Source organism: Pseudomonas sp. HB05 (assembly GCF_016756915.1).
In the GTDB taxonomy this organism is placed as follows: Bacteria; Pseudomonadota; Gammaproteobacteria; order Pseudomonadales; family Pseudomonadaceae; genus Aquipseudomonas; species Aquipseudomonas alvandae.
The window spans coordinates 1-110,247 of record NZ_JAESPG010000023.1 but is presented as its reverse complement, the minus strand read 5'-3'; the positions used below and the strand labels follow the sequence as shown (position 1 = coordinate 110,247).

Here is a 110,247-nt window from a genome sequence, read left to right as displayed (position 1 = left end):
GGTGGTGCTCACACATGTTGTGTTCGCATCATCCCCCTGTGGGAGCGAGCTTGCTCGCGATGGGGCCCTTGAATTCAATGACTCCCGCCAACCGTTCACCTTGTCCTACAGTTTTGCCGTGCGCTGCCGTTAACCCAGCTAACCACGCCATAACATCTACAAGAGTGAACAGCATGCGCCTGAGCCTGAAGGCTAAAGTCCTGTCCCTGGCAATACTGCCGGTTTTGCTGTCTGCGGTGATCATCAGCTTGACCACGGCATTCATCTTGAAGGAGCAAGCCAGCAACGAAGTCCAGCAAACTCGCGAGCGTCTGCTCAGCGAAGCCAAGGCCACGTTGCAGAACTACGTGGCGGTGGGCCTTACCGCGATCAAGCCGCTCTACGATGCCGCCGCGCCTGGCGACAACGAGGCACGCGCCCAGGCGATCAAGCTGCTGTCCAACGTCAGTTATGGCAAGGATGGTTACTTCTTCGGCTACGACTCCGAGACCATTCGCCTGTTCAAGGCCAACAGCCCCGATGGCGTGGGCAAGAGTTTCAAGGACAACCGCGACCCGAACGGTGTCTACGTCAACCGCGACCTGGTGAAAGTCGCCAAGGACGGTACGCATTACCTGGAATACAGCTCGCCGCTGCCCGGCAGCAAGGACCTGGTGCCCAAGCTCGGCTATACCGAATACCTGTCCAAATGGGACATGGCGGTCGGCAGCTCGGTCAACCTGGACGGCATCGAAGCCCAGGTCGCACTGGTGGAAGCCAAGGTCCACGACCGCGTGCAAGGCGTGATCCTGAGCATCGTCGGGATTGCCGCCGTGGTGTTGCTGGTGATCGCGGTGGTGGGCCTGCTGCTCGCCAACACCATCCTGCGGCCGCTGCACCTGATGAAAGACAACCTCGACGACATCGCGGCGGGCGAGGGCGACCTGACCCGGCGCCTGGCGATCACCAGTCAGGATGAGCTGGGCCAACTGGCCGGTTCGTTCAACCGTTTTGTCGACAAGATCCATGGCCTGGTGCGGCAGATCACCGACATGACCTCGCAACTGACCGGCCTGGTAACACAGGTGTCCGAGCAGGCACAGCGCTCCGAACAGGCGATGGAGCGCCAGCGCCACGAGACCGATCAGGTCGCCACGGCGATCAACGAGATGTCGTCCGCAGCCCAGGAAGTCGCTCGCAGTGCCCAGGGTGCTGCCGTCGCGGCCCAGCAGACCGATGAAGAAGGCCAGTCCGCCAAGCGGGTGGTGGCCGGCAGCATCCAGCAGATTCATGCACTAGTGAACGATATCCGCAGCAGCGGGGTGTCCCTGGACAGCCTGCAACAGGACGTGGCTTCGATTGTCAGCGTGCTTGGGGTGATTCGTTCGATTGCCGAGCAGACCAACCTGCTGGCCCTCAACGCTGCTATCGAGGCTGCGCGTGCCGGTGAGGCGGGGCGTGGTTTTGCGGTGGTGGCGGATGAAGTTCGCGCCCTGGCCAGCCGGACCCAGCAGAGTACCCAGGAAATCCAGGGGATGATCGACCGCCTGCAGTCGGGCACCCATGCGGCGGTGGAGGCCATGCGCCGTTCCAGCGAGGCTGGCGATGGTACTTCGGAACGGGCCAACGAGGCTGGCGCGTCGCTGGATACCATGGCGCAGTTGATCGGCACCATCAACTCGATGAACGCCCAGATTGCCAGCGCCGCCGAGGAACAAACCGCCGTGGCCGAGGAAATCAACCGCAGCGTGCACCAGATTGCCGTGGCCGTGGACAGCGTCGCCGACGAAACCCAGCTCGGCGCCCAGACTTCCCGGAGCCTGGCCGACCTGGGCCAGCGCCTGGGCAAGTTGGTGGGGCAGTTCCGGATCTGATCCCGGGGCAACAGGAGCTGCCGAAGGCTGCGATCTTTCGCTTTCGATCCAGACGTTTTTCGCCTGGCCCGCCAGGCCTTATCGAGAGCGGAGGATCGCAGCCTTCGGCAGTTTCTGCCGGGTTCGACAGACGCAAACACAACAAAACCTTGTGGGAGCGAGCTTGCTCGCGATGGCGGCGGATCAGCCAGCATTCATTTGACTGACCCACCGCCATCGCGAGCAAGCTCGCTCCCACAGTTGTTTGGTTGCGCCTGCATTATCGGATCAGTGCCAGTGCTATGGCTCCCGCACATCCCGCATCAACAACCCGAACCGCAAATCCACCGCATCCGGAATCGGCACATACACCACATGCCCGTCCCCCGGCGCGACGTCGATGCCTTGGCCCTTGATGTTCTGCAACTGGTGCAGGTCGAAGTGGAAATTGCCCTTGGGTGTCATCAGCTCCATGTGATCCCCCAGGCCGAAGCGGTTCTTTACCCGGACCTCGGCCAAGCGCTCGCGCCGGGCGCCGGTCAGCTCCCCGACGAACTGCTGGCGCTCCGATACCGAGCTGCCGTTCTGGTAGTTCTGGTATTCGTCATGCACATGCCGGCGCAAGAAGCCTTCGGTGTAGCCGCGCTGGGCGAGGGATTCCAGGTCGGCCATGAGGCTGCGGTCGAATTCCCGGCCAGCCATGGCGTCATCGATGGCGCGGCGATAGACCTGGGTGGTGCGCGCGCAATAGAAGTGCGACTTGGTCCGGCCCTCGATCTTCAATGAATGCACGCCCATGTGGGTCAGTTTTTCCACATGGTGCACGGCTCGCAGGTCCTTGGCGTTCATGATGTAGGTGCCATGCTCGTCTTCGAAGGCGGGCATGGATTCGTCCGGGCGATTGGCCTCTTGCAGCAAAAACACTTGGTCGGTCGGCGCGCCGAGGCCCAGGGTCGGTTCCGGCTGATACACCTGGACGATATCCCCCACGGCGTTTTCCATCGCCGGTTGCGCTGAATATTTCCAGCGACAGGCGTTGGTGCAACTGCCCTGGTTGGCATCGCGCTTGTTCAGATAGCCGGACAGCAGGCAGCGTCCGGAATAGGCCATGCACAACGCGCCGTGGACGAACACCTCCAGTTCCATGGCCGGCACCTGCTGGCGAATCTCGGCGATTTCCTCCAGCGACAACTCCCGGGACAGGATGATCCGGCTCAGGCCCTGTTGTTGCCAGAACTCGACACTCGCCCAGTTCACCGTATTGGCCTGTACCGACAGGTGGATCGGCATGTGCGGGAAATGTCGGCGGACCAGCATGATCAGTCCAGGGTCGGACATGATCAAAGCGTCCGGCCCCATGGCGATCACCGGTTCAAGATCCTTGAGGAACGTGCGCAACTTGGCGTTGTGCGGGGCGATGTTCACCACCACGTAGAAACGTTTGCCCTGCGCGTGGGCCTCGTCGATGCCGACGGCCAGGTTGGCGTGGTCGAATTCATTGTTGCGCACCCGCAAGCTGTAGCGCGGTTGGCCGGCATATACCGCGTCGGCACCGTAGGCAAAGGCATAGCGCATGTTTTTCAGGGTGCCAGCGGGGGCGAGCAGTTCGGGGGCTACGAGGGGCATGGTGGCGTCGGATCGCAAAAGGCGCCGAGGGTAGGCCACGACCGGCCAGGCGGTATTGATCTGGATCAAGGATGCGCTGCAGACGCGACGGCACTCCGGCGAGTCCTGGCGGACTAACGTGTATCTGCCAAGGACATGGAAAGCAAATGAACCGAAAGAACCTTCAAAACAAGTCGCAGATGGTGCTGCTGATCCTGGTCAGCATCGCCTTCGTCTGGATCCTGCTGCCGTTCTATGGGGCGGTGTTCTGGGCGGTCATCCTGGGTATCGTCTTCGCGCCGCTGCAGCGTCGCCTGCAATTCAAGCTCAACTGGCCGCGCAACCTCACCACGCTGTTGACCCTGGCCATCTGCACGCTGATTGCGATCTTGCCGGTGATTGTCATCAGTACCTTGCTGGTCCAGGAAGGTGCTGCGCTGTACAAGAGCCTGGAAAGCGGCGAGCTGGATGTTGCCGATTACCTGGCTCGCTTCAAGGACGCGCTGCCGCCGTACTTCCAGCACCTGCTGGATCGTTTCGGCTTGGGCAACCTGAGCGGGCTGCGGGACAAGATCGTCAAGAGCGCGATGCAGGGCAGCGAGTTCTTCGCCACCCAGGCATTCAGTTTCGGCCAGGGCACGTTCCAGTTCCTGGTGAGCTTTTTCGTGATGCTTTATTTGCTGTTCTTCTTCCTGCGCGACGGTCCGGAGCTGGTGCGCAAGGTGCGCTCGGCCGTGCCTTTGGCCGAGCACCAGAAGCGCCGCCTGCAACTGAAATTCAACCGGGTGGTGCGGGCGACCGTGAAGGGCAACCTGCTCGTCGCGATCACCCAAGGTGCGCTGGGGGGCTTGATTTTCTGGGTGTTGGGCATTCCGACGGTGTTGCCTTGGGCGGTGCTGATGGCGTTCCTGTCACTGTTGCCGGCCGTGGGCGCGGGTATCGTCTGGGCGCCGGTGGCTGTGTATTTCCTGCTTTCCGGCTCGATCTGGCAGGGCGTGGTGCTGGTGCTGTTCGGCGTCTTCGTGATCGGCCTGGTGGACAACTTCCTGCGTCCGATCCTGGTGGGCAAGGACACCAAGATGCCCGATTACATGGTGCTGGTCTCGACGCTGGGCGGGTTGGCGGTGTTCGGCCTGAACGGCTTCGTCATCGGCCCGTTGATCGCGGCGCTGTTCATGTCCTGCTGGGCGTTGTTCGTCGAGAACACGCCTCGGGTGCAATTGCCCTAGGCGCGCAGCAAGTAAGGGCCGATACGCTGCGACATGGCTTGGGCGGCGGGCAGGGAAGTCAGCGGGCCGCTGACGGTCACGCCGTCCTGCACCAGATACCAGCAAGCCAACAGGCCGCGCTCCCTGAGCGGGGCGGGGACGGCGCTGCCAACAACAGACATGATTTGAACCTTCGGCATGGGAACCTCCATCAATCGATGGGGTTACCTTACGTGTCCTGCGGGATGAGGAAAAATCAACAGGCTCGATAGTTGGAATCGATGTCGCTCAATCGACCACCAGATCGAGCATGTGCACCACTTCCTGCTCGTTGAGCAGGCCCTTGCGGACCAGGTTTTCCGCGAGCAGGGAAAGGAACTTGGCGCTGCGGTGGCCTTCCAGGTGCTTGAGCTCGGTCAGTGCGTTGTACACCTTGCTCGAGGTGCACAGTCCGACGATGCGGTGAGGGTTTTGTGTTGGCATGGCTTCGTCCTTGTTGTTATGAAGCTGCAATGGCGGACCGGGACAGTGTGCGGCACCGCCATGACGCTCAGGTGACAGCTTGGGGAGTTGGAAAAACAAAGCAGGATTCAGACCATGATGCCGCATTGGCGCCAGATTATTGTTCTGGTAGCGACCTTGGACAGGCGGTCCACGGCCATCAGCGGGCCTTGGAGGCTGGAAAAGCGCCCACAAAAAAGCCCCTGGATCTTTCGATTCAGGGGCTTTGATTATTGCTGTCTGGCTCCACGACCTGGACTCGAACCAGGGACCCAGTGATTAACAGTCACTTGCTCTACCAACTGAGCTATCGCGGAATGACGCGTATGTTACTGATTGGAAAAGAGAAGTCAAGCTTGGGTTGATGATTGGGCGGGATTTTCGTGGCTGAGGCGTTCAGGTAGCAAATGTTACCGCTTCACACAGCTCCGGCCGGAACACTAACCCTCGCCACAAGGTTGGCCCAAAAAAACGGGAGGCCAAGGGCCTCCCATTTTTCAACCCGTCGAGTGTCAGATCACCTGGACGATGGCCTTGGTCACCGCTTCGATGTTGTTCTGGTTCAGCGCGGCCACGCAGATGCGGCCGGTGTCCAGGGCATAGATGCCGAACTCGTTGCGCAGGCGCGTCACTTGTTCAACGGTCAGGCCGGAGTAGGAGAACATCCCGCTCTGGCGTGCGACGAAGCTGAAGTCGTGGTGCGGTGCGGCCTTGGCCAGCATGTCCACCATCTGGTCGCGCATGCCACGGATGCGCAGGCGCATTTCGGCCAGTTCTTCTTCCCACTGGGCCCGCAGCTCCGGGCTGTTGAGCACGGCGGCGACGATGCTGGCGCCGTGGGTCGGCGGGTTGGAATAGTTGGTGCGGATCACGCGCTTGACCTGGGACAGCACGCGGGCACTTTCTTCTTTCGACTCGCTGACGATCGACAGGGCGCCGACGCGCTCGCCGTAGAGCGAGAACGACTTGGAGAACGAGCTGGAGGCAAAGAAGGTCAGGCCCGACTCGGCGAACAGGCGCACGGCTGCGGCGTCTTCATCGATGCCTTTGCCGAAGCCCTGGTAGGCCATGTCCAGGAACGGAACGTGGTTCTTGGCCTTGACCACGGCCAGCACGTTTTTCCAGTCTTCCGGGCTCAGGTCCACGCCGGTCGGGTTGTGGCAGCAGGCGTGCAGCACAACGATCGAACGGTCGGGCAGGGCGTTGAGGTCTTCCAGCAGGCCGCTGCGGTTCACGTCGTGGGTGGCGGCGTCGTAGTAGCGATAGTTCTGCACCGGGAAGCCGGCGGTTTCGAACAGGGCGCGGTGGTTTTCCCAGCTCGGGTCGCTGATGGCCACGACTGCGTCAGGCAGCAGCTGCTTGAGGAAGTCGGCGCCGATCTTCAATGCGCCGGTGCCGCCCACGGCCTGGGTGGTGATGACGCGACCGGAGGCGATCAGCGCGGAGTCCTTGCCGAACAGCAGGGTCTGGACCGCCTGGTCGTAGGCGGCGATGCCGTCGATCGGCAGGTAGCCACGGGAAACGTGCTGGGCCACGCGAATCGTCTCGGCTTCGACCACGGCGCGCAGCAATGGAATGCGCCCTTCTTCGTTGCAGTAAACACCCACGCCCAGGTTGACCTTATTGGTACGGGGGTCGGCGTTGAAAGCTTCGTTGAGGCCCAGGATGGGGTCGCGTGGTGCCAATTCGACAGCGGAAAACAGGCTCATTAGTGCGCGGCTCTGAATGGAGAGTGAGGGGACGTGTCGCGCTCCAGCCGGATGCACTAGAGCGGTGCACAAACGGGGAGCTAGTATAGAGGCCATCACCGGGCAGGGCGACAGGCTAATCGGCGTTTACCGTAAGTATTTTCGATTTTTTTCGACCGTTAGTCCCTTCGCAGCGTCAAAGTCTGCAAGGCGTGTAGGACGTTCGTCTTGAAAGCGAAGGCATTCACCTCCACATTGTGTGAATTCCAACTTTTTCCTCGGGCGGCGTCAGTCGTTTCGGTCTTTCTTGTTCCCGTCGCCTGGCCGACAGGAATGAACCCAGGGGTCATGTCATGTCTGAATTCCAGCTCGTCACTCGCTTCCAGCCCGCCGGCGACCAGCCAGAAGCCATCCGCCTGATGGTCGAAGGCATCGAGGCCGGGTTGGCGCACCAGACATTGCTCGGTGTAACCGGCTCGGGCAAGACCTTCAGCATCGCCAACGTGATCGCCCAGGTGCAGCGACCGACTTTGGTGCTGGCGCCGAACAAGACCCTGGCGGCGCAGTTGTACGGCGAGTTCAAGGCGTTTTTCCCGAACAACGCCGTGGAATACTTCGTTTCCTACTACGACTACTACCAGCCCGAAGCGTATGTGCCGTCGTCGGACACCTTCATCGAGAAAGACGCCTCGATCAACGACCACATCGAACAGATGCGGCTGTCAGCGACCAAGGCACTGCTCGAACGCAAGGACGCGATCATCGTCACCACGGTGTCGTGCATCTACGGCTTGGGCAGCCCGGAAACTTACCTGAAAATGGTGCTGCACGTGGACCGCGGCGACAAACTCGACCAGCGCGCCTTGCTCCGGCGCCTGGCGGACTTGCAGTACACCCGCAACGACATGGATTTCGCCCGGGCGACGTTCCGGGTGCGCGGCGATGTGATCGACATCTACCCGGCGGAATCGGACCTGGAAGCGATCCGCATCGAGCTGTTCGACGATGAAGTCGAGAGCATCTCGGCCTTCGATCCGCTGACCGGCGAAGTGATCCGCAAGTTGCCACGCTTCACCTTCTACCCCAAGAGCCACTACGTGACGCCCCGGGAAACCCTGCTGGACGCCATCGAGGGGATCAAGGTCGAGTTGCAGGAGCGCCTGGAGTATCTGCGTTCGAACAACAAGTTGGTGGAAGCCCAGCGTCTGGAGCAGCGGACCCGGTTCGACCTGGAGATGATCCTGGAACTGGGCTACTGCAACGGCATCGAGAACTACTCGCGCTACCTGTCGGGCCGTCCGGCGGGTGCGCCGCCGCCGACCTTGTATGACTACCTGCCGCCTGACGCCTTGCTGGTGATCGACGAATCCCACGTCAGCGTGCCTCAGGTCGGCGCCATGTACAAAGGCGACCGTTCGCGCAAGGAAACCCTGGTGGAATACGGTTTCCGCCTGCCTTCGGCACTGGACAACCGGCCGATGCGCTTCGACGAATGGGAAAGCGTCAGCCCGCAGACGATTTTTGTCTCGGCCACCCCTGGCAACTACGAAGCCGAGCATGCCGGGCGGGTGGTCGAGCAGGTGGTACGGCCGACCGGCCTGGTCGACCCGCAAGTCGAGGTGCGTCCGGCGCTGACCCAGGTCGACGACCTGTTGTCGGAAATCACCAAGCGCGTGGCGCTGGAGGAACGGGTGCTGGTCACCACGCTGACCAAGCGCATGGCCGAAGACCTCACCGACTACCTGGCCGACCATGGCGTGCGGGTGCGTTACCTGCACTCGGACATCGACACCGTGGAACGGGTCGAGATCATCCGCGACCTGCGCCTGGGCACCTTCGACGTACTGGTGGGCATCAACCTGCTGCGTGAAGGCCTGGACATGCCGGAAGTGTCGCTGGTGGCGATTCTCGACGCAGACAAGGAAGGTTTCCTGCGTTCAGAGCGCTCGTTGATCCAGACCATCGGCCGCGCGGCGCGTAACCTCAATGGCCGCGCGATTCTGTATGCCGACCGCATGACCGGTTCCATGGAGCGGGCCATCGGCGAGACCGAGCGCCGCCGCGACAAGCAGATCGCCTTCAACCTGGCCAATGGCATCACCCCCAAGGGCGTGTTCAAGGACGTCGCCGACATCATGGAAGGCGCCACCGTGCCCGGCTCGCGCAGCAAGAAGCGCAAGGGCATGGCCAAGGCCGCCGAAGAGAGCGCCCGCTACGAGGCCGAACTGCGCTCGCCGAGTGAGATCACCAAGCGAATCCGGCAGTTGGAAGAGAAGATGTATCAACTGGCTCGGGACCTGGAGTTCGAAGCCGCGGCGCAATTGCGCGATGAGATTGGCAAGTTGCGGGAGCGGTTGCTGGCTGTCTGAATTTGCGGTGGCTTCGACGGCCTCTTCGCGAGCAAGCCCGCTCCCACAGTTGACCGAGTCGTCCAGGCTGCATGCGATCTCCTGTGGGAGCGGGCTTGCTCGCGAAGGAGGCGACTCGGTCTGAGAGATGCCACACAAATCCCGCTCTCACTGGAGCCCGCCCACCATCGCCTGTTACCATTCGCCCCCTGTTTGATCTTTGCTTTTATCTTCTTTCCGAGACATGCCATGACCACCGTCCGTACCCGCATCGCGCCTTCGCCTACTGGCGATCCCCATGTCGGCACCGCTTACATCGCCTTGTTCAACTATTGCTTTGCCAAGCAGCACGGTGGTGAGTTCATCCTGCGGATCGAGGACACCGACCAGTTGCGTTCGACCCGCGAGTCGGAACAGCAGATTTTCGACGCCCTGCGCTGGCTCGGCATCGACTGGAGCGAAGGCCCGGACGTTGGCGGTCCGCACGGCCCGTATCGCCAGAGCGAACGTGGCGAGATCTACAAGCAGTACTGCCAGCAACTGGTGGACATGGGGCACGCATTCCCTTGCTTCTGCACCGCCGAGGAGCTCGACCAGATGCGCGCCGAGCAGATCGCCCGGGGCGAAACCCCGCGCTACGACGGCCGCGCGCTGCTGCTGTCCAAGGAAGAAGTCGCCCGTCGCCTGGCCGCTGGCGAGCCCCACGTGATCCGCATGAAGGTGCCGACCGAAGGCGTCTGCGTGGTGCCGGACATGCTGCGTGGCGATGTCGAGATCCCGTGGGATCGCATGGACATGCAAGTGCTGATGAAGACCGACGGCCTGCCGACGTACTTCCTGGCCAACGTGGTCGACGACCACTTGATGGGCATCACCCACGTCCTGCGTGGTGAAGAATGGCTGCCGTCGGCGCCGAAACTGATCCTGCTCTACGAATACTTCGGCTGGGAACAACCGCAACTGTGCTACATGCCGCTGCTGCGTAACCCGGACAAGAGCAAGCTCTCCAAGCGCAAGAACCCGACTTCGGTGACGTTCTACGAGCGCATGGGCTTCATGCCCGAGGCGATGCTCAACTACCTGGGGCGCATGGGCTGGTCGATGCCGGACGAGCGCGAGAAGTTCTCCCTGCAGGAAATGGTCGAGCACTTCGACCTATCCCGCGTTTCCCTGGGCGGGCCGATCTTCGACGTCGAGAAGCTATCTTGGCTCAACGGCCAGTGGCTGCGCGACTTGCCGGTTGAAGAATTCGCCGCTCGCGTGCAGAAGTGGGCATTCAACCCCGAATACATGATGAAGATCGCGCCGCACGTGCAGGGCAGGGTCGAGACGTTCAGCCAGATCGCCCCGTTGGCCGGGTTCTTCTTTGCCGGCGGCGTGACGCCTGATGCGAAGCTGTTCGAATCCAAGAAGCTTTCGGGCGACCAGGTACGGCAGTTGATGCAACTGATCCTGTGGAAGCTCGAAAGCCTGCGCCGGTGGGAGAAGGACAGCATCACCGCGACCATCCAGGCCGTGGTCGAATCCCTGGAGCTGAAATTGCGCGACGCCATGCCGCTGATGTTTGCCGCCATTACCGGCCAGGCGAGCTCGGTGTCGGTGCTCGATGCGATGGAAATCCTCGGGCCGGACCTGACCCGTTTCCGCCTGCGCCAGGCCATCGATCTGCTCGGTGGCGTGTCGAAGAAGGAAAACAAGGAGTGGGAAAAACTGCTGGGCGCGATTGCTTAAGCGGTCGATGGAGCAGGGCATGCCCCGGTTTTCCGGGGTTTGTCGGTAAGTGATTGTTATCCCGGCAAAAAATTTTCAAATTCTTTGAAAATAAATTTGACAGCCCTCCGATACGCCCTTAAGATTCGCCCCGTCCTCAGCGATGAGGGGCTATAGCTCAGCTGGGAGAGCGCTTGCATGGCATGCAAGAGGTCGACGGTTCGATCCCGTCTAGCTCCACCAATTTACACTTCAAGGCCTGGCCACACCGACCTTGAAGCGATCAACACTCAGCGTTGATCAGTTGTATAGAAGGGTTTGCGTCCCCTTCGTCTAGTGGCCTAGGACACCGCCCTTTCACGGCGGTAACAGGGGTTCGAGTCCCCTAGGGGACGCCAGTTTTACAGAAGCGATGTTACAAGATGTCGCTCCGCCGCGAGGCGAAAAATCCGGGGCTATAGCTCAGCTGGGAGAGCGCTTGCATGGCATGCAAGAGGTCGACGGTTCGATCCCGTCTAGCTCCACCAATTTACACTTCAAGGTCTGGCCACACCGGCCTTGAAGCGATCAGTCCTCAGCGCTGATCATGTTCAGAAGGTTTGTGTCCCCTTCGTCTAGTGGCCTAGGACACCGCCCTTTCACGGCGGTAACAGGGGTTCGAGTCCCCTAGGGGACGCCACGATTACCCGCTCTGCGGGATTTTATAAGGGTCATTCAATTATTGAATGGCCCTTTTGTTTGTCTGGCGTTCAGCCAATTTCCTTATCCTCGAAAAATACTTCTGACCAGCGGTCAATATTTCGCTTGCGGAAATTTATTATGGGAATAATATTTCAATCGTAATATTCGGAGGCAACGATGAGCGATAAAAAAGCACAAACCCGTGAGCGCATTCTCAAGGCCGCCAGTGATGCACTGATCCAGCGCGGGCCGGCCGAGCCGAGCGTGGGCGAGGTGATGGGCGCGGCCGGGCTGACGGTGGGCGGTTTCTATGCCCATTTCGAAAGCAAGGACGCGTTGATGCTGGAGGCGTTCAAGCAATTGCTGAATCGTCGCCGTGGCTTGATCGCCGACATGGATTCGGAACTGACGGGCGAGGAGCGGCGCGCCTTGGTCGCAGCGTTCTACCTGTCGCGCAAGCACCGTGACTCCACCGAGCAGGCGTGCCCGATCCCGGCGTCGGTCGGTGAACTCGGGCGGCTGCCGGATGCGTTTCGCGAGGTGCTTAACGAACATATCGAGTTGATGGTCGCGCAGTTGGCGGCCAGCCCTGAAGACGCTGACAAAGCGCTGGCCGACATTGCCTTGATGGTTGGCGGCCTGGCCCTGGCACGGGCGTTGGGCCCGGGCGAGTTATCGGATCGTTTGCTGCGCGCCGCCAAGTCGGCGGTGCGCTGAGCTGAGGCGCAAGCCCTGGAGATGAGCATGGACAGGTTGAGCTGGATTCGTGGCGTCAATGGCACCCTTGGCCGGATAGCTCCGCGCCTGGTGGCGAAGAAAATGCGTAAGGTGTTCATGAGTCCCCGCAACCTGCCACCGCGAGATTGGGAGCTGCCATTGCTGGCTTCGTCGGAGCGCATCACCTTGCGCTTCGGCCTGTCCGCCTTGCGTTGGGGAAAAGGCCCGGCCGTCCTGCTGATGCACGGCTGGGAAGGGCGGCCAACGCAGTTCGCGGCCTTGATCAACGCGCTCGTCGATGCCGGCTATACGGTAGTGGCGCTGGATGGGCCGGCCCATGGCCGCTCGCCCGGTCATGAGGCCAACGTCCTGTTGTTTGCCCGGGCAATGCTTGAGGCCGCGGCGGAATTGCCGCCATTGCAAGCGGTCATCGGCCATTCCATGGGAGGCGCCAGTGCCATGCTGGCAGTTCAGTTGGGCTTGCGCACCGAGACGCTGGTGAGCATCGCCGCGCCGGCGCGGATCCTTGGCGTGCTGCGTGGCTTTGCCCGGATGATGGGAATGCCACCCCGGGCGCGCTCGGCCTTTATTCGCCAGGTGGAGCAAGACGTGGGCATGCAGGCTTCGAAGATGGACGTCGCGCAATACCAGTTGGATATTCCGGGCTTGATCGTCCACGCCGAGGACGATACGTCGGTTTCGGTGAAGGAATCGCAGCTGATCCATGAGGCCTGGTTCGACAGTCGCTTGCTGCGGTTACCCCAGGGCGGCCATCAGCGAGTCCTGGCCGATCCCCGTGTCATTGATGGCGTGTTATCACTGTTGGCCGGACGCAGCCTGCAAGCGCGGCAATCGGCTTGAGCTTCCGTTACACTGCCCCGATCCACATTTGACAGGAGACGGGCATGGGCTGGGATCGAGCAACGCCGTTCATCATTGACCTTCAGGTGAATGCCGAAGACATCGACGGGCTGGGCCACGCCAACAATGCGGTGTACGTCACCTGGCTGGAGCGTTGCGCCTGGCGCCATTCCCAGCGCCTGGGCCTGGACCTGGTGGAGTACCGCCGGCTGGATCGGGCCATGGCAGTGGTGCGGCATGAAATCGATTACCTGGCGGCGGCCTATGAGGGCGACGAATTGCAGTTGGCGACCTGGATCGTCGACTGGGACCAGCGGCTGAAAATGACCCGGCATTTCCAACTGGTCCGTCCCAGCGACAACACCACGTTGCTGCGGGCCCAGACCACGTTCGTCTGCATTGAACTGTCCACTGGCCGGCCCAAGCGCATGCCGGCGGAATTCATCGAAGGGTATGGCGTAGCGCTAAATCCCTGTGGGAGCGAGCTTGCTCGCGATAGCGGCGGTACATCCAACATCCTCGCAAACTGACCCGCCGCCATCGCGAGCAAGCCCGCTCCCACAGGGATTTGTGGTGAATGTTGGATTTTTGAACGCTCAAGTACCCTGTGGGAGCGAGCTTGCTCGCGAAGGCGTCGGCACAGCCAACCTCCCCGCAAACTGACATTCCGCCATCGCGAACAAGCCCGCTCCCACAGGGTTTGGTGGTGAATTCCGATGTCGGGGGCAAAATCCGCTAAACTGCCGCACGTTTTTTCGTTCGAGTGTGTGTTTCCATGCAAATTGCCCTGGCGCCCATGGAGGGGTTGGTCGACAACATCCTGCGGGACGTCCTGACCCGTGTTGGCGGTATCGACTGGTGCGTCACCGAGTTCATCCGCGTCAACGACCGTCTGCTCACGCCGGCTTATTTCCACAAGCTCGGCCCTGAACTGCTGACCGGTGCCCGGACTGCCGCGGGCGTGCCGCTGCGGGTGCAATTGCTGGGCTCCGACCCGGTGTGCCTGGCGGAGAACGCGGCGCTGGCCTGCGAGCTGGGTTCCGAGGTGATCGACTTGAATTTCGGCTGCCCCGCCAAGACCGTGAACAAATCCCGGGGCGGGGCGGTGTTGCTCAAAGAGCCTGAGCTGCTCAACGAAATTGTCGAGCACGTACGGCGCGCCGTGCCCAAGCACATTCCGGTTACAGCGAAGATGCGCCTCGGCTTCGACAGCCCGGACGGCGCGCTGGTCTGCGCCACGGCGCTGGCTGAAGGTGGCGCGGCGCATATCGTCGTGCATGCGCGGACCAAGGTTGACGGCTACAAGCCACCGGCCCACTGGGAGTGGATTCCCCGCGTCCAGGACGTGGTCAAGGTGCCGGTGTTCGCCAATGGCGATATCTGGAGCGTCGAAGACTGGCGCCGGTGCCGCGAAATCAGCGGTGTCGAGGACATCATGCTCGGCCGTGGCCTGGTGTCCCGTCCCGACCTGGCCCGGCAGATCGCCGCTGCCCGGGCCGGTGAGGAGATCATCGAGATGACCTGGGCCGACCTGCAACCGATGCTCCAGGATTTCTGGTTGCAAGTGGTCGAGCAACTGACGCCATGCCAGGCGCCGGGTCGCTTGAAACAATGGCTGGCCATGCTGACCCGCAACTACCCTGAGGCGGTTGAGCTGTTCAGTGCCGTGCGCCGGGAAACCGACCTGGACGCGGTGGGCCATTTATTGGGTGTGCAGCGCACCCAAGCGGCCTGAAAAAATTTCAAAAAAAGGCTCTTGAAAAGTTTTTGGCAGACCCTAGATAAGGGGTACGCGATGCCGAATTCGGGTCGCGGAGACAAAAAAACTTGCTGAACTTTCAGGAGATTTGAATCATGAGTACTGCATTTTCGCTGGCCCCTCTGTTCCGTTCCTCGGTGGGCTTCGACCGTTTCAACGACCTGTTCGAAACCGCACTGCGCAACGAGCCGGGCAGCAGCTATCCACCCTACAATGTGGAAAAACATGGCGATGACGAATACCGCATCGTAGTCGCCGCCGCCGGGTTCCGGGAAGAAGACCTGGACCTGCAAGTGGAGAAAGGTGTGCTGACCATCAGTGGCGGCAAGCGCGAGGCCAGCAACGACAGCGTGACCTTCCTGCACCAGGGCATCGCCCAGCGTGCGTTCAAGCTGTCCTTCCGGTTGGCGGATCATATCGAGATCAAATCCGCCGGCCTGAGCAACGGTCTGTTGAGCATCGACCTGTTGCGCGTGGTACCGGAAGAGGCGAAAGCCAAGCGCATCCCTATCAACGGTGCGCAGCAGAAACCCGCGCTGGAGAATTGATCCAACGCCAATTGAAGAAGGGCGCCGAAATGGCGCCCTTTTTCATTTTTGAGATCGGTGGAAGATTAATTGTGGCGAGGGGATTTATCCCCGCTGGGCTGCGAAGCGGCCCCAAAAAAGAACAGACGACGCTGTTTATCCTGGCACACCGAGGCGACGGCTTTAGGGCTGCTTCGCAGCCCAACGGGGATAAATCCCCTCGCCACAAGGGTTCCCCGCCGCGTTTCCATGTCACGGCAACAACCGCTCAAACGCCTCCAGCGGCAACGGCCGGCTGTGCAGATAACCCTGGTACAAATGACAATCGAGCCCTTGCAGGAACTGCAGTTGCTCCAAGGTCTCCACGCCTTCGGCAATCATCACCAGGTTGAGGCTGCGGGCCATGGCGACGATGGCGCGGATGATTTCGGCGTCGTTCGGGTCGCTGGTGGCGTCCCGCACGAATGACTGGTCGATTTTCAACGTGTCGACCGGTAGGCGCTTGAGGTACGTCAGCGACGAATAACCGGTGCCAAAGTCATCCATGGCGAAGCTCACTCCAAGCTTTTTGAGCCGGCGCATCTTGGCAATGGTGTCGTCCAGGTTCTGGATCACGATGCCCTCGGTAATTTCCAGCTTCAACATGCCACACGGCAGGCCGTGGTGGGCGAGGCTGTTTTCGATGCGTTCGACGAAATCGCTCTGGCGAAATTGCCGTGGGCTGATGTTCACGCACAGGCTGAATTGCTGCGGATCGATCTTGCCCTTGGCGATCAGTTGCCTGAAGCCATCGCAGGCTTCATCGAGGATCCAGGTACCGACCTCGAGAATCAGCCCACTGTCCTCCAGGACCTTGATGAACTCGTTGGGCGATTGTGCGCCCAGGTCCGGGTGATGCCAGCGCACCAACGCCTCGGCTCCGATGATGCGGTTGTCCCGGGCGTCGACCTGGGGCTGGAAATGCACGCTGAACTCGTTGCGGGCCAAGGCCTGGCGCAGGTCGGTTTCCATGCGCAAGCGCTCGCTGGCTGCTTTTTGCATCGTGGTGTGAAACATCTGCGAGGTGTTGCGTCCCGAATCCTTGGCGCGGTACAGGGCGATGTCGGCGCGCTTGAGCAGGTCGGTGGGCGTCGAGCCATGGTCCGGAATCAGTGCCATGCCGATGCTTGGCGTGACTTGCAGCCGTTGGCCGTCGAGGAACATCGGCTCGGAAAGCAGTTCGCGCAGTGTGTCGGCGAGGTTCTGCACCTGTTGGCTGACCACGCCGCGCGTACCTTCCAGGCCGCTGAGCAACACCACGAACTCGTCGCCGCCCAACCGTGCCACGGTGTCTTCGAGGCGCACGCTGGCTTCGAGGCGAGCGGTAATGATCTTCAGCACCGTGTCGCCTACCGGATGGCCAAGGGAGTCGTTGATGTGCTTGAAGTGGTCCAGGTCGAGGAACAGCAATGCCCCGCGCAGATTGTGGCGCTTGAGCAAGGCGATCTGCTGGCTCAGTCGGTCCATCAACAGCGCCCGGTTGGGCAGGTTGGTCAAGGAATCGTGGTAGGCCAGGTGGCGGATCTGGGCCTCGGCGTTGCGCAGCAGGCTCACGTCCCGGGCGGTCAGCAGCAGGCAAGCCTTCTCGTTGAGCGTGATCGGCTCGACCGACACCTCCACCGTGAGCGCTTCCCCGCGCTTGTTGCGCCCGAGCATTTCCTGGTGAAGGACACGGCCCTTGAGCTGCAATTCCGCCAACAGGGCCGCGCGCTGTTTCTCCTCGGCCCAGATGCCAACTTCGTAGACCGTACGACCAATCACTTCATCGGCGCGATAACCGGTGAGGCGACAGAAGCCGTCGTTGACTTCCAGGTATCGGCCGCTTTCGAATTCGGTAATGGTGATGGCGTCCGGGCTGGAGTGGAACGCCTTGGCGAACTTTTCCTCGCTGGCCTTGAGCGCCGCTTCGGAGCGTTGCTGCTGGGTGATGTCCCGCAGGGTCGTGACGATGCAAGGCTGGTTGCCGACGTTGATCTGGCGGCTGGAAATGACGCACGTCAGCGGCTGGCCATTCTTGTGATAGACCACCACGGCGACATTGCTCAGCGATTGTTCGCGAATCACCCGCTCGATGCGTTGCAGGCTGCTGCCCGAAGCGTCCCACAGGCCAATCTCGTCGGCACTGCGACCGAGCACGTCGCTGGCGGCCCAGCCGAAGGTCTGGGTGAAGCTGGAGTTGATTTCGATAAACCGGCCGTCGTCCTGGTGGGTGACGCAGATCGGGTCGGGGCTGACCTGGAACAGTGTCGCGAATTTTTCTTCCGAGGCCGCCAGGCTCTGTTCGCGCTCCACCTGGTCGGTGATGTCGAGCAAGGTGCCGGCCATGCGCAGGGGGCTGCCGTCGTCGTTGCGGTAGAGGCGGGCACGGCTTTCCAGGTAGCGCGAGCTGCCGTCCGGCAGTTGTACGCGGTAGGTCAGTTGATAGTTGCCCGCCGGGCCTTCGCGCAAGCTGCGGTAGGCGTTGCGCATGTTATTGCGCTCTTCGGTAGGTACACCTTCGAAAAACGCATCGAACGATTCATGGAATGCCTTGGGCTCCAGGCCATGAAGCTGCGCTGCCCGGGCCGAGCCGTAGAGCATGCCGCTGGGAATGTGCCAGTCCCAAGTCCCCAGTTGTGCCGAGTCGAGGGCCAGGTCGAGGCGCTCCTGGCTGTCCTTGAGAGCCTGTTCAGCGAGTTTGCGCTCGGTGGTGTCGAGGAACGTGCTCAGCAAGTAAGGCTGGCCTTCGAGCTCGACCTTCTGGGCGCTGAGAATGCCATTGTGGATCTGGCCGTTACTGGCGCGGAACTCCACCTCCATGCTGATCAGTTCGCCCTTGGCCTTGGTCGCTTCCACCAGTTTCGCCCGTTGGCTGGGGTCTACCCACAAGCCCAGTTCCAGGGTGGTGCGGCCGATCACGTCATGCACCGGCCAGCCGAACAGGCTTTCGAAATACTGGTTGGCTTCGCTGATCAGCCCGTCCTCCTGACGGGTGAGCAGGACCATGTTCGGGCACAGGTGAAAGAGCGTGGCGAAGCGCTTTTCCGAGCTGCGCAGCGCTTGTTCCCGTTCGCGCTGGTGGGTGATTTCCCGAATGACCCCGATCATGCGCGGCCGACCGTGTTTGTCGGGTAGCACGCTGCCGCTGATTTCCAGCCAGTGCAGGCTGCCGTCGGGCCAGACGATGCGGTGGTGCATCGCCTGTTCAAGCGGTGCGCCGGCCACCGCCGCGTGGAACGCGCGCACGGCCCTGGACCGGTCCTCAGGCAGCAGCAGGTCGAGGTAATCCACGTCTGCGGGCAACGGCTGGCGCGGATCGAAGCCGAACAGTGCCTGGGTGCCCCGCGACCAACTGATCTGCCCGGTATCGATGTCCCACGACCAAGCCCCCAGCCGCGCTCCGTTCAGGGCGGCCAGCAACTGTGGCGCGCTGTCCCAGCTTTGCTCGGACCGTTTCGGGTCCAGCGCCTGGATACGCGGCAGGGGCGGGAGATGGTCTGCGGGTTTGGGCATTCTCTAGCGGGCCTTGGGCAGATGGGCGTTATGCGCAGGCGTAGTGGCCCTATAGGAGTAGCACAACTTATGCCCTTGTCCCTGGCAGATCGATTTGTGCGTCCAATAGAGCCATGAAGGCCCGCGCGGCGTTCGACAGCGTCCGTTCGGTGTGCAGGATATAGCCTAGCTGGCGACTGAGCTGTATGCCCGGCAAAGGAATGCGCGCCACCTGCTCATCGAGCATGGTGCGCGGCAAAACGCTCCAGGCCAGGCCGATGGAGACCATCATCTTTATGGTTTCCAGATAATTCGTGCTCATGGCGATGTTCGGCGTCAGGCCCTGGGCTTCGAACAATCGCCGCACGATGTGATGGGTGAAGGTATTGCCGCCCGGGAAGACTGCTGGGTGCAAGGCAATGTCCGCCAGGCTCACCGCGCCGTTTTCCAGCAGCGCATGCTCCGGGGCCACGACGAAATCCAGCGGGTCGTCCCACACCGGCGCGGCGCGTACCAGCGCGTGGGGTTCGGGGGCGAGGGTGATGACGGCCAGTTCTGCCCGGCCATGGAGGATTTCTTCGTAGGCCACTTCCGAATCCAGGAACTGAATATCCAGGGCCACCTGTGGGTAGCGTCGGGTGAACTCCCTCAATAAAGGCGGCAAGCGGTGCAGGCCGATGTGGTGGCTGGTGGCGAGGGTCAGGCGCCCGGTGACTTCACCGGTCAGGTTGGTCAGGGCGCGGCGAGTGTCGTCGAGTACGTTGAGGATCTGGTAGGCCCGCGGCAGCAGGGCCCGACCGGCTTCGGTCAGGCCGACTTCGCGGCCCAGTCGATCGAACAGGCGCACGTTGAGCTGCTGTTCCAGCCCGGCAATCCGCTTGCTGATGGCGGGTTGGGTCAGGTGCAGGCGTTCGCCGGCACCGGAGAAGCTGCCCGTTTCGGCGATGGCAATAAAGGCGTTGAGGTTGGCGAGGTCCATGGCCGTTTCAGTCGAATTCCTGTTGGTTATGCAAAGTATGAAAAATATGAATTTGAGTTATTTAATGTAGCCTCATAACATCAGCCTCACAAGCCAAGGGGTCATTGACCTGTTCAAGGCCCAGGGCATAGAAACAAGCTGATGAGGAAACCGTCTGATGGCCGGCAAAACGCTCTACGACAAGCTCTGGGATTCGCATTTGGTCAAGCAGCGCGACGATGGCTCGGCGCTGATCTACATCGACCGTCACATCATCCACGAAGTGACCTCGCCGCAAGCCTTCGAAGGCCTGCGCCTGGCCGGGCGCAAGCCGTGGCGCATCGATGCCAACATCGCGACCCCGGACCACAACGTACCGACCACGCCGGAGCGCAAGGGCGGCATCGAGGCGATTGCCGACCAGGTCTCGCGCCTGCAAGTCCAGACCCTCGACGACAACTGTGACGAATACGGCATCGTCGAATTCAAGATGAACGACGTGCGCCAAGGCATCGTCCACGTCATCGGCCCGGAGCAGGGCGCGACCTTGCCGGGCATGACCGTGGTCTGCGGCGACTCGCACACCTCGACCCACGGTGCATTCGGCGCCTTGGCCCACGGTATCGGCACGTCCGAGGTCGAGCATGTGCTCGCCACCCAGTGCCTGGTCGCCAAGAAAATGAAGAACATGCTGGTGCGCGTCGAGGGCAAGTTGCCGTTCGGCGTGACCGCCAAGGACATTGTCCTGGCCGTAATCGGCAAGATCGGCACCGCTGGCGGTAACGGCCATGCCATCGAATTCGCTGGCAGCGCGATCCGCGACTTGTCCGTCGAAGGCCGCATGACCATCTGCAACATGTCCATCGAGGCCGGGGCCCGCGTCGGCCTGGTGGCCGCCGATGAAAAAACCGTGGAATACGTCAAGGGCCGTCCGTTCTCGCCAAAGGGCGCGGAATGGGACATGGCGGTCGAAGCCTGGAAAGACCTGGTGTCCGACGCCGATGCGAAGTTCGACACCGTGGTCGAGCTCGACGCGACGCAGATCAAGCCGCAAGTCAGTTGGGGCACTTCGCCGGAAATGGTGTTGGCGGTGGACCAGAACGTACCGGATCCGGCCAAGGAAATGGACTTGGTCAAGCGCGATTCCATTGTCCGCGCCTTGAAGTACATGGGCTTGAGCGCCAACCAGGCGATCACCGACATTCAGCTCGATCGCGTGTTCATCGGTTCCTGCACCAACTCGCGGATCGAAGACCTGCGCGCCGCTGCCGTGATCGCCAAGGGCCGCAAGGTCGCCTCGACCATCAAGCAGGCGATCGTGGTCCCAGGCTCTGGCCTGGTGAAGGCCCAGGCCGAAGCGGAAGGGCTGGACAAGATTTTCCTCGAAGCCGGTTTCGAATGGCGTGAGCCGGGGTGCTCGATGTGCCTGGCCATGAACCCGGACCGTTTGGAGTCGGGCGAGCATTGCGCTTCCACCTCCAACCGTAACTTCGAAGGCCGTCAAGGCGCCGGTGGCCGTACGCACCTGGTGAGCCCGGCGATGGCCGCCGCGGCGGCTGTCAACGGCCGTTTCGTCGACGTCCGCGAATTGATCTGAAGGAGCGCAGCATGAAAGCTTTTACCCAGCACACCGGTCTTGTCGCGCCTTTGGATCGTGCCAACGTCGACACCGACCAGATCATTCCCAAGCAGTTCTTGAAATCCATCAAGCGCACCGGTTTCGGCCCGAACCTGTTCGACGAGTGGCGCTACCTGGACGTCGGCCAGCCGTACCAGGACAACTCCAAGCGTCCGCTGAACAAGGATTTCGTCCTCAACGCCGAGCGTTACCAGGGCGCCAGTGTGTTGCTGGCCCGGGAGAACTTCGGCTGCGGTTCGAGCCGCGAGCACGCGCCATGGGCCCTGGAAGAGTACGGTTTCCGCAGCATCATCGCGCCGAGCTACGCCGACATCTTCTTCAACAACAGCTTCAAGAACGGCTTGCTGCCGATCATCCTCAGTGACGCCGAAGTGGATGAGCTGTTCCAGCAGGTCGAGGCCAACCCTGGCTATCAATTGCAGATCGACCTGGCGGCCCAGACCGTGACCCGTCCCGACGGCAAGGTGCTGGGTTTCGAGATCGATGCGTTCCGCAAGCATTGCCTGCTCAACGGCCTGGATGACATCGGCCTGACTTTGCAGGACGGCGAGGCGATTGCCGCGTTCGAAGCCAAGCATCGGGCGAGCCAGCCTTGGTTGTTTCGCGATGCTTGATTGACCGGAAATTGATGCAGTCAGTGCTGGCCTCTTCGCGAGCAAGCCCGCTCCCACACTGGATTAGCGGCGTTCACAAAACCCCTTGTGGGAGCGGGCTTGCTCGCGAAGACGGCGGCACTGGCAATACAAAGCTAGACCTAAAAAGGAAATCCCCATGACCAGCACCGCCCACAGCCAAGTCGTCCAAAAGCAATTCGGTGAACAGGCCTCGGCCTACCTGAGCAGTGCCGTGCACGCCCAGGGCGCTGAGTTCGCGCTGCTACAGGCTGCGCTGGCCGGTCGTGGCGATGCCGGTGTGCTGGACCTGGGCTGTGGCGCCGGCCATGTGAGTTTCCACGTGGCGCCATTGGCCGGTGAAGTAGTGGCCTACGACCTGTCGCAGCAGATGCTCGACGTGGTGACGGCAGCGGCTGCCGAGCGCGGCCTGGGCAATATCAGCACGGTTCGCGGCGCCGCCGAGCGGTTGCCGTTCGCCGACGGCGAGTTCGACTTCGTGTTCAGCCGTTATTCGGCGCATCATTGGAGCGATCTCGGCCTGGCGTTGCGAGAAGTGCGCCGGGTGCTCAAGCCGGGCGGGGTGATGGCGTTCATCGACATCCTGTCGCCGGGCACGCCGTTGCTGGACACCTACTTGCAGAGCATCGAAGTGCTGCGCGACACCAGCCATGTGCGTGATTATTCGGCTGATGAATGGTTGCGCCAGGTCAGCGAAGCGGGGCTGCACACTCGCAGTACTTCGCGCCAGCGCCTGCGCCTGGAATACCAGTCCTGGGTCGAGCGCATGCGCACCCCCGAGGTAATGCGTGCTGCGATCCTCGAGCTGCAGCGTTCGATGGGCGACGAAGTGCGTGAATATTTTCAGATTGAGGCCGATGGTTCGTTCAGTACAGATGTGCTGGTGCTGTGGGCCGAGCGATAGGATTTTTCCCGGCCAGCCCCAGCGGGTGGTGCCGAAAAACGAACAAACGAGGAAAGCATGAGCAAGCAGATTCTGATTCTCCCAGGTGATGGCATCGGCCCGGAAATCATGGCCGAGGCGGTCAAGGTCCTGGAACTGGCGAACGGCAAGTACGGCTTGGGCTTCGAGCTCAGCCACGACGTGATCGGTGGCGCGGCCATCGACAAGCACGGCGTGCCGCTGGCCGATGAAACCCTCGACCGGGCCCGTGCCGCCGATGCCGTGCTGCTGGGCGCCGTGGGCGGCCCGAAATGGGACAAGATCGAACGCGACATCCGCCCTGAGCGCGGCCTGCTGAAGATTCGTGCGCAACTGGGCCTGTTCGGCAACCTGCGTCCGGCGATCCTTTACCCGCAACTGGCCGACGCCTCGAGCCTGAAGCCGGAAATCGTCTCGGGCCTGGACATCCTCATCGTCCGTGAGCTGACCGGCGGTATCTACTTCGGCGCCCCGCGCGGCACCCGCGAGCTGGAAAACGGCGAGCGCCAGGCCTACGACACCCTGCCGTACAGCGAAAGCGAAATCCGCCGTATCGCCCGGGTCGGCTTCGACATGGCCCGCGTGCGGGGCAAGAAGCTGTGCTCGGTGGACAAGGCCAACGTCCTGGCTTCCAGCCAACTGTGGCGTGAAGTGGTCGAGCAAGTGGCCAAGGATTACCCGGACATCGAGCTGAGCCACATGTACGTCGACAACGCCGCGATGCAACTGGTCCGCGCGCCGAAGCAGTTCGACGTGATCGTCACCGACAATATGTTCGGCGACATCCTGTCCGACGAAGCGTCAATGCTCACCGGCTCCATCGGCATGCTGCCGTCTGCTTCCCTGGACGCTAACAACAAGGGCATGTACGAGCCGTGCCACGGTTCGGCACCGGACATCGCCGGGCAGGGCATTGCCAACCCATTGGCGACCATCCTGTCGGTGTCGATGATGCTGCGCTACAGCTTCAACTTGAACGATGCCGCCGACGCGATCGAAAAAGCCGTCAGCGTGGTCCTGGACCAAGGCTTGCGCACCGGTGATATCTGGTCGCAAGGTTGTACCAAAGTCGGTACGCAGCAAATGGGCGATGCAGTAGTCGCCGCGCTGCGGAATCTGTAATCTTTCGGGCCCACCGCTTCGACGGTGGCCCACTTTTGTAAAGGTGTAGTTGCGATGAAACGTGTAGGTCTGATCGGTTGGCGCGGCATGGTCGGTTCCGTGCTCATGCAGCGAATGCTGGAAGAGCAGGATTTCGATCTCATTGAGCCGGTGTTTTTCACCACCTCCAACGTTGGTGGCCAAGGCCCGTCCGTGGGCAAGGACACCGGTGTGCTCAAGGATGCCTACAGCATCGAAGAGCTCAAGACCCTCGACGTGATCCTGACCTGCCAGGGCGGCGACTACACCAGCGAAGTGTTCCCCAAGCTGCGTGAAGCCGGCTGGCAGGGTTACTGGATCGACGCCGCTTCCAGCCTGCGCATGCAGGACGACGCGGTGATCATCCTCGACCCGGTGAACCGCAAGGTCATCGACCAGCAGCTGGATGCGGGCACCAAGAACTACATCGGCGGCAACTGCACCGTCAGCCTGATGCTGATGGGCCTGGGCGGTCTGTTCGAGGCTGGTCTGGTGGAGTGGATGAGCGCGATGACCTACCAGGCGGCTTCCGGCGGTGGCGCGCAGCACATGCGTGAGCTGATCAAGCAAATGGGCGTGACCCACGGCGCCGTGGCCGATGAACTGGCGAACCCGGCCAGTGCCATCCTGGACATCGACCGCAAGGTCGCCGAAGCGATGCGCAGCGATGCCTACCCGACCGAGAATTTCGGCGTGCCGCTGGCCGGCAGCCTGATTCCGTGGATCGACAAGGAACTGCCGAACGGCCAGAGTCGCGAAGAGTGGAAGGCCCAGGCCGAGACCAACAAGATCCTCGGTCGCTTCAAGAGCCCGATCCCGGTGGACGGCATCTGCGTGCGCATCGGCGCCATGCGTTGCCACAGCCAGGCGCTGACCATCAAGCTGAACAAAGACGTGCCGATCGCCGACATCGAAGGCTTGATCAGCCAGCACAACCCTTGGGTCAAGCTGGTGCCGAACAACCGTGAGACCAGCATGCAGGAGCTGAGCCCGACCAAGGTCAACGGCACCCTGAACGTACCGGTGGGCCGCTTGCGCAAGCTGAACATGGGCTCGCAGTTCGTCGGTGCCTTCACCGTCGGCGACCAACTGCTGTGGGGCGCGGCTGAACCGCTGCGCCGCATGCTGCGGATCCTGCTTGAACGTTGATCGGTTGCTGCTGTGAAAGAACCCGCGCCTTGTGAGAGGTGCGGGTTTTTTATTGGAAGAGCCGCTTGAGGCATGTGGTGTCAGAGGCGGCCTCATCGCGAGCAAGCTCGCTCCCACATGGGATCTTCAGTGGCCGCAAGACTTGTGGGAGCGAGCTTGCTCGCGATGGGGCCAGCCCAGGCTCCGCAAATCCCTTGCCAATTGCCTGCCCACCCACCACCCGGTAAAGTGCCGCTCCCCACGTTTTACCTGAGGTAGACCCATGAGCCAGTCCTTTGATATTGCCGTGATCGGCGCCACCGGTACTGTCGGCGAAACCCTCGTCCAGATTCTCGAAGAACGCGACTTCCCCATAGGCAACCTGCACCTGCTGGCCAGCAGCGAATCGGCGGGCAGCTCGGTGATGTTCCGTGGCAAAAACGTGCGGGTGCGCGAGGTCGATGAGTTCGATTTCAGCAAAGTCCAACTGGTGTTTTTCGCGGCGGGGCCGGCAGTGACCCTGAGCTTCGCCCCGCGAGCCACCGCCGCCGGTTGCGCGCTGATCGACCTGTCCGGTGCGCTGCCAGCCGACCAGGCGCCGCAGATCGTGCCGGAGGCCAACCCGCAGGTGCTGGCCAACCTGTCCAAACCGTTTCAGGTCAGCAGCCCCAGCCCCTCGGCCACGGTCCTGGCCGTTGCCTTGGCACCGCTGCGCCAATGCCTGGATATACAGCGCGTGAGCCTGACCGCCAGCCTCGCCGTGTCCGCCCAGGGCCGTGTAGCTGTGAGCGAGCTGGCGCGCCAGACCGCCGAGTTGCTCAATGCTCGTCCGCTCGAGCCGAAATTCTTCGATCGGCAGATGGCATTCAATCTGTTGGCCCAGGTGGGCACTCCCGATGAGCAGGGCCATACCCAGCTTGAAAGACGCCTGGTGAGTGAGTTGCGCCAAGTGCTGGAGCAACCTTTGTTAAAGATTTCCGTCACTTGCATTCAAGCCCCGGTGTTTTTTGGCGATAGCTTTAGCGTGACCGTAGAGTCTGCCGGTCCTGTTGACTTGGCTAAGGTCAACGCGGCCCTGGAGGCGGCGCCTGGTATCGAACTGGTGGAGGCGGGGGATTACCCGACCCCGGTAGGCGATGCGGTAGGGCAGGATGTGGTCTACATCGGTCGCGTGCGCGGCGGTATCGACGATCCGGCGGAACTAAATATGTGGCTGACGTCAGATAACGTGCGCAAGGGCGCGGCACTCAATGCGGTGCAGGTGGCTGAGTTGTTGATAAAAGACCTGCTGTAAAAGATACTTGGCAACAATTTGTCGAATGATTCTAGCTGGGCGCTATGCTTGGCCAGAGTGCTGAAGGCGAACCTCCCTCCCGGGGACGCTTTCCCGGGCATGAGTGAAACGATCGCGCGCACCGTCGCTTCGGGGCTGCGCGCAATGCCTTACGGCAGCGGCATCAACACCTTCTCGCTGGCCGAGGAATGTTCAAACAAAGGAAGAGGCTATGGTTCAAGTTCGCAAACTGGTGTTAGCAATAGCGGCCGCCTCGGCGCTGTCCTCCGGTATGGCGCATGCGCTCGGGCTCGGGGAGTTGACCCTGAAATCGCCGCCGAACCAGCCTCTGGTGGCCGAAATCGAACTGCTCGATGTCCAGCAATTGACCGCTGCCGAAGTGGTGCCGAGCCTGGCTCCACCCGAAGAATTCGCCAAGGCGGGCATTGATCGCCAAGCCTTTCTCAACGACTTGAGCTTCACCCCGGTAATCAACGCCAACGGCAAGAGCGTCCTGCGCGTTACGTCCAGCCGGCCGGTGTCCGAGCCGATGGTCAAGTTCCTCGTGCAAGTGATGTGGCCCAACGGCCGCTTGCTGCGCGACTACAGCGTACTGCTCGATCCGTCCAAATTCTCGCCGCAGGCCGCCGATGCCGCCCGGGCGAAGCCGTCCCAAGTGGTTGCCACGCCGGTCACTGGCGCGACCAAGCCGTCCCAATACACCACCACGCCGCGCGACACCCTGTGGGAAATCGCCGCCAAGGTACGCAACGGTGGGTCGGTCCAGCAGACCATGCTGGCGATCCAGGCGTTGAACCCGAACGCCTTCATCAATGGCAACATCAACCTGCTCAAGACTGGCCAGGTGTTGCGCCTGCCCGATCCGGTGCAGAGCACGGCGCTGCCGCAACCCCAGGCGATCGCCGAAGTGGCGGCCCAGAATGCCGCTTGGCGCCAGGGCCGTCGAGGCGTGGCGGGTAACGGCCGGCAACAGTTGGATGCCACCAAGCGTGGCGGCAAGGAAGGCGCGCCGGCACAGGCCGCCGGTCGCGATAACCTGAGCCTGGTTTCCGCCGAGTCGGCGAAGGCGGGCGGCAAGGGCAAAGGGGCTGCGGGCGATGCCCAGGCGCTGAGCAACAAGCTTGCCGTGACCCAGGAAAGCCTCGATTCGGCTCGTCGCGACAACGAAGAACTGAAAAGTCGCATGGCGGATTTGCAGAGCCAGTTGGATAAGCTGCAGCGTCTGATCGAGCTGAAGAACAATCAACTGGCCAAGATGCAGGCCGAAGGCGCCGCTGTCCCGCCCACGGGCGGATCGACCCCGGCGATGTCGGCAGAACTGACGCCCGCACCGTCGGCACAAGCACCGGCAACCGCGCCAGCAGCGACTCCCGAGGCGGCTCCTGAAGCGACCCCACCGGCCACGCCGGTCGAGCCGACGCCGGAGGCTTCCGATGAGAAAAAATACAATGACCTGCTGACCAATCCGATCCTGCTGGGGTTGATTGGTGGCGGTGCGTTGGTCCTGTTGCTGCTGCTATTGCTGCTTGCGCGTCGCCGCAAGGCCCAGCAGGAAGCCGAGAAACATTTGCGTATGGCCCGAGCCCTCGAGGAGGAGGCCGACTTCTCCCCGGAGCTCGATCTGCCCCCGAGCAGCTTCGAGGGCATTGAGGTTCCATCCCCCAGCGTAAAACTCGAACCCAAGCCAGTACCGGCACCGGCACCGAAGCCAGCCCCGGTGGTCGCGCCCGTCGTCGTCACGCCACCGATCGCCGCGCCGCTGGTGGCCCCGGCCGCCGACCGCTCCGACGATGTGTTGCCCCAGGCACAGTCCCACATCGATCGTGGTCGCTTGAACCAGGCGGCTGACCTGCTTGAGCAAGGCATCAAGGCCGAGCCTCAGCGCAGCGACCTGCGTTTGAAACTGATGGAAGTCTACGGCCAGCAGGGCGACCGCGATGCGTTCATCGCCCAGGAGCGCCAATTGGTCGCCAATGGCGAGAACTATGCCCAGGTGGAACAGCTCAAGAGCCGTTTCCCGGCCATGGTCGTCGCCGCCTCGGCAGGCCTGGCAGCAGCGGCTGTGGCCGCTGAGCTGGACGCGCAGTACGTCAAGGACCTGCTGGAAGACAAGCCAGCAACCGATGAAGAACTCGACAGCGCCTTCGACCTGAGCCTGGATGACCTGGACACAACTCCGACCGCCCCGGCACCCGAGCCGCTGGCCGAGCTGGACGCGTTTCCGGAAGACGACGACCTGAGTTTCGAATCGGTGCTCAAGCAGCAGACCCAGGCTAATGAAAGCCTGGACGATCTGCCGGAATTCGATCTGGACCTCGGCGCCGATGCTCCGGCACCGGCCTTGGCCGATGAAGATTTCCTGTTGGACCTGGATGACGACCTCAAGGGGCTGGACGTTCCAGCAGAGCAAACGCCGCTCCTGGACGATACGCCGTCGGACGATCTTGAGCTGCCGGCGGATTTCGATCTGTCCCTGGCCGACGAGATGGATGCTCATGAGCAGCCGAAGGATGCCTTCGAATCCGAGCTGGACGACGTCAACGCCGAGCTGGACCGGCTCTCCGACAGTCTGGCCCAGCCAACCTTCACGGCTGAAGATGCCCTGGCGACCGCCGACGACGAGCCGGACTTCGATTTCCTCAGCGGCACCGACGAAGTGGCGACCAAGCTCGATCTGGCCCAGGCCTATATCGACATGGGCGACAACGATGGTGCGCGGGATATCCTTGGCGAAGTCCTCAGTGAGGGCGATGCGACCCAGCAGAGCGAAGCGAAGGAGATGTTGTCGCGACTGGCGTGAGTCGGCGGTAACTAAAAACGGCAGCCGGTGAGGCTGCCGTTTTTGTTTGCAGGCAGTTCACGCGGCTGTAGTGGCGAGGGAGCTTGCTCCCGCTCGAGTGCGCAGCGCTCGCCAAAATAGCCGGCGCACCAAGGGAGGGGCTGCTGCGCAGCCAGCGGGAGCAAGCTCCCTCGCCACAAGGGCCCGTCGTTCCAACCCGGATCACGGTTGCACTGGCATCCCACCGCACCCGCTTTATAATGCCCGCCTTTGCGTACCTCAGCAGGCTGTAATTCCTTGGCAAACATAGACAACCCGGCCGCCGAAATGGCGGCCGACGGCTTTTTTCGAATCGCCTTGGGCGTTGAATACAAAGGCTCTCGCTATCGCGGCTGGCAGCGTCAGGCCTCCGGTGTCCTGACGGTGCAGGAAACCCTCGAGAATGCGCTGTCCAAAGTCGCCGATTCGCCCGTGTCGCTGCATTGCGCCGGACGCACCGATGCCGGTGTGCACGCTTGCGGCCAGGTGGTGCATTTCGACACCCAGGTCGAGCGCTCGATGAAGGCCTGGGTCATGGGCGCGAACATCAACCTGCCGCACGATGTCAGCGTCAGCTGGGCGAAGGTGATGCCGGCGCATTTCCATGCGCGCTTCAAGGCCATCGCCCGGCGCTATCGCTACGTCATCTACAACGATCAGATTCGCCCGGCGCACCTGAACGAGGAGATCACCTGGAATCACCGTCCGCTGGACGTCGAGCGCATGGCCGAGGCTGCGCAATACCTGGTGGGTGTGCATGACTTCAGTGCCTTCCGTGCCGGCCAATGCCAGGCCAAGTCGCCGATCAAGGAGTTGCATCACCTGCGCGTGACCCGTCACGGCAAGATGATCGTGCTCGACATCCGCGCCAGCGCGTTCCTGCACCACATGGTGCGCAACATTGCCGGCGTGCTAATGACCATCGGCGCCGGCGAGCGGCCGGTGGAATGGGTCAAGGAAGTGCTCGACAGTCGCATTCGCCGTTCCGGTGGCGTGACGGCGCACCCCTTCGGCCTGTACCTGGTGCAGGTCGAATACCGTGACGAGTTTGAGCTGCCGGAGCGTTACATCGGGCCACATTTCCTCACGGGCTTCTCGGAACTCGACGGCTGACGCCCTTCGTTGCATTTGTTACCATCCGGGACTTTCACGGATTTGCCTGAGGTTTTAGCCACCATGCCGGTCGTTCGCAGCAAGATTTGCGGAATCACCCGGGTCGAAGACGCGCTGGCGGCGATCGAGGCCGGTGCGGACGCCATCGGGCTGGTGTTCTACGCCAAGAGCCCGCGGGCGGTGACGGTGCAGCAGGCGAGGGCGATCATCCAGGCTCTGCCGCCGTTCGTGACCCCGGTGGGACTGTTCGTCAATGCCAGCCGTTGCGAACTGGGGGAAATCCTCGATGCGGTGCCGTTGGGTCTCTTGCAGTTCCACGGTGACGAGGCCCCGGCTGACTGTGAAGGCTGGCATCGGCCGTACATCAAGGCGTTGCGGGTCAAGGCGGGCGATGACATCGCGGCCAGTTGTGCAGCCTTCGCCAGTGCCAGCGGTATCTTGCTGGACACGTATGTGGAAGGGGTTCCGGGTGGGACTGGCGAAGCCTTCGACTGGTCGCTGGTACCGCAGGGCTTGAGCAAGCCGATCATCCTGGCCGGTGGCCTGACGGCGGACAACGTCGGTGAGGCCATTGTGCGGGTTCGCCCTTATGCGGTGGACGTCAGCGGCGGGGTGGAACAGGCCAGGGGCATCAAGGACCCGGCGAAGATCCGGGCGTTCATGGCGGCTGTGCGCAGCAGCCAATCGTCAATGTGACGGCTGGCAGACTGCCGCCGTCCATACCTGCACTGTACAAAGCAGGCAGGCGCCGCCTCCGGGTGGGCCGATAGCGTAGTGGCAATCGCGGTGCAGCGGTTGTCGGGAATGGCAGGGATGGTGGAGCTGGGCGCAGGTCATGTTTCGCGCTGACCGCGGTGGTTCCTCGATCCTCGCCGCACAATGAATTTAAGCTCAAGGGCATACGCGGGGCCGCGAACCAGAGCGTTCGGGCCGCCGGTACTGGAGAAAGAAAGCATGAGCAACTGGTTGGTAGACAAACTGATCCCTTCGATCATGCGTTCCGAGGTAAAGAAAAGCTCGGTGCCTGAAGGTCTGTGGCACAAATGTCCTTCCTGCGAAGCGGTGCTGTACCGCCCTGAGCTGGAAAAGACCCTGGACGTTTGCCCCAAGTGCAATCACCACATGCGCATCGGCGCGCGTGCCCGTATCGATATTTTCCTGGACGCCGAAGGTCGCGTGGAGCTGGGCGCTGACCTGGAGCCCGTGGACCGCCTGAAGTTCCGCGACGGCAAGAAGTACAAGGATCGCCTGACCGCGGCCCAGAAGCAGACCGGCGAGAAAGACGCCCTGGTGTCCATGAGCGGCACCCTGCTGGGCATGCCGGTGGTGGTTTCGGCCTTCGAATTTTCCTTCATGGGCGGTTCCATGGGCGCCATCGTCGGCGAGCGCTTCGTTCGCGCCGCCAACTACGCCCTGGAAAACCGTTGCCCGATGATCTGCTTCGCCGCCTCCGGTGGCGCGCGGATGCAGGAAGCCCTGATCTCGCTGATGCAAATGGCCAAGACCTCCGCGGTGCTGGCGCGTCTGCGCGAAGAAGGTATCCCGTTCATCTCGGTGCTGACCGACCCGGTCTACGGCGGTGTTTCCGCCAGCCTGGCGATGCTCGGCGACGTGATCGTCGGCGAGCCGAAAGCCCTGATCGGCTTCGCCGGCCCGCGCGTGATCGAGCAGACCGTGCGTGAGAAACTTCCGGAAGGCTTCCAGCGCAGCGAATTCCTGCTTGAACACGGCGCCATCGACATGATCATTCATCGTCAGGAACTGCGTCCGCGCCTGGGTAACCTGCTGGCGCAGTTGATGGGCCTGCCGACGCCGAAGTTCGTCGCCACGCCGATCGAACCGATGGTGGTTCCGCCGGTGCCTGCAGGCCTATGACCCAACGTACCCTGGGCGAATGGCTTGCCTACCTCGAGCAGTTGCATCCATCGGCCATCGACATGGGGTTGGAGCGCTCGCAAGCGGTAGCGTCCCGCATGGGACTGGCCAAGCCGGCGCCTCGGGTCATCACCGTCACCGGCACCAACGGCAAGGGTTCGACCTGCGCCTTCCTGGCCTCGCTGCTGCGGGCCCAGGGGTTGAATGTCGGTGTCTACAGTTCGCCGCACCTGCTGCGCTACAACGAGCGGGTGCAGGTCAACGGCATCGAAGCCTCCGACGCGCAGCTGTGCGAAGCCTTCGCGGCGGTGGAAGCCGGGCGAGGCGAGACTTCCCTGACCTATTTCGAAATGGGCACCCTGGCGGCGTTCTGGCTGTTCGCCCGTGCCGGCCTGGATGCCGTCGTGCTCGAAGTTGGCCTGGGTGGGCGTCTGGATACGGTCAATCTCGTGGACGCGGACATCGCCCTGGTCACCAGTATCGGCGTGGATCACGCCGATTACCTGGGCGACACCCGTGAATCCGTGGCTTTCGAGAAGGCCGGCATCTTTCGCCAGGGTGCGCCGGCACTCTGCGGCGATCTCGATCCGCCGCAACCGTTGCTGGATAAAGTTCGCGAGCTGAGTTGCCCGTTCTTTCTGCGTGGGCGGGACTTCGACCTGGCCATGACCGAGCAGCACTGGCAATGGCGTGGCAGCGATGCCAAGGGCAACCCGGTGGAGCTGCATGACCTGCCGCTGCTCGACTTGCCGATGGAGAACGCCGCGCTGGCACTCCAGGCCTACCTATTGCTGGGCTTGCCCTGGGAGTCCGGGCAGATTGTCCAGGCGTTGCAGGCGACTCGCGTCGTCGGTCGTCTTGATCGCCGCTCGTTCGATTGGCAAGGCAAGGGCCTGAACCTGTTGCTGGATGTCGGCCACAACCCCCACGCGGCGCTGTATCTGGCGGAACGCCTGGCGCGCCGTCCGGTGACAGGTAAGCGCCTGGCGGTGTTCGGGCTGCTATCGGACAAGGACCTGGATGGCGTTGTCGACGCGTTGGATGCTAGTGTCCAGCACTGGGCCGTGGCGCCGCTGGAATCACCGCGTTCGCGTCCGGCCAGAGAGTTGCAGGCAGCCTTGCAGCGTCGTGGCGCTTCGGTGGATGCTTATGGCAGCGTCGCCGCCGCCCTGGAAGGGCAGTGTGCCCTGGCGACACCCGATGACGAGATCCTGTTGTTCGGCTCATTTTTTTGCGTTGCCGAGGCCCTGCAATGGCTGGCCCGGCGCTCCACGGAGGAAGCTGCAGATGGCATTGCTGGATAAAGCGTACAAGCAGCGCATGGTCGGGGCCCTGGTATTGGTCGCCCTGGCGGTGATCTTCCTGCCGATGCTGTTTTCCCGTCAGGACGAGCAGCGCCAGGTCACGGTTGATGCGCCGGCCGCCCCGCAGGCGCCTTCGGTGCCGCCTGTGCAGGTTGAGCAGGTCGCGGTTCCCGAGCCCCAGGCGCTGCCCCAGGAGCCAGTGCCGAGCGATGAAGAGCTGGCCCAGGAACCTGCCGCACCAACAGCGCCTGTCGCGCCCGCTCCGACTGTGCCGAGCAAGCCGGCCGTCGCGCCAACGCCTGTTCCGGCAGCACCCGCTATCAAGCCAGCCCCGACCCAGCCGATCACCGCAGCCCCCAAGCCGGACACCACGCAAAGCCGTGTCGATGCCAATGGCCTGTCGGTCAGTTGGTCGGTACAACTGGCCAGCCTGACCAGTCGTGACAGCGCCGAAAAACTGCAGAAAAACCTGCGCAGCCAGGGCTACAACGCCTACATCCGTTCTGCCGATGGCAAGAATCGGGTCTTTGTCGGTCCGTTGATCGAGCGTGCCGAGGCCGACCGCCTGCGCGACCTGCTCAATCGCCAGCAGAACCTCAAGGGCTTTGTGGTGCGCTTCCAGCCAGAGCGCGGTTGACCGCCATTTGGCTGATTTGAATCACGCAGCTTACCGACAGCCCTGCGCTCTGCTAAAATGCGCCGCCTTATCCGTCTGTAGGCTGCACCGTGCCATTTACCTGGGTTGACTGGGCGATCGTTGCAATCGTCGCCATCTCCGCTTTGATCAGTCTGAGTCGGGGCTTCGTCAAGGAAGCGCTCTCGCTGCTGACCTGGATCATTGCGGGAGTCGTAGCCTGGATGTTTGGTGGCTCGTTGTCCCAGTACCTCGCCGGATACATCGAAACACCGTCGGCCCGCGTGATCGCGGGCTGTGCCATCTTGTTTATCGCCACCTTGCTGGTGGGCGCAATGATCAATTATCTGATCGGCGAACTGATTCGCGTCACCGGGCTTTCCGGGACGGACCGGTTCCTGGGCATGGCCTTCGGCGCGGCGCGTGGCGCGTTGCTGGTGGTCGTCGCCGTCGGGCTGTTGAGCCTGGGGCCGGTACAGCAGGATACGTGGTGGCAGGAGTCCCGGCTCGTGCCACAATTTCTATTGGTCGCAGACTGGTCCAAGAACCTGATCCTGGGTTGGAGCAGTCAGTGGCTTGCCAGCGGTATCAGCGTACCCGCTGAAATACCGTTCAAGGAACACCTCTTGCCGACGGCCAAAACGCCGCAGTGAGTGTTGTTCAGTTCAGATCCATTAAGTAGGGGTTGCGTCGCATGTGTGGCATCGTCGGTATCGTCGGTAAGTCGAACGTCAATCAGGCGCTGTATGACGCGCTAACCGTGCTCCAGCACCGCGGCCAGGACGCTGCCGGTATCGTGACCAGCCATGACGGCCGGTTATTCCTGCGCAAGGACAACGGCCTGGTGCGTGACGTGTTCCATCAGCGTCACATGCAGCGCCTGGTCGGCCACATGGGCATCGGCCATGTGCGCTATCCGACAGCGGGCAGCTCGACTTCGGCCGAAGCCCAGCCGTTCTACGTCAACTCGCCGTACGGCATCACCTTGGCGCACAACGGCAACCTGACCAATGTCGAGCAGTTGGCCAAGGAGATCTACGAATCTGACTTGCGCCACGTCAATACCAGTTCCGACTCGGAAGTGATGCTCAACGTCTTCGCCCACGAGCTGGCCCAGCGCGGCAAGCTGCAGCCGACCGAAGAAGACGTGTTCGCCGCCGTGACCGACGTGCACAACCGTTGCGTGGGTGGTTATTCGGTGGTGGCGATGATCACCGGCTACGGCATCGTCGGCTTCCGCGATCCGCACGGTATTCGTCCGATCGTGTTCGGCCAACGTCACACCGACGAAGGCGTCGAGTACATGATCGCCTCCGAGAGCGTGTCCCTGGACGTGCTCGGTTTCACCCTGATTCGCGACCTGGCTCCGGGCGAAGCGGTCTACATCACTGAAGACGGCAAGCTGTACACCCGCCAGTGCGCGACCAACCCGAGCCTGACCCCGTGCATCTTCGAGCACGTCTACCTGGCGCGCCCGGACTCGATCATCGACGGTATCTCGGTCTACAAGGCGCGCCTGCGCATGGGCGAGAAGCTGGCCGACAAGATCCTGCGCGAGCGCCCGGACCATGATATCGACGTGGTCATCCCGATCCCGGACACCAGCCGCACCGCGGCCCTGGAACTGGCGAACCACCTGGGCGTGAAGTTCCGCGAAGGCTTCGTGAAGAACCGCTACATCGGCCGTACCTTCATCATGCCGGGCCAGGCCGCACGGAAGAAATCCGTACGCCAGAAACTCAATGCCATCGAGCTGGAATTCCGCGGCAAGAACGTGATGCTGGTGGACGACTCCATCGTGCGCGGCACCACTTGCAAGCAGATCATCCAGATGGCCCGCGAAGCTGGCGCCAAGAACGTCTACTTCTGCTCGGCGGCCCCGGCCGTGCGCTACCCGAACGTCTACGGCATCGACATGCCGAGTGCCCATGAGCTGATCGCTCATAACCGCACGACCCAGGAAGTGGCCGACCTGATCGGCGCCGACTGGCTGATCTACCAGGACTTGCCTGACCTCATCGAAGCGGTGGGTGGCGGCAAGATCAAGATCGAGCAGTTCGATTGCGCGGTATTCGACGGCAAGTACGTCACCGGCGACATCGACGAGGCCTACCTGAACCGGATCGAGAACGCGCGTAACGACGCGTCCAAGGCCAAGACTCAGGCGGTCAGCGCGATCATCGATCTGTACAACAACTAAGTGACACCCAACCGGCCCTGAGGGGCCGGTTTGCGTTCAACCGAATAAAGGAGTGGCAGCATGAGTCAGGATTGGGATGCCGGTCGGCTGGACAGCGACCTTGACGGCGTAGCGTTCGATACCCTGGCGGTTCGCGCGGGCCAGCACCGTACACCGGAAGCCGAACATGGCGATCCGATGTTCTTTACCTCCAGCTACGTATTCCGCACCGCTGCCGATGCGGCTGCGCGCTTTGCTGGTGAAGTGCCGGGTAACGTCTATTCGCGTTATACCAACCCCACCGTGCGGGCTTTCGAGGAACGTATCGCCGCCCTGGAAGGCGCCGAGCAAGCGGTTGCCACCGCCACTGGCATGGCCGCGGTCATGGCCGTGGTGATGAGCCTGTGCAGCGCCGGCGACCATGTGCTGGTGTCGCGCAGCGTCTTCGGTTCGACCATCAGCCTGTTCGAAAAATACTTCAAGCGTTTCGGCGTGGAAGTCGATTACGTACCCTTGGCGGACCTATCCGCTTGGGACGCTGCCATCAAGGCCAATACCAAGCTGCTCTTCGTCGAATCGCCTTCCAATCCCCTGGCTGAGCTGGTGGACATCGCCGCACTGGCGGAAATCGCCCATGCCAAGGGCTCCATGCTGGTGGTCGACAACTGCTTCTGCACGCCAGCGCTGCAACAACCGCTGAAGCTGGGCGCGGACGTGGTGGTGCATTCGGCGACCAAGTTCATCGACGGCCAGGGCCGTTGCATGGGCGGTGTCGTCGCCGGTCGTGGCGAGCAGATGAAAGAGGTCGTGGGCTTCCTGCGCACCGCCGGGCCGACCCTCAGCCCGTTCAACGCCTGGGTCTTCCTTAAAGGCCTGGAAACCCTGGGCCTGCGGATGAAGGCCCATTGCGCCAATGCCCAGGCCCTGGCCGAGTGGCTGGAGCAGCAGGACGGCATCGAGAAAGTGCATTACGCCGGCCTCAAGAGCCATCCACAACACGAACTGGCCTTGCGTCAGCAGCGCGGTTTCGGTGCAGTGGTGAGCTTCGAGGTCAAAGGGGGCAAGGAGGGCGCCTGGCGCTTCATCGACGCGACCCGATTGATTTCCATCACCGCCAACCTGGGTGACAGCAAGACCACCATTACCCATCCGAGCACCACGTCCCACGGTCGCCTGTCCCCCCAGGAGCGTGAATCGGCGGGTATTCGTGACAGCCTGATCCGCGTGGCGGTCGGCCTCGAAGATGTGGCGGATTTGCAAGCCGACCTGGCTCGCGGGTTGGCGGCCTTGTGATTGAGCTGGCAACGCCGCCGAGCGGTACTCATGGCCGGGTTGCACTGGTTACGGGCGCCGCGCGGGGCATCGGCCTCGGTATTGCTGCCTGGTTGATCTGTGAGGGCTGGCAGGTCGTATTGACCGATCTGGATCGCGAGCGCGGTTCCAAAGTGGCGAAGGCGTTGGGCGACAACGCCTGGTTCATTGCCATGGACGTGGCGGACGAGGCTCAGGTTGCCACTGCTGTTGCTGAGGTGCTTGGGCAGTTCGGACGCCTCGACGCGCTGGTGTGCAACGCGGCCATCGCCGACCCGCACAACATCACCTTGGAAAGCCTCGATCTTGCCTATTGGAACCGGGTCCTGGCGGTGAACCTGGGTGGGCCGATGTTGCTGGCCAAGCACTGCGCGCCGTACCTGCGGGCCCACAACGGTGCCATCGTCAACCTGGCCTCGACCCGCGCAGCGCAATCGGAGCCGGACACCGAGGCCTATGCGGCGAGCAAGGGCGGCCTGCTGGCGCTCACCCACGCCTTGGCGATCAGCCTCGGGCCGGAGATTCGGGTCAATGCCGTGAGCCCTGGCTGGATCGACGCGCGAGACCCTTCACAACGTCGTGCGCAGCCGCTCACCGACGCCGATCACGCTCAGCACCCGGCGGGCAGGGTAGGCACGGTGGAGGACGTGGCGGCGATGGTGGCGTGGCTGCTGTCGCGCAATGCCGGTTTTGTCACGGGGCAGGAGTTCGTGGTGGACGGCGGCATGACCAAGAAAATGATTTATGAGTGAGCGCGGTAGAGGGTGTCGTTGAACTGTTTTGAAAAAACTTCAACGCTGCTATTGACTTAGCATCGGTACCTGCGTAAATTTCGCGGCCTCAACGCAGCAAAGGGTGATTAGCTCAGCCGGGAGAGCGTCTGCCTTACAAGCAGAATGTCGGCGGTTCGATCCCGTCATCACCCACCATGTTTCTTGAGAGTCTTGCGAAAGCAAGATGGAAGCTGTCAAAAGCCTCCACCGACGCGCAGCGGTAGTTCAGTCGGTTAGAATACCGGCCTGTCACGCCGGGGGTCGCGGGTTCGAGTCCCGTCCGCTGCGCCATATTTTCCGAAGCAGGTTCGCCTGGTTCGAGATCCAAGCCTACGGGTTTTGATCAGACGAGTTAGATGGACGAAAGTCCACAGCGATACGCAGCGGTAGTTCAGTCGGTTAGAATACCGGCCTGTCACGCCGGGGGTCGCGGGTTCGAGTCCCGTCCGCTGCGCCATATCTGCTTCGAGGCCCACTGAACGCCTTGAAGCTAAGAAGAAAGCTGAAGAGCTTCTTCCAATCGATAGCAAAGACCCTGGTCGAAAGACCGGGGTTTTTTGTTTCCGGGATTTGAAGATTGGAACAGCCCCCTGTGGCGAGGGAGCTTGCTCCCGCTGGGCTGCAAAGCAGCCCCTCGGTGAAATGGCGAACTCGCCTCAGAACCCCAACCGATCCCGCAACCCGTAATACCAAGCCCCCATCGCCGCAAACGGCGTGCGCAACAACTGACCGCCAGGGAAAGGGTAGTGGGGCAGGTCCGCAAACGCATCAAAACGCTCTGCCTGCCCACGCAGCGCCTCGGCCAGCACCTTGCCCGCCAAATGCGTATACGTCACGCCATGGCCGCTGCAGCCCTGCGAATAATAAATGTTATCCCCCAGCCGCCCGACCTGCGGAAGACGCGACAGCGTCAGCAGGAAATTTCCGGTCCAGGCGTAGTCGATCTTCACATCCTTGAGTTGCGGAAACGCCTTGAGCATCTTCGGTCGAATGATCGCCTCGATGTTCGCTGGGTCCCTCGCGCCATACACCACGCCGCCACCGAAAATCAGACGCTTGTCGCCTGTCAGTCGGTAGTAATCAAGCAGGTAGTTGCAGTCTTCGACACAATAATCCTGTGGCAACAGGCGATGAGCCAGTTCATCACCCAGTGGCTCGGTGGCGATCACCTGCGTACCGCAGGGCATCGACTTGGCTGCCAGCTCCGGCACCAGATTGCCCAGGTAAGCATTGCCCGCCACGATAATGAACTTGGCCCTGACCTTGCCCTGCGGCGTATGCACAACCGGACTGGCACCGCGCTCGATGCGCACCGCTGGCGATTGCTCATAAATCACCCCGCCCAACGATTCCACCGCCGCTGCTTCGCCCAGCGCCAGGTTAAGCGGATGAATATGCCCGCCGCTCATATCCAGCATGCCACCGACATACTCCTCGCAAGCCACCACCTCGCGAATACGCCGCTGATCCAGCAGCTCCAGTTGCGTATGACCGAAACGCTCCCATAAACGCTTCTGCGACTCCAGGTGACCCATCTGTTTAGCAGTGAGGGCGGCGAACACACCGCCGTCCTTCAGATCGCACTGAATCTGATACTTCGCCACCCGCTCGCGAATGATCCGCCCACCCTCGAACGCCATGTTGCCGAGCAACTGCGCCTGCTGCGGACCAACGCTGCGCTCGATCACATCGATGTCGCGGCTATAACTGTTGACGATCTGACCGCCGTTGCGACCCGAAGCACCAAACCCAACCTTGGCTGCCTCAACGATCGTGACCTTGAAACCGTGCTCCAGCAAAAACAGCGCGGAAGACAACCCCGTATAGCCCGCACCGATCACGCACACATCGGTTTCGACATCATCCTGTAAGGCAGGGCGCGACGGCGCCGGATTGGCCGATGCGGCGTAATACGACGCTGGGTAGGATGTGTTCGCCATTCTGGAACCTCTGTTTTATATTTTTTACGAATGCGGCGATCCTACCCGAGATAAAAATCCGCCGCCAGCCACCCGCAGATCTTCGTTGTATCGGTGAAATTAAATATTTTGCATATTCATAGGGTTAGGTGAAAAAAAGGTGTTGACACCCCTCCGGAATTCCGTAGAATGCCGCCTCACAGCAGGCACGTAGCTCAGTTGGTTAGAGCACCACCTTGACATGGTGGGGGTCGTTGGTTCGAGTCCAATCGCGCCTACCAAACAAAATCCGCTCTGCTGGGCGGTCTAGAAGGGCTCACCGAAAGGTGGGCCCTTTTTTGTTGGGCGCATTTTCAAAACTTTTTCAAAACTTTTGCAAAACCCCACCTCACAACGCCAATTCGGCACCCACCTCGACGTATTCAATCGTCTGCTCGCCGTGTCCCTTCTGGTAGTGCTTCGTCATCTTTTCGTCCGCATGACCAAGCAGCGCCTGGATGTATTCCTGGGGAAAGTTCTGCTGCTCATAGAGCCACGCGCCTAAAGCGCGAATCTCGTGAAAAGTGGGGCGCTCTCCTGCTGGCATATAGTCATAGGCGTGCGCCTCGTCCCTGGCCTTGCTGAATTCCTTGGTCAGGTAATCCGGCGTCACAGAGGTCCAGTGATCCTTCGCATTGATCTGCTCTCTGCGCCTCGCCTTGGGCTTGTAATGGATCAGGTAGGGGGAAGCTACGGGTGAGCGTAGGCACTCTCCTACAACCTCGCGTAGGGCGGCCCCCATCTTGATTTTGAGGTGAACCGGATTGCTGTAACCCTGAGTTTTTCCGGGCGAAACGGTCAGCGTGTTTTCATCCATGTTGGCGGCTGATTTCTGCCAGGTCACGATGTCCTCGCGCCGCTGGAGGCTAGTCAGCGCTAGGCGGATGGCGCGCTTTAACCATGGAGGTGTAGTTGCGGCGTTGATTATGGTTTTCAGCCCTTCGAGGGTGTGACGTTGTCGCTTCTTCTCCGCCTCCGTTTTCACCAGGGTTAGCTCGGCCACATTTCGCTCTGCAAGGCCTTTCGCCACGGCAAAAGCGAATATCTGTACCCAGAGTCCGCGGTGCTTCGTGTAGGCGTTGTTGCTGAACTGGTCCAGGTATTCAGCCATAGCAAGCACGTCCAATTGCCCAATCAGGCGTTCGCCAAGGTCCCGCTGGTACCGCTGAAGCTTGAACTTAATCTCCTCCAGCGTGCGAGCTGCGTAGCCTTTGTCCTTAAGCCATTCGCCCTGGAAACGCTGCAATAGGATGTTGATCGTCGGCAGGCGCTCGCCAGTCAACACGGTGAGTAGCGCGCCGTCGTCTACAACCAGCGCCGACAGCTTGAGATTCGCCGCACGCGCTAGTTTTATTGCTTCCTCCATAGGTCGGTTGATGCTTGTTACTAGGCCGGTGACGGGATTGCGGTACCGCCAATATTTCCCGTTCGGGTAGAGGTTCGGCGGCAACTTTCTGTTTTTCAATATGCGTGGCCGAGCCGCCATCAACCAATCTCCATCATCTGTGCCAGCAGCGGGTCGTTTGCTCCCATGACTGCTGCCTGCAGGTCAACAAAGTACATCCCTCCCTTGATCTCCCCGACCACTTCTCCTTCCTCGATCCATCTTTTGAGCTGCTGCACGCTGGGTTTGCCGCCTGCGTACCGTAGTTTTCTGTACTCGCTCACCTCCATGAGACGAGGCAGCTTTACCGTCATTTGCGAAATGATTTTTACCATGATGGTTCTCCTTGCTGCCTACCGCAGCGAATCAGAAAGCGAGAGGGAGATGAGGGTGGTTGACATCCCGGGTGCCCAGGCGTAACTATCAACTCAATTTTCAAAAATTGAGTTGAGATTATGTCTGGAATCCAGAAGCCCACAGATTTCGGGGTGTTGCTCAAGAAGCATGGTGTTGACGTCTTCGAGTTGATGAGTACCTATAAGGCCGTTGACGATAAAGGGCGGTATTTGCACTGGCATGAATTCAAAAGGAGGGTGCCGGCAGGTATCAATAAGGAAGCCGCTTGGGCTGCTGTCAAAATCGCCAGAGCATCGGGCAACAAAGCGCTTGACCTTAACAGCGAGTGTGGCCAGCCATTCCAGCTTCACATTACTGATTTTTGCCACACGGTCATTCACGATATTGAACAACTTAATGCAAGGTTGGGTGGGCAAGCGGCTCCCTCATCTGGACATGGAGAGAATAACAAGTATCTAGTTGACTCTCTTATGATGGAGGAAGCGATTTCAAGCGCCCAATTAGAGGGGGCAGCTACAACGCGGAAGGTAGCTAAGGAGATGCTGGTGAAGGAGCTCCCTCCGCAAAACGATGATGAGAGGATGATATTAAATAATTATTTGCTTATGAAGCACGCTAAGTTTAATAAAGACGAGGCGTTGTCGTTAGAACTGATCTGTGAATTTCATAAAATAGCGACTGTGGGCGTAAAAGATGATGAGGTAAATCCCGGTCAAGTTAGGGATGATGATGATATTTTCGTCGGCGGGAGAGACGGCGAGGTGGCTCATCAACCACCGAAGGCTGAGTTGTTGTTAGACAGAATTGAAGCTTTGTGCAATTTTGCGAATGAGCTTCATGACGGAAAGGATGGAAGATATTTCATCCATCCCGTTGTAAAAGCAATTATCCTTCACTTTATGATAGGGTATGAGCACCCATTTAGAGACGGAAACGGCCGGACCGCTCGGTGTTTGTTTTATTGGTATATGTTAAAAAGTGGTTATTGGCCTTTTGAATATATATCAATAAGTGCGCTGCTAAAAGAGGCTCCGATTCAATATGGTCAGTCATATCTTTTTACTGAGACTGATTCGTTTGACTTGACTTATTTTGTAATATATCAGCTTCGAATAATTGAGCGTGCGATTAATGAGTTTATTGAGTATTTTGAAGCCAAGAAAAGAGAGTTTTATGAGTTGATGCATTGGCTTGATGAGCGGGGTATCAGCAAACGGTTGAATTACAGGCAAGGTCATCTGCTCAAAAAGGTTGTCAGAAATCCTGGCAGAGTTTTCACAGCTAAGGAATTGACGCATGATTATGATGTTTCGGAGAATACTGCACGTAAAGATTTAGAGAAGTTGGCTGAAATGAAGGCTCTAGCGAAAATCCAAGAGGGGAAAGGTTATCTGTATGTGTCCAGAAGCGACGCGGCAGAAAATCTGAAAAAAGTTAAAGTTGATTTGAAAGATTTGCTAAAAGTTACAACTTTGGGACGGCTGGAGTGAGGTGTTTGTTCGAGTGGAGATATAAAGGCTGCCGACAAAGGGCGCCGACGACTGTAATTTGAGCCTATTGCCGCTATCGAGGCTGTCAGCGTTGACGAATGAGCTGACAACGCTGTGACGTTGTATGTGAAAGCGTCGGGCTCAAACCGCGCAGCCAATCGTGAGCTTTTAGATAGTAATCTGTGGTCTTACCACGCCATGCTCGGCTGAATTTTGGCGCTGAGTAATGATGTAGAGCTAACGATTGGAAAATTCACCGCTGCGCGTTATCCTCCCCTGCCTATCGTGTATAAGGAAAAAGGGATGCCAGTCGAAAAACGCTGCCCGGTTAAGCTCTGGCTTAACACCGTCTTTAATCCATGGCCTTCTGCTCACAACGTACTTATTATTTTGGCGGTTGTGTTCCTGCTTTCCTTGGTAAAACTATCTGCCAGTGAATGGGCAAGTTGGGTTCAAGCGGCAGGTTCGATTGCAGCAATAGTCGCAGCGGCATTTATTCCAATATGGCATGGTCGAGTTTCATCGCGGGCTAGGGAGAAACAGCTTGCCGGCACGATGAGAGTGCTTGCTCTAGCTGCCCAAGAGAAGTTATGGGTTTTGAGTAACTCTTTCTTGAAAGTTGATCAAGAGCTTAAAGAAATGCAGCAGTATTTGAACTCCCAGCGCCAAAAAGAGTGGGGAGGGCTGCTCAGTTCGGTGGCTCAAATTCCAATAGCTGAACTGCCGGCTACACGAGTTATGGATCTCGGCATCCTCCGCGATGCCGTGTTGTTCGGCGAGCATGTAACGAGCATCTTGCCCCGGTGGATTGAAGAGGGAACCTCGCACCCCGATGTGGTTATAGCTCTTAGGGCGAAAAGAGATCTTCTCGACATTGTTATAAGTAGGATGCCGAACCCCATCGGCCTCGCTCTATCCGTGCCCGACTGGGTACGGGCCAGCCAACGCTTTGAAGAAAGACGCCCTGATCCCAACCCCTTGTACGTAGAGGGAGTTAGGGTTTGTCGGAGATTTAGTTGGGCAAGTGACGCGTCGGCAGTTCCGAATGGCTTCCAACTCCATTATTTTTTTCCAGATGGCAGGTACGAAAGGTCGGAGCTGACTAGCTATCCGTGGAAAACGGTGGATGATCTTAATCAAGCCATAAGTTCTGAGGTTAACGATGTGATCGCTAAATATAATGGCGATTTTTAGAAACTAGAGCCTAACTTTCTAAATGGCCGATGTTTTGAGTCGCCACTGGTTCCCAGTCGCGCGAAGTGTTAGGTGGATCGGCATATTCGATAGCTGACGTCTAAACTTATTTGAAGCCAGGTTGCCAGAGGCCCCTATGAGACTGCAAAACGACGTAGATGCGCTCGCGGCAATCGAGGAGGATGCAAGGGCGATGCTGAAATGGATGGGATTGCCTGACGATGCTCAGAAACTGGCGGTAGTCGTCTTCCTCCGCGAGATCATTGATCTGGCGGGCTGCACCGAGTCGGCGGGGTTGGTTTCTGAGGTGCTGGACATCAGCTAATACACGCACAGCTTGCCGGCGCTCGGTTGTGCTATTTGGGTTCGTGGGCTTCGGATACCTCGAAGTCACGGTTTAGTTCAATGAGTTTACTTTTGTCCCTGAAAAGGGAGTAAAAGAAATGAAACCCTCTCAGGCCACGATGCTCATGTATACAAAGCAAAGAAGGAGGGTCTTCTGGGAGTGGGCTGATTGTGCACTTCATACTCGATGCCATGATGGCCTGCTACCAGGCGGCGGCCAGATCGATGTCCAGGTGCGCACCTCCCGCAACGGCGCAATTCAACTATTCATCGGGGCGTATGACGAAAAGGGCGCAATGCTTTTTGAGGAGTATTACAAAGAGCGATCATCGGAATCTATGACGGCAGCTCTGGCCTTTGGCGTAGCCCGTGCAATGCTTCTCACGGCCACGCGACTAGCTCCTCTCCCTTCTACCGCAAGACTCGGCGTATACCGCAAGCTTTGAGGTTTCTAACTGACCGGCGGCCAGGCGGTGTGAACTATCTGAGACGCCATCACTCAACCGCCCGAGGAACGGCTGTTTCTCAATGGCGGTGAGTTCCGCTCAGGAGAAATACAATGTCTGGTATTGACGACTTTAGATTTAAGTCGCACCAGCTTCTAGTGGAGCTTGACGCAGCCACTATGGGAATGATGCAGCTAGTATCATCAAGGTGTGTTTCAGGTCCCGAGTGGGATGCCGCACACAAGAAGCAGCACGAGGCTTACGAAAGCTGGGATGCTTTTATGAACGCTCCGCTGATCGCCGATACGAACGACCTACCCACGTGATATCTGAGCGTCGGTGCATCGATGAGAGAATTCCTCCAGGGGTAACTTGGATGAATTGTTCTATCGATCGTTACACGCGTCACCTCAACCGTAAACTTCTCGATATCCAACGCAGCGGGCTTTTGCGCTGCTGGCGTAGATGTAAGGGCCGTCATCTATCTGAGCTCACACTGCCCGGCGGCCGATATGAGACTTCAAAGCGACGTAGACGCGCTCGCGGCAATAGAGGAAGACGCGAGGGCGCTGCTGGAATGGGTGGGGTTACCTGATAGCGCTCGGAAATTGGCCGAGGTCGTCTTCCTCCGCGAAATCATTGATCTGGCGACCTACACCGAATCTATGACTCTCTCACCCAATGGGTTTGATCTCGACTGATCCAGGCGCTCCGTGGAGATGGCGCTATGCTGGCATTTCTATAATGGGTGGGGTTGAATAGCCGACCCACGAATGGAGTACAGGACGGTTTATGCAGTTCAAGCGCGGCTTCAGCATCCTCGGTTTCGCTATGATTATCGCTATGGCGGCTGGGTGTAAGTCCTACACTGAGAAAGCAGCGGAAGGGCTACCAAACTCCGAAACCGCAGGTATTCGGGCGATAGAGAAGACGCTCACTATTGCCAGCGTAGATGGAGCAGACACCTTGTATGCGTTGTACACGCAGCGTACCGAATATCGCTTGTCGCCGGGAAAACACCGTCTGGAAGTGAAGAAGTGGACGGGAACACGAGCGACGAGGCCAATTTTTCGGGACGTTTACCTAAAAGCCGGGCGGGAGTACGGTCTCAAGTCGATGCCAAGTGAAGACTGGTGGGACTTTAAGATCGAGGATATGGAATCTGGTGAGCGGATAGATAAGCCGATCACCCCTTAAGGATGAAGCGACGATGGACCCCTACGACCTCCTGGAAGAAGTCAACGACGACCAATCTTTTCTTAGATTTGCCCATGCGCTGATGGCAGACAGAGCGGCAGCCTCAGCGGAAAGCACTGATTGGGAAGACGATACAATAGATGGTTTTTTGGAATCCGCCGTTGCGTGGGCGGAAACCAGCGACTTCGGTATCAGGCAGGGGCTTGATCCGTCTAACCCTTGGTGTCAGTTTGCGGTTTTTCTGTACTGCGGAAAGATCTATGAATGACGCATGCGTTTGAGGGCTATTGGAAAAAAAGCTCCTATTTAGCGTTAAGTGCCAAGTCCCTAAGCCTTCTCTCCGTCGCGTGGTCGAACCGGTCCAGAATTAGGTCGGCTTGATCCTCGGTGATGGCTCCCGCGCAGGTTAGGCCGATCACAAATCCGTGAGCTTTTGCACCGCTTTTGACGGCCAGGATCATCGATCCAGCGGTCTCGATGTCTTTTAGTATCTTCTCAGCAGCGCGCATCGCCCCGGCTGGTAGGTTGAAAGGTTCGTTAGACATTTGGTACTCCGCACACGCAAGTTTGCCCTTCGCCGGGCTGGGGCGTCGTCGCCCTCTGATGCCATCGACCAATTCAACGAAGCAGGGTTTCAGAAATCCTTAGCTTTTGGCGCCTGACGGGGTCGCGTTTCCGATAGGCTGCCCATCTGCCGGCTGGCACGACAAACGGCTCGCCAGCGACCTCATCCTAGGAGGAACCCAACCCGTTTGCCTAGAATCCAATTTGGAAACGGGAGGTGGTAATGGAATGAAATGCAGTTGCTGGATTTGTTGGGGCGACGCGTATCGTAAGGGCATATATGGGGATTGGGACGACCTCATCTGCCTAGCGTGCGGACATTACAAAATCAGTCGTCGTTTGTTGAAGGATTACCTAGGCAGAAAATTTGACGTCGAACGCATGCGCGACGCTTTCTTTCTCGTTCATGCTCAGGGACGCATTCCCATCGTGGATAGGTACAGCGCCATCTTTGTAGAGAAGACGCTGACGCGAGAGCCTGTTGAAGGGCTAATAGGTTGGCCTACCCGTATGGACAAGCTGAAAGTGCAACGCGTTGAGTAAGGCCATTGTCTTGGCCAGTCCAAATACAATCAGGCTGCTAGTCTGACCTGGTTCCAAGCACCGACGACGGAAAGCAGCTTCGCGGCCTGCGGTTCTTCAATTGAAACCTCGTCTGGTATCGCAAACCAGCCAGACGCCACCAGATGGTTCGGATTGCAGCTGTTGCGGAGCTCCAGGTAGTAATGCTCGATAGCATCCGTAAGACGTTCCACCTTGTAGACGCCGTCCGGCGATATCTCAACTGACTTGATGTACTCGGCTCCGCGGTCGTCTCGGCACATGCCGGCGATATAGATTGTCCAGTGGTAGGCGAAATCGAAGATTGCGTTAGCGATTTCAAGCGTTCGGATCTGGCGGCAACTTTTCCAGTTCATCATGACCTGCGTGCCGCTCGGGTCAATGTTTACCACTGCGACATGGTTGGTCCTGAGCAATGCCCGGCATTTTCGTTCGGCGCGGGCGATGTTGTTATTCGCTTTACGTTTGCTCATGGCGTCTCCACCGCTTTGCGTCTCGTCCTCCGCTTGGCGTGAGGCTGCGATTTTCGTTTCCGCTTCAGGATTGTTTCCGGGTCTATACGGGTGGATCGGGGCGGTCGTATCGGATTGAAAGGCGGTGCCTCCAATTGGACGACTCGTCCGCCCTCCTGGAGATATTTGGTGATCTGATCATCGATCGTTTCTGCATTCCGCCGCTGCAGCTCGATCAGGCTGAGGTGATTGCTAATCATCTTTGCCTCACTTAATTCGGATGGAGCTATCTCCACGTTCCAGGTGCGCCCAGGACGGTTCGGGCAGAAGTTCATGCTCGACGTCTTCACCAGCTTCGATCCGCTTCCGGACGGCGTCGTTGTGATCGCGGATTTCTTTGAGCTTGGCGGCGATAGCGTTCTTATCGGGCGCAATGCTGGTTTTCACGGCAATGAGCTCATCCGGCACGGCGTCCTCGTTGTCCACGATTACCTTCTCTTTGCCGAGGGCCAGGGTAATGGTGAAGAGGGGACGCTTAATGGTTTTGAGATTGGCCGCTTCCATGTTCCGGCGAAGGTAGTCGGTGATCTCGGCCACGCTGTTGTTCTTGATGCGCTTGAGCTCGGTGAGACGCTCAATCTCGTTTTCAATCGCGGCCACATCGCTTTCAATGTTCCGGCGCAGCATGACGACATTGTCGGCCTTCACTTCGAACTCGCCTTGGATCTCTTCCAGGGCGTGCTGTAGAGCCTCTTTAAGTCCCTCATCATCGACGTCGGCCATCGCTTGGATCTCGGCGAGCTTGCCGGAGAGTGCGTATAGCTGGGTCATGCAGCTGACTCCTCTTCGAATTTCGCAGAAAGGTCTTTCAGTTCTTTGGCGATGCGCCGGACCGCCGTATCGTCTTTACGCGCGGTCAGGCGTCGAACTGCGTGGTCATGGATCTTTTTGAGTTCTTGCAGCGACTGGGCACCTTGCATCGTCTCGACAACCGACCTGATGTAATCCAGCCGTTCTTGCTTCTGGCGTTCCTCTTCCGCGACCTTGTCTTCAGCTTTGATCATCGCTACCTCATCGCGCACCGCATCGACATAGGCGGCGTCCTCAAAGAGGCCCATGTGGATGTCGGCTGCAAACCCGAGGGGTTGGAGGCACTTGCCGATAGCATCGGTCAGCGATTTTTTCGCGGCCTCCCAATCAGTGACGATCTTCCCCTGTTGGAGATGGACGAAAGGGGTGTGGCCGTAATGCTCGACGGTGCATTTTTGGCCATCTTTGCCCACGTACCAGAGCTGAATTTTCAACGTATGCAGCTTGGCGTTAATGCGTGGAGCGTCCGGCCATTCCTTGGTGGGAGCCTGAAGAGGGCCGCCTTCGTCGAAGCGATCCTCAAGGACTGTCCAACCCCAACCCTCGCCGCACGGGCCGAACACTTCCGTGGCCTTGCGCATCAGGTAGGTGGGTTTAATGGCGGTGCCTTTGAAACCGCCCATGCCAGTGAAATTCTTTGTTGCGCTGGGATCGGTTACGTTGACCTGATCCCAGATGCGGGTATTGGACATAACTATTCTCCGCGCCACCGACGAGGGGCGCTGCGTACAGAGCTGAAGTTATTGAGTGACGCGATCAGCTAGGGCGCTGAGCAGCATTAAGAAAAAGCAGAAGGCGATGGTTGAGAAGGATCCACGCCAGATGAGAAGGCGCCTGGCGCGCTGATGGCTGGTCATCTAGGCCGAACCCTTACAGCGATTCGCCGGCCCTGCATGGTTGCTGTGAGGCGCCGTGGGAGATCTGCGACGCGCTCGTCACGACTCCGTCCGATCACCTCATTGAACGGCATGCCATAGCCGATGATGGCTATCCTGCGCTGGATGTCATCCAACTGCTCATCGATCAGCGTTTTTACCGGTGCGGTGCTCATTGCGCCTCCTTGCGCTTCCGACTGATCTTCAGCAGGCGTGCGCTGTAGTGATGGAATTCTTCGGGTGTGATCCCGCCTGACGTGAAGTGGCGGACAATCAGGCCCTCGGCGAGCGTGTCGTCTAAATCTTTGCTTTCAGACTCTTCGAGCGCTGCTAGGGCTTGGTCGATTGCGATGTGAGGACTCACAGTTCGTTGTCCTCTGCTTGAGCAATCAATGCGTCATCAGCCAGGGGCTCAAGTAGCGTTTGAGCGATCTCGCCGCGCTTGCCCAACGGGTGATCGCTCGGGCCAAGGAGCTCAGCGATCGCGTTCTTGTCGGGTCTGCCATTGTCCAAAGAGAGCATCAACCAACCCAGCGCCGGAGAATGCACCTCGCAGTCTGCGAGCCGGTTGTTCACGTGCTCATCGATAGCCAGAGCGAGCTGAGCCCTGGTTACTGTCTGGGGCCGGCGCATACGGCGTTGGACTTTAACATCCACTCCGGCCAGCAGACTTTCGACGGCGTTGTACAGCCACTCGGCTCGTGCATTTTCCCAAGTGTCGTCGCTAGTCATCGAAGGCGACTGGACGATTTTTAATGGTTGGCTGATTTTCCATGCAGCGGTCATAGAGGCCTCCGTCTGGCGAGGTGTTGAACTGAAACCTGGCTGCGGTTTGGCAGCGCGAGGAATAACTAGGAGCGCGCTGAAGAGGGCGCGCCGGATAACTTTTCAGTTGTTTTCCCAATGCACCCGGAGGTCCAGATGCATCAGTGAAAAAGCTGTATCGCTCGCGCCTCCTACCGGGTCATTCGCCAGTTCGGTCAACACCTCGTCCGCCGTCGCAGTTCTGCGCGTTGGTAGCCTTTCGGGGCTATCGGATCGCCGGTCGCCAGTAGTCGCGGCGCGATTTTCTTCACCTGACTTCCTCTCGCCCCACAGGTGTGGCCGGGGCTGACCTCCCAGCGTGAGCCGGGTAATCGTTTATGGCGCGTGTTGTTAAAGAGCAGTGGACCTGATCAGGCCCTTTTACGGCGTAGCGCCGTAGAGATGGGTAAAAATTAGCAACAGCTAATCGAGACGTCAATAGCAAATGCTAAAAATTGGATAATAAGCCGCACCCTGCCTAGAGCTCCAATTTCGTGAGCGCAGGAGGTGGTTACATTTTTATTAGACTCAGATATGCTAAATAAGCTGGTTATGCATACAGTGTTGGAGCAATCTATGGTGACTGAACCCAAGCACACCCAACCAAAACGCCAGGGAATGACCGCGATTGAGCGCCTGGGTCTGCGCATCTCTTCGTTAATCAATCATCCTGTTGCGCAGATTCAACGCAGGATTACGTTTCAGCGCTTGGATACAGAGGGAGACCAAGAATGGGACGAAGTGATGGGGCTGTTATCCGATACGCCGGGGATCACGGTGACTTTCAACAACGACGCGACAGTTACGTTGAGATGGGACGCGCGTACAGAGGATGACGTGGAGATTGAGTCGGAGTCCTTAAGGGCAATAGCTGAGCCGTTGCCTTGAGAGCGTTGTAGATAGCTGCTGGTGCCCCGAGATGCAGCGAATGTGCATTTATGGTGTATTCTTAGCGGTCAGTGGTGCGTTAAACGCACCTTGAATCTTTTCATTGTGTCAAGATTTGTTGGTGATTTTGTGATCAAGGAAAAGGCCATTAAGGCTGCTCTGATCGATTGGCTGTATGCCAAAGGGATGGTCCGAGACGCTGTGGTAATCAACGAGATGGTCGTGGCTAATTGGGCTCGACGAGCTGATATAGCGCTTGCTAACGGCAGATTATACGGTTTTGAAATTAAGAGTGCTTTCGACTCCTTAAAAAGACTGCCGGGGCAAATTGAATCGTTTAGGTGTCATTTTGACAAAGTCACAGTGGTAGCGGCTTCTAAATTTATCGCTGATATTACCGAAAGCTATCCGTCTGAAGTCGGTGTAATTGAAGTTTACCTGAAATCTGACAAGGTCGCATTTAGACAGGTGAGGGCGGGGCGGATTGATGAGGTTAAAAACTCCCAATACCTTGCTAGCCTGATAACGCGAGTGGAAATCGAAAGGCTGCTAAGGGCGGAAGGTATTTCCTTTAAGGTTGGAGCTACAAGGAAGGAGCTTCTTCAATATGTAGATTTGATCGCTATAAAGAAAATGCGTTCGTTCGCGCTATCATGTATAAAAGAGCGGTATCGAAAAACGTTTATAGCCTTTGATAAAGCCAGAGAGGCTAACGGGTCGCTAGAAAGCTTGTCATTACTAAGTCGAGGTGAAAGCCTGCGAGCTGTCCTGTCTCTATCGCAAGAAATACCACAAAGCTATTTTAGGGCAGCGGGAGGAGAGTATGAACGTAGCGTTGATACTTCAGTACTTGGCCATGAGTTTGGAGCAATACCAGAGGATATGCCCCAAACGGTTTTAGTAAGGCGGAGAAGTCAAATTAGATCGTCATAGTCTTCTTCATCGTCTATACGGCCGCTGCATCTGAAATCGATTTGTTTAGATATATGCATGTTGACTCTCGCGGCTATCCAAGCAGCAGGGGTCTTCATGCCTTCGATATTTCCTTGAGCAGCCTGTCTGATCATTTCGGCTCCCCATGTCAAATCGTCTTCGATTTCTGTATATGAAGAAATAAGCTTTTGCGCAGCGTCAATATATCCTGTTGAGTTATTCTCTGGGCGTCTTTCAAAGATCCAGGCATCGTTCAATGGATAGTCAATTCGGGGGGTGTAACGGCCTCCTCCGGTAATGTAAACGCGTGAATGTATGGAGCCATGATCCCCATAAATCGCTGCTCCTGAACCAATTGCATCATGGATCTTGGACTCGTACATGGCAATCAGGCCGCGCTTACCGCCGCTATTAGGGTCTAAAAAAGAGACTACAGACGATGGAAAGCTGGTCGCAGTGATGATTATTTCTGCATCCTCTACCTCGTCCCTTATTTCGTTTATAGTAGAAATGCATCCTGCCAAGCAGGCGGGCAGGGTATCTCTTACATATCCTGCGTCGATGATTACTACCGCGTTCTCAACGGAGTCCAAAGAGGATAACGCTGAAATTATTTTTGCGGTGTCCTCGCCAAAATTTCTGACTTTAAATGCTACTTTGTTACAACCGATTCTCTCCAGTTCCCTGGTCTGTCTGATGATCTGGGATGTTTTAGAATCAGGGGTGATTTGAATTATAGGTATAACGGGGGCATTGATTTTGCTTATAAAGTCTCTCCAATTTTTAAAATTGGTACTAGAATCTTTTAAGCGTTTGATATCTTCTGTGAGAAAAGAGGGCTCGGTTGTTAGATCCAGCATGAATGGACGGCCGGCAGTAGCGGAAACTATTTTAGATAATGGAACCTCTATGTTGGGCTGTCGAGGCCAAGCGCCTAACGTGAAAGCAGGGATAATCGCATCTTTATGATTGTTGGTGAGATTTTCATAGCCGGTAATTTCTGCAGGCCTGCTACGTAGTGCCGGGTAATAATTATAATCTTCGAAGGTTATGTCCATGTTACGCTTCCTCTGGTGACTCTAGTTCTACCTGAATACCATTCGGGGCAGGAGAATGGGGCTCTGCGGGTTTTCGCTCCCTTTTTGTCGCCTGCTGTCGTACCGTTTTTGAAATTATGTAAGCGTTGATTTCTATAATTTTGGCGTTTGCATTTTCAAGGTCGTTAACCCTGATTAGCAGCTCGGCGTATGCCTGATGAGCCTTCGTTAATTCGGACATCAATTTCCATAGAGGAATTGTTAAAAAAATTCCCACTAATAGCGCTGCCGACCAACCAGAGATTCCGAGCCAAATGGCTTTCTCGCCTGCCGACAATGTATATACGGAGAGCAAAACACCGATGATACTTAAGGAGACGCCGGCAATACCTAAGTAGATCCCGGCATTCGATTCGCTTGAGAACGGCTTGATTCTTTGCAACTGTCACCTCCTGGCATGGAAATCCTGTTTATTGCATGAATTGTTTGTTGTCTCTAGATAAGAGGGGCTGAACATACGACGTAAAGCTCACAGCTTTCGAGCATTCCAAACGAGCAGAACCTTTGCGTGGATCGTCACGTCATTGACGTGTGCTATCAAATCCTTGTTTTTTTTATTATCCGAAATAAGCCAGAAATGCTCGGCGTCCTTCATTTGCAGACGTTTTATATAGAGCAGTCCGTGCCACGTGATAACATACACGCCTTCGCCTATAAATTCGTTGACGCCGCGATCAACTATGACGGGGTCGTTGTTATTAATAGTGCCCTCCATGCTCTGGCCCCAGCCAGTGATCATCGCGAGGGCAGAAGCGGATGTATAGGTCACACCTTTCTCGCGAAGCACTTCCTCTCGGACCACAAGGTTCCGGATTGCCTCGTTATATTCCGGTGGAACTTGACCATGGCCCATCGCCGCTCTGACGTCATACTGGGGAATCAAAATTTCGTCGTTGGTTGGGCGCAGATGGGCCAAGTTTGCTGGATAAAAATTATCAAGCTCGTCATCTGGCGCTTCAGCAGCAGCAAGGATTCGGTCGCGCGCTTCGCTGGAAAATCCCGTTACCTTCGTGAGCGAATGCTTCAACTGTTCAATAGCTGAAAGCCCGGTCTTCGCATGGACAGCTGGTTCCATCGGAACCGGACTGACCAAGCTACCTGCCGGAAGGCCAATTTTGTCTTCCAGATTCGCGGCAGCCTTTTCTCCGAGGTTTCGGTGCCCATTCAGGATTTGTGACAGGTACGACGCATCAAGGCCGTATTGATTGGCGAAGTCTTTTTGGGAGGCTCCAGCCATTACGGCTTTCAGCGCCTTCACTCTCAATTGATTTATGTCCATCCCTAAATCATCGCCTCCGGTTAGCACACAGTAAATTACAGGTTGCTATTGAATAGGTCATTAGCAATTGCTAATCTTGTGAGTGCACGGAGGTACAACATGAACCTGCACGATTACATCAAGCCTTTCAACAAACAGGCACTAGAGGAATTTGCGGGCAACTGCGGCACTACGGTGGGCCAACTCAAGCAGGTTGCCTATGGCTATCGCCGGCCAGGCGCAGCCCTCGCAATCGGTATCGAGCGTGAGTCCTCTCGAGCTGTCACGTGCGAGGAAATGCGTCCAGACATCGATTGGGCATATTTGCGTAATTCTCTATCAACCAAACCAGCTGCGTAACCTTTCAAAGCAACCAAGGAGTTTTGCACCGATGGGATTTAAAGACCCCCTCAACCAACGCAGAGACATCGCTCGCAAGATTCGTCTCTATCCGCTCTTGGATCGGCAACTGCAACGTGCCGCCGACAAGAGCCGCCGCGAGTACGCAACCTACCTATTCGAGATGCTTGAGTGGGCCGCCGTAAACGGCGCCATCGAAGCGCTGATGCCGGAGGATTTGAAGGATATCGCGGGCTAGAGGCCCTCAGGAGGGCACGATGCAATTTACTGAAGAGAACGTGCCGCCCGAGATCCGAGCCAAGGTTCATCGACTCATGGAAGCAAGAGGGTGGACGTTCGAAGAGGCGGTGAACGAGATCCTGCTTGAGGCAATCGCCTCAGGCGCAACGGCCTTCGTTGGAAGGCGTAAAGCACCAGTTTTGACCCTGGTGGGACTGAAGAGGCCCTCAACTGGATAGTTTGAGGCCCTCACTTAGGGCCTGAAGAGGGACTCACTTTCCTCCAGACGTAAAAAAACCACCGGACAGGGTGGTTTTTCACAGCGGTACAACACGAAGCAGAGCAAATGATGCGCTATCCAAATCACTCGATCAATACCCCGGCCAATGTCGCGACACATATTGGCGGTGACGAAAAGGTGTCGCGTAGAACCCTGAACAGTGGCTTGCGTCCGGTTACCCAAGGCCGGGCATTGCGAGGTGCAGCGTGAGCATGGGACTTATGGTGGCCGCGATGAAGATCCGCGTTGGCAATCCGTTGCGCAAACTGGTGCTAATCAAACTGGCGGACAACGCCAGTGACCTGGGGGAGTGCTGGCCTTCGTACCAGCACATTGCTGATCAGTGCGAGATCAGCAAGCGCTCTGTCATGAACCACATAGCCGCGCTCTGTGCTTGTGGTTTGCTGCGCAAGGAAGTCAGAAAGGGTGGCCCAAAGGGTAACTCTTCAAACGTCTACTACCTCACCCTAGGTGGTGAACCTCCTGCACCAGGGGTAGTGCAAGAGATTCACCAGGGTAGTGCAGCAGATGCACCCCCTAGTGAATTTGCTGCACCAGGGGGTAGTGCAGGAGCTGCACCCAGAACCAGTCACTCTTTTGAACCAGTCAATGAACCGGTCATTGAACCAATTGCGACCCAGGCTGCGGCCAAGGTCGCGAAGGGCCAAATCGTTCCGTTCACTCCCCAGCAACCGCGGTGCGAGATTCCCGCCGACATGCCAGGGCCAAAAGACCAGTCCTGCAAAACCTTCAAGGCTTGGGCGAACTACGCCATGGCCTACCGCAAGCGGTACGACGCATGGCCGGTGTGGAACGCCAAAGTCGCAGGGCAGGTCGGCAAGCTGGTTGACCGCCTTGGGGCCGATGTCGCTCATCACGTCGCCGCGTACTTCCTGACCATCGACGACTCGCGGTTGATCAACGGCTGCCACGGCATCGGTGACCTGCTCACCAAGGCTGAGGCCTACCACACCCAGTGGACAACCAATCGCCGGATGAACCTGACCACGGCTCAGCAGATCGAGCGCAAGCAAGCCAACCTCGCCGCCGGCCAGGACGCTGCTCGCCGGATCATGGATCGCGAAAGGAGGAAAGCCAATGAGTTCATGTGAGCGCATGACCTCCGACCAGATCGCGCAGCTGGCCCTGGCAATCACGGCCACTGCCGAAGTGCTTGGTCAGACCCTGACCGCAGACGCGGCTGAAATGATGGCTGACGATCTTTCGGAATACCCCGTCCCGGTGGTCGCTAGTGCTCTGAAATCCTGCCGACGGGAGCTGAGCGGAAAGCTGACCTTGGCCGCCATCCTCCAACGCGTCCAGGCTGCCGACGGTCGTCCTGGCAAGGACGAAGCCTGGGCCATCGCGATAGCCACCAGTGATGAATTTGAGACCGTGGTGCTTACCGATGAGATCCAGCTTGCCCTGGCCGCTGCGAAGCCTGTCCTCGACGCCGGGGACAAGATCGGTGCCCGGATGGCGTTCATCAGCGCCTACGAGCGTTTGGTGGGCCAGGCCCGAGAAGAGGCTAAGCCGGTTAACTGGCATGTCTCTGTGGGCTTTGACGCGAGCCGTCGAATCCAGGCAATCACCAAGGCGATGCAGATGCAGCGCATACCGCAGGAGCGGGGACAGAAGTATCTCGCTGACCTTAGTGTTGAACCGATTACCGAGGACGGACGCGCCTTGGCCGGGTTGATCACTGGAGCAGTAGCCCAACCGGCGCCGAAGCTGCGCGAGAAGCTAGGAATGGTGAAGAAGTCGATGTTGAAAATGCGGGCGGCAAACGCCGAGAAGCAGGATGAAATGCGGATTGAGGCAGCAAGTGAGTTGGCGGATCGCCGGGCATTCTTGATGCAGCAAGTCCAGGAGTTGGAAGCGAGGAGGGCGGCTCAATGACCGACAGAATCAGCGTCAATTGCCAATCCAAACTCACCGAGGCAATCACCAGCCTGACCACTATGTACCGTGAGAAAAAGTACGTGGTCGTGTCCCTTCGCCCAGGAAAGGACCGGACTTTGCACCAGAACGCCCTTTGGTTCGCGATGTACAAGCGGATTGCAGAAATGACCGAGATCGGCGATGCGGCAGACGCTCGTCGGTACTGCAAGCTGCACTTCGGCGTGCAAATCCTGCTCAACGAAGACGCCGGCTTTCAAGCGGCGTGGTACCGGGTTATGCGTCACCTGCCTTACGAGGAAAAGCTCGCAATGATGGGCGACCACAAGTTGTTCGGTCCTGACGGCTTTCCAGTGACAAGCCTGTTCAACCGTGCCCAGGGCATCGCCTACACGGATCGCATCGCCACGTATTTCACGCGTCAAGGCGTGGTGTTCTCCGACTTGTTGAGCGAGGAGGCGGCATGACGACTTTCGAGGAAATCAGCCGGTGCCCAGCTGCCAACCACCGATTCTGGTCGGAAAGGGCTCGTTTCAATCTTGCCTGCTATCGATACAACGGAGCGAGCTTGGCAGATCGCCGATTGGAGCGCGCCGGGTTCCTTAGCAATATGGCTCATCGCCGCGCGCAGACATACCTGATGCGGATGGAGGCGCCGATGGACCTATTCGAGGTGGTTGCATGATTGCAAAGCAGCCCAAGCCGAAGAAGTGCAAGAACCCTGCATGCGGCGTCAGCTTTCCGCCAAGACGTTTAGGCCAAGTGGTTTGCAGCCCGGCATGTGCAGTCGCTTTGGTCCAAGTCAAACGGGAGCAGGAACGTAAGTCACTGGCCCAGCTAGAGCGCCGAGCGATCAAAGCCGCCAAGGAGCGAATCAAGTCACGCTCTCAGCACATGAAGGAAGCGCAGGTCGCGTTCAATGCCTGGGTTCGACTGCGCGATGCAAGGCTTCCCTGCGTGAGCTGTGGCCGGCACCACAACGGGCAATGGCACGCAGGTCATTACCGCACAGTTGGAGGCAGCCCCGAGCTTCGCTTTGAGCCGCTGAACGTCTGGCGTCAGTGCGCGCCGTGCAACAACCACCAGTCCGGCAACATCGTGAACTACCGAATCGAGCTGGTGAAACGGATTGGCGAAGAAAAGGTGGCTTGGTTAGAAGGGCCTCATCAGCCCCGCAAGTACACCATCGAAGAGTTGAAGACCATCAAGGCCGAGTATCGAGCAAAGGCCAGAGAACTGAAGAGGGCCGCAGCATGACCTATCGCAACGTTATTTCCGCAGTCGTCCGGGCGTTGGCCGCCGAAACCATCAGCTCAGCAGGGGGATGCGACTTTGAACCCAAAGTGCAAAGTGATAAGCACACCGGCGAGATGGTGGGTAGGGATGCGGCGTTTCTCACTGACTGCTGGGTATTTGGACGACTTCATAGATCTCTTTCGCCCGCGCAATGGCGTGTACTCGTGGCGAAGTACTCCACCCACACCGAGCGCAAACACACCGCCATCGCTGAGCTGACAAAGACTGTGCGCTCACCAGCACCTGAGCGATTTAGACATTGTGCGATCGTTACTTGGGCGTTACCCAAGCCAGCTGGAGTCTGTGGCAAACGTTCGACAACCGTGCTGCCAGCAGCGTGGTACGAGATGGATAATTGGTCCGAAGAGCCTCATCCGATCAAGACGCAGGAGCGGTGGCGGAGGGATATACGTAAGGCGCTGGAGCGCGAAGTTGATGAGGCTTTAGTTGCTGCCCAAACGCTGTTGGATGCTGAGGGACTTATTGAAACAAAAGCCGCTTGACTTGACTTGAGCCAATGAGCCATTATTTACCCATCCTGCCGTTCCTGCGTATTGATAGGGATGATAGAAAGAGCCCAGCCATAGATGCTGGGCTTTTTGTTTTTAAGATTTACTGGTTGATAGGTTGGACTGCTAAAATCCGGGCTCAAATTTCGAACCTTGAGATGGATCTTATGCGGCAATTCTTTGCTATGACCTTTGGCGGCCTGACCCCGAGCTATTACGCCCGACAGCTTTTTTTCGGAGCGCTGTTCGCGGCGTTCTTCATCTACATGAAGTCGCGGTCTCCATCTGGGATTGATTTTGCCAACACATCCCTTGCGGTAGTTAGTACCCTGTTGTACCCCTACGCACGATTCGTGTACGAAAGTGTGGTGGGATTCATCATGGGGGGGAATGTGTTCTTCGTGAATGCCTTGCTGATGCTCGCTACCAAGATAATCACGATGTTCGTCTGCTGGTTCCTGGCAATTTTTATCGCGCCTTTAGGGCTTCTATACCTCTACTGGTACCACAGTCGCCAGCCATCCAATTGATACCCAATAAGCCCGGCCATCAAGCTGGGCTTTTTATTGGCTGCTCGTCGAGACCAGCAACTCCATTCCAAGCGCCGCCTCTCACCTAGGTGGATCGCTTACGTCTTCTTAGGTAGACCTAACAAGTTGCGATATGCGGCCTCGTCTAATTGGTAGACGTCACCGGCGGTTAGCTCCAACCATTTTTTATCTGGGGCCATTCCGCTCGGCATGGACGAGTAGTTGAAGAGGATTCCTGCGTCTGCGTTTTTGCCTTTGAATGAAAAGGATGGATACGCCCAATATCTGAAATGATCCTTAATGACTTGTGCGAGAGCGCTGCGTAGTGCTTCGGGCGCGCCTTCAGACGCAAGGGTATTCAGCACAATGTCGTTCGCTTCTTCTGTACTGATACGTGGGTCGTGATGAGCCCATAGGCGAAGCTTGTCGAAGTCGCGACCATGCTTGTGAGGGGCATAGAAGAATCGCATCGATTGATAGGGCGCAGGTGCTGACAGTCCTAGATGCTTCAGAGCATCTTCCACCTGTTCAATTTTGGATGTGTGTAGGAAATCGACGAGTCGGTCACTCTGGACCTGATGCACGCCGAGCAGGCGACGCAAGTCAGCCTTACGCATGTCGCGCTCCATCATCGCATTCCACAATGTGATTTTAGCCACGGTGACAGCAGGCAAACGAACCACATACTCACCAGGCTCTGGACCAGAAGCAGCAGGTATAGCCCTTCGCTCGTCGACATAAAGAGAGAGAGTGGTTTCTATGGCGTCTACAGCTTCTGATAAGGCGTGAGTTCGATTGTCACCGAAGCTATTCAGTTCTGGTAAGTCACGGCAAAAAACGGCAACGCCTGGAGCGCTGCCGTCCTGTTCGAGTCGGACTGCATAGTCGTACATGGTCACTCCCCTTGGAGGTGATCGTTCAGCATTCAGATTGTGGTGCAGGGGCTCTTCAGAGCCCCAATTGTTTAATGATCGCCTTGCGGGTCGGTTCTGGCATTTCCTTACTACCATGATCCGCGAAGGTGGTCTTCTTGCCGGTCGGCGCGGTGATCTTGAAGTGACTTCCCTTGCCTGCTTCAAAGGTCACGCCTTGGGTCTTTAGCCATCTTCTGAATTCGCTGAACTTCATCACCTCGCCTCGTTGTTTGGATGGCTTCATCCTACAACATTTTTGTAGTAACACAACACTTTTGTTTTATTTTCTTCGGGGCTCTGCCCGGGGCCGGCGCAGGCCTTTTTTACATGCACAATCGGAGTCGAGCGCATGGAGTATCTAAATCGCCTGCTCGAGAAGATCGATTGGGTGATAGCGGGCCTCATTGGAGCCGTGGTTGCGAGCTGGTGGCATAAAGACGATCTGACCAATTGGCGCGCCTGGACGATTTTCCTCCTGACTGGCGTGGCCTGTGCTCTGTACCTAACGGGGATGGTCAGCGACAAGCTTGGTGTCACTGAGCCCAACAACGTTGCCGGTGTTGGCTTCCTTCTGGGCACCTTCGGCGGGTCACTCATGGCGGCGGTTCATCGAGCTATTAAGGCCGCTGACCTATGGGCGCTGTTACGCCAGCGGTTCGGGGGAGGTAATCCGCCATGAATCTTGAGCTGATCAATTCGGTCGCCTGCGGTTTCATCGCGGCCTGGGCATTCTGGTGCGTAGTGAGCGGGAAGGTGAGGGACGGCATCCTTGGAAAGCTGATCTACTCGACGATTGCCATCAGCGCCTACGTGGTCACCACTGGGCATAACAGCTTCTTGTTTGGCCCGACGGTTGCCGGCCTGACCCTGCACATCGCCTTGGCGTCGGCCGGAATCCGTCACCTTTTCATGGTCACGTATTGGCAACGGGTAAGGGCTTGGCTCTGTCGGCGCCTGAACTGTGAGCATTGTGCGGGCTGTGACAAGGCGCGGTAGGTCGCATCCCGCAGCGAGGACGTTTGTGCGCGTTAGCTAGCCCGATAGCTAAGCTGAATAATGCCGAGCCCCAGCGCAGCGAGAGCAAAAGTAACCGGATGGTCACCGCTTACTGATGGAGTCTGTTCCATTCGTCTGCGATATCACCCATTGTTGGAGGTTTCGCATTTTTGATCCAGGCCATAAAAGGCCGGTCAAACTTGAATGAATTCCCACATTGCGAAACCAGGAAGCGGCGAACGCTCTGGGTATTTCGGTAGTCGTTATCGATAGGGGTGGCGCGCGTGATAGGACCCGAATGCCAATCGAATGCCACGTTTCACTCCTTTGATTTATACCCGTTCCTGTCAATCTACAATGACAATTGCATTCTCGATACGCGCTTACGAATTACCGTAACCAAGGTACGACTCTAGACTAAACGCTCGCGTTCAGAGATTCACGGATACTGTGAATAGCGTACGAAAGCTCATGCTCTACCTCGTGAAGCCCTCGGTTCCACATTGCGCTGTAAGGACTAGTATCAGTTCTCATTCGGAAGTTAGAGGACGTAGCCCTAACAGCTGGGCCGAAAAAAAACTGCTCCAAGTCGGTTTTTGGAGATTTCTTGCGCGAGAGAGTCTCATATTTTGCAGCTTCTTTAATCTCTCCTTTCGGTTTGGTAAGCCGAGCCTTCAAGAGATCAGTGCTATTTGAGGAGAGTCTCAACTTATCGGCGGCGTCGTCAACCAAGCTCCGAGCCTCGTCATGCCATCGTTGTAGCTCCGTGATAATTGCCACAGCTTCGTTATGGTCGAGCCCCATTCGTTCCTCCAATTTTTCTCGGACGGCGTGCCGCCGGTAGATCGGCACGGATGGATTACTTCACTTTCAGAGCTTCCTGAATTAGATCAGCGTACGCAGATAGATTGCCAAGCTCCCACTGGAGTTGGTTCCCGCCGGTAGCATTCAAAACTCGTGATTGGATCAGCGTCAGCGCTGCTGCCACCGCCAAATCTCGCTGAGCTTCAGGGGAGCCGACGCTCATTCCGGTGTCTTTACGTAGATTTTTAAAATTGTCAGACATTTTGCTTTCCTTGCATTGAGTTGAGCCTCATAAATACCGGCATCGTGCTATCACTGCAAGCGCTAACGCGAATCCTCCAATCAGCGGATCGCGCAATGTGAGCTGGACAGCCTTACCTACCGTCGTCTTCGTACTGACGGAGAAGACTCTCCAAGAGAACTTCAACCTCGCCCAGCGGTAGCTTAGCTTTCAGTGCTGCCATAGTTTCTGAAGCGCTGCTGACGGCCATTGCTTCATCACGCCCAGTTCGGGAGGCCCACTCTCTAGCTGCACGCAGTATGGACTGTTCATCTAGCATCCTATCCACCGCTGTGTCCTCGTTGATTGCAGCGATGCGCTAACCGAATCAGAATTTGAACACCACGTTCGCGCTGACCAGAAGCTGATCGTTGATCGTGACCTTACAAGCTCGACCTGTTTCAGTTTTGTTATCCCGTGCTAAGACAGGATCACACTGCAGGAACACCTTTTTCCCTTGGTAGTCCCGTTGTACACCTGCTGTGGTCTTACTGGCAGGTTCTTTCATGAATTTCCGGTTCCACGGGCCAAAATAGATCTCTGGCTCGCCACCGCCGAAGAAGCCCGACTCGGGAGTGGCACATATGGTGCCCTCCATCCTCTCTCCATCGATGATGTTCGCATCCGTGTAGCAGGAAATCAGGCCTTTGCCAGTAATAATGTCTGCTGGTCCTCTATTCACCCAAGTCGGAGCGGAAACGCATCCGGAGAGTGTGACTGAGGCGAGTGTCATTGCTGTGAAGGCGAGGCAACGGGAATATTGCATTGCGGCAAGTGTCCTTACTTTTTTTTGAAATGGCCGGACACCAATACCGCCAATCAGCGACTCTTTCAACCTCAAGGTGACTATGGAAAGGCCATATCCTCCAATGTCGCTCTTTGAGTTGGCCGAGCTATCTAGCTTCGGTATTCGGCTTGTTCCAGCACCTGAAGTGTGGGAATGGCTCCAAGTTGAAATCCTTGCCGACACCGGCAACATCCACAACCAAGACCACGCCCACCTATTGGATGCAGACATCCGGATCATGTGGGCCTCGTCATCCTTCGAGAAGCAAGGGCGCACAGTCCTGGGCCAGGCAGAGCAGGTCGCATTCCGTACCGGTGGCTGGCAGAAGGCGCGGATGGAGCAGCAGATGCGGGATTGGTTCGGCGAAGTACCGGGTTTCATCATCACTCTGGCCGCCGACTACTGCGCCCAGTGCAGCGACCTAGAGTTCTGCGCACTCATCGAACATGAGCTGTATCACCTAGCTCACGCGACCGACAAGTACGGTCAACCAGCATTCACTCAAGACGGTAAGCCGAAGATAAAGCTTCGAGGCCACGACGTGGAAGAGTTTGTCGGTGTGGTCCGCCGCTACGGCGCTACGCCTGACGTTCAAGCTCTGGTGGATGCTGCAAACAACCCTGCCGAGGTGGGGAAACTGAACATAGCGAGGGCCTGCGGAACCTGTCTCCTCAAGTCGGCCTGACACTTGACCAGACTTTGACGGAATAAACCCATATGGCAGCCCTGAAAGATGAGGTAAAGCGCTTCATTGTGCAGTCCCTTGCCTGTTTCGATACGCCAAGCCAAGTGGCGCAAGCAGTCAAGGACACCTTCGGCCTCGAGGTAAGCCGCCAGCAATGCGAGTTCTACGACCCCACGAAATACGCAGGGCGAGACCTAAGCCTGAAGTGGCGAACGGTGTTTGAGGACACTCGCAAGCGCTTCCGGGAAGAGACAGCAGAGATCCCCATCGCCAACCGAGCGTTTCGCCTCCGCGCCTTGAACCGCTTCGTAGAAAAGGCCGAGAGCATGAAGAACATCAGCCTCGCGATGCAGATCCTGGAGCAGGCGGCGAAAGAGACGGGCGATATGTACGTCAACCGCTCGCGTAAGGAGGAGCCGGACGACGAGCCGGCGGTTCCCACTCGTATCCAGGTGGACGTAGTGGATGCGAGGAAGCCGAATGCCGAGCCTTAACGTTCCCCAGGCTCAGTTCCTCACGTTGCCCCACAAGTTTCGCGCTTTCGTTGCTGGGTTTGGCTCTGGCAAGACCTGGGTGGGTTGCTCTGCACTGAGTAAGCACTTCATGGAATGGCCGAGCGTAAACGCTGGCTACTTCGCACCGACGTATCCCCAGATCCGAGACATCTTCTATCCGACCATGGATGAGGTGGCCTATGACTGGGGACTGAAGACCAAGATCAACCAGGCGAACCATGAGGTTCACATCTACAGTGGTCGGCAGTACCGGGGAACGGTGATTTGCCGGTCGATGGAGAAGCCTCAAACCATCGTCGGCTTCAAGATCGGCCATGCGCTAGTAGATGAGCTGGATGTGCTGTCGTCCGTTAAGGCGCAGCAGGCTTGGCGAAAGATCATCGCGCGGATGCGGTATAGCGTTCCTGGGTTGAAGAACGGGGTAGACGTCACCACGACGCCCGAGGGCTTCAAATTCGTCTATCAGCAGTTCGTGAAGCAGCTACGCGAGAAACCAGCGCTGAACGGCATGTACGGTCTGGTCCAGGCGAGCACATTCGACAACGAGCTGAACCTGCCAGACGACTACATCCCGTCGCTGATGGAGTCGTATCCCGAGCAACTGATCAGGGCCTATCTGAACGGCCAGTTCGTGAACCTGACATCCGGATCGGTGTATCACGCCTACGACCGCAAGCTGAACCAGTGCTTCGACACCGTGCAGCCTGGAGAGCCTCTGTTCATCGGTATGGACTTCAACGTCGGCAAGATGGCGGCGATTACCCACGTCAAGCGCGACCAGGGCCTGCCCAGAGCAGTCGATGAGCTGATAGATGGCTACGACACGCCGGACATGATCCGCCGCATCAAGGAGCGGTACTGGGAGCACAACGGTAACGACTTCAGGAAGACCTGCGAGATTCGAATCTACCCGGACGCCTCCGGAGATTCTCGCAAGTCGGTCAATGCCAGCATGACGGATATTGCCATGCTCAAGCAGGCAGGCTTCACGGTCATTGCTCCCGCGGCTAACCCACCAGTGAAAGACCGGATCAACGCCATGAACGCCATGTTCTGCAACGCCCAAGGCGAGCGGAGGTACTTGGTTAATCCGTTCAAATGCCCGACCTATGCCGACGGTCTGGAGCAACAGGTTTGGGCAGCCAATGGTGAGCCTGACAAAACACAAGGAAACGACCACGCCAACGACGGCGGCGGTTACTTCATTCACCGCGAATACCCGATCGTTAAACCGGTCACTTCAATGAAAATGGGATACGCCCGATGAGTAACGACGTCTCCTTCAAACGTGCGGATTATCTGGAGGCGTTGGACCGCTGGGCGACCGTACGCGACGTCTGTGCCGGCCAGCACCGAGTAGTGGATCGCTTGCCGTATATCAACGCTCACGACAAGTCGCCGGAGAACGTGGACCGAAACAAGGCTTATCGCGAGAGAGCCGTGTTCAAGAACGCGACCGGGCACACGCGCAACGGGCTACTCGGTTTGGCGTTCCACAAAGACCCGACACTGACCGTTGCGCAGAAGCTTGAGTACCTTCAGGACAATGCCAACGGCTCCGGCGTCAGCATCTATCAGCACTCCCAAGGCACGCTAGAAAAGGTGCTTGAGGCTGGCCGGCATGGTCTGTACGTCGATTACCACCCCGATGATGGCATCGGCGGTCGGGCGGTCATTCTCTCGTACTGCGCCGAGGACATCATCAACTGGCGTACCGGGATGGTGAACGGTCGCAGTGTGCTCACCTTGGTTGTGCTGCGGGAGTGGCCCGAAATCGAAGATGGTTTCGGCTTCAAGGTAATCGAGCAATATCGAGAGCTGGCCCTTGAGGGGGACGGTTTCGTCTGTCGTGTATGGCGAAGATCCGGGCCAAAGGGCGGCGGGCCGCTGGCTGTGATTGAGGAGTTCAAGCCTGCGGGCGGTAACGGACGCCTGAAGGAAATCCCATTCACCTTTGTCGGTGCGCAGAACAACGACCCGAGCATTGATGAGTCGCCCCTGTACGACATCGCCATGATCAACCTTGGCCACTATCGGAACAGCGCTGACTACGAAGACAGCGTCTTCTGGTGTGGACAAGCTCAGCCCTGGATTTCCGGCCTGGATGAGCAGTGGCGCGATTGGATGGAGACGAGCGGCGTCTATGTCGGTTCCCGCGCTCCGATGATGTTGCCAGTTGGTGGAGCATTCGGCTATGCGCAGCCACAGCCGAATACGCTGGTGAAAGAGGCGATGGCCGACAAGAACCAAATGATGATCGAGCTCGGTGCTCGCATGGTTGTGGCGTCGCTCACAGCCAAAACAGCGACTGAATCCCGGGGCGACCAGTCTGCATCGACGTCGGTCCTAGCCGGTTGCGTGGCAAACGTCAGCGAAGCCTATACCCAGGCGATTATGTGGTGTTGCCAGTACATGGGGGTAAGTGATGCGAAGGTCAGCTATCAGATCAATCAAGAGTTCGTCGAGCTGACGGCTGATCCTCAGATGATCACCGCGCTGGTTGGGCTATGGCAGAACGGCGGCTTCGCCAAATCCGACCTACGAGCCTATCTCCGCAAATTGGGCCTTATCGCACCAGAGCGCACCGATCAGCAGATTGACGGGGAGCTGCTGGAGCAGGCCGATGGCCTTGGCCTGGATGACGAGGAACAAATAAATGGCGGCAAACCAAGCGATCCTTGATGCCACGGTTCGGCACGCTGTCTTTCTCGAAAAGCTCAAGGCCGGAGAAGTCGGCAAATTCGCTCCGTTCCTCAAGGAGATCGACCGATCGATCCGCGACCGACTCACGCGTAGCGACCTCTCCGAATACAACGTCAGGCGTCTGGAGGCGCTGCTCAAGGAGGTCGATAGCCTGTTGCTGGGCATATTCGATCGCTTCAGCAATCAGCTGAATCTCGACTTGGTGGATATCGCCAATTACGAAAGCGAGTTCGAGGTGACAAGCCTCGCCAGATCCGCGCCGGTCGGCGTGGCCTTGGACGTTGTTACCCCGACAGCAGCTGCGATCCGTACAGCGGTGCTGACAAACCCTCTCAGCGTGCGCGGCACGGGTGGCGGAAAGCTGTTGAAATCCTTCATCAAGGGTTGGGCTGCGGCTGAGCGAGAGCGCGTCACTGGCGCGATACGCCAGGGCTTCTTCGAAGGGCTTACGAACTTCCAGATCATCCGCAACATTCGCGGTACCAAGGCGACGGACTACAAAGACGGCATTCTCGCAATCACCAATCGAAACGCGAGCACAGTGGTGCGCACAGCGATCCAGCACGTCTCGTCGCAGGCGCGCATGGAGGTGGCACGGGCCAATACGGACGTCGTGACGGAAGTCGAAATGGTTGCCACGCTGGACAGCAAGACAAGTCAGCAATGCCGATCCATGGATAAGCGGCGTTTCCCGGTCGATTCTGGGCCGCGTCCGCCGTTCCACCCGAACTGCCGAACCACCTTCATTCTACTGACCAAGCTCAGTGAAACCTTCGGTAAGGGCGCTACACGGGCCGCTGTGGGTGCGGACGGAGCAAGGCAGGTCAGTGCAAGCCTCGACTATTACCATTGGCTCCAGCAGCAGCCTGCTTCGTTTCAGGACGTGGCGTTAGGTCCGGCGCGAGGCAAGCTCTTTCGTGAGGGCGGTCTGACCATCAAGCGCTTTGCGGAGTTGCAGCTAGATCGCAACTTCGCGCCTATGACCCTGGCGCGCATGAAGGAGTTGGAGCCGTTAGCATTCGAGCTGGCGGGAATCTGATATAGGATTGTGGTTCATATCAAGGAGCCACTATGGATCAGGTCATTCAGCAGAAAATTGAAGAGGCTTTGAAAGGGCTTTTTACCGCGGTTTCAATGCTGCGGGACGCATATCCAGGCAAGCCTTTCACGCCTGATGGCCGACTTGTTGGCGATATCGGAGAAGTCATCGCCAGCCTGGCTTATAACCTCACGCTGAATGAGAAGCTGACCAAGCACCATGACGCTGTCACGCCTGATGGGCGGAATGTGCAAATCAAAACCACGTTCGGAACCAGTCTTACTTTTCCAGTCCATCATGTGCCCGACTATTACCTCGGTATTCGCATGAATCGTGATGGTACGTTCGAGGAGATTTACAACGGGCCGGGACATCTCATTCAGGTGCAGCTTTCAGGGCGAAAGGTCACGAAGACTGGGCTACATGGCGGATTGATGGCGATGCTAAAGCGGATCAATCAGTTAGTACCTGACGAAGAGCGAATACCTAAGCGCTAACTCCAAAACAAGCCCGGCCATGTGCCGGGTTTTTTATGCCTGTAAAGCAGGCAGCACGAACCCAAGGGGGCCTAAACGTGGCAGAAGAAAACGAAATCGACCTGGAAAATCCGGCAATCAAGGCCGCCATCGCGACTGCCGTGGAGGCCTCTGTGACCGGGTTGAAAACCAAGAACACCGAGTTACTGGGCAAGCTGAAGGAAACCACCACAAAACTCAGCCAGTTCGAAACTCAGTTCGAAGGTCTGGACATCAACGCGGTGAAGGGGCTGTTGACCAAAGCCGGCGAGGATGAAGAAACGAAACTCCTCACCGAGGGCAAGATTGACGAAGTCTTCTCCAGGCGCACCGAGCGCTTGCGTGGCGACTTCGAAAAGCAACTCAAGGCGGAAAAGGAACGTGCTGACAAAGCCGAATCCTTCGCGAGCAAGTTCCGGGACAAGGTCCTGGGCGACTCCATCCGTTCTGCGGCCATCAAGGCTGGAGCGCTTCCTGAGGCAGCGGAGGATCTGATTCTGCGCGCCAAAGGGCAGTTCACGCTCAATGAAGAGGGCGAAGCAGTTGCGATCGATAAGGACGGCCAGGCCATCCTTGGCAAAGACGGCAAGACCCCTCTGACGCCGCTCGAATGGGCGGAATCCTTGCGCGAAAGCGCACCTCATCTGTGGCCTAGGGCTTCAGGAACCAATGCCCCGGGCGGGGGTAGCGGTAATGCCGCGCTGAAACGCTCCGAAATGACGCCTTCGGCCAAGCGTGAATTCATCACGAAGCACGGCCAGGACGCCTACCTGAAATTGCCCAAATAATGGAGTAACCCATGGCGACTACCGTCAACACGGACATGATCGTTTACAACGATCTTGCCCAGACCGCCTACCTGGAGCGTATCCAGGATGTGATCGATGTGTTCAACGCTTCCTCCAACGGCGCTCTGGTGCTGGATAACGAGCTGATCGAAGGTGACTTGCGCAAGCGTGCTTTCTACAAGCTCGGCGGCTCCATCGCACACCGTGACGTCAATTCGACCGCAACGGTGGCCGGCCAGAAGATCGGCTCTGGTGAGATGGTCGGCGTCAAGGTGCCGTTCAAGTACGGTCCTTACGAAACCACTGAAGAGGCGTTTAAGCGGCGAGCTCGTTCCCCTGAGGAGTTCTCCGAGCTGGTGGGGATTGACTACGCCGATGCGGTTCTCGAAGGATACATCCAGTACGCGATGGCAGCCCTGAAGGCCGCTATCGGTGCAAATCCGAACATGGTTGCCACTGCCAGCTTCGCCACTGACGGCAAGAAGGCGCTGACCAAGGGCATGCGCAAGTTTGGCGACCGCTTCGGTCGTATTGCGTTGTGGACCATGGACTCGGCGACCTACTTCGACATGGTCGATCAGGCCATTACCGAAAAGGTCTACGAAGAGGCGGGTGTGGTCATCTACGGCGGCCAACCTGGAACCATGGGCAAGCCCGTTCTGGTCTCGGACACGATCCCAGCGGAAACCATCTTCGGCCTGCAAGCCGGCGCGATCAAAATCACCGAGTCTCAAGCTCCGGGCTTCCGTTCGTACCCGATCAACACCCAGGAAAACTTGGCGATGGGCTTCCGCGCCGAAGGGACGTTCAACTTGGACCTTCTGGGTTACAGCTGGAATGACTCTACCGGTGGTGTGAACCCTAACCTGGCTGCTATCGGAACCGGCGCTAACTGGGCCAAGTACGCCACCAGCGACAAGGTTACTGCCGGCGTCTTGATCGACCTGTCCGCGCCTTAAAGGCGTTCACCTTTAGCCAGCGGCCTGTAACGGGCCGCTTTTGGAGAGCGACATGGAACTTACTTATTCGGCGCAAACCAGGGACTTCGATCCGGACAAGCGTTATCGCAACCCCGTTTATTTCGAGAAGCCGGAGTCGGGCGTAACGAAGGTCACAGTGATCGGCGATTGGCCGGTCGTCGTCGATGCCTACAGGACCGCCAAGGTTCAATTGGATGTTGTCGAAGCCGGTGGCGCAGTGGAAACAGATCCGGCCAAAATGGGAGTGGCGGATCTGAGGAATTGGCTCACTGCCCAGGGCATTGAGTTCGATCCGAAGGCGCCGAAGGCTGAAATCGTAAAACTCATTCCTGCGAGCTGATTCCATGACACTCATCATCGAGGACGGCACTGGTAAGCCTGATGCCGAAAGCTATTCGAGCGCTGAGGATTTAGTCCGTTACGCCGCGAAATTCGGCGTCGCCATCCCTGCGGATACCCCCGCGCAAGAAGCACTGCTTCGCCGGGCCGCCTTGGCGATGAATGGCATGGCCTGGAAAGGGCAGAAGATGTCTAGCGATCAGGCCCTGGCGTGGCCGCGCCGGGGTATTCAACTGGATTGTGAGATCAAGCCGAACGACTACCTTCCGGCGCGCATTCCTTATGGCCAAATGGCTCTCGCAGCGGAGATTCATCGCGACGACATCGATCCTATCGAGACGCGCAAGGGCGCGGTTATTCGGGAGCGGGTCGAAGGCGCCGTCGAGACTGAGTACGCGACGATTTCCAATACCAGCGGCAGGCTGCTTCCGGCTGCTCCGGATAGGCCAAGCCGCACGCAATTTGCGGACTACCTTCTTAAACGTGGGTTGTTCGCCGTAAGGGCTTAGCCGATGAGCGAGTTTTACGACCGGATGGCAGCAACGGCCTTACGGCTGATCAAACAGTACGGCCAAGCAGTTACGCTGCGCGATGTTCAGCCTGGCGAATACGATCCTGACAATCCGGAAGGCGCGGAGGTCATCCTCCAGCAAATAGCCCAAGGCATCCTGCTCGATTTCACCGGCTTCGAGTTTCAAGCCGACACCCTGATAGTGCGTGGCGACAAGAAGCTGAAGATTGCGGCGGTGGGCTTGGATTGGAAGCCGAAGCCAATGATCACAGCCGAGATCCAGGGGAATACCTCGACGGTGATCAACGTTAAGGAGGTCAACCCAGCCGGCACTCCGCTGATATACGAATTGCAGGTCCGTTCATGAACACTTACGCAGGCCGGCAAGGCAGCTTTTCGCTCCAACTGGCCGAGTTTGCCAAACAGGCACAAGAGGCGGTGGACGCTAGCCTTCGCGAGATCATCATTGAAATCGGTAACTCGCTGATTCGAATGTCTCCGGTAGATACCGGGCGATTCCGTGGCAATTGGCAGATGTCCATCGATGCGCCGCCGGAAGGGACGCTAGGAGCGCTTGATCCGACCGGTGCGACAGCCACGGCACGCATCGCAGAAGGGTCAATTTTCTTCCGGGCAGGAACGACGGCATTCATCGTGAATAATTTGCCTTATGCGATACCGCTAGAGTACGGCCATTCCGACCAAGCTCCGGGGGGAATGGTGCGAATCACTCAAGCGCGTTTCCAGCAAATTGTCCTGGAGGCCATCAGGAACCATAAAGTATGAGCCACAACATCATCGCTGCAGCGTTAGAGTCGCGCCTGCTTGCCTGGGCCAAGGCTAGAGCCAAGCCAATGAAGGTCGTGGTGGAGAACGAGGCATATACGCCAGGCGCCGCCGAGACGTATCTCCGAGCCTTCACGCTGCCGTCAGTCACGGCCAGCAACACGCTAAGCGGCGATCACCGCCTCTATACCGGCGTGTTTCATGTGAATATCGTGACGCCGTCCGGGAAGTACCGGACCGAGGCAAGCAGCATCGTGGATGAGTTGGCGGCTTTGTTCCCCTTGAATCTGCGAGTTGCTCGCGCCGGATTAGTCGTGTCAGTGATGACGCCGGTTGCGCCCGGCCCAGGAATTCCAGACGGCAACAGTTTCACGGTATCTGCTTCGTTCCAATATCGGTCCGACACCAACTGAGCGACGTCGCGCTAGAATCATCTCTGAATAGACGTAATCGGGACTCCTCCATGGATGATGCAACGAAGGCGCGCCTACAGTGGCTGGATGAGTCAGCCGACGATCATGGTTGGAACAACCGTGAGGAGATCAACGCTAGCGAAAAATGCATTTGCAGCGCCTGCGGCCAATGGTCGAAACCGGACCAAATCACGAAGTGGCACAACGAGAAACACGCCTGTTGTCCTCATTGTGGGTTGACCGGTGTTGTCGTTGGCTCCGCATCAGGACTGCCCCTTGAGGAATACGAGAGCTGTCGAATTCCTGAGTAGCAGTCCATCCAAAATTCGCCCGTTGGGCAAACCCTGAACCCGCCATTGAGCGGGTTTTGTCATTTCTAAATAGAGGGAAATACATGAGCGCCATTCTCCCCAACGGCTCCATCCTTGAAATTGCTGCCACATTCAGCCCACCGACTCCAGTGACTGCCATCAGTAACGCTAACCCTGCGGTGGCAAATGCCGCTGCGCACGGCTTGTCGAATGGCGACATTCTGGTGGTTACTTCGGGTTGGACTCGCCTGAATGACAAGGTTGTTCGTGTCGCCGGTTCTGATGCCGGCTCGTTCGAACTGGAAGGCATCAACACCACCAACACCACGGTCTATACCGCTGGAGCGGGGGCAGGGGCTGTCCGTGCTGCGAGTGGTTGGGCGCAAATCAGCCAAGTCACCGACAGCAACAGCTCTGGCGGTGAACAGCAGTTCACCACCTTCGGCTTCCTTGAAGAGTCGGACGACCGCCAACTGCCGACAACGAAGTCTCCGATCAGCATGGCTATCACCGTTGCTGATGACCCATCGCTTCCTTACGTTGCGGTTTGTGAGGCGGCTGATGAAGATCGCGAGCCTCGCGTTGTGCGGCTGACTTTGCCCAATGGCTCCGTCATCTACTACCACGCATACGTGTCGATCACGTCTACTCCGACGTTGTCCCGGAACAGCATCATGACCCGGACTGTCACGCTGTCTCTGGCCGCTCGCCCAACCCGATACGCTGCGGGGGTGTAAGTCATGGCAAAGATCAAGATTGCTCAAAACCCGACCTTCAAAACGAAGGTCGCCATCCCGCGCGTGGGCGCTGATCCGGTCAGCGTTGAGTTCGAATTTAAGTATCTGGATCGCCTGGCCCTGGCTGCTCACTTCGACAAGTGGAACGCCGTCCGTGAGGATCATGCGAAGAAAGTCCAGGAGGACGGTCTCTCTTGGCATGAGGCCACGGTGGCAGAAATAGACATCCAGGTCGGCCAGCTCAAGGACATCATTGCCAATTGGGCCTTTGACGAGAAGCTGTCGGATGAGTCGCTGACAGCGCTTGTCACCACCTGCGTTGGCGCGCCGCAGGCGGTGCTTTCTGCCTACCAAAACGCCTATCAGTCGGCCCGCCTGGGAAACTGACCGGCGCCGCTCGCGTCATGTACGAACCAGGACCATCCGAGGCAGCCCTGGCAGCCTTCGGCATGACGTTAGACGACATTCCCGAGACTGAATACGAGGTCTGGCCGGACAACTGGCGAGCTTTCCTGTTGTTTGAGGCAATGTCAACTCAGTGGCGAACGGGAATGGGCGGAGCCTCTGGCTTGGACTACAGCGCACTCCCGCCAGTGGCAAGCATGCTGGGCATAACGCGGCGCGAATTATCAGAAGCCTTCCACGACATCCGTGTCATGGAAGCAGAAGCCATGCTCGTGATGAGCGAATCGAAATAACGGAGCCTGAATGACTTCTATTGCTGAACTCGGCATCAAGGTTGATTCGACTGATGCTGCGCAAGCGAGCTCCGATCTCGATAAGCTCACCGCTGCGGGTGCCCGCGCAGAAAAAGCCGCTGAGGGTGTTGCCAAGGGCGCGGACAAGGCATCGGAATCGATCAAGAAGCAGAAGGATGAGCTGAGCGAGCTCCTCGGCGAGATTGATCCGACGGTGAAGGCCCTAGGGCGGCTCGACGAGCTTGAAAGCAGGCTAGCGAAGCAGAAGAAGCTCGGCGCGCTCGATGCAGCTACCTTTAGCGAGTATCAGGCCAAAATTGAGCAGTCTCGGGCGAGCCTCGGGGGCTTCGACGACTCGCTGACTCGCACCGGTAACACGGCTAAGCAGACGGCTGCTGCGTTGCGTGGAGTCCCTGCTCAATTCACTGACATCGTCGTGTCGCTCCAGGGCGGTCAGTCTCCGATGACTGTTCTGCTCCAGCAAGGCGGCCAACTCAAGGATATGTTCGGCGGCATTGGTCCTGCCGCGCGAGCCCTAGGCGGATACATCCTTGGCCTTGTTAATCCCTTCACGGTTGCCGCTGCGGCTATTGCTACCCTCGGATATGCCTTCGTTTCAGGCAGTGAAGAGGCGGTCGAGTTTCAGAAATCGATCATCCTTACCGGAAACGCTGCGGGCACTTCGGCTGACGCTCTGTCCAACATGGCGCAACAGGTGGCCGCAACCGTCGGCACAACTGGCGCAGCGTCGGAGGTACTGGCAAAGCTTGCTAGCAGCGGCAAGATTGCGAGCAGCAGTTTTGAAGGGGTTGCGACCGCGGCGCTGGAGATGGAAAAGGCCACTGGCCGGGCGGTGGAGGAAACGATCGCCGAGTTCGTGAAGATCGGAAAAGACCCAGTCGCAGCCGCGAAAGAGCTCAACGATCAATACAACTTCCTGACGGCAACGACGTATGCGCAAATCGTCGCGCTGAAAGAGCAGGGCGACACCATCGGCGCGGCCAAACTTCTGACCGACACCTATGTCGATACCATCAAGAATCGCAGCAGTGAGGTCACGGAAAATCTCTCAATCTGGGAGCGTGGGTGGAAAAGCCTAAAGGGAGAAATCTCGGCCACGGCTGATGCCATAAAAAACATCGGGCGTGATCAGACCCTGGCTAGCCAGATCACCGAGGCGCAGCAACGTGTGGCGGCGGCCCAGAGTGCCCTAAATGGCATGCCCGACGACACCGATGCCCAGGCCAAGCTGACCAATTCAAAGCTGGAACTGGAATTTCTCATTCAGCAGAAGAACACCCAGGACGCCATCGCCAAAGCTCAGGGGTTGAGCGCACAGAGACAGCGTGAAGGCATCGACGCGAGAATCCGCGTGAAGGCCATCAGCGACTCCAGCCTTTCCAGCGAGGAGAAGCGCAACGACCTTATCAAGGAGTACAAGCGGGAGGTCGAGGCGCTGCGCAGGGCAAACCCCGACGATCCGCTGGTTCAGGAAGCTGTCGTCGCGAAGACAATCCAGAACATTCGGGACCGGAACAAAGACCCGAAAACCGCGACGTCGTCCATCAACCTCACCGACTTCAACGACTCGAAAAATCAGCTAACGCTGATCCTCAGCGAATACAAGAGCGCTCAGAGGGAGCTGGAAGCAGCGCAGAAAGCCGGCCTGCTCACACAGGAAGACTATCTCCTCAAACGTAGAGCCCTTATCGGCAATGAGCGGGATGAGGTAACCGCAGCTTACCAGGCGGAGATCGCAGCTCTCGAGGCATCGAAGAGCCAAGCCAGCACCACAGCCGCCCAGCGCATTCAGTTGGACCAAAAAATCGCCGATGCCAAAGCCAGCATGATCAAGGCGGAAAAGGAGGCTGACAGCGAGCTTGAGGTGATCGCAACGAATGAGCAGGGGAGGCTTGCGAAGCAGGCCCAGGCCGTCAAATCCTATACCGACGCGTTGGATCAGCAGAACGCCGCCCTGCGCCGTGCTGGGAGCCGTGCCGCAGACGGAGTCGGGCTTGGCGACCACCAGAATGCGATCAATAGCGAGCTGAACGGCATCGCTGATCGTGCGAATCAGCAACGCTTAGATCTGGCTCGAGATAAGGCCGACCAGGCGCGAAACATGAGCGCTGAGGAATACAGAGCCAAGCTGGACGCGATCAATCGAAGCGAACGGGAGATGAGCGAAACCGTGCTCAGCAACTACGAGCAGTTGTCTGAAGCTCAGGGAAACTGGAGAAACGGCGCAACATCTGCGTTCAGCAACTATCTGGACAGCGCGCGTGATGTGGCTGGGCAAACCAAAAGCCTATTCACCAATGCTTTTAGCTCCATGGAAGATGCTTTGGTCAGCTTCGCCATGACTGGGAAGCTGTCGTTCTCGGATTTCGCAAAATCGGTATTGGCTGACATGGCTCGTATGGCTGCCAGAGCGGCTACGTCCTCTGCGCTCAGTTCGTTGTTTGGCATCGCTGCATCCGCTGTTGGCTCCTATTTCGGCAGCCCTGCTTCTGCCGGCTCGACGCAGGCTGGTTACTCCGGCGATTTGTCGGGCTTCACTCCGGGGAGCATTCAGGCCAAGGGCGGTGCGTGGGCTGGCGGCGTGCAGATGTTTGCCGACGGTGGGGCTTTCACCAATTCGGTAGTCAGCAAGCCGACCGCCTTCGGTATGGCTGGCGGAGAGACCGGAATCATGGGTGAAGCCGGGCCGGAGGCAATCATGCCGCTGACTAGGACAGCAGGTGGCAAGCTCGCCGTGATGGCGGTAGGTCGCGGCCAGAGTTCCAGCACCAACCAAGTGGTAATTCAGCAAAACATCGCCGTGCCGGATGGGCAGGGTGCTGGAGGCGCTGATGAGACCACCAGTCAGGCCGTTGCCCAAGCTTACGCCCGGGCGGCCAAGCAGGGCGCTCAAGAGCAAATTGCTCGGGACTTGAGGCCTGGCGGCCAAATCTGGCAAGCCATCAACAAACGGTAATCCCCGCTTCGACGGGGTTGTGTTTTAGGAACATACAGCATGGAAACTTTCACCTGGGCTCCGGATAAAGAGCCTTCCGGTACGGTGAGTTTTCGCCGCAAGTCAGCAAAATTTGGCGACGGATACGAGCAGGTCGCTGAGGACGGGATGAACAATAAAACCCAGTCTTGGCCGCTGACATTCACTGGACCAAAGTTACGGATCGCTGAGATCAAGGCATTCCTGGATGCGCATAAAGGCGCTACGGCTTTTAGCTGGACGGAGCCTTTCGGGGAGTCATTGCTGGTGCGGTGCAGCGAGTATCAACCTCGGCATGCAGGCGGTGGTGTTTACCGGTTGGCCGCAACTTTTGAACAGGCATTTCACCCATGAGCATTGTCCCGATCAACATCGGTGGAGGCGCTAACGACGGGGCAGGTCAGAGTCTCCGCTCGGGCGGGGAGACCATCAATTCCAATTTTGCAGAACTCGATGTTCGGACAACTGCTGCACAGCTGGCCGCTGATAAAGCGGGTGAGACAGCCTCGCTCGCTGGGGAAGCAGCAACGGACGCCAGAGCCAGAGCTGACGCAGCCCAGGCGAAGGCTGACGCAGTCGCTGCCGAAAAGGGACAACCCAATGGGATTGCCACTTTGGATGACAGCGGCACCGTCCCTGCCAGTCAGTTGCCCAGTTACGTCGATGATGTACTGGAGTTCGAAAGCGAGTCCGCTTTTCCAGCTACAGGCGAAACAGGGAAAATCTATGTCGCCGCTTACTCCAATGATCAGTACCGCTGGAGCGGCACCCAATACATTCTCCTCTCCGCATCGCCCGGCTCGACTGATGCCGTCCCGGAGGGTAGCGTCAATAAATATTGGACCAATGCCAGAACCGTTGCGAGCGTGCTCACCGGACTCCTCACGACAAACCCGGCTGTGGTGGCTGCAACAGACACTATCCTTGCCGCCATAGGAAAGCTGCAACGGCAAATCAGCGATGCAGTAGCCTCGCTCGGGAATAAGGCCGCGAAAGGGGCCAATAGCGATATCACCTCGTTATCAGGACTTACCACGGCGCTCTCGATTGCCCAGGGCGGTACAGGGGCGACTACGCTCGCAGCCGCTCAAGCTGCACTTGGGATCAACTCAGCGATCAACCTTCCTACCGGGACGAACCTCAACAATATTCAGGCCACAGGCTTCTACATGCAGCAGGCGAACGCTAACGCGACGTTGGCCCTGAATTACCCTGTCGCAGCCGCAGGATCACTTATCAGCGTGCAGCTCGGGAGCAGCATCACCACTCAGACGTACACCGTGTACAACACTGGTGAGCAATACGTGCGATCCAGGTACGTAGCTGCCTGGAGCGATTGGAGATTGACCATCACTGACGCAACTGTGGGATTTGCCTATGCCTACCCGAACGGCGGAACGGAAGCAGCTCCCGCAACGGTGACAATCAACAGCCGTTACACGGTAGCCAACCCGTTCCCTGGGCATGAAGTTATCGTACAGGCGGAGATCCTGATAGGAGGCAAGTGGGGCGATGCTGGTTGGTTCTACAGCTCTGGCGGCTACGGCACCAAGGGCTCCCAACTGGACTTGAACACCTTGGTCGTTCAGACGGGGGCTACCCGGGTGAGCTACACATCCAACGCCAGTGGCGATCCCTTTGGACAGACAGCCACAGGTCTGACTTCCGCTACTTGTCGCTTAAAAGTCTGGAGAGTCCATGCATGACCTTGTGCGTTTACGCTGAGATTGGCAGCAATTTTCAACAGGTGGGTGGGGACTGCCCTAATGGTTGGATTCAAATGAATGGTCAGCGTCCCGATGACGAGAACACCCTGCTTTACACCGCATCGGAGAAAGGCGAGTGGGTTATCTCCGATAGGACGCTGCTAGAGATCCGGATGAAAAGGGAAGCGGATTGGGCATCCTCCGAGATGGTCGTCGTGGCCGAACAGCTCGTGATGCTTGAAGACTCTGACCCTGCCGCCTTGCCGGGGACAGATCGGCAATGGCGGGATTATCGAATCGCGCTCAGAGCCTGGAAGGAAGGGCACCCTGACTTCCCAGACGAAGCAAAGCGCCCAAAACGGCCCATCTGATCTCCACTCGCCTGATTTGAATTTTTCCTGAGGACACTCTATGCCGATTACGGCTGATATCCAGACGCTGGAGCCTGGCGCTTGGGTGGAGCTTTTTGAGCTCGATGCAACGATGCTGGGCGCCGAGCTTTACCGCTTCCATGGCTACCCACAGCAGTCCTCGATATTTTGGCAGGGCAAAGAGTATTCGCCTTGGCCGATCAAAGCTGAAGGCTTCGAGATGACGGGGCAGGGGACGCAACCGACGCCGACTCTTTCCGTGGGCAACGTTGGCGGCTTTATCACAGCGTTGGTTTTGTATTTCGAAGATCTCGTCGGCGCGAAACTGATTCGCCATCGAACCTTGGGCAAGTATCTCGATGGGCAGCCCGAAGCGGACCCAGAGGAAGAACTGCCACCAGATATTTGGTATGTCGAGCGCAAGGCTGCCGAGGACAACGAAGTCGTCCAGTTCGAACTGGCGACGGCCTTGGATTTCGCTGGAGTTCAACTGCCTCGGCGACAGATCGTAGCCAATGTGTGCTGGTGGCTTTCCTGTGGCGGGTACCGAGGTCCATATTGCGGCTATAACGGGCCACCTGTCGCGGACGAGAACGATGTCATCGTCACTGACGCCGCCAAGGATAAGTGCGGCGGTCGCCTGACTAGCTGCAAGCTACGTTTCGGCGAAAATAACCCCCTCCCATATGGCTCATTCCCCGCTGCGGGGTTGCTCCGGACATGATTTATGAACAAAGCAAACAGAGCGGCGATCGAGGCACACGCCATCGACGAGTATCCGCGCGAGGCGTGTGGGCTGTTGGTGAGGGTAAGTCGTAAAGAGATCTACATTCCATGCCGCAACATCGCCTCGACGCCGAACGAGCATTTCCGCTTGGCGCCCGAGGATTACGCAGCCGCTGAGGACAGGGGAGAAATTCTCGCCGTTGTACACAGCCACCCCGATTACCCGGCCACCCCGAGTGAGGCTGATCGCGTGTCTTGCGAGGCGTCGGGCTTGCTCTGGCACATTCTCGAAGTGCGAAAAGACGATGACGATGTAGTGCGAGCTGGGAATTTGGTGAGCTTCGCGCCGGTTGGGTATCAGGCACCTCTGATTGGCCGCAAGTTTGTGCACGGTGTGCATGATTGTCTCAGCATCATCCTGGATTTTTACCGTCGGGAGATGGGTATCGATCTTGGCAGCTATGAGCGGGAAGACGGTTGGTGGGATAAGGGAGGTAATCTCTATCTCGAAAATTTGCCCGCGGCTGGCTTCGAAAAAGTACCCGCACCACAGCATGGCGACATCGTGCTGATGCAGATCCGTTCACCGGTGCCGAACCATGCGGGGATATACCTGGCCGACGGTGTACTGAGGAGTGAGCCAGAGCACTACCCGGCGCCCGGATCGATTCTTCATCACCTCTACAACCGCGACAGCAAGCGGGATGTGTACGGCGGGTACTGGTCTGAAGTGACGGTGAGCTATTGGCGGTACCAGCGCGCGTATGCAGTTGAATGAAGCGCACCAGAGTGCACAGTTATGCGCTGTTATCGAGTCGTGATGAGGCCTTGCTGAACCCGTACTGAGGACGAATCGATGCTATGGTTGATCCATTAATGACGAGGATTAACTATGCGGACATTGATTGGGGCACTCTTACTAGCATCCTTGATTACACTGTCTGGCTGCGCAGGGACCGACTTCTCCTATGATGAGGCGCGAAAGGTGCAGGTCGGTATGACGGAAGAGCAGGTTGTACAACTGATGGGCCCGCCGTATTCAGTTGTGTCTCGTGCCGATGGTCAAATGTGGGTATGGAGTCACGCTAACGGTGTGACCGGTGCGAGTCGAGTGATCTCCTTCAAAATTAAAGATGGAAAAGTCGTAGAGGTACCCCCGATTCCTGCGAGCTTCAAATAATGCAAATGCGTTGCAGCTGAATGACGTTCCACTGGGCTTTTCTTTTAGGCTGCTCCCGGTATCTTTGGCAATTTTCCAGAGGAAAACTATGAGATTAGTTATCGGCGCGATAGTCGTTGCTGTATTGGCGGGGTGCTCGACCTCCCCGGTGACGGAGCAAACAGCGAAGTCCATACCCGCTGACCGCGTCTACCAGCCAGCAATGGTGGCTGCGGGCGATGCCGAATCCCAAGCGAGCGCCACAGTTACGTTCCTTCGCGATTCTGGATATTTCGGGGCCGGTTGCAGTCACGATATGTTCGTCAATAACGTCAAGGTTTTCGCGATACGCCAAGGGGAATTTATTCGCCTTGCACTGCCAGCCGGAGCATATTTCTTCCGTTTAGAAACTGGCGGGGGATTATGCCCAAATATCGCGACCTCTCAGAACTCGGACCTCAAGCCCGGCGCTAGTGAGTCCTATAGGATCTTGTTGCCGTCCGACGGAAGCTTGAGACTTACAAGAATCAAATAAAGCCAAACAAACGAAGCCGCCTCCGGGCGGCTTTTTTGCGTCTGGAGAATTGTGTTGATCACCTACACCCAGGAAAAAATGCAGGTCGTCCTGCTATCTGGATCGCTTGCCCGCCTGTTCGGACGCAAGCATCGGATTGCCACTTGCGGCGGGTTTAGAGACATCATTGGCTACTTCAAATCTCAGTTTCCCGGATTCGAAAAACACATGATGGAAAGCTCAGGGAAGGGAGTCCGATACGCCGTCTTCAATGGTAAGGAAAATATCGGTGAGGAAGATCTGAAGAAGCCAACTGGCCGCGAGGTCGTTCGCATAGTGCCGGTGCTTACCGGATCAAAGCGTGCCGGGGCCCTACAAACCATAATCGGTGCCGTACTTATCGTGGTTGGTCTCGTCTACAGCCCGCTTCTGCCGGTCGGCATTGCGATGGTTGCTGGTGGGGTGATGCAAATGCTCAGTCCTCAGGCAAAAGGCCTGGGCACCCAAGACAGCCCAAACAACCGACCCAGTTACAGCTTCAACGGCCCGGTGAACACCAGTGTCCAGGGCAACCCTGTGCCGTTGCTTTATGGCCGCATGATCGTCGGCAGCGCCGTGATCAGCGCCGGTATTTATTCCGAAGACCAGATGTAACCGAAGCATCCATCACGAGGCCCGCCATTGAGCGGGCTTTTTTTCGCCCAAAGGAAAGTCATGACCCAGCTAGCCATAGCCGGACGCAAGGGTGGTGAGTCGAAGCCGCGTCCTTCCGTTGAGGCTCCGGACAACCTGCAAAGCACCGCTTTCGCGCGAATTCTCGACCTGGTGAGTGAAGGTGAGATTCGAGGCCTGGCGAACGGCATGCAGTCCATTTTTCTAGATGAGACACCGCTGGCAAACCCGGATGGAACGTTGAACTTCAGCGGCGTCAGCCAAGAGGTGCGAACCGGCAGTCAGGATCAACTACACATCTCGGGCTTCCCCGCAGTGGAGAGCGAAATTGCCGTCGGTGTTGAGCTCCGCTCCGACCAGCCTTGGGTGCGTGCGGTAACCAATCTTCAACTCTCGGCAGTCCGGATCAGACTTTCCACTCCACGTCTTGCACGGACAAACACCACAAACGGCGACACCAACGGATACACGGTCCGATACAGGATTGAGCTGTCCACCGACGGCGGACCCTTTGTGTCCGTGCTGGACGCGGCTTTCAGCGGAAAGACATCGACAAAATACGAACGATCACACCGCGTCGATCTTCCTAGCGCGACCAGCGGCTGGACCGTGCGCGTGATCCGTCTGACGGCCAATGCCACCAGCTCCGCGATATCAGACACCACCAACGTTGAGGCAATTACAGAGATCATCGACGCGAAGCTGAGATACCCAGGTTCGGCCATCGTCGGCCTGCAATTCGATGCGTCGCAGTTTCAATCGATTCCGACTCGCTCGTTCGATTTGTATGGCCGCATCATCAAGGTTCCAAGCAATTATGACCCAGAGACGCGCACCTACACGGGAGTCTGGGACGGCACCTTTAAAAGCGCCTGGACAGATAATCCTGCCTGGGTTTTTTACGACTTACTGCTGCATTTCCGCTATGGGCTCGGCCATCTGCTGAACGCGGGGCAGGTGGATAAATGGGAGCTGTATCGGATCGGTCAGTATTGCGATCAGCCAGTCCCCGACGGAAAGGGCGGCACCGAGCCGCGTTTCACCTGCAATCTGTACCTTTCGGTTCGCGCTGATGCGCTGCGCGTGCTCCAGGATCTGGCGACAGCGTTCCGTGGGATGGCGTACTGGGCTGCCGGTTCCGTCATGGCCGTGGCCGATATACCAGAGGATCCTGTTTATACCTACTCGAATGCCAACGTCATCAACGGGAAATTCAACTACACCGGATCTGCCAAGAAGACGCGCTATACCGTTGCCCTGGTGAGCTGGAACGATCCTTCGGATTTTTATCGGCAGAAGGTTGAGTACGTAGACGACCAGCCCGGAATCGCTCGCTACGGCATCCAGCAAACCGAAATCACAGCTACCGGATGCACGTCTCAGGCTCAGGCGCAGCGCGTTGGTAAATGGGCATTGCTTACTAACCGCCTGGAGACGGAGAGCGTCAGCTTTTCCGTTGGCTTGGATGGCACCTTGGCGCGGCCTGGTCAGATCATCCGCATCGCGGATAACGACAGGGCTGGGCGCAGAGTCGGTGGCCGGCTGCGTTCTTCAACGCTCGACACTCTCGTGCTCGACGCGGATGTAACCGCCTTTCCGGGCGACACCATCACCCTGATTATGCCCAACGGTAAGGCTGTCTCTCGAGCCATAAAGTCCGTGGGCTATCCCCTGACTTGGGACAGCTCTCGCATCACGTGGGACAACGGCAACATCACTTTTGATACCACGGGTTTTCCGGCTGAGGTACAACAAGTCGTGCTGTCGGAAAGCCTCGAGGCGTTGCCGCCGCTTCACTCCATGTGGGCAATCGACTCACCTGCCTTGGCGGTGCAACAGTTTCGGGTGATGTCCGTAGCGGAAGATTTTTCGGACACGGAAATCAAGTTCACCATCAATGCTGTACGGCACAACTCCAGCAAATACGGTGCAATCGACAACGGCAGCCGTATCGAGCGTCCGCCAATCAGCGTCGTTCCCCCGAGCGTTCAGAAGCCGCCAACGAATGTGACACTCAGTAACGACCATTTCGTCGATCAGGGTAGCGCAATCAGCGTCATGACAATTACTTGGGATAGGCCAGAAGCGGCAATCGCTTATGAGGTGTATTGGCGCAAGGATGAAGGTGATTGGATCTTTGCAGGCCGTACCGGGACGACATCAATTGACGTCAGCGGGATCTATGCCGGCAGGTACACGGCGAAGGTGCGAGCGATCAACTCGCTCGATATCGGCTCTGTTTTCGCAACCTCTGCGGAGACGGTGCTGAACGGAAAAACTACGCCGCCACCAGAAGTCTCCTCGTTCGTTGCCGAGTCGATCGTATTCGGTATCAAACTGAAGTGGGAGATTCCTCAGGGCGTAAGCACTGCGGATCTGCAACGGACGGAGATCTGGTATAGCGAAACCAACCAGATCGTAGACGCCACCAAATTCGGTGACTACACCTACCCACAGACTGACTTGACCATCATGGGACTCGCTCCCGGAAAAACCTATTTCTTCTGGGCACGCCTGGTTGATCGGATCGGAAATATGGGCGCTTTCTTCGGCCCAGTCTTTGGGCAGTCGTCGGCTGATGCCGGGCCAATCCTGGACTACCTGAACGATAAGATCACGGAAACCCAGCTCAGTAAGCACTTGCTCGAGAAAATCGATTCCGGCGGCGCCCAGATAGAGATCGACGCTCTCCAGAGCGAGCTTGCCGCGATGTACAGCATCAAGACCCAGCTTACTGTTGATGGGAAACCCTACCTTGCCGGGATCGGGGTTGGAGTAGAAAACGACGAAGGAATCATCACCAGCCAAGTCCTCATTGCAGCCAGCCGCTTTGCGATAGTCGATCCCAACGCTTCGGAGGTCTTCTATCCGTTCGTGGTGCAGAACAACACCGCTTACATCAAGGCGGCGTTTATCCAGGACGGATCGATCACCAATGCGAAGATCGGCGACACCATTCAATCAACCAATTATGTACCTGGTGTTTCGGGTTGGAGGCTCAGCAAGACGGGGGGAATTGAGTTCAATGGAGCGGTCTCGGGTGGAGGTAAACTCACTATCAATAACCAAGTTGTTCAGGTCTTCGATCAGGCAGGGCAGCTTCGAGTGCGTCTGGGGATCTGGTGATGCCAGTAGGATTAGAGGTTTACAACGCTGACGGCTCGGTGTCCTTCACAACCGATACGATCACGGGGCGATACCTAGGATCGTTTTTCACCGGAACGGCAAATGGTTCTGTTTTTGTGCCTGGGTTTGCAGGGGGAAGCCCATGGTTTTTCTCTGCAAAAGGGGTAGGTGGAGGTGACACCACGGTAGTTTGCGTGCCGTTCATCACCATTAATGAGACCACCATTTCGTGGAGCTTTTCCGACTTCAGGGGGCAGGGCACCACTGCGAATGCCCCTAGGGTCGGGTGCCAGGTTTTCTATGGAGTTAGGTAGATGCCAATAGGGCTTCAGGTATTCAGGGACACCAACACCCTTCAGATCGATTCAGATGTCCTGACGGTTTCGTTTTTGGGCAAATTCACTATCTCTGGTTGGACCCGTGGCTCGACCATTTATAGGGCTGCTTTAAGCCTGCCCAAGGCAACCAAGTTTGTCCTCTTCGGTGAGACGGCGGCTTCATCGTCCATTGCAGTTAGGAGCGTTGTTCTTACTGCCAGCAGCGCTGATTACGAGTTCTGGTCGAATACAGCCGACAGCGTCGTGTGCTACTGCTTTGGCGATGCTCCTGTTGTCCCGTCGCGTTGTGGGTTGCAGCTTTTTGACTCGGCAGGAAACCTCACCTTCGACTCGAACAACAAAATCCTCAGGATTTCCGCAGTGTATGAAACCAGTTCGGACACGCAGTCGTTCTCACTGCCGGTCGCGATTGGCCGTACCTACGCCTGTGGGATCAGCAACTATGACACGCGATATCGCCAGAATCAGGTAGGACAAAATCTCGCGTTCATGGTGATGATTCGGTCGGTCAGGGTGTCAGGTGGAACTGTCACATCGGGGCTTCTAGCGAATCAAGGGCCGCCGACAACCAGCCCGCCTGCCAATTCACCGATTGGGCCAATGCCCGTGATTATGGTCGCAGACGTTACCGGCTTCTAACTCGTTCATTTCGCTCAACCCAATTCCAAGCCCGCCGAGAGCGGGATTTTTTTTGCCTGGAGAAATGTAAATGACCACAACAGAAAAGGATCGCGACATCCTCGCGCGCACGCTGTGGGCCGAAGCCCGCGGGGAGGGGTTGGCCGGCCAGGTTGCCGTGGGCTGCGTAATCCGCAACCGCGTGAATGATGGCAAGGATCGCTCATGGTGGGGCGAGGGCTATGCCGGGGTTTGCCTGAAACCGTACCAGTTCAGTTGCTGGAACAAGAACGACCCGAACTATCCGTATTTGAGTGGAGCCAAGCCAATCCCGCCGAAGCAGTTCGCCCAGGCACAGCGGGCGGCGGATCTGGTTATCTCCGGGGTCGAGCCTGACATGACGAAAGGTGCGACCCACTACTACGCGAGCACCATGCCGAAGCCACCAACATGGGTACAAGGTGCAACTGAAACCTTCCGCCTGGGGAACCATGTCTTTTTCAAAGGTGTGCCATGAATCCTGCGACATTGAAGTCTCTGGTGGTCGGTGTTGCGGTTGCGCTAATCGTCGCCATCGGCGGGACCTGGAAAGTCCAGGACTGGAGGTATGGCAAGGAGCTGGCTGAGCAAGCCAGTCTCCATCAGGCCGATCTTGATGCCCTCAGTCGCGCGGCTACAGATCAGATGCAAGCAGAGCAGCGGAGGCGCCTGGAGCTCGAGCAACGCATTTCGACCAGCGAACGAACCCATTACAAGGAACTGAGCGATGCACAAGCAAATCAGGCTCGCCTACGTGATCGTCTTGCCACTTCTGATGTACGGCTGTCAGTCCTCCTCCAGAATTCAGCCGATGGCGGCCCAGTGCTTGCCGATACCGGTGCCGTCGGCGTGGTTCATGGAGGAGCAAGAGCCCAACTTGACCCAGCGCATGCTCAGCGAGTTATCGCCATCACCGACGACGGTGATCGAGCCGTAATTAAATTACGCGCTTGCCAAGCGTATGTGCGGGAGCTGATGCCCAGACATCAATGAATCCGCCCATCCTCAGCATGGAACATTTCGGTGGTGCTAGGCTCCCCTGCAGGACGACGTTTGGGGACGGAAGATGGCTGAACTGGATGAGGAGCAGGCGCTTAATGTATGGAGAGAGCTTCTGCGAAGGCCGGAGGGCCGAGCCGACGCTGAAAGACAGTACGACATCCTCCTCCGAATTGCTTACGAGTACAGGCAAAAGGGGATCATCGATAACGCTGAATGGAGAGGGCTTGCTGAAGAGGCTGTGGCTTTCTACGCCCGATCAATTAAGGATGGATCGGACAAGAATTAACACCAAAAAAATAGAGAAACCCGCCTAGTGGCGGGCTTTGTATTGCGCAGGGGGGGCGCTGGATTGATTACCAATATTGCCCAACGGTTTCGCTCTGTGGGTTTTCAATCCCTGTCGAGCTAGCTGAATGTCCTCAAATATATGCTTAGCGAGGCTTTTTAACCCAGCTTCCCCTCGATAATCGCTTCTCACCAGACCCACCACTGCAAATGATTCCCCGGTCTCACCTGTTACCGTAAGTGAGGCAGTACCGTCACCCCAAAGAACACATTTGACCGTGCTGCCTGGTAGCAGGCGTCCCAAGGCATCCTCTATTTCGGCCCTACTTAGTCTATCCATGGCGCAGCCTCGGGTTCGTAGGGACCAGAGGATAAGCCAGAAATACAGTTCGTAATATGGTGGCGCTGTGCCTCTCTGGGTCAGCTTGTGCCGTCTGGAATCCGCCCTATCATCGGCCAACGGTCGTGGATGAATGCATATTCCGGAGGAGGGGAAGTGGTGACTATGTACACGCGCCGAGCATCGCCTTCACCTAGTATTAGGCATTCAAGCCCGAAGCCCTCGTTCATATCGAACCAGTGCGACACGCGCTCCGTATCTTTCTCCATGTAACGCTGCACGAGCCCCAGCGCTCGCTGCGGGTGATACTTCTCCCATCCCCCTCGTTCTACCGTCTCTAGTTTTGCCCACCCACCTGATGGGCCTGTGCCTTTCTCCTCTCGGCGGCGCCCCCATCGCACCCACCCAAGATCCGTCCCGTCCTGAAGAACCACGGGAATTGCTGCCTTGGGGTTCGGGAAATACACCTTGACCCGTTCATACGCTCTATTTTTGTCCGCCGCCTCAACTCCGCCGCACATCTTGCACCCCGGGTTCGCTGGTTGTGTCCAGTGGACCCCGGTATTTCGGAGGAAGTGTACCCAGGCATTTCGGTTTTTCGACGAACCCTAAGCCGTTGCAAGGTAGGCAGTCGTCACGCTCGCCAAACCGGTCCGAGCACGAAGAACACAGGACGAACCTCGCCAGCTCCGCAAATGGCCTGAGCTTTTCCATCAGCACCAAATTTCGATTTTCGCGTGCGACTTGCAGGGCATCGACAAGCCAACGGTAGACGTCTGGATCTTCAATGGGGGTGTAAACCACTCCCAGGATCATTCTTGCTGTCTCGACCAGATCAAACTGGCGACCATCATCCAAGGTGAGGACAAGCCCCTCAATCACGCCCGTGGTTGGCGACGCGCTGTAGATCAGCTTTAGCTCTTCACCTTGGCGATACACTTTTCCGTCGTAGGGACGGATGCGGCGGCCCTCGCTTTTCGCCGAAAATGTCGATTGACGAATCGTGCCCAGGTTTGAGGAGCCGTCTCGCGCGACAAGGTCGTAATGAGACGCGCTGTGATAGAGAACAGATGTCGATTGCAGCTCTTCAACTGCGAGCCAGTATGCGGAGTTCGCTAATTCGTCCATGCCAAACTGGTCGTCTTGATCAATCAACCGTTCCTCGGTCAACCTCGCGCTTGCCGAAAGCAGGCTGGACCGATACGCCTCAGGGTTTTGTAACCGGAAGTCGTGATCGTCGAGCGTATCGCGCCATTGCTGGATTCTCAGCGCTCTGGCTTGTTCAAAATTCATGGAGGTTCGCTTGTCTTGTACTGTATATGCATACAGTATTCGAGCAAATCAATCCTCGCGAGGGTTAGGCGACGAGCTGCTTCGACGGCAGCTTTCGGCCATTAGCTGCCTTTCACAAGCGACCGCCTTCGGCCAAAAGCAGTCACTCGTCCCACACGTTTTTTCGGGTTGGCATCACTCAGGTCGTGATGCCTTCATGTACCTTGGAACCGCTACTGACGGGTATGATCTAATCTGCACGGCTGAGTGGTGCTAGACCGCTTCTAGACGAACAGCGACGGTCATACCACGACCGTCGCCGTACGCTTTCAGACCTCTGTCTGTTCCGCCATCTCCAATGCTAGGCTCTGAACAGAAACAGCCCTTCACGCGTCTTACTCAGGTTCTGGATCACGCGCGGCCCTTTTGAGCGACTGGATCAGGCGCTTGAAGCCCTTGGTTTGAGCAAACTTTTTATAGAGAGCCGGGGTGATTTCAGACAACTTGGCAACAGCTTCCCCCATCGTATTCCTGAGCTCTGTCGAGTACCTGAACGCCGCGATCTGCTCGGCCTTCGCATCGAAAAGTTTAGCCAAGGCTGGAAGGCCGTCGGGGTTGCGGCTCAGGTACGCCAGGAACAGGACGATCCGTTGAACCTCTTGCGGATTAGACGGTTGAACATCCGGAATGAGGTGGCCATATTTCGATAACGGGATTGCGAAATCGTCAGGTTCCACGGACTCTGCGAAGAGCATCGTTCTCAATCGGATACCTATAACGTCACGCTGCTGGGCATCAAGCAACTTGAGCAGCGAATCCATCACGGCGTACTGGGCCGCTCCCCACTGCGAAGTCACGGTACCGTTCGCGAGGGAGTTGAGAACATCGATCAAGGCATCGCCGACAGCCGCGATCGACTGCATGGGCTCTTTATTGCTCACTATCCCATTCAGGATTACCTGGTGCTGTTTGGCCCCTGCCGAGATGATCTGTACCCATTTATCACGAGTCAGCTCCTCACTCGTGAGCTGCTTGAGTAGACCCGCCCGAGTTTTCGGCAGGACATTTTCATCCGCCTCCATGACGACACTGATCAATCGGACGTCCGCCTTAAGAGCGTCTTTGGAGGCTTCTGCAATAAAAACGTCCCAAGCTGTGAGCCAAATCGCTAAATCGGCCTCAGCAAGGCCAACCTTCGAAAGCGCCTGGGAAATTACACTAAATTTGGTAGTAACCCTGTCGCAGCTCAGGGGCCCAATACGCCGCTCTCGAATCAGGTACGCCAGGTAGGTCGCAACCGACTCGCCCACTTGGGGGTCGTCAACCAGTTGGAACAAAGCAGCTGTAGTAAGCGATGCGTTCGCCAGAGCCCGAAAGACTGACGACTCGAAAACACCATCCAGATCATCGAGCTTGGCGAGCAAATCGGCGTCGGCTTGCCGAATGTATGTCACCGCCGCCACCGCCTTAATCAGCGGACTGGTATTGTTCGCCAGCAACGTTGTGGTCGCAGCGCCGATGACCTGGTCGACATTCGCGGCCAACCCAAGTCCCAGCACCGCGCTATTTACTTCGCCTGCAGCACCTGTGAACTTTGCCAGGATGGCGACGTCACCAGCCGAGATACCACCGGTAATACCGCCGCCAAATTTGCGCTCGCCGTACAACCATTCGAGCGCAGGCACGACGCAATCAATCGGCAATACCGCTACACCCATCTGGTGATCAGCACAGCTGGCCAGCTGCGCATGTGCGTCTGGCAGACCCAGGTTCGCAAAGGTAAACCCACTGGCCTTGATCACTTTCAGGCGGGCGATATCAGGCAGCAGGTGCATCACATACTCGGAACGCTTAACAACGACCTCTTCAAACTTCAGCCCTAGCACTTGAAGGTAATTGTCGTATTCCTGCATGAAACTCCAGGCCGACTTCAGCTGTTCAGGATCGAACGCAGCGTTCAGAATTTTCATCAGGCTGGTTTTCAGCTGGCTGCCATGACCACTCAGTAGCTGCCCCTTCAACCCATGGCCTCTGCAATAACGTACGGATTCGTAGAACTCCTCAGACCCTGCTTTGGATTCGCCGAACAGTTCAAGTTGCGCGCTATTGATAAGCCTCAAGAGAGGCTCAATCCAGTCGCCTTCACGTGCCTGATGTGCCCCGGATATGGTTGGCAGCAGAGAAGCCAGCGATGGACGCAGAGATAGGAAACGCCTCATGGCGTCAGAGAAGCCGAACAGTGGAGTAAGCCCGCCCAACGCGTCGTGATCCTCGCTGGCAAAGGCTTCTGCCAATGGCGTGTCCAAAAGCTCAGCGATTGCGATATCACCCGTAGTCAGATAATGAATCTGCAGGAACTGGATCTGCCACCCGGTCTCCATGGAATCGCCAAGAGTGGCATCTAGCAGGGTTTTAGTGTCCATGACCAGCCCAGCTTGCTCCTCACCAATTCCTTTCTGATAGGTATCCGAGAAACCATCCGTGCGCAGTATCTCCACCAGCGAAAGGTCGGCATATTTGCAGAGCAGAAGATGGCTGGCGATAGCCAGGAGGCTGATCTCCTCCCCCACTACCAATGCTGTCGTGGCGATATCATTGATGAATTTCTTCTGCAGCCGGGGCGTGACCAGATTGTTGGCCATGGGACTGTGGCGCTGCAACAGCTGTGCGCACTGCTCGATGACGTTGCCGTCAACATCCGGGAAGCTATGATTCCACAACTGACGGAAGCCATCTTTCCAGCCCGAGGTGATGACCGGTGGAGAACGGAAAACCACCGGAAATTTTTTCGCTATGAAGTCCCTGGCATCGTACCGTCGATCACCTTCTGCCTTCAGGTATTCCGCAACCTTGTTTGAGCAAAACGGAACGATTACCGTCAGATTCGCAGCCTTGCTAGCGACCTCAATAAAGATCTCCAGGTCGCTCCACACCGACCGCAGGCTGTCCTTTGGCAGGCGATCAAGGTTGTCCAGGATGATGACATAACGCTGGTCTTCAACCACCTTCAGCTGTTCGAGAAGCGTCTTCTTGAGATCAAGGGACGTCACCTCCTTGCCAACCTCAATCTTCTCCTCAATATGATCGTCACTAGAGCCTTTAAACAAACTCAGAAGGCTCCATTTCTGAGCGCCTATCCGAACCTTCCTATGGCAAAACTTGGCAACGACAAGGATCAGCACCGGGCTGAAAAATGAAACGAGGTGCACGGCAATAAGCCACCAAAACGGGTCTTGCAACGTGTTGGTAAGCGCAGCGGCTTCGGGCGATGTCCCTGTGATGGCCGCATGGGAACTACGCGAAAGCGCAAAAAGCTCCCGGAATGAGCTGGCGGCAAAAAACAGGCTGGCGACCAGTGCCAACGCCCAGGCACTGACACGGCTCGTTGTTCGCTTGTTGTACTCGAACAAGCGTCCGAGGGCTCGATCGCGAGAGGCTTTCAGGGTCTCAGCAGCCCTGCTGACATGAGGCACTTCTTTGAGCACCTCATCGGTGAAAAGCTCGATGAAATTGCTCTTCGTCGAACCCTGGTAATTCTGCTCGCAGTCGAAAAACCAGACCCTGAAATCAGAGTCAGCAGCCGTCAGTTTTGCCTTCAGCATGCTCAGAATGGAGCTCTTACCGGAGCCAAACTCACCATCCAGGCCTACAACCTTTGAGGGGCTGTCACTCAGCAAATGACCGTGGATTGCGCTCGCCACCTTGTCATGGCTACCACCGGGGAACACGTCCTGAGTTGCAGGGTGTTCAGTATGGAAATTGATCAACCGCATAGAAGTCCTTTTATGCCATCCCTGCGCATCATTTCATCCCCGTGTGCAGGGAATGTCGATAGAGCCCGATTGCCCCTTACCAAGCGATTACATCGCATATGACGGCCCCCTGTAAAAACCACCATATGTAGTTATTAACCTGCCAAAAAACACAAGATAGTGACATATTGCATGTATGGCAAGCTGCCATGAACGCTAAACTTAAGTGGCATGCTTGGAGGCTTCTGGTAGAACGATTTTGCGTTCAAAAACAGCCGTACAGATCACCGCCAGCGTAGTTAAATCATCCAGAGCAGGGAGAGGGAATGAGCGAACAGACCGGGCCATCAAACGATCAGGACGTGGCGCTAGGAGCCGGACAGGAGCCGGACAGGAATTCTGACAGGGAGCCCGACATGGAGCTGGTTCTGGGAGCTCCTGCACCACCGGAAACGGTCATCGGTAACGAACCAGATCGCTCCCGGCTGGAATTTGCTTCTGTCAATGATTTCCAGCAGACCGAGATCAGCCGGCTGCTGGAGACCGTCGATACGCTCGACTTCTACTCGTTCGACTCTGAGCTGAGCGCACGCTCCAGGCAGGCGCTGGCGAACAAGAACTACAGCGGCTACCGGGCTTACAGAGTGCTCATGGTGGTGTGCTCTTACCATTTTTCTGTAGATCGCCAAGATGCCTTCGGCCCAAGGTTGATCAGGGATGGCATGCGCACGCCCATCCCCGCTGACATCGCTGGAGAGCAGAGCCAGGCGCTTGCCACTATTGCCGAAATGATCGACCACCCCCTCCTGCGAGCTCGGGTTGCGGATGTGGCTTGGTATAACCACAGAAACCTGCATCGAAGCGCCGTCTTGGCAATCACTTCCTACTGTCAAACGATCGAATTCTACTTGGACGACAAGCTCTCGTTCAGGTACGAGCCACCCTCTGGGCTGTCCTCCAAAGTCGTCGATCTGATCGAAAGGGCTTTCCACATCGTAGCCGGCACAGGCAAGCGAAAAACACCGCCCGAGATCGTGATCGCAACGTGGAACCGTCTTTACACCCATGCCGAGAAACTGAGGTGTTTCACGTCGCTTGATCGATTGGCTCGGCTAGGCCAGTCCTTCAACCTGATCGAATGGGCGCAAGTTGCACAGGATGCGGAGAGGTCGGCAAGCGCAGCCGCTGCCAGCGACTACGCCATGGCCGTCAAAGTCGTGTGGGAGCTTGCCGCCCTCGCCCATCATCAGTCCAAAGATCACGCAGGCTTCAAGCGCTGCAAGTTAAAGTCGATCGAGCAGACGCTCAGGATGCGAGAAGGCGTCGACAGCTTCATGGCCAGAGCCAGCTGGACGCGGGATGCCATACGGGAGCTTCGCGCTATTCCAGGCATGCAAGCAGAACTGGAAGCGTTGAAGGCCGAGTTGCTGGAGCTGCAAGCGCAGGCTGCTCACGAATTCTCTTCCTTCCAGATCCCGATGGATTTGAGCGAGGAGCGCCAAGGCACCATCAATGTCTTCAAGGATCTGACGCTTCCAGAATTCCTCTACACATTTGCCCGGATCTGTGAGGTACCGGAGAAAATGGTGCTGCACACGGACATCATCCGTGACCGTAGCGACTCACTCCTGTCCGACCTCTTCAACGGACAGATCTACACCGACGTCCTGGGCCGGGTCGTCACACAAGCACCGACCATCAATCTAGACGACACGCCGCCTCCTGAGTGGTATGACCATGAGAGCCTTCGCTACTTGGACATTCAGTACCAAATGTGGGTTGAAAGCCGAGTAAAGCCGGCCGCCCAAATCCTCATGAGCAAATTTTCTGTCGACGATCGACACCTGATGGCCATCGTGTCAGCCAGCCCATTCGTGCCGTCAGGGTTCGAGCACATTTATGCCCTGGGCCTCGCGCGCTTCCTTCAGGGCGACATGGTGTCCGCCTGCCATCTGCTGCTCCCACAGCTCGAAAACTCGCTACGCCATGTGCTCAGTGACGCTGGAATCGATACATCGAAACTGGACGAAGAATTGCTGCAAGAAGACCGGTCGCTCAGTGGGCTGCTGAGTAACCGACGAGAGCAGTTAGAGTCGGTTTTCGGCATCGACCTGATCTACACGATTGACCTGCTTTTCAATCTCAAAGGCGGCCCGTGCCTGCGCCACGAAATAGCACACGGCAAGCTGGCATCTGGTGCCTGCTACCTGCATTCCAGCATCTACGCGTGCTGGCTCATGTACTACCTGATGTGCTTGCCGCTGCAGCGGTGTTGGAGCACCCATGTCGCCCCGCAGCTAGAACGTGCTTCACTCTAGCCAATGTCAGCGTTTACTGAACGGCTGCTTTTGGCCGAGAGCGGTCATTCAGGCGTCATCAAAACCGCCAAGGTCATCTTAATGAACTCTTCATTCCTATCAATCGTATCTAGAGCGCCACGCACATTGTCGGCGACGTCAGCTGAGCCGCGCGCCTCCACCCAGTTGGTCAGCTCGAGAATGGCTGCCTCAAGGGCAAGCTGGTTTTCATTGATTTTAAATAGCAGGGAAGGGAGAAGGTCAGAATTTGGCATAGGCAGCTCCTGAATCATGGAGTCAGGTTAGCAGCTCGTGAGGAGGATGGCCGGTCGGGCCGAGGGAGGAGGGAGAACTGTAGGAAAATACAGCGCTAAGTTATTGATTTTTATGGGGGGCTATAGCTGTTTTTGGCAATGCGGCAAACACCTATTTTTCTTTTTAGATCAATGGGTTAGTATGGAAGTACGGTCACCTTGACATGGTGGGGGTCGTTGGTTCGAGTCCAATCGCGCCTACCAAACAAAATCCGCTCTGCTGGGCGGTCTAGAAGGGCTCACCGAAAGGTGGGCCCTTTTTTGTTGTCTGCGGATTTTACAGCAGGATTTTGCCCCTTTTATTGGGCGGACCTCGATTACATAAGGATATGGTCATGCGGGTTGTCGGTTTCGTAACTTTTTTTGCTGGAGCACTTGCTGGCTGCTCTGGAATACCATCAGTTCCCTACGAAGAGCCTGCTCAATCAGAGGGCACGGCGCGTGTACGCGTTATCACGAACTCCGACGTGTTAGGCGATAGCATCGTCGGCGGTTGTGCTCCTGCTACCCAACATAAAATGGCTGAAGCTGGACGTTTCGGGCAGGATGGAACGGCGAACATCAATTATCCGCAGTATCCCCTGAAGTCGGCGAGCTTAGGCATGCCGCAGAGAGTTTGGCCCACTCTGACCCAGTACATCCCTGCGCTTCGGAGGGGGGAAGGGGTATACAAGGAGATCGTAACCGAATATCGCGTCAGGACGGATCTGCCTTTCCAAATCGCAACCCGGGGCGCGACCATTGCTGGCAATGGCAACACTTACCGAACCTGCGGTGGCCGGGCGCTCGTCTACAAGCTGGAGCCGGGAAAGGACTACGAAGCAGTGGTAGGGGTCGATAGCAGTCCAAACAAAGATGGCGACCAAGCGCTTATTTGCATGTTGGCGGTTCTCGAACTGAGCGCGGTGCCTGGCACTTCAATTGTGATTCCCCAAAAGTTGACGCCTGCTGCGGCTCCGCAGGTGGCCTGCAAAATTTGATGACAGGAAAATAAGCAGGATTTGGCCTTAATTGCGATGATGGCAGCAATGAAGCAAGTCGTGCTTGCTTGGCAAATGGAAGGATAGGGGAGTTATGACAAGCTGTTTGAGGACGCTCGGAGCTAACCTCGCTAACAGTGTAGTGATCCCCGCCGCTTGGTTATCGGGGCTTGCGACGACAGGACTCTTGTGGGGCATGATACGGTTTTCGCCCGATAAGCTTACAGTCGAAGGACGTCAGCTCTTCTTGGCTTCTATTTCTATTTTTTGCCTCTCCATATGGCATTTGATACGGCGCAAGCGGCGAGCAAAAGTTCTTGTAGCATCCATCAACCTAAAAGAAGGTCTGAGCCTTGACGATAATCAGTTGCTCGGCTTTCCAAACCCCCTATTTTTTGTGTTTGACCCCTCCAACAAGAAACTCGCTCAATGCCAAAGCGCCACCGGCGATTATCAAATTCAAGACTTCACGTGGGTAACAGGCTGGCAGTGTGAGTGGCAACAGATTGACAGCAAGGTATCGGGCGGCGTTCTTCAAATAGTCGAAGGGGCAGGCACGAGCGTTCCAGCCGACGAAATTCGGCGCAGATTCATAAGATTCTCTCTGGTTTTGACGGTTGCCGATGCAGGTCATCCTCTGCTCCGTTTTCCAATGAGCCGGAGCGCAGCTGAAGGGTGGTGTGCCCGGTGCAATGTATTTTTCAAGCGCTGAATACGAAGCATCACAGCAGAAGATAACTATCTTTAAATCTCGCGACAGCGCCAAAATGAGCGCCGCGAAAGGCATTGGCGCAAATTCCTACACAAATCTCAGAAGCCAGCACATTGCAGCATTGAGATTGCGTCTAGAGGCGCTTCGGTGTCGATGAGCAGGGTTGCGGGATGCAGTCGGTGCCGGTGATGGGCATGTAGGCTTTCTCGTCCCTAGCCGGGGTCCTTGGCGATCTGCGCCTTGCCGCGGGCCTTGGCTACATAACCAATCGCTCGGAGGAACTCTTCGCTGTCTCCGTCAGCCAACACTTGGGAGAGGTATTGACTGATTGCTTCATCGTTATCGAGCAGCGCGGCCATATCAAATGTCGTCAGGTTTTGGCTCATGTTCAAATCTCCTTTGCCAATTTTTTCGCTCGCCGAATATCAGCATTTTGTGAAGATTTGTCACCACCTGCCAATAGCACGATGACCACTCCACCGCGCATGGTGAAATAGACTCTGTACCCAGCGCCTACGTCCACGCGCAACTCTGAAACCCCATCTTCGTTTCAAAGATCACCGATTTCCCGCAATCACCCCACGCATATACTGATTCAAATCCCGCAGATCCATAACGCTCCAAGCATGTGGTGGTAACCGTACCCCATTCTCTCGCAACGTCTTCGGAATCAAGTCGCCATTCGGACGAAGGATTATCGATGACACAATTACGCCCGGATAATCACTCAGCCGCTTTTTGAAGGCGGACGTCGTGAGGTCAGGTGTGGGAGGGTTGCTTTTTCCAGCCAGTGGTCCCGTTGCCTTGAGGTCTGTTCCGTGACACATGGCACATCTCTGCAAATAGAGTTTTTCGCCGTTGACGTTATCTGCGAAGGAAGACGAAGGCTGTATGAGCGATAAGATTCCTAGCGCAGCAATGAGTAGCTTTCTCGCAATCGGCGAAAAAGTGCTCGGCAAGCATTTGCTCATGAGGACCGTCCATGGTTCGAAGGGGCCACAGGATGACGCATCTACCCGCTGGCTTGCAAAAATAGATACCCTCCATGACGGACGCCCGCTAGCATGACGACGCTTCGTAGGAGACGGAGCGGTCCATTGCCATTAAAAAGGAGCGTCGTACTTTGAAAACCATTGACCGGATTTTGCTGGGACTGGGTCTGTTGATTCCTCTTTGGTTGTTCGCGGGTGTGGCGCTGACGTCGCTGGGCTATCCGGGTTATAGCCATCTCGACCAGGCGATGAGTATGTTGGGCGCGGTAGGGGCTCCCACGCATGGTTATTCGGCCTGGGTGAATAACTTTCCGCTGGGTGTGCTGTTCGTACTGTTCGCGATAGGTTTGATACGCAACTTCGGGGGATCGCGCCTCGCCCTGTTCAGCGCCGTTTTAGTATTGCTCCATGGCTTGGCGAGCTTTGCTGCTGGCTATTTTTCGTGTGATCAGGGATGTGCGCCGGCGCAGCCTTCAATTTCCCAGCAGGTTCATAACCTGGCGGGTTTGATCATGTTCGTCACGCTGACGCTGGCCATAGTGTTGTGGACTTTCCTCGGCAAACGACTGTTGTCGTCACCTGGTTTCGGAAGGTTCTCGATGCTTTGCTTGATCCTGGCTGTCGTGACGGTCGCGATGATGTCCAAGGCATTCGCCGAAGGGCATGGATTTGGCCTGTACCAAAGGCTTAATTACGGCGTATGCGTCGTGTGGATTGCGGCCTTGGCATGGATCGCTCTTCGTGTTGAAGTGACCCCGGCAAGCGTCCGTTAATGAGCGCCTTATAACCCATCTGCCCCGGCGGACATACTTGACCTCCATCTCACCGATTTTTGGATAGGGAAATCAATGAACAACTCCAAGCTTTCGATTGCACTGTCCTGTGCTGTTGCTCTTTTGATGTTGAGCGGATGCGCTGCTTCCGTCAAAAGCGGCGGGACAGAAACGCTGGTCATCCAGGAGTCAGCCAAGCAAAACCTGCTGGTGAACTTCCAGGGAAACAGCCAGGTTCAACAGAACGAGGACTGGCCTCGCTTGAAACAGGAATGGCGCGATGCCCTGCAAGCCGAAGCGACTCGCGCTGGCTATAGCCTTGCGGAAGGCCAGGCTTCGAGTCCCGGGGGCAAAGAGGGTGTCGGCATCAAGATCAACGTGAGCAATTTCCGTTATCTGACGCCTGGCGCACGCTACGGCGCAGGGGTCATGGTGGGGAATGCGTGGGTCAATTCCAGTGCAGATTACTCGGACTTGAAATCAGGCCGCCTGATCGGCACCCGGACGTATGACACGTCGTCGTCTGCCTGGGAAGGCGTCATGTCGGCGATGACCAAGGAGCAGGTCGAGGCTATTTCCCAGAAAATCATCAGTGACATCAAGGGCGCAAAAGCCAAGTAAGGCGAGGAGCCCGGTTCGCTTTCAATCTTTGTTCGGTTTTCTGGAAAAAAGCGCCATGCCTTTTGGGGCGGCTTCGCCCGAAGCGTCGGACCGTCCCAGCGGGAGCAAGCTCCCTCGCCACGGGATTTTTTGTGTCGCGCCTCAGGCAGCCATAGGCCAACCAACGCGCGCTGCACGGCGGAGGCTGGCCTTGACAACCAAGCGGTGAAACGGAGCAATAACAAAAAGGTAGGCCCGGCCCAGACGGTTGTGACAATGGACCACGGTTGAAAACACCAGTTGGCGATTGCCCTCTGGCTCTGCCTCTCCTGAACACAGGATCGATATCCGGAAGTCGAGGTGCTTGTCGTCCTCTCCCAAGACGATTTCGGTCTGGTTCGTGCTGTAGACCTTGAAGATTTGAATCCGATCAGCAAGCGTCGCCAGATGCCTGGCTGTCTTGAGACCAAAGCAGGCAGCGATGGTGTCTCGGACTTTCATGAGCCATCCGATCCAGGATGGTTGGTTGGAAAGGATGAATCGAGCCAGCGAATCTGGATCGCCGGATGTGCCCGCAGGTAGCCGAATCGCAAAAGCGTCCGCCAGGTTCATCGACTTGTAAAGGTGCGTGATGCCGGACCTTGAGGGGACTGGCACGGACGTGATGAGCTCAAATTTTCGGGGCATAGGGGATCTCTCCTGAGTGCTACTACCAATTAGACGACATGCCTTGTCGCTTTTTTGTTGGGATGCTCCCATTTCTGCTTGTCGGATACTGAGCCCGATCAAGGCATCATAGAGCGCTTGCTGACCTGCTGGTAGAACAGGAAGTAATGTCGCACGGCGCTTGTCGACATCGAACCAGGATTCGATCAACCATCCCACCAGATAGAGCGCCGAAAGGCATCCACCCGCGGTTGCCACATTCCCTTGGCATACAAGCGGCTGGTCCACGGATTCGAGTCCCAGGGCTTGCAAGCCCGATCGTGCATCCGGGTGCGTAGTTGCCCGGCCGCTGAGCAGCCCAAGCCGTTCGAGAATGAAAGCTCCAGCGCAGATGGAGCCGATTCGCTGGCGTCTGGGGTCAAGTTCGAACGATGGCAGGAAATCCGGGGCGGCCAGTGCGGCGGGTATCCCTTTCTTGCCGCTGACGAACAATACCGCGTCGGCGCTGTTGGCCTCGGAAAGCGGACCGTGCACTGAAACAGGCAGGCCATGGGCCGAACGCACGATAGCGCTGGAAGCCAATATTCGGACGTGCCAGTCTTTGGTGTTGCGGCCCAAGATGTCCCACATCAGGAATAGGTCGATATCCGTGAACTGGTCGAAAGCAACTAGAACGATTTTCTTCAAGGCGAGCTCCATCAAAACTGCTGGCGTATGAAACGCAACGGCCATCTTTGCCGGTGTTCGCAAGGTATCAATCGGTTGCGCGCCATACACAGCCTGTATGGTGCGAAATAGGAGCGAAATAACGAATGGAAAAACTAACGCGTAACCATTGGATCGCGGCTGGTTTTGAGGCACTCGACCAGGTAGGGCATATTGGCATTTCAGCCGAAAGTCTATCGCGCCGATTGAATGTGACGCGCGGATCGTTCTATCACCATTTCCATAATCGCGAAGATTTTGTCCGCACTTTGCTAACCGCCTGGGAAGAAGACTACACGGAGCGCATGCTCGCTTATGCGGGGGAGGGGCGTAGCGCGGGCGATACCTTGAAACGCTACTTGAGCATTGCCGCTGAGAAACAACCTGGCCGGGAAATTTCCATCCGCGCCTGGTCGCTGCACGATCCGTTGGTAGGCGAGTTCCAGCAGCGAGTTGACACAACACGACTCGACTTCGCGATACGAACGGGTCGCCGCTTGGCTCATCTGCCAGGCGAAGCAGAAGTGATTGGTCATGTGGCCCACCTGTGCCTGATTGGCGGACAACAATCAGGGTTGCGGCGTGATGCCGCTCGCTTCAACAGTTTCGTGCATCGAGCCTTTTCGCTTTTCGAAGGGGTCTTCCACTCGTCGCGGACATAGCACTTCCTATGTAAGCAAGCCCTCTCATACGTATGCGCAGAACTGCGCTCCAGACAGGAGAGGGATTATGGTGATTGATAATAACGGTCCGGAAGCGCCATATCCGGGGCCAGATGAGAAAGCGCCTGATACGGGCAAAGGACATGGTTCCGGTCTTGAGCAGGCTGAGTCTGAGCCAAAGCAGGGCACTGGCGAGAGGCCTGAAGATTGGAATCCGCCGCCTGGAAACCCCGGGTCCGACCAGGACGCCCAGACGAATCGTGGCAACGGTGGTGCGAAGTAGGCTTAGGCTGGCGCTGATTATTCACAGAGAGTCGGCCATCTGGGCTTGAGCGTGGCGCTCTGCGATGCTTAGGTGCACCGTCGGGTGCCTCGTGGTATGCCTGTAATGTGAAAGCGCCGACCCACCTTGAAGAAAGCATCAGTGAACATGCCAAAGAAACAACCAGACGACAAAACGACAGCCAGTGCTGCCGAAATCGAGCGATCTATCCTGGCGCTCAACAAGATGGCTGAGCGCCTGTGGGGAGATGGTCGGGAAGCCGAGGCACAGGCACTCTTAAAGGCGCTGGATGCGTTAAACCGCGCCCTTGACCGCATAAGGATAGGGGAAAGCCGTAGAGTGCTTCATTGAAGGCCCGGTTTGGTGCCGGGCTTGTTTGTGGTCAAGCGTGTGCTGCTCGTTCAAACACTTCGTCCGCCCACTGGTTCAGGCTTTTGCCAGCGGCTTGGGCTGCAATGGTAGCCGCGGCGTGCACTTCCGGGCGGATGCGCAGCATTACCTTCCCCGAAGCGGGCTTCTCTGGGCTGATACCTTGCTCGGCACAGTCCGCCAAATAATCCTCAATCGCGGCAGCAAATTCCGCTCGTAGCTCCGCCACTGAGTCGGCATGGAAGCTGATGATGTCACGGACGCCCAGGACCCGGCCGACAAAGATGTCGTCGCGCTCATCAAACTCAACTCGGGCTGTGTAACCCTTATAAGTCATGCTGTTCATAGCTCTACTCCTGCCCGCTGGAAAAATTCACGAGCCTCTTCTACCTGATATTTCTTGGCTTCCTTTCCGGGGTGCGGCCGATGACAGCGTCACTGGGCCTCTCGTAGCACGAGCTTGACCCGCGATCCTTGGCGTTCCAACACTTTACCGCCCAAATGGACGACTAAAGCCTCAATGTCAGCAAACACTACCGTCGCGCTGGTTGTGTGGTAGATCGCTTCCCAAATTTTCCGGTGCCTGTTGTTCATTTTGCTCATGCTATCAAAAAAAGATAGCAGGATCCTACCAGTACTGTTCTCACCGAGGTTTGACGCAGGGACGGAATTTTCATTTCGGCATTTTTCCGAGGAAATAGCTCCGTCTCCATCTTCCATCCTGATGTGGCTCTCCGTGAAGTATCACCTTGTCCTGCAACAAACTTCTTTGATGGTGCTATCCAACTCAACCAACATTCCGCCCCAACACCCACTCACTAAAAGCCCGCACCTCCACCTGCCGCTCCCGCCCCGGCACGCACACCACCGTATACCGCGCCCCCGCCAAACGAACCTCAGGCCGGTAATCAATCAACTCCCCACGCGCAACCGCGTCGGCAACCAGCACATTGCTGGCAAGCACCAGCCCGTGCCCCGCGACCGCCGCCTGCAAGGCATGCTGTTCCTCGTCATAACGTCGAAAGCGCGCGTTCTCCAGCCAGCCCAGGGTGCCGGCCTTGGCGCACCATGCAGCCCAATCGACCGCGACATTTGCGCTGCTCAGCCATGGCACGTCGATGAGTTCGACGGGCGAGCCCGCTGTGGGCGGTTGCCAACCGGGTTGGCAATAAGCACCAAAGTATTCATCCAGTAGAGGTTGCTCGAACAGGTGAGGATCTGGCGCGAAGAGGGCCCGGATCGCCAGGTCGATGCTGGCGTCACGTTGTAGGTCGACCACGTCGTTGCTGCTGTGCAGCCTGACATCAATCTCCGGATGCAACCGATGAAAGTCTCCGAGCCGAGGTATCAGCCACAGGCTGGCGAACGCTGGCGTTGTGCTCACCACCAAGGACTGTGCGGTACACGACGGCACCAGCATTTGCAGGCCGTGTTGGATATCGAGCAGGGCGCGGTGCAGGTACGGCTGGAGGCGTTCGCCGTCAGCGCTCAGGCGCACGTTTTGGCTGGAGCGTTCGAACAGTCGCACGCCGAGAAACGCTTCGAGGCTTTTGACCTGATGGGAGATCGTCGCCGGGCTGACATTCAGTTCCTGGGCCGCCGCCTTGAAGCTACCCAGCCGTGCGGCGGATTCGAAGCCGCGCAACGCGGTAAGGGGCAGTTTGGCGAACATGGGCGGGAAGGTTACTCAGGTTGAGCGTGGCTCAATTTAGCTCAATTGAGCGTGAGCGCTCAACTTGCCAGGCTGTGGTTCCTTCTCGGTTCCTGGAGTCCATCGATGCAAGGCGCAGCTCGCAGAATTCTTCAGGCCATACTCTATGAGGCCGGTGGTGTGCTTTTTGTCGCGCCATCCCTTGCGCTCGTCTATGGGCAGGGCATGGCCTATTCGACCCTGCTGTCGCTGGTGATTTCTGCCGTTGCGCTGGCCTGGAACATGCTTTTCAACGGCCTGTTCGAATGGTGGGAGCGGCGTCAGCGCAGCCGCCATCGCAATTGGCAACGTCGACTGCTTCATTCCCTTGGATTCGAGGGCGGCTTGACGCTGATCCTGACGCCGGTGATTGGAGCCTGGTTGGGTATCAGCCTGTGGTTGGCGCTGGTGACGAACCTGGGCTTGTTTGTATTTTTCTTTTTTTACTCGCTGGTTTTTCAGTGGATATTCGATCGAGTGTTCGATGTTCCGCTTTCGGCGCAGGCGCGTTCTGATTGAACTGCCGGCGCGATGAACACGGCGGATTCCTAATCACTCGACCGTGCAAACCCAATGATGATCCTGCCGATAGGGTGCGCGGATAAACGCCACGTCGGATACCAGTACCATCCCGCGTTCTTGAAGTGCTTCGGTCAGTTGTACGAGTGTCTCTGCTTCGATAGTCATCGCTGTTACCTCGTCAGATTACTGCGTTCATAATTGTTGACCGAACGTCACGGCGGGTAATTCATTTTCTCTAACAGGCTTATCGAGGGGCGCGAATACCTACAAAAAAGCCCTACAGTCATGTAGGGCTTTTAGATTATTTTTTCAGTTGCCTGCGAACATCTTCGGCTCCTGCCCCAACGGCCTTGACCGCTGCCTTGAGTTCGTCTTCGGTTACGCCGAACTCTTTTGTCCAGTATCTCAGTTCCCACTCTTCGGAAGTGTTGATGCGGCTCCGGTCTCGCGGTCCGCGGTTGCTCAAGTCGTCAGCCATTTTCGAGCTCCTTGGAAGAAAGCCTGGTTATCCCAGGCGACTTCCAATAGACAATCGGGCTTGACGGTTTGCGCCATTTTTATGCGCACTGACGATTAAACCCGTTATCAGAGGCGCATGCCCTTGAGCGGATTCCAGTCTTGCTCGCCTTTGATTTCTTTCAAGTAGTAAGCGTAGTTGGTCATCAGCGCGTACATCATCGACATCGCGACGTTCAGGCCCATGCTCAAAGGTCGGGGGAAATCCATGCCGATAATGGCGAAGACCACGCTCAATACGATGTTGATCGCCAGGAAAGCCCCAAGCAGGGCCAGGTTTTTCTTCCAGAGTCCCAGGACAAACAGGTAGATCGGGCCGAAGAAAAACGCGATCACGTTGGCGTTGATCAATATTTTTTTCTTGAAATCCGGCAGCGTCTTGACGGCTTCCTTGTAGCGCGGGTCGTTGGGTGCGCCATAGGTTTCAAAGAAGTCAAAGCGTTCTTGCCATTTGGCGCTGTATTTGTCGGTGCTTTCCACGTGCTCGGGGGTGCTCATTTTTATCGTTCCTTGTTTTCCATGAAAGAATTCGTTCTCTCGAGAGGTCGCGCGACTTTGAAGCAGTTTTTACTGTCCGCTTTATAAGCGTTCGCGCACGAAAATACCGCACTGGCTGTTTAGCTGACTCGCTGATCTGTGATGGGCATCACGGTAGATCCTGCGGACGCAGGCATGGCGCTTGGGGGAAGGCTAGAGAAGTTGAAGGCAGGCGAACGTGACGCGCCCGTTGTATAACGGGCGACAGGTTGATCAAATACTAGGGCAAACCGTCAAATCACGGCCTCGGCAAAAACATGCTCCGTCGCTATGGTCAAGAAGTGCAGCGGCATTTCATGTGTAGGCTGGGTGGACGGCATTTCAAAACTGCCCACTATCTGGCTTTGAAGCGCATTCAGCCGCATCGACTCTTCTTCCTTTAACTTTGCCATTCTCGCGTGGTTCGCTGCGATTTCGTTGAGAGTTGACACGGTACATCTCCGGTGGCTGACCAAGCGTTGAGAATTTGCTGCCGCGCCAGGAAGACGTCGTCCTGCGCTGCTACCACGGTCCGCTGCAAACCTTGAGCCAGACACGCCCGCGTGACGTTCGCGAAGTTTCAAAGGCGACCAGTGGCCGTCGAGGCCGGCAACGTTTCAACCATGCCTCAGAAATAAGTCACTGATAATACAAAACCAAGTCAATCAACCTGTGGCGCAGGGTGGCGGCGTTTTCGGGCAACAGTGGACCAGGTCGGGCCGGCGAATGACGTAAGCGTGATATGGAACTAATATCACCGTTAGTCTCTATATCTTTACAGGGGACATCCCCTTTTTGAGAGAACTGCCATGTTCAAATCGCGCTCGTTGATTGCTGCAGTCACCTGTTTCGCCTTGGCCGCGGGCCCTGGGATTGTTGTGGCGGACCCGGGTAACGGCAAGGGAAACGCTCAATTCGATCAAGGCCAGGGGCAAGGAGGCAAGGGCGGACAGGGCAACAAGGGCGGACAGGGAAATGCTGGCAATAAGGGTAACCAGGGCAGCCAGGGAAACTCCGGTAACAAGGGCAACCAGGGTGGCAAAGGCAACCAGGGCGGTGGCGATTGGCATAACGGCCCGAGCATCGATCGTGGCGGCATTCTTGGCGTGATTGGCGGTTATCGCGATTACTGGAGCCCAGGCCCGGCACTGCCGCCGGGTATCCAGAAGAACCTGGCCCGTGGCAAACCGCTCCCCCCTGGCATCGCCAAGAAGCTCGACGGGCGTTTGCTGGGGCGTTTGCCGCACTATGACGGTTATGAATGGCAGCAGGTTGGCACGGACTTGATTCTGGTGGCGATCGCCAGCGGTATCATCTATGAAGTGCTCAACGGTGCGTTCGACTGATCCGTTGTTCCAATGAAATGGCAGCTTGTGGGAGCGAGCTTGCTCGCGATGGCGTTGTATCAGTCACCTCATCATCGGCTGAACTGACGCTATCGCGAGCAAGCTCACCCCCACACAGGATTTGTGTCAGCTTTCAGATTGTCGCAGGCGCTTGTACAAGGTGTTGCGGCTGACTCCGAGGCGCCGCGCCAGGTGGGAAATGTTCCCGCCCACCGCCTGCAACTGGCGGTTCAGGTCTTCGGCATCGTTCAGGTCCACCGTCAGTGGCTCCGGCGTCTCCACCGGTTCCATTTCCAAGTCAACGAAGAAGTCGTCAGGAAGATGCTCCGGGCGGATCGGCTGCTCCTCGGCCATGGCCAGGGCAACTTGCAGCACACTGCTGACTTGCCGCAGATTGCCCGGCCAAGGATGTTGCTCGAACAACTCCAGGACTTCACGGCTCAGGCCAGCCCATTGGGTCGGCTCGCGGTGGTGTTCCCAAAGGCGTTTGAACAGCGCCTGCTTGTCGCTGCGTTCGCGCAGCGGCGGCAGCTCCAGGGTCAGGCCGCCGATGCGGTAGTACAGATCCTCACGAAACCGCCCCAGTTGCACCTGTTCACGCAGCGAGCGGTTGGTGGCGGAGATGATGCGAATATCCACCGGGAAAAGCTCGGCGCTGCCCACCGGTTGCACGCATCGCTCCTGCAACACACGCAACAGACGGGCCTGGGTCGGCAGCGGCATGTCACCGATTTCGTCGAGGAACAACGTGCCGCGATCCGCCTTGCGGATCAGGCCAATGCTGCCCTTTTGATTGGCGCCGGTGAAGGCGCCTTTTTCATAGCCGAACAGTTCCGATTCCACCAGCTCGGCGGGAATCGCCGCGCAGTTGACCGCGATGAACGGTTGCTTGCAACGCGAACTGGCCTGGTGCAGCGCTTTGACGAACACTTCCTTGCCGACGCCGGTTTCGCCGTGGATCAGCAGCGGAATATCTTTTTCCAACAGGCGTTCGGCCTGCCGCACGGCTTTTTCCACGCGACTGTCGCCAAAGTGCAGAGAGTTGAGACTGATCCCGGTGTTGGCCGGCGCTGGCGTCGGCGAGGGCGTCGGTTCGGCGAAAATGCGTGGCTTGACCGAAAGCTGTTTCGGCCGCTTGAGCAGGCACTGGAAGCGATTGCGTCCGGACGCCTGCAAGGCGAACGGCAGGCCGTCGGGCTGGTTCAACAGCTCCATCAGCGAGACCTTGAACAGGCTTTCGATGCTCACCCGCGACAGGCTCAGGCCCAGCAGATTGTCGGCGCGGCGATTGGCCGACAGGATTTGACCGGTTTCATCGAAAATCAGCAGCCCGGCCCATTGGCTGTCGAGGTTGTTCAGCCCGGTGTTGAACGTCAGCTGGAAATGTTCACCGCGAAACAGGTTGAGGATCAGCCGGTTCTCCACGGTCTGGCTCATCATCTTGACCATGCCCAGGGTGTGGGAGGGCGGCAGATAGCTGTCGCTGGAGACGTCCAGCACCGCGATGACCTTGCGTTCGGCGTCGAAGATCGGCGCCGCGGAACCGGTCATGAAGCGGTTGGCCTTGAGGAAGTGTTCATCATGTTCGATGTGCACGGCCTGCTCGCAGGCCAGCGCGGTGCCGATGGCGTTGGTCCCGGTGCAGCGCTCCATCCAGCTCGCGCCGGCGCTGAAGCCATGGGCCAGTTTCGGGTCGATGAAGCGCTGGGTGCCCCAGGAGGTCAGGACCTGGCCTTGATGGTCGGCCAGCATGATCAGGCAATTGGAATTGCTCAGGATGTTCTCGTAGTACGGCAAGACTTCCTGGTGGGTGGTCTGCACCAGTGAATGCTGGCTCTCCAGCAACTGGGCGATGCCGTCGGCCGGTAGTTGATCGAACGCAGGCACGCTCTGGTGATTCAGGCCAAAGGCACGGCAACGGGACCAGGAAGCCTGGATGATGGCCTCGTGGGTCAAGGCAGGAGCAGGTGCGGCCATGGGGCACTCTCGCAGGAGCTGTTTTTATTGTTGTGGCAAGTCTCGCACAGGTTCCTTGTGCTGGGGCAGGCCTGAATATCACTTCATACACAGATCCTGTGGGAGCGAGCTTGCTCGCGATGGCGGCGTGTCAGTCACATCAATGCAACTGATCCACCGCCATCGCGAGCAAGCTCGC

At 57.7% G+C, this 110,247-nt stretch carries 119 protein-coding genes, 9 tRNA genes and 4 pseudogenes; 93 read left to right on the top strand and 39 right to left on the bottom strand.

Going from position 1 to position 110,247, the window contains the following annotated elements:
* Positions 1-14: 14 nt before the first annotated feature.
* Positions 15-995 (top strand): annotated as a pseudogene (locus JMN22_RS26915) (cache domain-containing protein); the annotation flags it as partial.
* Positions 996-1,031: 36 nt separating this feature from the next.
* Positions 1,032-1,853: a methyl-accepting chemotaxis protein gene (locus JMN22_RS26910; protein ID WP_371914218.1), complete on the top strand. Its 822-nt coding sequence runs from the start codon at positions 1,032-1,034 to the stop codon at positions 1,851-1,853.
* Between the two features lie 279 nt (positions 1,854-2,132).
* Here JMN22_RS26910 and trhP read toward each other — a convergent pair whose 3' ends face one another.
* On the bottom strand, positions 2,133-3,458 hold the full coding sequence (trhP, locus tag JMN22_RS20250; protein ID WP_198795928.1) for a prephenate-dependent tRNA uridine(34) hydroxylase TrhP: 1,326 nt from the start codon (positions 3,456-3,458) through the stop codon (positions 2,133-2,135).
* A gap of 146 nt (positions 3,459-3,604) precedes the next feature.
* On the opposite strand from trhP, the gene JMN22_RS20245 reads away from it, so the two are divergent.
* Positions 3,605-4,666, top strand: coding sequence for an AI-2E family transporter (locus tag JMN22_RS20245; RefSeq protein WP_030142044.1), 1,062 nt, complete (start codon positions 3,605-3,607; stop codon positions 4,664-4,666).
* On the opposite strand, the gene JMN22_RS20240 is transcribed toward JMN22_RS20245, so the two are convergent.
* From JMN22_RS20240 to JMN22_RS20225, 4 genes are all read right to left on the bottom strand, one after another.
* Entirely contained in the window at positions 4,663-4,845 is a 183-nt protein-coding gene (locus JMN22_RS20240) for a hypothetical protein (RefSeq protein ID WP_030142043.1), read from the bottom strand. The genes JMN22_RS20245 and JMN22_RS20240 overlap by 4 nt on opposite strands.
* Positions 4,846-4,933: 88 nt before the next feature.
* Complete coding sequence (locus tag JMN22_RS20235; protein WP_003179723.1) at positions 4,934-5,128, bottom strand: hypothetical protein; 195 nt, start codon at positions 5,126-5,128, stop codon at positions 4,934-4,936.
* A 259-nt stretch (positions 5,129-5,387) separates the two neighbouring features.
* A tRNA-Asn gene (locus JMN22_RS20230) sits at positions 5,388-5,463 on the bottom strand.
* A 195-nt stretch (positions 5,464-5,658) separates the two neighbouring features.
* Entirely contained in the window at positions 5,659-6,855 is a 1,197-nt protein-coding gene (locus tag JMN22_RS20225; RefSeq protein WP_030142042.1) for an amino acid aminotransferase, read from the bottom strand.
* A gap of 332 nt (positions 6,856-7,187) precedes the next feature.
* Here JMN22_RS20225 and uvrB point away from each other — a divergent pair, with 332 nt between their 5' ends.
* The 11 genes from uvrB to JMN22_RS20170 all read left to right on the top strand — a co-directional run bounded on the left by uvrB (position 7,188) and on the right by JMN22_RS20170 (position 15,458).
* Entirely contained in the window at positions 7,188-9,203 is a 2,016-nt protein-coding gene (gene uvrB / locus JMN22_RS20220; protein ID WP_030142041.1) for an excinuclease ABC subunit UvrB, read from the top strand.
* 228 nt (positions 9,204-9,431) lie between these two features.
* Positions 9,432-10,913, top strand: a complete 1,482-nt coding sequence (gene gltX, locus JMN22_RS20215) for a glutamate--tRNA ligase (RefSeq protein ID WP_198795929.1) — start codon at positions 9,432-9,434, stop codon at positions 10,911-10,913.
* Between the two features lie 146 nt (positions 10,914-11,059).
* A tRNA-Ala gene (locus JMN22_RS20210) sits at positions 11,060-11,135 on the top strand.
* A 79-nt stretch (positions 11,136-11,214) separates the two neighbouring features.
* A tRNA-Glu gene (locus JMN22_RS20205) sits at positions 11,215-11,290 on the top strand.
* A 53-nt stretch (positions 11,291-11,343) separates the two neighbouring features.
* Positions 11,344-11,419: transfer RNA gene (locus JMN22_RS20200), tRNA-Ala, on the top strand.
* 76 nt (positions 11,420-11,495) lie between these two features.
* A tRNA-Glu gene (locus tag JMN22_RS20195) sits at positions 11,496-11,571 on the top strand.
* 179 nt (positions 11,572-11,750) lie between these two features.
* A complete protein-coding gene (locus tag JMN22_RS20190) occupies positions 11,751-12,290 on the top strand; it encodes a TetR/AcrR family transcriptional regulator (RefSeq protein WP_030142039.1) in 540 nt (179 codons plus the stop codon).
* A gap of 27 nt (positions 12,291-12,317) precedes the next feature.
* The gene (locus JMN22_RS20185) at positions 12,318-13,151 is read left to right on the top strand and encodes an alpha/beta fold hydrolase (protein WP_030142038.1); all 834 of its coding nucleotides are present in this window, start codon (positions 12,318-12,320) and stop codon (positions 13,149-13,151) included.
* 44 nt (positions 13,152-13,195) lie between these two features.
* Positions 13,196-13,681: an acyl-CoA thioesterase gene (locus tag JMN22_RS20180; protein ID WP_198795930.1), complete on the top strand. Its 486-nt coding sequence runs from the start codon at positions 13,196-13,198 to the stop codon at positions 13,679-13,681.
* Between the two features lie 245 nt (positions 13,682-13,926).
* Positions 13,927-14,886, top strand: coding sequence for a tRNA dihydrouridine synthase (locus JMN22_RS20175; protein ID WP_198795931.1), 960 nt, complete (start codon positions 13,927-13,929; stop codon positions 14,884-14,886).
* Between the two features lie 119 nt (positions 14,887-15,005).
* Positions 15,006-15,458 carry an Hsp20 family protein gene (locus JMN22_RS20170; protein WP_030142036.1) on the top strand — a complete coding sequence of 151 codons (453 nt, stop codon included), beginning with the start codon at positions 15,006-15,008 and terminating at the stop codon, positions 15,456-15,458.
* A 231-nt stretch (positions 15,459-15,689) separates the two neighbouring features.
* Here JMN22_RS20170 and JMN22_RS20165 read toward each other — a convergent pair whose 3' ends face one another.
* Positions 15,690-18,968, bottom strand: a complete 3,279-nt coding sequence (locus tag JMN22_RS20165; protein WP_198795932.1) for an EAL domain-containing protein — start codon at positions 18,966-18,968, stop codon at positions 15,690-15,692.
* A 67-nt stretch (positions 18,969-19,035) separates the two neighbouring features.
* On the bottom strand, positions 19,036-19,926 hold the full coding sequence (locus tag JMN22_RS20160) for a LysR family transcriptional regulator (protein WP_030142034.1): 891 nt from the start codon (positions 19,924-19,926) through the stop codon (positions 19,036-19,038).
* 157 nt (positions 19,927-20,083) lie between these two features.
* On the opposite strand from JMN22_RS20160, the gene leuC reads away from it, so the two are divergent.
* From leuC to JMN22_RS20065, 19 genes are all read left to right on the top strand, one after another.
* Entirely contained in the window at positions 20,084-21,502 is a 1,419-nt protein-coding gene (gene leuC, locus JMN22_RS20155) for a 3-isopropylmalate dehydratase large subunit (protein WP_003203866.1), read from the top strand.
* 11 nt (positions 21,503-21,513) lie between these two features.
* A complete protein-coding gene (gene leuD / locus JMN22_RS20150) occupies positions 21,514-22,158 on the top strand; it encodes a 3-isopropylmalate dehydratase small subunit (RefSeq protein WP_030142033.1) in 645 nt (214 codons plus the stop codon).
* Between the two features lie 157 nt (positions 22,159-22,315).
* Positions 22,316-23,080: a class I SAM-dependent methyltransferase gene (locus JMN22_RS20145; RefSeq protein ID WP_198795933.1), complete on the top strand. Its 765-nt coding sequence runs from the start codon at positions 22,316-22,318 to the stop codon at positions 23,078-23,080.
* Between the two features lie 57 nt (positions 23,081-23,137).
* Positions 23,138-24,220 carry a 3-isopropylmalate dehydrogenase gene (leuB, locus tag JMN22_RS20140; RefSeq protein WP_198795934.1) on the top strand — a complete coding sequence of 361 codons (1,083 nt, stop codon included), beginning with the start codon at positions 23,138-23,140 and terminating at the stop codon, positions 24,218-24,220.
* Positions 24,221-24,274: 54 nt separating this feature from the next.
* Complete coding sequence (gene asd, locus JMN22_RS20135) at positions 24,275-25,387, top strand: aspartate-semialdehyde dehydrogenase (RefSeq protein WP_030142030.1); 1,113 nt, start codon at positions 24,275-24,277, stop codon at positions 25,385-25,387.
* A gap of 262 nt (positions 25,388-25,649) precedes the next feature.
* Entirely contained in the window at positions 25,650-26,660 is a 1,011-nt protein-coding gene (locus JMN22_RS20130) for an aspartate-semialdehyde dehydrogenase (RefSeq protein ID WP_198795935.1), read from the top strand.
* A gap of 211 nt (positions 26,661-26,871) precedes the next feature.
* On the top strand, positions 26,872-29,460 hold the full coding sequence (locus JMN22_RS20125; RefSeq protein WP_198795936.1) for a FimV family protein: 2,589 nt from the start codon (positions 26,872-26,874) through the stop codon (positions 29,458-29,460).
* A gap of 306 nt (positions 29,461-29,766) precedes the next feature.
* Positions 29,767-30,591, top strand: a complete 825-nt coding sequence (truA, locus tag JMN22_RS20120) for a tRNA pseudouridine(38-40) synthase TruA (protein WP_030142027.1) — start codon at positions 29,767-29,769, stop codon at positions 30,589-30,591.
* Between the two features lie 63 nt (positions 30,592-30,654).
* Entirely contained in the window at positions 30,655-31,287 is a 633-nt protein-coding gene (locus JMN22_RS20115; protein WP_030142026.1) for a phosphoribosylanthranilate isomerase, read from the top strand.
* Between the two features lie 258 nt (positions 31,288-31,545).
* Positions 31,546-32,466 carry an acetyl-CoA carboxylase, carboxyltransferase subunit beta gene (gene accD, locus JMN22_RS20110; protein WP_198795937.1) on the top strand — a complete coding sequence of 307 codons (921 nt, stop codon included), beginning with the start codon at positions 31,546-31,548 and terminating at the stop codon, positions 32,464-32,466.
* Positions 32,463-33,770, top strand: coding sequence for a bifunctional tetrahydrofolate synthase/dihydrofolate synthase (gene folC / locus JMN22_RS20105; protein WP_198795938.1), 1,308 nt, complete (start codon positions 32,463-32,465; stop codon positions 33,768-33,770). Before accD ends, folC begins: the two co-directional genes overlap by 4 nt.
* Positions 33,754-34,407, top strand: coding sequence for an SPOR domain-containing protein (locus JMN22_RS20100; protein ID WP_198795939.1), 654 nt, complete (start codon positions 33,754-33,756; stop codon positions 34,405-34,407). The genes folC and JMN22_RS20100 overlap by 17 nt, the downstream gene beginning before the upstream one ends.
* A gap of 89 nt (positions 34,408-34,496) precedes the next feature.
* The gene (locus JMN22_RS20095; RefSeq protein WP_030142022.1) at positions 34,497-35,057 is read left to right on the top strand and encodes a CvpA family protein; all 561 of its coding nucleotides are present in this window, start codon (positions 34,497-34,499) and stop codon (positions 35,055-35,057) included.
* 41 nt (positions 35,058-35,098) lie between these two features.
* On the top strand, positions 35,099-36,604 hold the full coding sequence (gene purF / locus JMN22_RS20090) for an amidophosphoribosyltransferase (RefSeq protein WP_030142021.1): 1,506 nt from the start codon (positions 35,099-35,101) through the stop codon (positions 36,602-36,604).
* A 60-nt stretch (positions 36,605-36,664) separates the two neighbouring features.
* Positions 36,665-37,876, top strand: coding sequence for an O-succinylhomoserine sulfhydrylase (locus tag JMN22_RS20085; RefSeq protein WP_198795940.1), 1,212 nt, complete (start codon positions 36,665-36,667; stop codon positions 37,874-37,876).
* Positions 37,873-38,646 (top strand): SDR family oxidoreductase, encoded by a 774-nt coding sequence (locus JMN22_RS20080; RefSeq protein WP_198795941.1) that lies wholly within the window; start codon positions 37,873-37,875, stop codon positions 38,644-38,646. Before JMN22_RS20085 ends, JMN22_RS20080 begins: the two co-directional genes overlap by 4 nt.
* A gap of 101 nt (positions 38,647-38,747) precedes the next feature.
* Positions 38,748-38,823 (top strand) — tRNA-Val (locus tag JMN22_RS20075).
* Between the two features lie 58 nt (positions 38,824-38,881).
* Positions 38,882-38,958, top strand: a tRNA-Asp gene (locus JMN22_RS20070).
* Positions 38,959-39,047: 89 nt separating this feature from the next.
* A tRNA-Asp gene (locus tag JMN22_RS20065) sits at positions 39,048-39,124 on the top strand.
* Between the two features lie 199 nt (positions 39,125-39,323).
* On the opposite strand, the gene JMN22_RS20060 is transcribed toward JMN22_RS20065, so the two are convergent.
* Entirely contained in the window at positions 39,324-40,607 is a 1,284-nt protein-coding gene (locus JMN22_RS20060; protein WP_198795942.1) for an NAD(P)/FAD-dependent oxidoreductase, read from the bottom strand.
* A gap of 183 nt (positions 40,608-40,790) precedes the next feature.
* Between JMN22_RS20060 and JMN22_RS20055 the strand changes: the two genes are divergently transcribed.
* A tRNA-Val gene (locus JMN22_RS20055) sits at positions 40,791-40,867 on the top strand.
* A 107-nt stretch (positions 40,868-40,974) separates the two neighbouring features.
* On the opposite strand, the gene JMN22_RS20050 is transcribed toward JMN22_RS20055, so the two are convergent.
* A complete protein-coding gene (locus tag JMN22_RS20050) occupies positions 40,975-42,111 on the bottom strand; it encodes a tyrosine-type recombinase/integrase (RefSeq protein WP_198795943.1) in 1,137 nt (378 codons plus the stop codon).
* On the bottom strand, positions 42,111-42,344 hold the full coding sequence (locus JMN22_RS20045) for a hypothetical protein (RefSeq protein ID WP_198795944.1): 234 nt from the start codon (positions 42,342-42,344) through the stop codon (positions 42,111-42,113). Before JMN22_RS20045 ends, JMN22_RS20050 begins: the two co-directional genes overlap by 1 nt.
* A gap of 120 nt (positions 42,345-42,464) precedes the next feature.
* Here JMN22_RS20045 and JMN22_RS20040 point away from each other — a divergent pair, with 120 nt between their 5' ends.
* The 7 genes from JMN22_RS20040 to JMN22_RS20010 all read left to right on the top strand — a co-directional run bounded on the left by JMN22_RS20040 (position 42,465) and on the right by JMN22_RS20010 (position 47,306).
* Entirely contained in the window at positions 42,465-43,856 is a 1,392-nt protein-coding gene (locus JMN22_RS20040; RefSeq protein WP_198795945.1) for a Fic family protein, read from the top strand.
* A gap of 303 nt (positions 43,857-44,159) precedes the next feature.
* Positions 44,160-45,050, top strand: coding sequence for a hypothetical protein (locus JMN22_RS20035; protein ID WP_198795946.1), 891 nt, complete (start codon positions 44,160-44,162; stop codon positions 45,048-45,050).
* 136 nt (positions 45,051-45,186) lie between these two features.
* The gene (locus JMN22_RS20030) at positions 45,187-45,375 is read left to right on the top strand and encodes a hypothetical protein (protein ID WP_198795947.1); all 189 of its coding nucleotides are present in this window, start codon (positions 45,187-45,189) and stop codon (positions 45,373-45,375) included.
* Positions 45,376-45,493: 118 nt separating this feature from the next.
* Complete coding sequence (locus JMN22_RS20025; RefSeq protein ID WP_437127679.1) at positions 45,494-45,841, top strand: hypothetical protein; 348 nt, start codon at positions 45,494-45,496, stop codon at positions 45,839-45,841.
* Between the two features lie 113 nt (positions 45,842-45,954).
* Complete coding sequence (locus JMN22_RS20020) at positions 45,955-46,167, top strand: hypothetical protein (RefSeq protein WP_198795948.1); 213 nt, start codon at positions 45,955-45,957, stop codon at positions 46,165-46,167.
* Positions 46,168-46,633: 466 nt separating this feature from the next.
* Positions 46,634-47,038 carry a hypothetical protein gene (locus tag JMN22_RS20015; protein ID WP_198795949.1) on the top strand — a complete coding sequence of 135 codons (405 nt, stop codon included), beginning with the start codon at positions 46,634-46,636 and terminating at the stop codon, positions 47,036-47,038.
* A gap of 13 nt (positions 47,039-47,051) precedes the next feature.
* The gene (locus tag JMN22_RS20010) at positions 47,052-47,306 is read left to right on the top strand and encodes a DUF7660 family protein (protein WP_198795950.1); all 255 of its coding nucleotides are present in this window, start codon (positions 47,052-47,054) and stop codon (positions 47,304-47,306) included.
* A gap of 34 nt (positions 47,307-47,340) precedes the next feature.
* On the opposite strand, the gene JMN22_RS20005 is transcribed toward JMN22_RS20010, so the two are convergent.
* The 7 genes from JMN22_RS20005 to JMN22_RS19975 form a co-directional block, all read right to left on the bottom strand.
* Positions 47,341-47,583: a hypothetical protein gene (locus tag JMN22_RS20005; protein ID WP_165887374.1), complete on the bottom strand. Its 243-nt coding sequence runs from the start codon at positions 47,581-47,583 to the stop codon at positions 47,341-47,343.
* A 591-nt stretch (positions 47,584-48,174) separates the two neighbouring features.
* Positions 48,175-48,636, bottom strand: coding sequence for a hypothetical protein (locus JMN22_RS20000; protein WP_198795951.1), 462 nt, complete (start codon positions 48,634-48,636; stop codon positions 48,175-48,177).
* A gap of 246 nt (positions 48,637-48,882) precedes the next feature.
* Positions 48,883-49,446: a siphovirus Gp157 family protein gene (locus JMN22_RS19995; RefSeq protein WP_198795952.1), complete on the bottom strand. Its 564-nt coding sequence runs from the start codon at positions 49,444-49,446 to the stop codon at positions 48,883-48,885.
* Entirely contained in the window at positions 49,443-50,177 is a 735-nt protein-coding gene (locus JMN22_RS19990; protein WP_198795953.1) for a hypothetical protein, read from the bottom strand. Before JMN22_RS19990 ends, JMN22_RS19995 begins: the two co-directional genes overlap by 4 nt.
* A 161-nt stretch (positions 50,178-50,338) precedes the next feature.
* Complete coding sequence (locus JMN22_RS19985; protein ID WP_030142001.1) at positions 50,339-50,536, bottom strand: hypothetical protein; 198 nt, start codon at positions 50,534-50,536, stop codon at positions 50,339-50,341.
* Positions 50,533-50,724: a hypothetical protein gene (locus JMN22_RS19980; RefSeq protein WP_165887379.1), complete on the bottom strand. Its 192-nt coding sequence runs from the start codon at positions 50,722-50,724 to the stop codon at positions 50,533-50,535. The genes JMN22_RS19985 and JMN22_RS19980 overlap by 4 nt, the downstream gene beginning before the upstream one ends.
* Positions 50,721-51,146 (bottom strand): hypothetical protein, encoded by a 426-nt coding sequence (locus tag JMN22_RS19975; RefSeq protein WP_198795954.1) that lies wholly within the window; start codon positions 51,144-51,146, stop codon positions 50,721-50,723. The genes JMN22_RS19980 and JMN22_RS19975 overlap by 4 nt, the downstream gene beginning before the upstream one ends.
* Positions 51,147-51,740: 594 nt before the next feature.
* Here JMN22_RS19975 and JMN22_RS19970 point away from each other — a divergent pair.
* Both JMN22_RS19970 and JMN22_RS19965 read left to right on the top strand, forming a co-directional pair.
* Positions 51,741-52,052, top strand: coding sequence for a DUF1654 domain-containing protein (locus JMN22_RS19970; RefSeq protein ID WP_165887381.1), 312 nt, complete (start codon positions 51,741-51,743; stop codon positions 52,050-52,052).
* Between the two features lie 90 nt (positions 52,053-52,142).
* On the top strand, positions 52,143-52,985 hold the full coding sequence (locus tag JMN22_RS19965) for a sce7726 family protein (protein ID WP_165887382.1): 843 nt from the start codon (positions 52,143-52,145) through the stop codon (positions 52,983-52,985).
* Here the strand turns inward: JMN22_RS19965 and JMN22_RS19960 are convergent.
* The 3 genes from JMN22_RS19960 to JMN22_RS19950 all read right to left on the bottom strand — a co-directional run bounded on the left by JMN22_RS19960 (position 52,967) and on the right by JMN22_RS19950 (position 55,361).
* A complete protein-coding gene (locus JMN22_RS19960; protein ID WP_198795955.1) occupies positions 52,967-54,043 on the bottom strand; it encodes a beta family protein in 1,077 nt (358 codons plus the stop codon). The two genes, JMN22_RS19965 and JMN22_RS19960, sit on opposite strands and share 19 nt — an antisense overlap.
* Position 54,044: 1 nt before the next feature.
* Positions 54,045-54,464, bottom strand: coding sequence for a hypothetical protein (locus JMN22_RS19955; RefSeq protein WP_165887384.1), 420 nt, complete (start codon positions 54,462-54,464; stop codon positions 54,045-54,047).
* Between the two features lie 87 nt (positions 54,465-54,551).
* Positions 54,552-55,361: an XRE family transcriptional regulator gene (locus tag JMN22_RS19950; RefSeq protein WP_198795956.1), complete on the bottom strand. Its 810-nt coding sequence runs from the start codon at positions 55,359-55,361 to the stop codon at positions 54,552-54,554.
* Between the two features lie 99 nt (positions 55,362-55,460).
* Between JMN22_RS19950 and JMN22_RS19945 the strand changes: the two genes are divergently transcribed.
* From JMN22_RS19945 to JMN22_RS19900, 10 genes are all read left to right on the top strand, one after another.
* A complete protein-coding gene (locus JMN22_RS19945; RefSeq protein ID WP_165887386.1) occupies positions 55,461-55,700 on the top strand; it encodes a YdaS family helix-turn-helix protein in 240 nt (79 codons plus the stop codon).
* A 31-nt stretch (positions 55,701-55,731) separates the two neighbouring features.
* Positions 55,732-55,938 carry a hypothetical protein gene (locus JMN22_RS19940; protein WP_030141993.1) on the top strand — a complete coding sequence of 69 codons (207 nt, stop codon included), beginning with the start codon at positions 55,732-55,734 and terminating at the stop codon, positions 55,936-55,938.
* Between the two features lie 19 nt (positions 55,939-55,957).
* The gene (locus JMN22_RS19935; RefSeq protein WP_030141992.1) at positions 55,958-56,158 is read left to right on the top strand and encodes a hypothetical protein; all 201 of its coding nucleotides are present in this window, start codon (positions 55,958-55,960) and stop codon (positions 56,156-56,158) included.
* A gap of 247 nt (positions 56,159-56,405) precedes the next feature.
* A complete protein-coding gene (locus tag JMN22_RS19930) occupies positions 56,406-57,311 on the top strand; it encodes a helix-turn-helix domain-containing protein (RefSeq protein WP_337248699.1) in 906 nt (301 codons plus the stop codon).
* A 4-nt stretch (positions 57,312-57,315) separates the two neighbouring features.
* The gene (locus tag JMN22_RS19925) at positions 57,316-58,098 is read left to right on the top strand and encodes a hypothetical protein (protein WP_236010259.1); all 783 of its coding nucleotides are present in this window, start codon (positions 57,316-57,318) and stop codon (positions 58,096-58,098) included.
* Complete coding sequence (locus tag JMN22_RS19920) at positions 58,095-58,565, top strand: hypothetical protein (protein ID WP_165887390.1); 471 nt, start codon at positions 58,095-58,097, stop codon at positions 58,563-58,565. Before JMN22_RS19925 ends, JMN22_RS19920 begins: the two co-directional genes overlap by 4 nt.
* Positions 58,562-58,783 (top strand): hypothetical protein, encoded by a 222-nt coding sequence (locus JMN22_RS19915; RefSeq protein ID WP_165887391.1) that lies wholly within the window; start codon positions 58,562-58,564, stop codon positions 58,781-58,783. Before JMN22_RS19920 ends, JMN22_RS19915 begins: the two co-directional genes overlap by 4 nt.
* Positions 58,780-59,355 carry a recombination protein NinG gene (locus JMN22_RS19910; RefSeq protein ID WP_165887392.1) on the top strand — a complete coding sequence of 192 codons (576 nt, stop codon included), beginning with the start codon at positions 58,780-58,782 and terminating at the stop codon, positions 59,353-59,355. Before JMN22_RS19915 ends, JMN22_RS19910 begins: the two co-directional genes overlap by 4 nt.
* The gene (locus tag JMN22_RS19905; RefSeq protein ID WP_165887393.1) at positions 59,352-59,897 is read left to right on the top strand and encodes a hypothetical protein; all 546 of its coding nucleotides are present in this window, start codon (positions 59,352-59,354) and stop codon (positions 59,895-59,897) included. The genes JMN22_RS19910 and JMN22_RS19905 overlap by 4 nt, the downstream gene beginning before the upstream one ends.
* 14 nt (positions 59,898-59,911) lie before the next feature.
* Positions 59,912-60,433, top strand: coding sequence for a hypothetical protein (locus JMN22_RS19900; RefSeq protein ID WP_337248698.1), 522 nt, complete (start codon positions 59,912-59,914; stop codon positions 60,431-60,433).
* 98 nt (positions 60,434-60,531) lie between these two features.
* Here JMN22_RS19900 and JMN22_RS26905 read toward each other — a convergent pair whose 3' ends face one another.
* Positions 60,532-61,326 (bottom strand): type II toxin-antitoxin system HicB family antitoxin, encoded by a 795-nt coding sequence (locus JMN22_RS26905; RefSeq protein ID WP_432214361.1) that lies wholly within the window; start codon positions 61,324-61,326, stop codon positions 60,532-60,534.
* Positions 61,327-61,381: 55 nt separating this feature from the next.
* On the bottom strand, positions 61,382-61,561 hold the full coding sequence (locus tag JMN22_RS19890) for a type II toxin-antitoxin system HicA family toxin (RefSeq protein ID WP_030141984.1): 180 nt from the start codon (positions 61,559-61,561) through the stop codon (positions 61,382-61,384).
* A gap of 135 nt (positions 61,562-61,696) precedes the next feature.
* On the opposite strand from JMN22_RS19890, the gene JMN22_RS19885 reads away from it, so the two are divergent.
* Both JMN22_RS19885 and JMN22_RS19880 read left to right on the top strand, forming a co-directional pair.
* Positions 61,697-62,026: a hypothetical protein gene (locus JMN22_RS19885; RefSeq protein WP_030141983.1), complete on the top strand. Its 330-nt coding sequence runs from the start codon at positions 61,697-61,699 to the stop codon at positions 62,024-62,026.
* Positions 62,023-62,343, top strand: coding sequence for a hypothetical protein (locus JMN22_RS19880; RefSeq protein ID WP_165887394.1), 321 nt, complete (start codon positions 62,023-62,025; stop codon positions 62,341-62,343). Before JMN22_RS19885 ends, JMN22_RS19880 begins: the two co-directional genes overlap by 4 nt.
* 109 nt (positions 62,344-62,452) lie before the next feature.
* On the opposite strand, the gene JMN22_RS26585 is transcribed toward JMN22_RS19880, so the two are convergent.
* The 3 genes from JMN22_RS26585 to JMN22_RS19870 form a co-directional block, all read right to left on the bottom strand.
* Positions 62,453-62,659 (bottom strand): DUF6434 domain-containing protein, encoded by a 207-nt coding sequence (locus tag JMN22_RS26585; protein WP_165887395.1) that lies wholly within the window; start codon positions 62,657-62,659, stop codon positions 62,453-62,455.
* 543 nt (positions 62,660-63,202) lie between these two features.
* Complete coding sequence (locus tag JMN22_RS19875) at positions 63,203-63,409, bottom strand: hypothetical protein (RefSeq protein ID WP_165887396.1); 207 nt, start codon at positions 63,407-63,409, stop codon at positions 63,203-63,205.
* A 346-nt stretch (positions 63,410-63,755) separates the two neighbouring features.
* A complete protein-coding gene (locus JMN22_RS19870; RefSeq protein ID WP_198795958.1) occupies positions 63,756-64,193 on the bottom strand; it encodes a hypothetical protein in 438 nt (145 codons plus the stop codon).
* Between the two features lie 82 nt (positions 64,194-64,275).
* Between JMN22_RS19870 and JMN22_RS19865 the strand changes: the two genes are divergently transcribed.
* From JMN22_RS19865 to JMN22_RS19725, 29 genes are all read left to right on the top strand, one after another.
* On the top strand, positions 64,276-64,899 hold the full coding sequence (locus JMN22_RS19865) for a putative metallopeptidase (RefSeq protein WP_165887398.1): 624 nt from the start codon (positions 64,276-64,278) through the stop codon (positions 64,897-64,899).
* A 32-nt stretch (positions 64,900-64,931) separates the two neighbouring features.
* Positions 64,932-65,393 carry a DUF2280 domain-containing protein gene (locus tag JMN22_RS19860; protein WP_030141978.1) on the top strand — a complete coding sequence of 154 codons (462 nt, stop codon included), beginning with the start codon at positions 64,932-64,934 and terminating at the stop codon, positions 65,391-65,393.
* Entirely contained in the window at positions 65,380-66,681 is a 1,302-nt protein-coding gene (locus JMN22_RS19855; RefSeq protein WP_198795959.1) for a terminase large subunit domain-containing protein, read from the top strand. The genes JMN22_RS19860 and JMN22_RS19855 overlap by 14 nt, the downstream gene beginning before the upstream one ends.
* On the top strand, positions 66,678-68,096 hold the full coding sequence (locus JMN22_RS19850; protein WP_198795960.1) for a DUF4055 domain-containing protein: 1,419 nt from the start codon (positions 66,678-66,680) through the stop codon (positions 68,094-68,096). Before JMN22_RS19855 ends, JMN22_RS19850 begins: the two co-directional genes overlap by 4 nt.
* On the top strand, positions 68,071-69,156 hold the full coding sequence (locus tag JMN22_RS19845; protein ID WP_165887401.1) for a minor capsid protein: 1,086 nt from the start codon (positions 68,071-68,073) through the stop codon (positions 69,154-69,156). The genes JMN22_RS19850 and JMN22_RS19845 overlap by 26 nt, the downstream gene beginning before the upstream one ends.
* 32 nt (positions 69,157-69,188) lie before the next feature.
* Positions 69,189-69,653, top strand: a complete 465-nt coding sequence (locus JMN22_RS19840; RefSeq protein WP_165887402.1) for a DUF6998 domain-containing protein — start codon at positions 69,189-69,191, stop codon at positions 69,651-69,653.
* Positions 69,654-69,730: 77 nt separating this feature from the next.
* A complete protein-coding gene (locus JMN22_RS19835; RefSeq protein WP_165887403.1) occupies positions 69,731-70,459 on the top strand; it encodes a hypothetical protein in 729 nt (242 codons plus the stop codon).
* Between the two features lie 11 nt (positions 70,460-70,470).
* Positions 70,471-71,418, top strand: coding sequence for a major capsid protein (locus JMN22_RS19830; RefSeq protein ID WP_198795961.1), 948 nt, complete (start codon positions 70,471-70,473; stop codon positions 71,416-71,418).
* Positions 71,419-71,470: 52 nt separating this feature from the next.
* Complete coding sequence (locus JMN22_RS19825; protein WP_198795962.1) at positions 71,471-71,779, top strand: hypothetical protein; 309 nt, start codon at positions 71,471-71,473, stop codon at positions 71,777-71,779.
* A gap of 4 nt (positions 71,780-71,783) precedes the next feature.
* Positions 71,784-72,287, top strand: coding sequence for a DnaT-like ssDNA-binding protein (locus JMN22_RS19820; protein WP_030141970.1), 504 nt, complete (start codon positions 71,784-71,786; stop codon positions 72,285-72,287).
* Between the two features lie 3 nt (positions 72,288-72,290).
* Positions 72,291-72,656, top strand: coding sequence for a hypothetical protein (locus tag JMN22_RS19815; RefSeq protein ID WP_198795963.1), 366 nt, complete (start codon positions 72,291-72,293; stop codon positions 72,654-72,656).
* Positions 72,653-73,075 carry an HK97 gp10 family phage protein gene (locus tag JMN22_RS19810; RefSeq protein ID WP_198795964.1) on the top strand — a complete coding sequence of 141 codons (423 nt, stop codon included), beginning with the start codon at positions 72,653-72,655 and terminating at the stop codon, positions 73,073-73,075. The genes JMN22_RS19815 and JMN22_RS19810 overlap by 4 nt, the downstream gene beginning before the upstream one ends.
* Positions 73,072-73,488, top strand: coding sequence for a phage tail terminator-like protein (locus JMN22_RS19805; protein ID WP_198795965.1), 417 nt, complete (start codon positions 73,072-73,074; stop codon positions 73,486-73,488). The genes JMN22_RS19810 and JMN22_RS19805 overlap by 4 nt, the downstream gene beginning before the upstream one ends.
* 394 nt (positions 73,489-73,882) lie before the next feature.
* Complete coding sequence (locus tag JMN22_RS19800; RefSeq protein ID WP_165887408.1) at positions 73,883-74,536, top strand: phage tail protein; 654 nt, start codon at positions 73,883-73,885, stop codon at positions 74,534-74,536.
* 3 nt (positions 74,537-74,539) lie between these two features.
* A complete protein-coding gene (locus tag JMN22_RS19795; protein WP_165887409.1) occupies positions 74,540-74,923 on the top strand; it encodes a phage tail assembly chaperone in 384 nt (127 codons plus the stop codon).
* 17 nt (positions 74,924-74,940) lie between these two features.
* On the top strand, positions 74,941-75,234 hold the full coding sequence (locus JMN22_RS19790) for a DUF1799 domain-containing protein (RefSeq protein WP_033864640.1): 294 nt from the start codon (positions 74,941-74,943) through the stop codon (positions 75,232-75,234).
* A gap of 10 nt (positions 75,235-75,244) precedes the next feature.
* Complete coding sequence (locus tag JMN22_RS19785; RefSeq protein ID WP_198795966.1) at positions 75,245-78,211, top strand: phage tail tape measure protein; 2,967 nt, start codon at positions 75,245-75,247, stop codon at positions 78,209-78,211.
* Between the two features lie 39 nt (positions 78,212-78,250).
* Complete coding sequence (locus JMN22_RS19780) at positions 78,251-78,583, top strand: phage tail protein (protein ID WP_030141962.1); 333 nt, start codon at positions 78,251-78,253, stop codon at positions 78,581-78,583.
* Positions 78,580-79,935, top strand: coding sequence for a pyocin knob domain-containing protein (locus JMN22_RS19775; RefSeq protein ID WP_198795967.1), 1,356 nt, complete (start codon positions 78,580-78,582; stop codon positions 79,933-79,935). The genes JMN22_RS19780 and JMN22_RS19775 overlap by 4 nt, the downstream gene beginning before the upstream one ends.
* Positions 79,932-80,306, top strand: coding sequence for a hypothetical protein (locus JMN22_RS19770; RefSeq protein WP_030141960.1), 375 nt, complete (start codon positions 79,932-79,934; stop codon positions 80,304-80,306). Before JMN22_RS19775 ends, JMN22_RS19770 begins: the two co-directional genes overlap by 4 nt.
* A gap of 40 nt (positions 80,307-80,346) precedes the next feature.
* A complete protein-coding gene (locus JMN22_RS19765) occupies positions 80,347-81,030 on the top strand; it encodes a phage minor tail protein L (protein ID WP_030141959.1) in 684 nt (227 codons plus the stop codon).
* Between the two features lie 3 nt (positions 81,031-81,033).
* Positions 81,034-81,810 (top strand): C40 family peptidase, encoded by a 777-nt coding sequence (locus JMN22_RS19760; protein ID WP_198795968.1) that lies wholly within the window; start codon positions 81,034-81,036, stop codon positions 81,808-81,810.
* A 114-nt stretch (positions 81,811-81,924) separates the two neighbouring features.
* Positions 81,925-82,212, top strand: coding sequence for an outer membrane protein assembly factor BamE domain-containing protein (gene bamE, locus JMN22_RS26675; RefSeq protein ID WP_198795969.1), 288 nt, complete (start codon positions 81,925-81,927; stop codon positions 82,210-82,212).
* Positions 82,213-82,804: 592 nt separating this feature from the next.
* Positions 82,805-83,359 carry a tail assembly protein gene (locus JMN22_RS19750; protein ID WP_198796068.1) on the top strand — a complete coding sequence of 185 codons (555 nt, stop codon included), beginning with the start codon at positions 82,805-82,807 and terminating at the stop codon, positions 83,357-83,359.
* Positions 83,360-83,419: 60 nt separating this feature from the next.
* Positions 83,420-86,503: a host specificity protein J gene (locus JMN22_RS19745; RefSeq protein ID WP_198795970.1), complete on the top strand. Its 3,084-nt coding sequence runs from the start codon at positions 83,420-83,422 to the stop codon at positions 86,501-86,503.
* Positions 86,504-86,817: 314 nt separating this feature from the next.
* Positions 86,818-87,480: a hypothetical protein gene (locus tag JMN22_RS19740; protein ID WP_165887418.1), complete on the top strand. Its 663-nt coding sequence runs from the start codon at positions 86,818-86,820 to the stop codon at positions 87,478-87,480.
* Positions 87,481-87,550: 70 nt separating this feature from the next.
* Positions 87,551-87,976, top strand: coding sequence for a cell wall hydrolase (locus tag JMN22_RS19735; RefSeq protein ID WP_198795971.1), 426 nt, complete (start codon positions 87,551-87,553; stop codon positions 87,974-87,976).
* Positions 87,973-88,491 carry a lysis system i-spanin subunit Rz gene (locus JMN22_RS19730; RefSeq protein WP_198795972.1) on the top strand — a complete coding sequence of 173 codons (519 nt, stop codon included), beginning with the start codon at positions 87,973-87,975 and terminating at the stop codon, positions 88,489-88,491. Before JMN22_RS19735 ends, JMN22_RS19730 begins: the two co-directional genes overlap by 4 nt.
* 73 nt (positions 88,492-88,564) lie before the next feature.
* Positions 88,565-88,786, top strand: a complete 222-nt coding sequence (locus tag JMN22_RS19725) for a hypothetical protein (RefSeq protein ID WP_198795973.1) — start codon at positions 88,565-88,567, stop codon at positions 88,784-88,786.
* An 843-nt stretch (positions 88,787-89,629) separates the two neighbouring features.
* On the opposite strand, the gene JMN22_RS19720 is transcribed toward JMN22_RS19725, so the two are convergent.
* Positions 89,630-90,418: a hypothetical protein gene (locus JMN22_RS19720; RefSeq protein WP_198795974.1), complete on the bottom strand. Its 789-nt coding sequence runs from the start codon at positions 90,416-90,418 to the stop codon at positions 89,630-89,632.
* A 374-nt stretch (positions 90,419-90,792) separates the two neighbouring features.
* The gene (locus tag JMN22_RS19715; RefSeq protein ID WP_198795975.1) at positions 90,793-94,170 is read right to left on the bottom strand and encodes a P-loop NTPase fold protein; all 3,378 of its coding nucleotides are present in this window, start codon (positions 94,168-94,170) and stop codon (positions 90,793-90,795) included.
* A gap of 305 nt (positions 94,171-94,475) precedes the next feature.
* Between JMN22_RS19715 and JMN22_RS19710 the strand changes: the two genes are divergently transcribed.
* Positions 94,476-96,467, top strand: a complete 1,992-nt coding sequence (locus JMN22_RS19710; RefSeq protein WP_198795976.1) for a DUF4209 domain-containing protein — start codon at positions 94,476-94,478, stop codon at positions 96,465-96,467.
* 44 nt (positions 96,468-96,511) lie between these two features.
* On the opposite strand, the gene JMN22_RS19705 is transcribed toward JMN22_RS19710, so the two are convergent.
* Complete coding sequence (locus JMN22_RS19705) at positions 96,512-96,721, bottom strand: hypothetical protein (protein WP_198795977.1); 210 nt, start codon at positions 96,719-96,721, stop codon at positions 96,512-96,514.
* A gap of 374 nt (positions 96,722-97,095) precedes the next feature.
* Here JMN22_RS19705 and JMN22_RS19700 point away from each other — a divergent pair, with 374 nt between their 5' ends.
* On the top strand, positions 97,096-97,740 hold the full coding sequence (locus JMN22_RS19700; protein ID WP_198795978.1) for a hypothetical protein: 645 nt from the start codon (positions 97,096-97,098) through the stop codon (positions 97,738-97,740).
* Between the two features lie 196 nt (positions 97,741-97,936).
* A complete protein-coding gene (locus JMN22_RS19695; protein WP_237403217.1) occupies positions 97,937-98,452 on the top strand; it encodes a hypothetical protein in 516 nt (171 codons plus the stop codon).
* 215 nt (positions 98,453-98,667) lie between these two features.
* Here JMN22_RS19695 and JMN22_RS19690 read toward each other — a convergent pair.
* The 3 genes and pseudogenes from JMN22_RS19690 to JMN22_RS26575 all read right to left on the bottom strand — a co-directional run.
* Positions 98,668-98,838 (bottom strand): annotated as a pseudogene (locus tag JMN22_RS19690) (addiction module antidote protein); the annotation flags it as partial.
* Positions 98,839-98,840: 2 nt separating this feature from the next.
* A pseudogene (locus JMN22_RS19685) lies at positions 98,841-98,996 on the bottom strand (type II toxin-antitoxin system RelE/ParE family toxin); the annotation flags it as partial.
* 13 nt (positions 98,997-99,009) lie between these two features.
* Positions 99,010-99,423 (bottom strand): c-type cytochrome, encoded by a 414-nt coding sequence (locus JMN22_RS26575; protein ID WP_080628503.1) that lies wholly within the window; start codon positions 99,421-99,423, stop codon positions 99,010-99,012.
* A gap of 152 nt (positions 99,424-99,575) precedes the next feature.
* Between JMN22_RS26575 and JMN22_RS19680 the strand changes: the two genes are divergently transcribed.
* Entirely contained in the window at positions 99,576-100,217 is a 642-nt protein-coding gene (locus JMN22_RS19680; protein WP_198795979.1) for a DUF998 domain-containing protein, read from the top strand.
* Between the two features lie 75 nt (positions 100,218-100,292).
* Positions 100,293-100,838 (top strand): DUF4410 domain-containing protein, encoded by a 546-nt coding sequence (locus tag JMN22_RS19675; protein ID WP_198795980.1) that lies wholly within the window; start codon positions 100,293-100,295, stop codon positions 100,836-100,838.
* 141 nt (positions 100,839-100,979) lie between these two features.
* Here the strand turns inward: JMN22_RS19675 and JMN22_RS26735 are convergent, their stop codons facing one another.
* Together JMN22_RS26735 and JMN22_RS26730 are read right to left on the bottom strand one after the other, a co-directional pair.
* Complete coding sequence (locus JMN22_RS26735; protein ID WP_198796069.1) at positions 100,980-101,504, bottom strand: DUF2867 domain-containing protein; 525 nt, start codon at positions 101,502-101,504, stop codon at positions 100,980-100,982.
* A gap of 22 nt (positions 101,505-101,526) precedes the next feature.
* A pseudogene (locus JMN22_RS26730) lies at positions 101,527-102,170 on the bottom strand (DJ-1/PfpI family protein).
* Positions 102,171-102,295: 125 nt separating this feature from the next.
* On the opposite strand from JMN22_RS26730, the gene JMN22_RS19660 reads away from it, so the two are divergent.
* Both JMN22_RS19660 and JMN22_RS19655 read left to right on the top strand, forming a co-directional pair.
* Positions 102,296-102,850, top strand: a complete 555-nt coding sequence (locus JMN22_RS19660; RefSeq protein ID WP_030138074.1) for a TetR/AcrR family transcriptional regulator — start codon at positions 102,296-102,298, stop codon at positions 102,848-102,850.
* Positions 102,851-103,280: 430 nt separating this feature from the next.
* Positions 103,281-103,484 (top strand): hypothetical protein, encoded by a 204-nt coding sequence (locus JMN22_RS19655; RefSeq protein ID WP_030138076.1) that lies wholly within the window; start codon positions 103,281-103,283, stop codon positions 103,482-103,484.
* A 31-nt stretch (positions 103,485-103,515) separates the two neighbouring features.
* Here the strand turns inward: JMN22_RS19655 and JMN22_RS19650 are convergent, their stop codons facing one another.
* Together JMN22_RS19650 and JMN22_RS19645 are read right to left on the bottom strand one after the other, a co-directional pair.
* Positions 103,516-103,848, bottom strand: a complete 333-nt coding sequence (locus tag JMN22_RS19650; protein ID WP_030138077.1) for a type II toxin-antitoxin system HicB family antitoxin — start codon at positions 103,846-103,848, stop codon at positions 103,516-103,518.
* Between the two features lie 441 nt (positions 103,849-104,289).
* Positions 104,290-105,174: a LysR substrate-binding domain-containing protein gene (locus JMN22_RS19645; protein WP_198795981.1), complete on the bottom strand. Its 885-nt coding sequence runs from the start codon at positions 105,172-105,174 to the stop codon at positions 104,290-104,292.
* A 105-nt stretch (positions 105,175-105,279) separates the two neighbouring features.
* On the opposite strand from JMN22_RS19645, the gene JMN22_RS19640 reads away from it, so the two are divergent.
* Positions 105,280-105,711, top strand: a complete 432-nt coding sequence (locus JMN22_RS19640) for a PACE efflux transporter (protein ID WP_198795982.1) — start codon at positions 105,280-105,282, stop codon at positions 105,709-105,711.
* A gap of 304 nt (positions 105,712-106,015) precedes the next feature.
* On the opposite strand, the gene JMN22_RS19635 is transcribed toward JMN22_RS19640, so the two are convergent.
* The 3 genes from JMN22_RS19635 to JMN22_RS19625 all read right to left on the bottom strand — a co-directional run bounded on the left by JMN22_RS19635 (position 106,016) and on the right by JMN22_RS19625 (position 107,198).
* The gene (locus JMN22_RS19635; RefSeq protein ID WP_080628505.1) at positions 106,016-106,192 is read right to left on the bottom strand and encodes a DUF3606 domain-containing protein; all 177 of its coding nucleotides are present in this window, start codon (positions 106,190-106,192) and stop codon (positions 106,016-106,018) included.
* 107 nt (positions 106,193-106,299) lie between these two features.
* Positions 106,300-106,728: a DUF2628 domain-containing protein gene (locus JMN22_RS19630; protein ID WP_198795983.1), complete on the bottom strand. Its 429-nt coding sequence runs from the start codon at positions 106,726-106,728 to the stop codon at positions 106,300-106,302.
* A gap of 272 nt (positions 106,729-107,000) precedes the next feature.
* Entirely contained in the window at positions 107,001-107,198 is a 198-nt protein-coding gene (locus JMN22_RS19625; protein WP_198795984.1) for a hypothetical protein, read from the bottom strand.
* A gap of 357 nt (positions 107,199-107,555) precedes the next feature.
* On the opposite strand from JMN22_RS19625, the gene JMN22_RS19620 reads away from it, so the two are divergent.
* A complete protein-coding gene (locus JMN22_RS19620) occupies positions 107,556-108,092 on the top strand; it encodes an anti-virulence regulator CigR family protein (RefSeq protein ID WP_198795985.1) in 537 nt (178 codons plus the stop codon).
* Between the two features lie 126 nt (positions 108,093-108,218).
* Here the strand turns inward: JMN22_RS19620 and JMN22_RS19615 are convergent, their stop codons facing one another.
* Positions 108,219-110,069 carry a sigma-54-dependent Fis family transcriptional regulator gene (locus JMN22_RS19615; RefSeq protein ID WP_030138083.1) on the bottom strand — a complete coding sequence of 617 codons (1,851 nt, stop codon included), beginning with the start codon at positions 110,067-110,069 and terminating at the stop codon, positions 108,219-108,221.
* Between the last annotated feature and the right edge of the window lie 178 nt (positions 110,070-110,247).

Bases quoted from the DNA above. Each gene is read 5' to 3' on its own strand.
- purF (WP_030142021.1), top strand. From the start codon at position 35,099: ATGTGTGGCATCGTCGGTATCGTCGGTAAGTCGAACGTCAATCAGGCG.
- JMN22_RS19910 (WP_165887392.1), top strand. From the start codon at position 58,780: ATGATTGCAAAGCAGCCCAAGCCGAAGAAGTGCAAGAACCCTGCATGC.
- JMN22_RS19915 (WP_165887391.1), top strand. From the start codon at position 58,562: ATGACGACTTTCGAGGAAATCAGCCGGTGCCCAGCTGCCAACCACCGA.
- bamE (WP_198795969.1), top strand. From the start codon at position 81,925: ATGCGGACATTGATTGGGGCACTCTTACTAGCATCCTTGATTACACTG.
- folC (WP_198795938.1), top strand. From the start codon at position 32,463: ATGACCCAACGTACCCTGGGCGAATGGCTTGCCTACCTCGAGCAGTTG.
- JMN22_RS19740 (WP_165887418.1), top strand. From the start codon at position 86,818: ATGCCAATAGGGCTTCAGGTATTCAGGGACACCAACACCCTTCAGATC.
- accD (WP_198795937.1), top strand. From the start codon at position 31,546: ATGAGCAACTGGTTGGTAGACAAACTGATCCCTTCGATCATGCGTTCC.
- JMN22_RS19820 (WP_030141970.1), top strand. From the start codon at position 71,784: ATGACACTCATCATCGAGGACGGCACTGGTAAGCCTGATGCCGAAAGC.
- JMN22_RS19885 (WP_030141983.1), top strand. From the start codon at position 61,697: ATGGAGTATCTAAATCGCCTGCTCGAGAAGATCGATTGGGTGATAGCG.
- JMN22_RS20160 (WP_030142034.1), bottom strand. From the start codon at position 19,926: ATGGACCTCGCCAACCTCAACGCCTTTATTGCCATCGCCGAAACGGGC.
- JMN22_RS19810 (WP_198795964.1), top strand. From the start codon at position 72,653: ATGAACACTTACGCAGGCCGGCAAGGCAGCTTTTCGCTCCAACTGGCC.
- JMN22_RS20225 (WP_030142042.1), bottom strand. From the start codon at position 6,855: ATGAGCCTGTTTTCCGCTGTCGAATTGGCACCACGCGACCCCATCCTG.
- JMN22_RS19630 (WP_198795983.1), bottom strand. From the start codon at position 106,728: ATGAGCACCCCCGAGCACGTGGAAAGCACCGACAAATACAGCGCCAAA.
- JMN22_RS19760 (WP_198795968.1), top strand. From the start codon at position 81,034: ATGAACAAAGCAAACAGAGCGGCGATCGAGGCACACGCCATCGACGAG.
- JMN22_RS19890 (WP_030141984.1), bottom strand. From the start codon at position 61,561: ATGAAGTTCAGCGAATTCAGAAGATGGCTAAAGACCCAAGGCGTGACC.
- JMN22_RS19970 (WP_165887381.1), top strand. From the start codon at position 51,741: ATGGTGACTGAACCCAAGCACACCCAACCAAAACGCCAGGGAATGACC.
- JMN22_RS19840 (WP_165887402.1), top strand. From the start codon at position 69,189: ATGGATCAGGTCATTCAGCAGAAAATTGAAGAGGCTTTGAAAGGGCTT.
- JMN22_RS19925 (WP_236010259.1), top strand. From the start codon at position 57,316: ATGACCTCCGACCAGATCGCGCAGCTGGCCCTGGCAATCACGGCCACT.
- JMN22_RS19790 (WP_033864640.1), top strand. From the start codon at position 74,941: ATGTACGAACCAGGACCATCCGAGGCAGCCCTGGCAGCCTTCGGCATG.
- JMN22_RS20025 (WP_437127679.1), top strand. From the start codon at position 45,494: ATGAAACCCTCTCAGGCCACGATGCTCATGTATACAAAGCAAAGAAGG.
- JMN22_RS20085 (WP_198795940.1), top strand. From the start codon at position 36,665: ATGAGTCAGGATTGGGATGCCGGTCGGCTGGACAGCGACCTTGACGGC.
- JMN22_RS19880 (WP_165887394.1), top strand. From the start codon at position 62,023: ATGAATCTTGAGCTGATCAATTCGGTCGCCTGCGGTTTCATCGCGGCC.
- JMN22_RS19715 (WP_198795975.1), bottom strand. From the start codon at position 94,170: ATGCGGTTGATCAATTTCCATACTGAACACCCTGCAACTCAGGACGTG.
- JMN22_RS19705 (WP_198795977.1), bottom strand. From the start codon at position 96,721: ATGCCAAATTCTGACCTTCTCCCTTCCCTGCTATTTAAAATCAATGAA.
- JMN22_RS26575 (WP_080628503.1), bottom strand. From the start codon at position 99,423: ATGAGCAAATGCTTGCCGAGCACTTTTTCGCCGATTGCGAGAAAGCTA.
- JMN22_RS19975 (WP_198795954.1), bottom strand. From the start codon at position 51,146: ATGACCGCTGCATGGAAAATCAGCCAACCATTAAAAATCGTCCAGTCG.
- JMN22_RS19645 (WP_198795981.1), bottom strand. From the start codon at position 105,174: ATGTTCGCCAAACTGCCCCTTACCGCGTTGCGCGGCTTCGAATCCGCC.
- JMN22_RS20015 (WP_198795949.1), top strand. From the start codon at position 46,634: ATGCAGTTCAAGCGCGGCTTCAGCATCCTCGGTTTCGCTATGATTATC.
- JMN22_RS19745 (WP_198795970.1), top strand. From the start codon at position 83,420: ATGACCCAGCTAGCCATAGCCGGACGCAAGGGTGGTGAGTCGAAGCCG.
- JMN22_RS20020 (WP_198795948.1), top strand. From the start codon at position 45,955: ATGTCTGGTATTGACGACTTTAGATTTAAGTCGCACCAGCTTCTAGTG.
- JMN22_RS19990 (WP_198795953.1), bottom strand. From the start codon at position 50,177: ATGTCCAATACCCGCATCTGGGATCAGGTCAACGTAACCGATCCCAGC.
- JMN22_RS19620 (WP_198795985.1), top strand. From the start codon at position 107,556: ATGTTCAAATCGCGCTCGTTGATTGCTGCAGTCACCTGTTTCGCCTTG.
- leuD (WP_030142033.1), top strand. From the start codon at position 21,514: ATGAAAGCTTTTACCCAGCACACCGGTCTTGTCGCGCCTTTGGATCGT.
- JMN22_RS19945 (WP_165887386.1), top strand. From the start codon at position 55,461: ATGAACCTGCACGATTACATCAAGCCTTTCAACAAACAGGCACTAGAG.
- JMN22_RS20145 (WP_198795933.1), top strand. From the start codon at position 22,316: ATGACCAGCACCGCCCACAGCCAAGTCGTCCAAAAGCAATTCGGTGAA.
- JMN22_RS19905 (WP_165887393.1), top strand. From the start codon at position 59,352: ATGACCTATCGCAACGTTATTTCCGCAGTCGTCCGGGCGTTGGCCGCC.
- JMN22_RS19855 (WP_198795959.1), top strand. From the start codon at position 65,380: ATGCCGAGCCTTAACGTTCCCCAGGCTCAGTTCCTCACGTTGCCCCAC.
- JMN22_RS20000 (WP_198795951.1), bottom strand. From the start codon at position 48,636: ATGAGCAAACGTAAAGCGAATAACAACATCGCCCGCGCCGAACGAAAA.
- JMN22_RS19935 (WP_030141992.1), top strand. From the start codon at position 55,958: ATGCAATTTACTGAAGAGAACGTGCCGCCCGAGATCCGAGCCAAGGTT.
- JMN22_RS19865 (WP_165887398.1), top strand. From the start codon at position 64,276: ATGGAAAGGCCATATCCTCCAATGTCGCTCTTTGAGTTGGCCGAGCTA.
- JMN22_RS20060 (WP_198795942.1), bottom strand. From the start codon at position 40,607: ATGGCGAACACATCCTACCCAGCGTCGTATTACGCCGCATCGGCCAAT.
- JMN22_RS19985 (WP_030142001.1), bottom strand. From the start codon at position 50,536: ATGAGCACCGCACCGGTAAAAACGCTGATCGATGAGCAGTTGGATGAC.
- JMN22_RS19900 (WP_337248698.1), top strand. From the start codon at position 59,912: ATGAGCCATTATTTACCCATCCTGCCGTTCCTGCGTATTGATAGGGAT.
- JMN22_RS19735 (WP_198795971.1), top strand. From the start codon at position 87,551: ATGACCACAACAGAAAAGGATCGCGACATCCTCGCGCGCACGCTGTGG.
- JMN22_RS19795 (WP_165887409.1), top strand. From the start codon at position 74,540: ATGGCAAAGATCAAGATTGCTCAAAACCCGACCTTCAAAACGAAGGTC.
- JMN22_RS19950 (WP_198795956.1), bottom strand. From the start codon at position 55,361: ATGGACATAAATCAATTGAGAGTGAAGGCGCTGAAAGCCGTAATGGCT.
- JMN22_RS19765 (WP_030141959.1), top strand. From the start codon at position 80,347: ATGCCGATTACGGCTGATATCCAGACGCTGGAGCCTGGCGCTTGGGTG.
- JMN22_RS19850 (WP_198795960.1), top strand. From the start codon at position 66,678: ATGAGTAACGACGTCTCCTTCAAACGTGCGGATTATCTGGAGGCGTTG.
- truA (WP_030142027.1), top strand. From the start codon at position 29,767: ATGGCGGCCGACGGCTTTTTTCGAATCGCCTTGGGCGTTGAATACAAA.
- JMN22_RS19960 (WP_198795955.1), bottom strand. From the start codon at position 54,043: ATGGACATAACCTTCGAAGATTATAATTATTACCCGGCACTACGTAGC.
- JMN22_RS19700 (WP_198795978.1), top strand. From the start codon at position 97,096: ATGCGGGTTGTCGGTTTCGTAACTTTTTTTGCTGGAGCACTTGCTGGC.
- JMN22_RS20030 (WP_198795947.1), top strand. From the start codon at position 45,187: ATGAGACTGCAAAACGACGTAGATGCGCTCGCGGCAATCGAGGAGGAT.
- trhP (WP_198795928.1), bottom strand. From the start codon at position 3,458: ATGCCCCTCGTAGCCCCCGAACTGCTCGCCCCCGCTGGCACCCTGAAA.
- JMN22_RS20180 (WP_198795930.1), top strand. From the start codon at position 13,196: ATGGGCTGGGATCGAGCAACGCCGTTCATCATTGACCTTCAGGTGAAT.
- JMN22_RS26905 (WP_432214361.1), bottom strand. From the start codon at position 61,326: ATGTACGACTATGCAGTCCGACTCGAACAGGACGGCAGCGCTCCAGGC.
- JMN22_RS26910 (WP_371914218.1), top strand. From the start codon at position 1,032: ATGACCTCGCAACTGACCGGCCTGGTAACACAGGTGTCCGAGCAGGCA.
- JMN22_RS19615 (WP_030138083.1), bottom strand. From the start codon at position 110,069: ATGGCCGCACCTGCTCCTGCCTTGACCCACGAGGCCATCATCCAGGCT.
- JMN22_RS20050 (WP_198795943.1), bottom strand. From the start codon at position 42,111: ATGGCGGCTCGGCCACGCATATTGAAAAACAGAAAGTTGCCGCCGAAC.
- JMN22_RS20005 (WP_165887374.1), bottom strand. From the start codon at position 47,583: ATGTCTAACGAACCTTTCAACCTACCAGCCGGGGCGATGCGCGCTGCT.
- JMN22_RS20185 (WP_030142038.1), top strand. From the start codon at position 12,318: ATGGACAGGTTGAGCTGGATTCGTGGCGTCAATGGCACCCTTGGCCGG.
- leuB (WP_198795934.1), top strand. From the start codon at position 23,138: ATGAGCAAGCAGATTCTGATTCTCCCAGGTGATGGCATCGGCCCGGAA.
- JMN22_RS19655 (WP_030138076.1), top strand. From the start codon at position 103,281: ATGCCAAAGAAACAACCAGACGACAAAACGACAGCCAGTGCTGCCGAA.
- JMN22_RS19730 (WP_198795972.1), top strand. From the start codon at position 87,973: ATGAATCCTGCGACATTGAAGTCTCTGGTGGTCGGTGTTGCGGTTGCG.
- leuC (WP_003203866.1), top strand. From the start codon at position 20,084: ATGGCCGGCAAAACGCTCTACGACAAGCTCTGGGATTCGCATTTGGTC.
- JMN22_RS19815 (WP_198795963.1), top strand. From the start codon at position 72,291: ATGAGCGAGTTTTACGACCGGATGGCAGCAACGGCCTTACGGCTGATC.
- JMN22_RS19770 (WP_030141960.1), top strand. From the start codon at position 79,932: ATGACCTTGTGCGTTTACGCTGAGATTGGCAGCAATTTTCAACAGGTG.
- JMN22_RS19920 (WP_165887390.1), top strand. From the start codon at position 58,095: ATGACCGACAGAATCAGCGTCAATTGCCAATCCAAACTCACCGAGGCA.
- JMN22_RS19940 (WP_030141993.1), top strand. From the start codon at position 55,732: ATGGGATTTAAAGACCCCCTCAACCAACGCAGAGACATCGCTCGCAAG.
- asd (WP_030142030.1), top strand. From the start codon at position 24,275: ATGAAACGTGTAGGTCTGATCGGTTGGCGCGGCATGGTCGGTTCCGTG.
- JMN22_RS19825 (WP_198795962.1), top strand. From the start codon at position 71,471: ATGGAACTTACTTATTCGGCGCAAACCAGGGACTTCGATCCGGACAAG.
- JMN22_RS19860 (WP_030141978.1), top strand. From the start codon at position 64,932: ATGGCAGCCCTGAAAGATGAGGTAAAGCGCTTCATTGTGCAGTCCCTT.
- JMN22_RS20175 (WP_198795931.1), top strand. From the start codon at position 13,927: ATGCAAATTGCCCTGGCGCCCATGGAGGGGTTGGTCGACAACATCCTG.
- JMN22_RS20010 (WP_198795950.1), top strand. From the start codon at position 47,052: ATGGACCCCTACGACCTCCTGGAAGAAGTCAACGACGACCAATCTTTT.
- JMN22_RS20100 (WP_198795939.1), top strand. From the start codon at position 33,754: ATGGCATTGCTGGATAAAGCGTACAAGCAGCGCATGGTCGGGGCCCTG.
- JMN22_RS19635 (WP_080628505.1), bottom strand. From the start codon at position 106,192: ATGGCTGACGACTTGAGCAACCGCGGACCGCGAGACCGGAGCCGCATC.
- JMN22_RS20245 (WP_030142044.1), top strand. From the start codon at position 3,605: ATGAACCGAAAGAACCTTCAAAACAAGTCGCAGATGGTGCTGCTGATC.
- JMN22_RS19780 (WP_030141962.1), top strand. From the start codon at position 78,251: ATGGAAACTTTCACCTGGGCTCCGGATAAAGAGCCTTCCGGTACGGTG.
- JMN22_RS19875 (WP_165887396.1), bottom strand. From the start codon at position 63,409: ATGTCTGACAATTTTAAAAATCTACGTAAAGACACCGGAATGAGCGTC.
- JMN22_RS20190 (WP_030142039.1), top strand. From the start codon at position 11,751: ATGAGCGATAAAAAAGCACAAACCCGTGAGCGCATTCTCAAGGCCGCC.
- JMN22_RS20235 (WP_003179723.1), bottom strand. From the start codon at position 5,128: ATGCCAACACAAAACCCTCACCGCATCGTCGGACTGTGCACCTCGAGC.
- JMN22_RS20115 (WP_030142026.1), top strand. From the start codon at position 30,655: ATGCCGGTCGTTCGCAGCAAGATTTGCGGAATCACCCGGGTCGAAGAC.
- JMN22_RS20130 (WP_198795935.1), top strand. From the start codon at position 25,650: ATGAGCCAGTCCTTTGATATTGCCGTGATCGGCGCCACCGGTACTGTC.
- JMN22_RS19710 (WP_198795976.1), top strand. From the start codon at position 94,476: ATGAGCGAACAGACCGGGCCATCAAACGATCAGGACGTGGCGCTAGGA.
- JMN22_RS19650 (WP_030138077.1), bottom strand. From the start codon at position 103,848: ATGAACAGCATGACTTATAAGGGTTACACAGCCCGAGTTGAGTTTGAT.
- JMN22_RS19725 (WP_198795973.1), top strand. From the start codon at position 88,565: ATGGCTGAACTGGATGAGGAGCAGGCGCTTAATGTATGGAGAGAGCTT.
- JMN22_RS19750 (WP_198796068.1), top strand. From the start codon at position 82,805: ATGCAGGTCGTCCTGCTATCTGGATCGCTTGCCCGCCTGTTCGGACGC.
- JMN22_RS26735 (WP_198796069.1), bottom strand. From the start codon at position 101,504: ATGCCCCGAAAATTTGAGCTCATCACGTCCGTGCCAGTCCCCTCAAGG.
- JMN22_RS19830 (WP_198795961.1), top strand. From the start codon at position 70,471: ATGGCGACTACCGTCAACACGGACATGATCGTTTACAACGATCTTGCC.
- JMN22_RS19775 (WP_198795967.1), top strand. From the start codon at position 78,580: ATGAGCATTGTCCCGATCAACATCGGTGGAGGCGCTAACGACGGGGCA.
- JMN22_RS20045 (WP_198795944.1), bottom strand. From the start codon at position 42,344: ATGGTAAAAATCATTTCGCAAATGACGGTAAAGCTGCCTCGTCTCATG.
- JMN22_RS19785 (WP_198795966.1), top strand. From the start codon at position 75,245: ATGACTTCTATTGCTGAACTCGGCATCAAGGTTGATTCGACTGATGCT.
- JMN22_RS19695 (WP_237403217.1), top strand. From the start codon at position 97,937: ATGATACGGTTTTCGCCCGATAAGCTTACAGTCGAAGGACGTCAGCTC.
- gltX (WP_198795929.1), top strand. From the start codon at position 9,432: ATGACCACCGTCCGTACCCGCATCGCGCCTTCGCCTACTGGCGATCCC.
- JMN22_RS19870 (WP_198795958.1), bottom strand. From the start codon at position 64,193: ATGCAATATTCCCGTTGCCTCGCCTTCACAGCAATGACACTCGCCTCA.
- JMN22_RS19805 (WP_198795965.1), top strand. From the start codon at position 73,072: ATGAGCCACAACATCATCGCTGCAGCGTTAGAGTCGCGCCTGCTTGCC.
- JMN22_RS19675 (WP_198795980.1), top strand. From the start codon at position 100,293: ATGAACAACTCCAAGCTTTCGATTGCACTGTCCTGTGCTGTTGCTCTT.
- JMN22_RS20170 (WP_030142036.1), top strand. From the start codon at position 15,006: ATGAGTACTGCATTTTCGCTGGCCCCTCTGTTCCGTTCCTCGGTGGGC.
- JMN22_RS20035 (WP_198795946.1), top strand. From the start codon at position 44,160: ATGCCAGTCGAAAAACGCTGCCCGGTTAAGCTCTGGCTTAACACCGTC.
- JMN22_RS19640 (WP_198795982.1), top strand. From the start codon at position 105,280: ATGCAAGGCGCAGCTCGCAGAATTCTTCAGGCCATACTCTATGAGGCC.
- JMN22_RS20165 (WP_198795932.1), bottom strand. From the start codon at position 18,968: ATGCCCAAACCCGCAGACCATCTCCCGCCCCTGCCGCGTATCCAGGCG.
- JMN22_RS19845 (WP_165887401.1), top strand. From the start codon at position 68,071: ATGGCGGCAAACCAAGCGATCCTTGATGCCACGGTTCGGCACGCTGTC.
- JMN22_RS20240 (WP_030142043.1), bottom strand. From the start codon at position 4,845: ATGCCGAAGGTTCAAATCATGTCTGTTGTTGGCAGCGCCGTCCCCGCC.
- uvrB (WP_030142041.1), top strand. From the start codon at position 7,188: ATGTCTGAATTCCAGCTCGTCACTCGCTTCCAGCCCGCCGGCGACCAG.
- JMN22_RS20125 (WP_198795936.1), top strand. From the start codon at position 26,872: ATGGTTCAAGTTCGCAAACTGGTGTTAGCAATAGCGGCCGCCTCGGCG.
- JMN22_RS19720 (WP_198795974.1), bottom strand. From the start codon at position 90,418: ATGAATTTTGAACAAGCCAGAGCGCTGAGAATCCAGCAATGGCGCGAT.
- JMN22_RS20040 (WP_198795945.1), top strand. From the start codon at position 42,465: ATGTCTGGAATCCAGAAGCCCACAGATTTCGGGGTGTTGCTCAAGAAG.
- JMN22_RS19660 (WP_030138074.1), top strand. From the start codon at position 102,296: ATGGAAAAACTAACGCGTAACCATTGGATCGCGGCTGGTTTTGAGGCA.
- JMN22_RS19995 (WP_198795952.1), bottom strand. From the start codon at position 49,446: ATGACCCAGCTATACGCACTCTCCGGCAAGCTCGCCGAGATCCAAGCG.
- JMN22_RS19800 (WP_165887408.1), top strand. From the start codon at position 73,883: ATGAGCGCCATTCTCCCCAACGGCTCCATCCTTGAAATTGCTGCCACA.